The organism is Paenibacillus sp. SJS-P3, assembly GCF_056711585.1.
Genome location: NZ_CM160043.1, coordinates 1,955,288 through 2,067,915 on the forward strand (window position 1 = coordinate 1,955,288; position 112,628 = coordinate 2,067,915).

The 112,628-nt window shown below is 58.2% G+C and carries 116 protein-coding genes and 2 pseudogenes (2 of these 118 running past the window's edge); 85 read left to right on the forward strand and 33 right to left on the reverse strand.

The annotated features are described in order from the left end of the window. Together paiA and AC06G8_RS08820 are read right to left on the reverse strand one after the other, a co-directional pair. A protein-coding gene (gene paiA, locus AC06G8_RS08815) for a spermidine/spermine N(1)-acetyltransferase (RefSeq protein WP_480285050.1) crosses the window boundary here: on the reverse strand, positions 1–284 show its 5' portion. It extends 235 nt beyond the left edge of the window; only the first 284 of its 519 coding nucleotides appear in the window; the start codon lies at positions 282–284; its stop codon lies beyond the left edge, outside the window. A 28-nt stretch (positions 285–312) separates the two neighbouring features. After that, on the reverse strand, positions 313–765 hold the full coding sequence (locus AC06G8_RS08820; protein ID WP_447661925.1) for a MarR family winged helix-turn-helix transcriptional regulator: 453 nt from the start codon (positions 763–765) through the stop codon (positions 313–315). 572 nt (positions 766–1,337) lie between these two features. Between AC06G8_RS08820 and AC06G8_RS08825 the strand changes: the two genes are divergently transcribed. The 12 genes from AC06G8_RS08825 to AC06G8_RS08880 all read left to right on the forward strand — a co-directional run bounded on the left by AC06G8_RS08825 (position 1,338) and on the right by AC06G8_RS08880 (position 11,884). Further along, on the forward strand, positions 1,338–2,474 hold the full coding sequence (locus AC06G8_RS08825; RefSeq protein ID WP_480285409.1) for a Gfo/Idh/MocA family protein: 1,137 nt from the start codon (positions 1,338–1,340) through the stop codon (positions 2,472–2,474). An 80-nt stretch (positions 2,475–2,554) separates the two neighbouring features. Further along, complete coding sequence (locus AC06G8_RS08830; RefSeq protein ID WP_480285051.1) at positions 2,555–3,607, forward strand: oxidoreductase; 1,053 nt, start codon at positions 2,555–2,557, stop codon at positions 3,605–3,607. A gap of 28 nt (positions 3,608–3,635) precedes the next feature. Further along, entirely contained in the window at positions 3,636–4,472 is an 837-nt protein-coding gene (locus AC06G8_RS08835; protein ID WP_480285052.1) for a sugar phosphate isomerase/epimerase family protein, read from the forward strand. A 12-nt stretch (positions 4,473–4,484) separates the two neighbouring features. Beyond that, positions 4,485–5,255, forward strand: a complete 771-nt coding sequence (locus AC06G8_RS08840; protein ID WP_480285053.1) for an SDR family NAD(P)-dependent oxidoreductase — start codon at positions 4,485–4,487, stop codon at positions 5,253–5,255. Then, on the forward strand, positions 5,252–6,097 hold the full coding sequence (locus AC06G8_RS08845; protein ID WP_480285054.1) for an MBL fold metallo-hydrolase: 846 nt from the start codon (positions 5,252–5,254) through the stop codon (positions 6,095–6,097). The genes AC06G8_RS08840 and AC06G8_RS08845 overlap by 4 nt, the downstream gene beginning before the upstream one ends. Positions 6,098–6,112: 15 nt before the next feature. Further along, positions 6,113–7,162: a Gfo/Idh/MocA family protein gene (locus AC06G8_RS08850; RefSeq protein WP_480285055.1), complete on the forward strand. Its 1,050-nt coding sequence runs from the start codon at positions 6,113–6,115 to the stop codon at positions 7,160–7,162. Continuing rightward, complete coding sequence (locus AC06G8_RS08855; RefSeq protein WP_480285056.1) at positions 7,159–7,920, forward strand: sugar phosphate isomerase/epimerase family protein; 762 nt, start codon at positions 7,159–7,161, stop codon at positions 7,918–7,920. Before AC06G8_RS08850 ends, AC06G8_RS08855 begins: the two co-directional genes overlap by 4 nt. 260 nt (positions 7,921–8,180) lie before the next feature. Beyond that, entirely contained in the window at positions 8,181–8,495 is a 315-nt protein-coding gene (locus AC06G8_RS08860; protein WP_480285057.1) for an ArsR/SmtB family transcription factor, read from the forward strand. 13 nt (positions 8,496–8,508) lie between these two features. After that, a complete protein-coding gene (locus AC06G8_RS08865; protein ID WP_480285058.1) occupies positions 8,509–9,924 on the forward strand; it encodes an arsenic transporter in 1,416 nt (471 codons plus the stop codon). Beyond that, complete coding sequence (gene arsC / locus AC06G8_RS08870; protein ID WP_480285059.1) at positions 9,914–10,369, forward strand: arsenate reductase (thioredoxin); 456 nt, start codon at positions 9,914–9,916, stop codon at positions 10,367–10,369. The genes AC06G8_RS08865 and arsC overlap by 11 nt, the downstream gene beginning before the upstream one ends. A 152-nt stretch (positions 10,370–10,521) precedes the next feature. Then, on the forward strand, positions 10,522–10,746 hold the full coding sequence (locus AC06G8_RS08875) for a hypothetical protein (RefSeq protein ID WP_480285060.1): 225 nt from the start codon (positions 10,522–10,524) through the stop codon (positions 10,744–10,746). A 274-nt stretch (positions 10,747–11,020) separates the two neighbouring features. Next, a complete protein-coding gene (locus AC06G8_RS08880) occupies positions 11,021–11,884 on the forward strand; it encodes a DUF2785 domain-containing protein (RefSeq protein WP_480285061.1) in 864 nt (287 codons plus the stop codon). A gap of 206 nt (positions 11,885–12,090) precedes the next feature. Here the strand turns inward: AC06G8_RS08880 and AC06G8_RS08885 are convergent, their stop codons facing one another. The 5 genes and pseudogenes from AC06G8_RS08885 to AC06G8_RS08905 all read right to left on the reverse strand — a co-directional run. Continuing rightward, complete coding sequence (locus AC06G8_RS08885) at positions 12,091–12,672, reverse strand: LOG family protein (protein WP_447661913.1); 582 nt, start codon at positions 12,670–12,672, stop codon at positions 12,091–12,093. Between the two features lie 209 nt (positions 12,673–12,881). Beyond that, positions 12,882–13,733 (reverse strand): SDR family oxidoreductase, encoded by an 852-nt coding sequence (locus AC06G8_RS08890; RefSeq protein ID WP_480285062.1) that lies wholly within the window; start codon positions 13,731–13,733, stop codon positions 12,882–12,884. Next, on the reverse strand, positions 13,730–14,821 hold the full coding sequence (gene uxuA / locus AC06G8_RS08895; protein WP_480285063.1) for a mannonate dehydratase: 1,092 nt from the start codon (positions 14,819–14,821) through the stop codon (positions 13,730–13,732). The genes AC06G8_RS08890 and uxuA overlap by 4 nt, the downstream gene beginning before the upstream one ends. Continuing rightward, a complete protein-coding gene (locus tag AC06G8_RS08900) occupies positions 14,818–15,516 on the reverse strand; it encodes a GntR family transcriptional regulator (RefSeq protein ID WP_480285064.1) in 699 nt (232 codons plus the stop codon). The genes uxuA and AC06G8_RS08900 overlap by 4 nt, the downstream gene beginning before the upstream one ends. Before the next feature lie 173 nt (positions 15,517–15,689). After that, positions 15,690–15,863, reverse strand: a pseudogene (locus AC06G8_RS08905) (helix-turn-helix domain-containing protein); the annotation flags it as partial. 35 nt (positions 15,864–15,898) lie between these two features. Here AC06G8_RS08905 and AC06G8_RS08910 point away from each other — a divergent pair. Continuing rightward, positions 15,899–16,214 (forward strand): annotated as a pseudogene (locus AC06G8_RS08910) (carbohydrate ABC transporter permease); the annotation flags it as partial. Between the two features lie 160 nt (positions 16,215–16,374). On the opposite strand, the gene kduD reads toward AC06G8_RS08910, so the two are convergent. From kduD to kduI, 3 genes are read right to left on the reverse strand one after another with little or no spacing between them, the layout of a single operon-like run. Next, positions 16,375–17,127, reverse strand: coding sequence for a 2-dehydro-3-deoxy-D-gluconate 5-dehydrogenase KduD (gene kduD, locus AC06G8_RS08915; RefSeq protein ID WP_480285410.1), 753 nt, complete (start codon positions 17,125–17,127; stop codon positions 16,375–16,377). A gap of 35 nt (positions 17,128–17,162) precedes the next feature. Then, positions 17,163–17,927 (reverse strand): DeoR/GlpR family DNA-binding transcription regulator, encoded by a 765-nt coding sequence (locus AC06G8_RS08920; RefSeq protein ID WP_447661909.1) that lies wholly within the window; start codon positions 17,925–17,927, stop codon positions 17,163–17,165. A gap of 26 nt (positions 17,928–17,953) precedes the next feature. Further along, positions 17,954–18,787 (reverse strand): 5-dehydro-4-deoxy-D-glucuronate isomerase, encoded by an 834-nt coding sequence (kduI, locus tag AC06G8_RS08925; protein WP_480285065.1) that lies wholly within the window; start codon positions 18,785–18,787, stop codon positions 17,954–17,956. Positions 18,788–19,121: 334 nt separating this feature from the next. Between kduI and AC06G8_RS08930 the strand changes: the two genes are divergently transcribed. The 5 genes from AC06G8_RS08930 (at position 19,122) to AC06G8_RS08950 (ending at position 25,107) form a co-directional block, all read left to right on the forward strand. Then, positions 19,122–20,294 (forward strand): Gfo/Idh/MocA family protein, encoded by a 1,173-nt coding sequence (locus AC06G8_RS08930; protein WP_447661907.1) that lies wholly within the window; start codon positions 19,122–19,124, stop codon positions 20,292–20,294. An 81-nt stretch (positions 20,295–20,375) separates the two neighbouring features. After that, complete coding sequence (locus AC06G8_RS08935; RefSeq protein ID WP_480285411.1) at positions 20,376–21,485, forward strand: Gfo/Idh/MocA family protein; 1,110 nt, start codon at positions 20,376–20,378, stop codon at positions 21,483–21,485. Positions 21,486–21,522: 37 nt separating this feature from the next. Continuing rightward, positions 21,523–22,395 (forward strand): sugar phosphate isomerase/epimerase family protein, encoded by an 873-nt coding sequence (locus AC06G8_RS08940; protein ID WP_480285412.1) that lies wholly within the window; start codon positions 21,523–21,525, stop codon positions 22,393–22,395. 79 nt (positions 22,396–22,474) lie between these two features. After that, a complete protein-coding gene (locus AC06G8_RS08945; protein ID WP_480285066.1) occupies positions 22,475–23,323 on the forward strand; it encodes a helix-turn-helix transcriptional regulator in 849 nt (282 codons plus the stop codon). Between the two features lie 344 nt (positions 23,324–23,667). Continuing rightward, on the forward strand, positions 23,668–25,107 hold the full coding sequence (locus tag AC06G8_RS08950) for an FAD/NAD(P)-binding protein (protein WP_480285067.1): 1,440 nt from the start codon (positions 23,668–23,670) through the stop codon (positions 25,105–25,107). 137 nt (positions 25,108–25,244) lie between these two features. On the opposite strand, the gene AC06G8_RS08955 is transcribed toward AC06G8_RS08950, so the two are convergent. Next, entirely contained in the window at positions 25,245–25,520 is a 276-nt protein-coding gene (locus AC06G8_RS08955) for a barstar family protein (RefSeq protein ID WP_447661904.1), read from the reverse strand. A 92-nt stretch (positions 25,521–25,612) separates the two neighbouring features. Next, positions 25,613–26,050 (reverse strand): ribonuclease domain-containing protein, encoded by a 438-nt coding sequence (locus AC06G8_RS08960; RefSeq protein WP_447661903.1) that lies wholly within the window; start codon positions 26,048–26,050, stop codon positions 25,613–25,615. A gap of 309 nt (positions 26,051–26,359) precedes the next feature. Here AC06G8_RS08960 and AC06G8_RS08965 point away from each other — a divergent pair, with 309 nt between their 5' ends. Continuing rightward, a complete protein-coding gene (locus AC06G8_RS08965) occupies positions 26,360–27,106 on the forward strand; it encodes a C40 family peptidase (protein WP_480285068.1) in 747 nt (248 codons plus the stop codon). Positions 27,107–27,525: 419 nt separating this feature from the next. Here the strand turns inward: AC06G8_RS08965 and AC06G8_RS08970 are convergent, their stop codons facing one another. After that, complete coding sequence (locus AC06G8_RS08970; protein ID WP_447661901.1) at positions 27,526–27,690, reverse strand: hypothetical protein; 165 nt, start codon at positions 27,688–27,690, stop codon at positions 27,526–27,528. 158 nt (positions 27,691–27,848) lie between these two features. Here AC06G8_RS08970 and AC06G8_RS08975 point away from each other — a divergent pair, with 158 nt between their 5' ends. Next, positions 27,849–28,823, forward strand: coding sequence for an SDR family oxidoreductase (locus AC06G8_RS08975; protein WP_480285069.1), 975 nt, complete (start codon positions 27,849–27,851; stop codon positions 28,821–28,823). A gap of 95 nt (positions 28,824–28,918) precedes the next feature. Here the strand turns inward: AC06G8_RS08975 and AC06G8_RS08980 are convergent, their stop codons facing one another. After that, positions 28,919–29,593 (reverse strand): zinc dependent phospholipase C family protein, encoded by a 675-nt coding sequence (locus tag AC06G8_RS08980; RefSeq protein WP_480285070.1) that lies wholly within the window; start codon positions 29,591–29,593, stop codon positions 28,919–28,921. A 40-nt stretch (positions 29,594–29,633) separates the two neighbouring features. Between AC06G8_RS08980 and AC06G8_RS08985 the strand changes: the two genes are divergently transcribed. The 3 genes from AC06G8_RS08985 (at position 29,634) to AC06G8_RS08995 (ending at position 35,247) form a co-directional block, all read left to right on the forward strand. Beyond that, positions 29,634–30,122, forward strand: coding sequence for a phosphotransferase (locus tag AC06G8_RS08985; protein WP_480285071.1), 489 nt, complete (start codon positions 29,634–29,636; stop codon positions 30,120–30,122). A gap of 186 nt (positions 30,123–30,308) precedes the next feature. Next, complete coding sequence (locus tag AC06G8_RS08990; protein WP_480285072.1) at positions 30,309–32,876, forward strand: beta-mannosidase; 2,568 nt, start codon at positions 30,309–30,311, stop codon at positions 32,874–32,876. Between the two features lie 400 nt (positions 32,877–33,276). Continuing rightward, positions 33,277–35,247 carry a PAS domain S-box protein gene (locus AC06G8_RS08995; RefSeq protein WP_480285073.1) on the forward strand — a complete coding sequence of 657 codons (1,971 nt, stop codon included), beginning with the start codon at positions 33,277–33,279 and terminating at the stop codon, positions 35,245–35,247. A 301-nt stretch (positions 35,248–35,548) separates the two neighbouring features. Here AC06G8_RS08995 and AC06G8_RS09000 read toward each other — a convergent pair whose 3' ends face one another. After that, positions 35,549–36,781 carry an aminopeptidase gene (locus AC06G8_RS09000; protein WP_480285074.1) on the reverse strand — a complete coding sequence of 411 codons (1,233 nt, stop codon included), beginning with the start codon at positions 36,779–36,781 and terminating at the stop codon, positions 35,549–35,551. Positions 36,782–36,907: 126 nt separating this feature from the next. On the opposite strand from AC06G8_RS09000, the gene AC06G8_RS09005 reads away from it, so the two are divergent. Next, positions 36,908–37,516 (forward strand): GNAT family N-acetyltransferase, encoded by a 609-nt coding sequence (locus AC06G8_RS09005; protein WP_480285075.1) that lies wholly within the window; start codon positions 36,908–36,910, stop codon positions 37,514–37,516. A 281-nt stretch (positions 37,517–37,797) separates the two neighbouring features. On the opposite strand, the gene AC06G8_RS09010 is transcribed toward AC06G8_RS09005, so the two are convergent. Genes AC06G8_RS09010 through AC06G8_RS09020 form a run of 3 tightly spaced genes read right to left on the reverse strand, consistent with a single transcriptional unit; the run spans position 37,798 to position 41,341 of the window. Then, positions 37,798–38,877 (reverse strand): Ger(x)C family spore germination protein, encoded by a 1,080-nt coding sequence (locus tag AC06G8_RS09010; RefSeq protein WP_480285076.1) that lies wholly within the window; start codon positions 38,875–38,877, stop codon positions 37,798–37,800. Then, the gene (locus AC06G8_RS09015; RefSeq protein WP_480285077.1) at positions 38,874–39,974 is read right to left on the reverse strand and encodes a GerAB/ArcD/ProY family transporter; all 1,101 of its coding nucleotides are present in this window, start codon (positions 39,972–39,974) and stop codon (positions 38,874–38,876) included. Before AC06G8_RS09015 ends, AC06G8_RS09010 begins: the two co-directional genes overlap by 4 nt. Continuing rightward, entirely contained in the window at positions 39,971–41,341 is a 1,371-nt protein-coding gene (locus tag AC06G8_RS09020) for a spore germination protein (protein ID WP_480285078.1), read from the reverse strand. Before AC06G8_RS09020 ends, AC06G8_RS09015 begins: the two co-directional genes overlap by 4 nt. A 156-nt stretch (positions 41,342–41,497) precedes the next feature. Here AC06G8_RS09020 and AC06G8_RS09025 point away from each other — a divergent pair, with 156 nt between their 5' ends. The 10 genes from AC06G8_RS09025 (at position 41,498) to AC06G8_RS09070 (ending at position 54,780) form a co-directional block, all read left to right on the forward strand. Beyond that, positions 41,498–43,744 (forward strand): alpha/beta hydrolase, encoded by a 2,247-nt coding sequence (locus AC06G8_RS09025; RefSeq protein ID WP_480285079.1) that lies wholly within the window; start codon positions 41,498–41,500, stop codon positions 43,742–43,744. Between the two features lie 124 nt (positions 43,745–43,868). Further along, positions 43,869–44,600: a DsbA family protein gene (locus tag AC06G8_RS09030; RefSeq protein ID WP_480285080.1), complete on the forward strand. Its 732-nt coding sequence runs from the start codon at positions 43,869–43,871 to the stop codon at positions 44,598–44,600. A 27-nt stretch (positions 44,601–44,627) separates the two neighbouring features. After that, entirely contained in the window at positions 44,628–45,083 is a 456-nt protein-coding gene (locus tag AC06G8_RS09035) for a disulfide oxidoreductase (RefSeq protein WP_480285081.1), read from the forward strand. Positions 45,084–45,380: 297 nt separating this feature from the next. Continuing rightward, positions 45,381–47,297 (forward strand): 1,4-alpha-glucan branching protein GlgB, encoded by a 1,917-nt coding sequence (glgB, locus tag AC06G8_RS09040; RefSeq protein ID WP_480285082.1) that lies wholly within the window; start codon positions 45,381–45,383, stop codon positions 47,295–47,297. Positions 47,298–47,313: 16 nt separating this feature from the next. Beyond that, complete coding sequence (locus AC06G8_RS09045) at positions 47,314–48,480, forward strand: glucose-1-phosphate adenylyltransferase (RefSeq protein WP_480285083.1); 1,167 nt, start codon at positions 47,314–47,316, stop codon at positions 48,478–48,480. Next, a complete protein-coding gene (gene glgD, locus AC06G8_RS09050) occupies positions 48,477–49,589 on the forward strand; it encodes a glucose-1-phosphate adenylyltransferase subunit GlgD (RefSeq protein ID WP_480285084.1) in 1,113 nt (370 codons plus the stop codon). The genes AC06G8_RS09045 and glgD overlap by 4 nt, the downstream gene beginning before the upstream one ends. Before the next feature lie 205 nt (positions 49,590–49,794). Continuing rightward, complete coding sequence (gene glgA / locus AC06G8_RS09055; protein WP_480285085.1) at positions 49,795–51,258, forward strand: glycogen synthase GlgA; 1,464 nt, start codon at positions 49,795–49,797, stop codon at positions 51,256–51,258. Next, entirely contained in the window at positions 51,240–53,216 is a 1,977-nt protein-coding gene (locus tag AC06G8_RS09060; protein WP_480285086.1) for a glycoside hydrolase family 15 protein, read from the forward strand. The genes glgA and AC06G8_RS09060 overlap by 19 nt, the downstream gene beginning before the upstream one ends. An 82-nt stretch (positions 53,217–53,298) precedes the next feature. After that, positions 53,299–53,886, forward strand: coding sequence for a GNAT family N-acetyltransferase (locus tag AC06G8_RS09065; RefSeq protein WP_480285087.1), 588 nt, complete (start codon positions 53,299–53,301; stop codon positions 53,884–53,886). Between the two features lie 201 nt (positions 53,887–54,087). Then, complete coding sequence (locus AC06G8_RS09070; RefSeq protein ID WP_480285088.1) at positions 54,088–54,780, forward strand: class I SAM-dependent methyltransferase; 693 nt, start codon at positions 54,088–54,090, stop codon at positions 54,778–54,780. 227 nt (positions 54,781–55,007) lie between these two features. On the opposite strand, the gene AC06G8_RS09075 is transcribed toward AC06G8_RS09070, so the two are convergent. The 6 genes from AC06G8_RS09075 to AC06G8_RS09100 all read right to left on the reverse strand — a co-directional run bounded on the left by AC06G8_RS09075 (position 55,008) and on the right by AC06G8_RS09100 (position 58,989). Then, positions 55,008–55,136, reverse strand: a complete 129-nt coding sequence (locus tag AC06G8_RS09075; protein ID WP_447661885.1) for a YjcZ family sporulation protein — start codon at positions 55,134–55,136, stop codon at positions 55,008–55,010. 112 nt (positions 55,137–55,248) lie between these two features. After that, a complete protein-coding gene (locus tag AC06G8_RS09080) occupies positions 55,249–55,776 on the reverse strand; it encodes a spore germination protein GerPE (protein WP_480285089.1) in 528 nt (175 codons plus the stop codon). Continuing rightward, the gene (locus tag AC06G8_RS09085) at positions 55,773–56,120 is read right to left on the reverse strand and encodes a hypothetical protein (protein ID WP_480285090.1); all 348 of its coding nucleotides are present in this window, start codon (positions 56,118–56,120) and stop codon (positions 55,773–55,775) included. The genes AC06G8_RS09080 and AC06G8_RS09085 overlap by 4 nt, the downstream gene beginning before the upstream one ends. A gap of 11 nt (positions 56,121–56,131) precedes the next feature. Then, complete coding sequence (gerPC, locus tag AC06G8_RS09090) at positions 56,132–58,519, reverse strand: spore germination protein GerPC (protein WP_480285091.1); 2,388 nt, start codon at positions 58,517–58,519, stop codon at positions 56,132–56,134. Positions 58,520–58,540: 21 nt separating this feature from the next. Continuing rightward, positions 58,541–58,753: a spore germination protein GerPB gene (locus AC06G8_RS09095; protein WP_447661881.1), complete on the reverse strand. Its 213-nt coding sequence runs from the start codon at positions 58,751–58,753 to the stop codon at positions 58,541–58,543. Next, entirely contained in the window at positions 58,750–58,989 is a 240-nt protein-coding gene (locus AC06G8_RS09100) for a spore germination protein (RefSeq protein ID WP_480285092.1), read from the reverse strand. Before AC06G8_RS09100 ends, AC06G8_RS09095 begins: the two co-directional genes overlap by 4 nt. Before the next feature lie 180 nt (positions 58,990–59,169). Here AC06G8_RS09100 and AC06G8_RS09105 point away from each other — a divergent pair, with 180 nt between their 5' ends. The 8 genes from AC06G8_RS09105 (at position 59,170) to fosB (ending at position 65,878) form a co-directional block, all read left to right on the forward strand. Beyond that, positions 59,170–59,661: an Hsp20/alpha crystallin family protein gene (locus AC06G8_RS09105; RefSeq protein WP_480285093.1), complete on the forward strand. Its 492-nt coding sequence runs from the start codon at positions 59,170–59,172 to the stop codon at positions 59,659–59,661. Between the two features lie 85 nt (positions 59,662–59,746). Beyond that, positions 59,747–59,947 (forward strand): hypothetical protein, encoded by a 201-nt coding sequence (locus AC06G8_RS09110; RefSeq protein ID WP_447661878.1) that lies wholly within the window; start codon positions 59,747–59,749, stop codon positions 59,945–59,947. A gap of 388 nt (positions 59,948–60,335) precedes the next feature. After that, a complete protein-coding gene (gene abc-f / locus AC06G8_RS09115; protein WP_480285094.1) occupies positions 60,336–62,156 on the forward strand; it encodes a ribosomal protection-like ABC-F family protein in 1,821 nt (606 codons plus the stop codon). 244 nt (positions 62,157–62,400) lie between these two features. After that, positions 62,401–62,628, forward strand: a complete 228-nt coding sequence (locus AC06G8_RS09120) for a hypothetical protein (RefSeq protein ID WP_076356618.1) — start codon at positions 62,401–62,403, stop codon at positions 62,626–62,628. A gap of 143 nt (positions 62,629–62,771) precedes the next feature. Then, positions 62,772–64,721, forward strand: a complete 1,950-nt coding sequence (locus AC06G8_RS09125; RefSeq protein ID WP_480285095.1) for a stalk domain-containing protein — start codon at positions 62,772–62,774, stop codon at positions 64,719–64,721. A 120-nt stretch (positions 64,722–64,841) separates the two neighbouring features. Beyond that, complete coding sequence (locus tag AC06G8_RS09130) at positions 64,842–65,276, forward strand: GNAT family N-acetyltransferase (protein ID WP_480285096.1); 435 nt, start codon at positions 64,842–64,844, stop codon at positions 65,274–65,276. Further along, positions 65,270–65,431, forward strand: a complete 162-nt coding sequence (locus AC06G8_RS09135; protein ID WP_480285097.1) for a hypothetical protein — start codon at positions 65,270–65,272, stop codon at positions 65,429–65,431. The genes AC06G8_RS09130 and AC06G8_RS09135 overlap by 7 nt, the downstream gene beginning before the upstream one ends. Before the next feature lie 6 nt (positions 65,432–65,437). Then, positions 65,438–65,878: a metallothiol transferase FosB gene (gene fosB / locus AC06G8_RS09140; RefSeq protein WP_480285098.1), complete on the forward strand. Its 441-nt coding sequence runs from the start codon at positions 65,438–65,440 to the stop codon at positions 65,876–65,878. Between the two features lie 335 nt (positions 65,879–66,213). Here the strand turns inward: fosB and AC06G8_RS09145 are convergent, their stop codons facing one another. The 3 genes from AC06G8_RS09145 to AC06G8_RS09155 form a co-directional block, all read right to left on the reverse strand. Next, a complete protein-coding gene (locus AC06G8_RS09145; protein ID WP_480285099.1) occupies positions 66,214–67,341 on the reverse strand; it encodes a Gfo/Idh/MocA family protein in 1,128 nt (375 codons plus the stop codon). Between the two features lie 71 nt (positions 67,342–67,412). Next, complete coding sequence (locus AC06G8_RS09150; RefSeq protein ID WP_447671039.1) at positions 67,413–68,360, reverse strand: helix-turn-helix transcriptional regulator; 948 nt, start codon at positions 68,358–68,360, stop codon at positions 67,413–67,415. Next, positions 68,357–69,349 (reverse strand): Gfo/Idh/MocA family protein, encoded by a 993-nt coding sequence (locus tag AC06G8_RS09155; protein ID WP_480285100.1) that lies wholly within the window; start codon positions 69,347–69,349, stop codon positions 68,357–68,359. The genes AC06G8_RS09150 and AC06G8_RS09155 overlap by 4 nt, the downstream gene beginning before the upstream one ends. Positions 69,350–69,594: 245 nt before the next feature. On the opposite strand from AC06G8_RS09155, the gene yidD reads away from it, so the two are divergent. From yidD to AC06G8_RS09170, 3 genes are all read left to right on the forward strand, one after another. Beyond that, positions 69,595–69,804: a membrane protein insertion efficiency factor YidD gene (gene yidD, locus AC06G8_RS09160; RefSeq protein ID WP_048748473.1), complete on the forward strand. Its 210-nt coding sequence runs from the start codon at positions 69,595–69,597 to the stop codon at positions 69,802–69,804. A gap of 384 nt (positions 69,805–70,188) precedes the next feature. Then, a complete protein-coding gene (metG, locus tag AC06G8_RS09165; protein ID WP_447661869.1) occupies positions 70,189–72,186 on the forward strand; it encodes a methionine--tRNA ligase in 1,998 nt (665 codons plus the stop codon). Positions 72,187–72,257: 71 nt separating this feature from the next. Next, positions 72,258–72,968 (forward strand): cytochrome c biogenesis CcdA family protein, encoded by a 711-nt coding sequence (locus AC06G8_RS09170; protein ID WP_480285101.1) that lies wholly within the window; start codon positions 72,258–72,260, stop codon positions 72,966–72,968. A gap of 8 nt (positions 72,969–72,976) precedes the next feature. Here the strand turns inward: AC06G8_RS09170 and splB are convergent, their stop codons facing one another. Next, positions 72,977–74,035 carry a spore photoproduct lyase gene (gene splB / locus AC06G8_RS09175; protein ID WP_480285102.1) on the reverse strand — a complete coding sequence of 353 codons (1,059 nt, stop codon included), beginning with the start codon at positions 74,033–74,035 and terminating at the stop codon, positions 72,977–72,979. 178 nt (positions 74,036–74,213) lie between these two features. Between splB and mntR the strand changes: the two genes are divergently transcribed. Beyond that, complete coding sequence (gene mntR / locus AC06G8_RS09180; protein WP_076356588.1) at positions 74,214–74,636, forward strand: transcriptional regulator MntR; 423 nt, start codon at positions 74,214–74,216, stop codon at positions 74,634–74,636. Between the two features lie 82 nt (positions 74,637–74,718). Here the strand turns inward: mntR and AC06G8_RS09185 are convergent, their stop codons facing one another. Together AC06G8_RS09185 and AC06G8_RS09190 are read right to left on the reverse strand one after the other, a co-directional pair. Then, complete coding sequence (locus AC06G8_RS09185; protein WP_480285103.1) at positions 74,719–75,036, reverse strand: hypothetical protein; 318 nt, start codon at positions 75,034–75,036, stop codon at positions 74,719–74,721. Between the two features lie 54 nt (positions 75,037–75,090). Then, positions 75,091–76,044 (reverse strand): DUF1385 domain-containing protein, encoded by a 954-nt coding sequence (locus tag AC06G8_RS09190; protein ID WP_480285104.1) that lies wholly within the window; start codon positions 76,042–76,044, stop codon positions 75,091–75,093. 217 nt (positions 76,045–76,261) lie between these two features. Here AC06G8_RS09190 and AC06G8_RS09195 point away from each other — a divergent pair, with 217 nt between their 5' ends. From AC06G8_RS09195 to spo0A, 31 genes are all read left to right on the forward strand, one after another. After that, positions 76,262–76,801 carry a YqhR family membrane protein gene (locus AC06G8_RS09195; protein ID WP_480285105.1) on the forward strand — a complete coding sequence of 180 codons (540 nt, stop codon included), beginning with the start codon at positions 76,262–76,264 and terminating at the stop codon, positions 76,799–76,801. Positions 76,802–76,875: 74 nt separating this feature from the next. After that, entirely contained in the window at positions 76,876–77,331 is a 456-nt protein-coding gene (aroQ, locus tag AC06G8_RS09200; RefSeq protein ID WP_447661863.1) for a type II 3-dehydroquinate dehydratase, read from the forward strand. Positions 77,332–77,365: 34 nt separating this feature from the next. Beyond that, entirely contained in the window at positions 77,366–78,439 is a 1,074-nt protein-coding gene (locus AC06G8_RS09205; RefSeq protein WP_480285106.1) for a M24 family metallopeptidase, read from the forward strand. A 109-nt stretch (positions 78,440–78,548) separates the two neighbouring features. Then, positions 78,549–79,106: an elongation factor P gene (efp, locus tag AC06G8_RS09210; protein ID WP_076356576.1), complete on the forward strand. Its 558-nt coding sequence runs from the start codon at positions 78,549–78,551 to the stop codon at positions 79,104–79,106. A gap of 123 nt (positions 79,107–79,229) precedes the next feature. After that, positions 79,230–80,483 (forward strand): aspartate kinase, encoded by a 1,254-nt coding sequence (locus tag AC06G8_RS09215; RefSeq protein WP_480285107.1) that lies wholly within the window; start codon positions 79,230–79,232, stop codon positions 80,481–80,483. Between the two features lie 451 nt (positions 80,484–80,934). Further along, positions 80,935–81,201, forward strand: a complete 267-nt coding sequence (locus AC06G8_RS09220) for a YqhV family protein (protein WP_447661859.1) — start codon at positions 80,935–80,937, stop codon at positions 81,199–81,201. A 99-nt stretch (positions 81,202–81,300) separates the two neighbouring features. Next, positions 81,301–82,308: a stage III sporulation protein AA gene (gene spoIIIAA / locus AC06G8_RS09225; RefSeq protein WP_447661858.1), complete on the forward strand. Its 1,008-nt coding sequence runs from the start codon at positions 81,301–81,303 to the stop codon at positions 82,306–82,308. After that, positions 82,305–82,823 carry a stage III sporulation protein SpoIIIAB gene (gene spoIIIAB, locus AC06G8_RS09230; RefSeq protein ID WP_480285108.1) on the forward strand — a complete coding sequence of 173 codons (519 nt, stop codon included), beginning with the start codon at positions 82,305–82,307 and terminating at the stop codon, positions 82,821–82,823. Before spoIIIAA ends, spoIIIAB begins: the two co-directional genes overlap by 4 nt. Before the next feature lie 13 nt (positions 82,824–82,836). Continuing rightward, positions 82,837–83,040, forward strand: coding sequence for a stage III sporulation protein AC (gene spoIIIAC / locus AC06G8_RS09235; protein WP_048748439.1), 204 nt, complete (start codon positions 82,837–82,839; stop codon positions 83,038–83,040). Between the two features lie 32 nt (positions 83,041–83,072). Then, positions 83,073–83,468, forward strand: a complete 396-nt coding sequence (gene spoIIIAD, locus AC06G8_RS09240; RefSeq protein WP_049867187.1) for a stage III sporulation protein AD — start codon at positions 83,073–83,075, stop codon at positions 83,466–83,468. Between the two features lie 7 nt (positions 83,469–83,475). Continuing rightward, entirely contained in the window at positions 83,476–84,723 is a 1,248-nt protein-coding gene (spoIIIAE, locus tag AC06G8_RS09245) for a stage III sporulation protein AE (protein WP_480285109.1), read from the forward strand. A 33-nt stretch (positions 84,724–84,756) separates the two neighbouring features. After that, positions 84,757–85,539 carry a stage III sporulation protein AF gene (spoIIIAF, locus tag AC06G8_RS09250; RefSeq protein WP_480285110.1) on the forward strand — a complete coding sequence of 261 codons (783 nt, stop codon included), beginning with the start codon at positions 84,757–84,759 and terminating at the stop codon, positions 85,537–85,539. Positions 85,540–85,573: 34 nt separating this feature from the next. Next, the gene (spoIIIAG, locus tag AC06G8_RS09255; RefSeq protein ID WP_480285111.1) at positions 85,574–86,230 is read left to right on the forward strand and encodes a stage III sporulation protein AG; all 657 of its coding nucleotides are present in this window, start codon (positions 85,574–85,576) and stop codon (positions 86,228–86,230) included. Between the two features lie 179 nt (positions 86,231–86,409). Next, complete coding sequence (locus tag AC06G8_RS09260) at positions 86,410–87,180, forward strand: SpoIIIAH-like family protein (protein WP_480285112.1); 771 nt, start codon at positions 86,410–86,412, stop codon at positions 87,178–87,180. Between the two features lie 224 nt (positions 87,181–87,404). Beyond that, entirely contained in the window at positions 87,405–87,893 is a 489-nt protein-coding gene (gene accB / locus AC06G8_RS09265) for an acetyl-CoA carboxylase biotin carboxyl carrier protein (RefSeq protein WP_447661852.1), read from the forward strand. A gap of 31 nt (positions 87,894–87,924) precedes the next feature. Continuing rightward, positions 87,925–89,301, forward strand: coding sequence for an acetyl-CoA carboxylase biotin carboxylase subunit (gene accC, locus AC06G8_RS09270; protein ID WP_447661851.1), 1,377 nt, complete (start codon positions 87,925–87,927; stop codon positions 89,299–89,301). Between the two features lie 113 nt (positions 89,302–89,414). Further along, the gene (locus tag AC06G8_RS09275) at positions 89,415–89,822 is read left to right on the forward strand and encodes an Asp23/Gls24 family envelope stress response protein (protein WP_021880408.1); all 408 of its coding nucleotides are present in this window, start codon (positions 89,415–89,417) and stop codon (positions 89,820–89,822) included. 82 nt (positions 89,823–89,904) lie between these two features. After that, positions 89,905–90,465, forward strand: a complete 561-nt coding sequence (gene amaP, locus AC06G8_RS09280; protein ID WP_447661850.1) for an alkaline shock response membrane anchor protein AmaP — start codon at positions 89,905–89,907, stop codon at positions 90,463–90,465. A gap of 13 nt (positions 90,466–90,478) precedes the next feature. After that, positions 90,479–90,709, forward strand: a complete 231-nt coding sequence (locus AC06G8_RS09285) for a DUF2273 domain-containing protein (RefSeq protein ID WP_480285113.1) — start codon at positions 90,479–90,481, stop codon at positions 90,707–90,709. A gap of 126 nt (positions 90,710–90,835) precedes the next feature. Then, positions 90,836–91,282, forward strand: coding sequence for a transcription antitermination factor NusB (nusB, locus tag AC06G8_RS09290; RefSeq protein ID WP_480285114.1), 447 nt, complete (start codon positions 90,836–90,838; stop codon positions 91,280–91,282). A 74-nt stretch (positions 91,283–91,356) separates the two neighbouring features. Further along, positions 91,357–92,211 (forward strand): bifunctional methylenetetrahydrofolate dehydrogenase/methenyltetrahydrofolate cyclohydrolase FolD, encoded by an 855-nt coding sequence (gene folD / locus AC06G8_RS09295; RefSeq protein WP_447661847.1) that lies wholly within the window; start codon positions 91,357–91,359, stop codon positions 92,209–92,211. A gap of 7 nt (positions 92,212–92,218) precedes the next feature. Then, positions 92,219–93,568: an exodeoxyribonuclease VII large subunit gene (xseA, locus tag AC06G8_RS09300; protein WP_480285115.1), complete on the forward strand. Its 1,350-nt coding sequence runs from the start codon at positions 92,219–92,221 to the stop codon at positions 93,566–93,568. Positions 93,569–93,573: 5 nt separating this feature from the next. Further along, a complete protein-coding gene (gene xseB, locus AC06G8_RS09305; RefSeq protein WP_447661845.1) occupies positions 93,574–93,837 on the forward strand; it encodes an exodeoxyribonuclease VII small subunit in 264 nt (87 codons plus the stop codon). Then, a complete protein-coding gene (locus tag AC06G8_RS09310) occupies positions 93,834–94,745 on the forward strand; it encodes a polyprenyl synthetase family protein (protein ID WP_480285116.1) in 912 nt (303 codons plus the stop codon). Before xseB ends, AC06G8_RS09310 begins: the two co-directional genes overlap by 4 nt. Before the next feature lie 99 nt (positions 94,746–94,844). Next, positions 94,845–96,740, forward strand: coding sequence for a 1-deoxy-D-xylulose-5-phosphate synthase (dxs, locus tag AC06G8_RS09315; protein ID WP_480285117.1), 1,896 nt, complete (start codon positions 94,845–94,847; stop codon positions 96,738–96,740). 96 nt (positions 96,741–96,836) lie between these two features. Further along, positions 96,837–97,679 carry a TlyA family RNA methyltransferase gene (locus AC06G8_RS09320; RefSeq protein ID WP_480285118.1) on the forward strand — a complete coding sequence of 281 codons (843 nt, stop codon included), beginning with the start codon at positions 96,837–96,839 and terminating at the stop codon, positions 97,677–97,679. Between the two features lie 153 nt (positions 97,680–97,832). Further along, positions 97,833–98,306, forward strand: coding sequence for a hypothetical protein (locus AC06G8_RS09325; RefSeq protein WP_480285119.1), 474 nt, complete (start codon positions 97,833–97,835; stop codon positions 98,304–98,306). Positions 98,307–98,309: 3 nt separating this feature from the next. After that, on the forward strand, positions 98,310–98,759 hold the full coding sequence (ahrC, locus tag AC06G8_RS09330; RefSeq protein ID WP_021882313.1) for a transcriptional regulator AhrC/ArgR: 450 nt from the start codon (positions 98,310–98,312) through the stop codon (positions 98,757–98,759). 33 nt (positions 98,760–98,792) lie between these two features. Further along, entirely contained in the window at positions 98,793–100,493 is a 1,701-nt protein-coding gene (recN, locus tag AC06G8_RS09335) for a DNA repair protein RecN (RefSeq protein WP_447661840.1), read from the forward strand. Between the two features lie 120 nt (positions 100,494–100,613). After that, positions 100,614–101,942 carry a SpoIVB peptidase gene (gene spoIVB / locus AC06G8_RS09340; protein WP_447661839.1) on the forward strand — a complete coding sequence of 443 codons (1,329 nt, stop codon included), beginning with the start codon at positions 100,614–100,616 and terminating at the stop codon, positions 101,940–101,942. Between the two features lie 197 nt (positions 101,943–102,139). Then, positions 102,140–102,955 carry a sporulation transcription factor Spo0A gene (gene spo0A / locus AC06G8_RS09345; protein WP_447662242.1) on the forward strand — a complete coding sequence of 272 codons (816 nt, stop codon included), beginning with the start codon at positions 102,140–102,142 and terminating at the stop codon, positions 102,953–102,955. Between the two features lie 871 nt (positions 102,956–103,826). Here the strand turns inward: spo0A and AC06G8_RS09350 are convergent. Beyond that, on the reverse strand, positions 103,827–104,111 hold the full coding sequence (locus tag AC06G8_RS09350; RefSeq protein ID WP_447671040.1) for a DUF2627 domain-containing protein: 285 nt from the start codon (positions 104,109–104,111) through the stop codon (positions 103,827–103,829). A gap of 172 nt (positions 104,112–104,283) precedes the next feature. Between AC06G8_RS09350 and lpdA the strand changes: the two genes are divergently transcribed. The 5 genes from lpdA (at position 104,284) to lipB (ending at position 109,980) form a co-directional block, all read left to right on the forward strand. Further along, entirely contained in the window at positions 104,284–105,711 is a 1,428-nt protein-coding gene (gene lpdA / locus AC06G8_RS09355; protein ID WP_480285120.1) for a dihydrolipoyl dehydrogenase, read from the forward strand. A 116-nt stretch (positions 105,712–105,827) separates the two neighbouring features. Continuing rightward, the gene (locus AC06G8_RS09360) at positions 105,828–106,853 is read left to right on the forward strand and encodes a thiamine pyrophosphate-dependent dehydrogenase E1 component subunit alpha (RefSeq protein WP_447661837.1); all 1,026 of its coding nucleotides are present in this window, start codon (positions 105,828–105,830) and stop codon (positions 106,851–106,853) included. A gap of 3 nt (positions 106,854–106,856) precedes the next feature. Further along, positions 106,857–107,840, forward strand: a complete 984-nt coding sequence (locus AC06G8_RS09365) for an alpha-ketoacid dehydrogenase subunit beta (protein ID WP_447661836.1) — start codon at positions 106,857–106,859, stop codon at positions 107,838–107,840. A gap of 66 nt (positions 107,841–107,906) precedes the next feature. Further along, positions 107,907–109,244 carry a dihydrolipoamide acetyltransferase family protein gene (locus tag AC06G8_RS09370; RefSeq protein ID WP_480285121.1) on the forward strand — a complete coding sequence of 446 codons (1,338 nt, stop codon included), beginning with the start codon at positions 107,907–107,909 and terminating at the stop codon, positions 109,242–109,244. Between the two features lie 31 nt (positions 109,245–109,275). Further along, positions 109,276–109,980, forward strand: a complete 705-nt coding sequence (gene lipB, locus AC06G8_RS09375) for a lipoyl(octanoyl) transferase LipB (protein ID WP_447661834.1) — start codon at positions 109,276–109,278, stop codon at positions 109,978–109,980. Positions 109,981–110,019: 39 nt separating this feature from the next. On the opposite strand, the gene prli42 is transcribed toward lipB, so the two are convergent. Further along, positions 110,020–110,118: a stressosome-associated protein Prli42 gene (prli42, locus tag AC06G8_RS09380; protein ID WP_157053892.1), complete on the reverse strand. Its 99-nt coding sequence runs from the start codon at positions 110,116–110,118 to the stop codon at positions 110,020–110,022. Positions 110,119–110,220: 102 nt separating this feature from the next. Between prli42 and AC06G8_RS09385 the strand changes: the two genes are divergently transcribed. After that, entirely contained in the window at positions 110,221–111,348 is a 1,128-nt protein-coding gene (locus AC06G8_RS09385; RefSeq protein ID WP_447661833.1) for a M20/M25/M40 family metallo-hydrolase, read from the forward strand. 67 nt (positions 111,349–111,415) lie between these two features. Here the strand turns inward: AC06G8_RS09385 and mciZ are convergent, their stop codons facing one another. Beyond that, on the reverse strand, positions 111,416–111,556 hold the full coding sequence (mciZ, locus tag AC06G8_RS09390; protein WP_480285122.1) for a Z-ring formation inhibitor MciZ: 141 nt from the start codon (positions 111,554–111,556) through the stop codon (positions 111,416–111,418). A 111-nt stretch (positions 111,557–111,667) separates the two neighbouring features. Between mciZ and AC06G8_RS09395 the strand changes: the two genes are divergently transcribed. Both AC06G8_RS09395 and spoIIM read left to right on the forward strand, forming a co-directional pair. Next, positions 111,668–112,255: an NUDIX hydrolase gene (locus AC06G8_RS09395; protein ID WP_447661831.1), complete on the forward strand. Its 588-nt coding sequence runs from the start codon at positions 111,668–111,670 to the stop codon at positions 112,253–112,255. Positions 112,256–112,327: 72 nt separating this feature from the next. Then, positions 112,328–112,628, forward strand: partial view of a stage II sporulation protein M gene (spoIIM, locus tag AC06G8_RS09400; RefSeq protein ID WP_480285123.1) — the 5' end (the start) only. Its footprint extends 338 nt past the window's final position; 301 of the gene's 639 nt are visible here — the first part of the coding sequence; it begins with the start codon at positions 112,328–112,330; its stop codon lies beyond the right edge, outside the window.

The window sequence follows — 112,628 nt, forward strand, 5'->3', positions numbered from 1 at the left end:
CGCTCGATCTCAAGTGCTTCGTCACCCATTTCTTCAGACTGGGCATCATTGGTGTTGACCTTTAAATATCCTGCAACTTCATGATTAAAATAAACAAAAAGAAATTGCGAATAAGAAATGGATAATTCCATTTCCAACTGATTTAAGTTAAATGCCCTATCCAGATAGGCGTTCAAATTTTCGGGTGAATTCTGGTCTTTAAATGTCTCTGTAAATGTTTCAACACTAATTTCTTGAAGTTTGCGTAAATCGTCAAGGATACATTTTTGTATACTTATCGTCATTTCAGCATGTAGCTCCTTTTTGTAAAAATCAATAATTCCTCTTATTTCCCTTTTTTACGAACTCCCAATCTTTTTCAATATTTCTTCTTATTCTTTGAAGAAAAGTGAAGATGGTTTCTACTTCGCTTTCTGAAAATCCATCTAGTGCAACGCTATTGGAATAGTCGTGTTCTCTTTTTATGAAAGGATAAACAATTCCACCTTTTTCTGTTGGAAAGAGCTTTTTAATTTTTTTGTTCTGTGTATCGTCTTTCTTTTCAATAAATCCATTCATTTCAAGTTTTTGAATTGCACGAGCTGCTGTGGTTCGATCCACCTTTATCATTTCAGCCAACTTTTCTTGAATGATTCCTGGGGTTTCACATATTCGCACAAGGTACAAGAACTGCCCTTTTGTAAGGTCGTACTCTTTAAATTCGATATTACTTATTGAATCTAAGGCCCTAGCGATCATCCCAATTTCACGAAGGATTTCCTTCATAATAAACTCCTTAAAACATATTTATTTTGTTGCAAACTCAACAAAACCGATATCAGTTATTCTAAATCAAATTTGTTGCATTTGCAACATATATCTATCTCTAATCGGTCCTTTTTTTTGCTGTTTACTTCAACTATCCTGCCAGATAGTTGAATGAAAGATCAACAACAACGGGCAACAGAGCCAAGCGGACGCCATCATCGCGGAACGTGATCGGTACAGAGTAGTACAATACGATACGCCTTATATTTGCCACTTGCCCACGAAGCTGTTCATCGGTGAAAGAACGATCTTCCCATCGTATTTTCGGTGCAAAACAGTTTGTTCGCGAAGCTGTCCGCTCAATACGTATCCAACTTGAACAGCTTAAATTCTGTTGTTCAAAATAGACGCGGGCAAGGCGTACTCCGTCCGAAACGGCGAAGAACTCATCTTGTACGGCCAGCAGTCGACCGCTCCATGGAACGCCCTTGGCGGAAGGGGCGGATACTCATCCCGTCTATACCGTGATAGAATAAGAATGCGTTCGAATTTTCTTAATTATGGAAAAATAATCGGAGAAAGAATAGGTGATGTTGATGCATAGGGTAAAAGCAGGCCTCATTGGCTGCGGAATGATCAGCGGAATTTATTTGAAAAATTTGACGCAAGTGTTCGATCATGTCGTGGACCTCGTCGCTTGTGCGGATCTGATGCCTGAGCTTGCCAAGAAGCGTGCGGAAGAATTCAACATTCCTGCAGCATGCTCGGTCGACGAGCTGCTTGCGAATCCGGAAATTGAAATCGTTCTCAATTTGACAGCTCCAGCAGCGCATGCGGCGATCAATCTAAAGGCGCTCCACGCCGGCAAGCATGTCTACACCGAGAAGCCATTCGCTCTGACAAAGGAAGATGCAAGAGAGGTGCTGTCGATTGCGGAGTCCAAAGGCCTGCTCGTCGGCTGCGCTCCCGATACCTTCTTGGGCGGTGCGCTGCAAACTTGCCGCAAGCTCATCGATGAAGGCTGGATCGGAACCCCGTATGCCGCTAATGCAACGATCATTATGGGGAATGCCGAAGCCGGCATGCATCCGAACTTCCAAAATTTCTTGAAACTCGGCGGCGATCCTCTCCTGGATATGGGACCGTATTATTTGACGGCGTTGGTCCATTTGCTGGGTCCCGTTCGGAGAGTGACCGGTTCCGCTCAGCAGCTCCGCCAAGAAATCATTATTCAAAACCCCAAATCTCCGCGTTGCGGCGACACCGTCCCGGTAGAAGCGCCTACCAACGTTACGGCCGTACTGGACTTCCACAGCGGTGCGGTTGCCAGCTTGCAAGCTGCCAAGGAAAGCTTTGGCTACAAGCCGAGGCTGGAAATCTTCGGTACGGAAGGAAATATGACGGTGCCGGATCCGAACTTTTTCGGTCCTGTATCCGGACTGGGCAGCTTGCTGACCATCCAGTCCCGCAGCGGTGAAGTAAAGGAGCTTCCGCTTTCGCACGGATTTACGGAAGACAGCAGAGGGCTTGGCGTTGCAGATATGGCGTATGCGATTCGCAGCGGCAGGCCTAATCGGGCGAGCGGCCGCTTGGCCGAGCACATTTTGGACATATCGCTCGGTATCTTAGAGGCTTCGGAGACGAATCGGCATGTGCATCTCCAGACAAAGGTAGACCGTCCCGCGCCGCTGCCGCTTGGATTGAAATACAATCAGCTGGACCTCTAGCAAGGAGCTGTCAATCCCTGTAATAAAGAGGCCCCCCAATCGTTCGTCCTATTTGCTCACCATCTAGAGGAGTGGTCAAGATGGGAAATGTACTTCGCGCAGGTTTAATCGGTTATGGGTTTGCCGGCAGAACGTTCCATGCACCGGTTATTGCCGCTGTGCCTGATTTGGTGCTGGCAGCAGTGGTGCAGCGGAGCGGCACATCAGCCAAGGAGAAGTATCCATCGGTAGATTTAGTTCAGCATGCAAGCGATTTATATCGGGATGACCGTATCGATCTGGTTGTCGTGACGACACCGAGTCCGCATCATTATGAGTTTGTGAAGGACGCCCTAGAAGCGGGGAAACATGTCATCGTTGAAAAGCCGTTTACAGTTACGACGGAGGAAGCCGATCGATTGATCGCGCTGTCGAAGGAACGCGGGAAAGTGCTGAGCGTGTTTCATAATCGGCGTTGGGACGGCGATTTTCTCACGATTCGAGAGCTGGTCCGCCAAGGAGTGCTGGGCCGGATCAGCGAAGCTGACTTCTGCTGGGATGCGTACCAGCCGAACGCAGGCAGCAATTGGCGTGACAGCGGAGCGCCGGGCACCGGGGTGTTCTATGATCTGGGGGTGCATCTTCTGGATCAGGCGCTTACTCTGTTCGGCATGCCGAAGTCAATCCAAGCCGAAATCCGGACGATTCGCGATGACGCCATCGCCACCGACTACTTCAATGTCATGCTCGGCTACGACGATGGATTGCGAGTCCGCTTGAAGAGCTCCAAGCTCGTTCGCGAGCGCGGTCCGCGATTTGTGCTCCATGGAACGAAGGGATCTTTCGTCAAATACGGGCTCGATCCGCAGGAGCAGGCGTTGATCCAAGGCGACACGCCGCTTAAGCCGAACTGGGGATCAGAGCCGGAATCGGCGTGGGGCAAACTGAATACGTCCATCGAGGGGCTTCGCTTTGTGGGATGCGTTCAAACGATACCGGGCTCGTACACGTCTTATTTCCAGAACGTGGCCGATGCCATCAACGGCAAAGCAGAGCTGCAGGTCAAGCCGGAGCAGGCGCGCATGGCGATTCGCTTGATCGAGCTGGGGCTGAGGAGCAGTGTAGAAAACCGGACCATCTTGGTAACGCCTTAACCGAAATGATTGGATGTGAAGGAGCCGTATGTTTCCATTTAAACCCGCATTGAATGCTTCGACTTTGTTTCCTTTCAAGCTGAATGTGAAAGAGCAGGTTAGAGTCGCTGCCGAAGCCGGCTATGAGGGGATCGAGCTTTGGGTGAAGGATATCGACGCCTATGTGGCCGGCGGAGGCTCGATCAACGAGCTTCGACGTTACATATCGGACACGGGCATAGCCGTCGTCAACGCGATCGCCTTCTTCGCATGGTCGGATGCGGACCAATCGGCACGGGAGCAAGCGTTCATCCAGGCGGCGCAGGAAATGCGGATGCTGGCCGAGCTCGGCTGCGCCGCTGTAGCTGCACCGCCGTTCGGCCATGTCGCACCCGTGTCGCTGGACAGCATGGCAGCTAATTTCGCCCGGCTTGCGGATACGGCCAGCAGCATCGGGATCAAGCCCTATCTGGAATTTTGGGGCAGAGCGAATAAGCTGTCCAAGCTTAGCGAAGCGCTGTATGTCGCGATAGAGAGCGGAGCAGCGGATGCGCAAATTTTGCTGGACCCCTTCCATATGTATACGGGCGGCAGCAGTATAGACGGCATCGCCTATATGAACGGGGAGCGTATCGGTATCGTGCATGTCAACGATTATCCGGAGCTTCCGGAAAGAGCTGTCATAACCGATCGGGAACGCGTATTCCCGGGAGAAGGAATAGCGCCATCGCGGAAGCTTGCCCAACTGTTGTACGAAAGCGGTTACAGAGGATATTTGTCGCTGGAATTGTTCATTGAAGACTTCGGGGGCAAAAGCGCTCTTGAAGCGGCGCGGTACGGATTGGAATCCATGATCCGTGCCTACCGCATTGAGGTTGTACGCTGAAAGGAGATCAGCATGGGGAGACGGCTTGATGGCAAGGTGATCGTCATAACAGGCGGAACGAAGGGCATCGGCAAGGGAGTCGCTATGATGTGCGCCAAAGAAGGCGCGACGGTAGTAGTGGGGGGGAGGAATGAGCAGGACGGCGCCAGAGTTGTAAAAGAAATGAAGGAAGTCCATGGCGCAGAGGCGTTGTTTGTTCAAGGGGACATCAGCCGGGAAGCGGCGTGCAAGCAGCTGATCGAGGAGACGCTCCACGGGTACGGCAGGGTTGATGGTCTTGTCAACAATGCCGGCATTTTCCCAAGAGGCTCGATGGTGAATACGTCGGAGGAGCAGTTCGATTCGATTATTGCCGTCAACATGAAAGGCGCTTTCTTCTGTTCAATGTACGCCATTCAATCGATGCAGAAAACCGGAGGAGGCTCTATCGTCCATATGGGCTCTACGAACGGCTACAAAGGCGCAAAGGAATTGGCTGCCTACTCCTGCTCCAAGGGAGCCATGCTTACGTTGAACCGCCATATCGCTGCCCACTATGGGAGAGATCGCATTCGCTCGAACTGGGTTACTGTCGGCTGGGTAGCTTCCGAAGGAGAAATCGAACTCCATCAGAACATGGGCATAAGCGAGGAAGATTTGCATACGAAGGCATTGACACATGTACCTTCCGGCCGCATGCAGACTCCTGAAGATATTGCCTATGGAGCCGTCTATTTGTTATCCGATGAATCGAGCCAAGTGACGGGAACCGAGCTGCACATCAATGGGGGGCTGGGCTTATGACGCACAAACCATCGACACGTATCGGAGAAGCGCTGATCCGAGAGATCGACGGCACGCGAGTACCGTTCGGCATGCTGGCGGTATGGTTTCTCGGCCAATGCAGCGTCGTCATCAAGGGAGGGGATGTGGTCATTTACATCGATCCGTATTTGACGCCCTCGCCGCATCGGGCGTTCGAGCCGCCGCTGAAGCCGCAGCAAATGACGAATGCACAGTATGTGTTGATTACCCATGACCATATGGATCATATGGATCCGGACACAGTGTCTGCTTTGGCGGCAGCCCACAGCGACCCGGTCTATATGGCTCCGGGATATTGCCGGGAGGAGATGCTGCGGCTCGGAGTTGTACCGGACAAGCTGATCTCGGCGCGGACGAATGAGTGGTGGAACGGACCGGGGTTCCGGATCAAACCGCTGCCCTCCGCCCATGAAGAGCTGGAATACGATGATGATCTTGACCATCGCTTTGTAGGCTATGTCGTGGAGCTTAACGGAGTAACGATGTACCACGCCGGAGACACCACCGTGTATCCCGGACTGATCGAGCTGCTGCAAGCCGAATCGATAGACCTCGGCATGCTGCCGATCAACGGGCGCGACCCCTTCCGCAATGCGAGGAATATCGTAGGCAACATGAACTATAGGGAAGCGGCAGAGCTCTCGGTCGCTGCTCGCTTCGACACGGTCATTCCGCTGCATTACGATATGTTCGCAGGAAATTCGGAACACCCGGGTTATTTTATCGACTATCTGTATGATCGGCATCCGACGCAGAAGAGCCACGTAATGGCGCGGTTCGAACGATTTGTGTACGTTTCCGCTGCGGCATTGAGCGAATAAATGGAGGGATTGGAAATGAGCCAATCGTATCGTGTGGCTTTTATCGGCTGCGGGAAACGCGCCTATGAGCATGCCATAGGGGTTAAAGCCGACAGCAGATGCCGTGTCGTAGCATTATCCGATCTTCAGGCGTCGGCTGCCGAAGCGTTGAACAGTGAATTCGGCTTCAATGCGGATGTATACGCCGATTATAAGGAAATGCTGGCGAAGGCCTGTCCGGATGTGGTCATCCTTTGCTTATGGACACCGCTTCATTTGTCTGTATTTCGCGACTGCGCGGAGGCGGGCGTAAAGGCAGTGTCGTCAGAGAAGCCGATGGCGCCGACTTGGGGGGAAAGCTTGGAGATGGGGCGCATCGCCGAAGAGACGGGATGCCAGTTGACGTTCTCCCACCAGCGGCGCTTTGCTTCCGGGAACAGGATGGTGCGCCGGCTGCTGGACGAAGGCGTATTCGGGCAGATCGTTCGGATGGATCTGTACTCTCCGCCCAATCTTCTCGACTGCGGGACGCACACATTCGATCAGGCGATGAGCTTCATGAACGAATGCCCAGCCAAGTGGGTGCTCGGTTCAGTGGATGTCAGTGAAACCTATAACTGGTTTCAAGTTCCTTCCGAATCCGTTTTTGCAGGAATCGTCGTGTTTGAGAACGGCGTTCGTGCGAACATCCAAGCCGGCGGACCTGACATGGATATTTGGGGCGGCGTTCGAGTTACGGGCACCAAAGGGTTTATCGAGGTGTTCTGGGATGGAGATATCCGCGAGGCGGCCGTGTACGCAGACCCGTCGTGGAAGCCTCCAGTAGAGACCGGCGAGCCGAACGAACAGATGGCAGGCCTGTTCCGAAATGTCATCGACTGTCTCGTTTCGGGAGAGGAACCCGAGCTGTCCCATCGCAAAGCGCTTCGCGCGGCGGAAATTATCTTTTCCTTCTACGAATCGGTACGCCGCAATGCGCGCGTTCAACTGCCGCTTACGGGCGTAACCGACAATCCATTCATAACGATGCTTGAGAGCGGAGCTTTTCCGTCAAAGGACAAAAACGACAAGGAGCTGGCGATATGAACAGACCGAAGCTAGGTCTTATCGGCTTGATTAAAGAAGAAGCGGATAAGGATTTCTGGGGAACGATGCAGCGCGTGGCTGAGATCGGCTATGAAGGCATCGAAGGAGCCGGCGAGCTTCTGCAAGGAGATGTGAAAGCCAATGTCAGGCGGTTTCATGAGCTGGGTCTGCAAGTAGCCACTCATAGTGCGAGCTCAGATCAATTGCGCAACGATCTCGACAAAGTCATTGCGGAGGCGTTGTCCTTGGAAACTTCCCATGTAACCTTGTGGTGGGCGCCTTGCAACTCGAAAGAGGAGCTGCTGCGTGACGCCGAGCTGTACAATGCCGCAGGCGCCCGGTTGGCTGCCGAAGGGCTGAAGCTGTGCTACCATAACCACGACCACGAATTCAAGACGACCTTCAACGGCCTGTATGCACTGGATATTCTCGCGGAGCATACCGATCCGAAATCGTTGTATTTCCGAATGGATGTGGCTTGGATTACAGTCGGCGGAGCCGATCCGGCTCACATCTTGCGCAAAATGGCAGGCCGCGTCCCCGCGATACATATCAAGGATGTGTATGGGACGGACGTGGTCGGCAAATGGACGGCAGTCGGAACCGGAATCGTCAGCATCCACGACTCGATCCGGACGGCCTGTGAAATCGGCGGGGTCGAATGGATGACTGTCGAGCAGGATCAGCTGCGCAACTTGACCGCATTCCAAACGGTGCTGGTCAGTTATCTTAACTTGAAAGAGGCTGGTCTAGTTTAAACCTTTATCAGCATGACAGGAGGATATGATCCCCTCATGGCAGACAGTGAAAAAGAGTTCATGCCATCTTGAACTCGGCGCTGTTGATCGGAGGGGATTTTTCTATGCCGCCGAAGAAGGTACGAACATTTGAACGCAGTGACGAGGAGAATTTCTTCTGAATTTCCAACAAATAAAAAGACCGGCACACTATATTAGCGATTGTTTATATAAACGATTGCTAATATAATAGGGAGAGAAGTTCATGTTGGAGGTACATAATGGAAGCGCGGATTGAAGAATTGGCCGGACATTTGAAGTTATTGGGCGACAAATCCCGGCTCATGATCCTGGCCTACCTTCGGGAACGAGAGTTATGCGTATGCGATCTTGTCGAGCTGGTCGGATTGTCGCAGCCGGGCGTCAGCCAGCATCTGGGGAAGCTCAAGGCGGCCGGATTGGTGAAGGAGTCCCGGAGAGGGACCTGGATCTACTATTCTTTAAACCTGGAAGACAAATCTCATGTGGAATCGATTTTAAGCTGCATCCCGCCGCAAACCGAACGGCTGAGCCGGCTGAAGGGCTGCGGGGAATAAAGAGGGGTCAAAGATGGCAATCACGGCAGCAATTCTATTTGCAACTACGCTTGTATTCGTTATTTGGCAGCCCAAAGGACTCGGCATCGGCTGGCCGGCCGCCGGGGGAGCGGTTCTTGCCTTGCTCTTTCAAGTCGTTACCCTTGAGGATGTCGCGGCGGTAACGGGAATCGTATGGAACGCGACGCTGGCTTTCGTCGCCATCATCCTGATCTCGCTGGCTTTGGACGAGATCGGCTTTTTTGAATGGTCGGCCCTGCATATGGCGCGGCTGGCCGGAGGAAGCAGCCTGCTCATGTTCATTTATATGATTCTGCTGGGGGCGGCCGTATCGGCTCTGTTCGCCAACGACGGAGCCGCGCTCATCATGACTCCGATCGTGCTGGCGGTGGTGCGCGCGCTCCGGTTCGACGAGCGGATGGTCCTGCCTTTCGTCATGGCGAGCGGCTTCATTGCGGACACGGCATCCTTGCCGCTTGTCGTCAGCAATCTCGTCAATATCGTCTCCGCCGATTTTTTCGGCATCTCCTTTGACGAATACGCCAGCGTGATGATCGTTCCCGCGCTATTCTCCATAGCGGCCAGCCTGCTCGTGTTGTACCTGTTCTACCGGAAAAGCATCTCCGGCAGCTACACGGTCGGCGAGCTGAAAAATCCGCTGGACGCCATCAAGGATCCCCGGCTGTTCAAGATGGCCTGGGTGGTGCTGGCGGCTCTTCCGATCACGTACTTCGCCAGCGGCTGGCTGCATGTTCCGGTTTCCATTCCGGCGGGAGCGATCGCGCTCCTGTTCCTGGCAGCGGTACGCAGAAGCCCGGAGATGGATGTCCGGAAGCTGGTCAAAGGCGCGCCGTGGTCGATCGTCATCTTTTCCATCGGGATGTACGTCGTCGTATACGGCCTTCGGAATGCGGGGCTGATGGACTCGCTGACTTCTCTGTTCGAAGCGATCGGCCGGCAAGGCTTGCTGATCACGAGCATAGCCGCAGGGTTCATCGCAGCGTTCCTGTCCTCCGTCATGAACAATCTTCCGACGGTCATGATCGATGCGCTGGCCATCCAGGCAACGAAGACGAGCGGCGTCATTCGGGAAGCGATGATCTATGCCAACGTCATCGGCTCCAATCTCGGACCGAAAATCACGCCGATCGGCTCGCTCGCGACTCTTCTGTGGCTGCATGTGCTGTCCCGCAAAGGCTTGCGCATCGGCTGGGGGTATTATTTCAAAGCGGGAATCGCGCTTACGGTTCCGACGCTGCTGATTACTCTGGTCGGACTCTATTTGTGGCTGTCTTTCCTGTCCTTGAATATCATTCATGTCTGGCTTGCGAATGCGGGCGCTGTTCTGATCTTTGTTGCCTTCGGCTGGCTGCTGATTGCAAGATCAAAATCGAAAAGGAAAGGGGATATCCCGTCTTATGAACGCTAGACCGATGGTATATTTCTTATGTACCGGCAACTCCTGCCGCAGCCAGATCGCCGACGGCTTTCTCAAGGCGGAAGGGCGTGGACGGTTCGACGTCAGAAGCGCCGGCTTGGAGGCTCACGGCTTGAATCCACGCGCCGTGCAGGTGATGAAGGAAGCCGGGATCGATATAAGCGGGCACAGCTCGGATGTGATCGATCTCGATTTGCTGAACGCTGCCGATTATGTCATCACCCTATGCGGGCATGCAGACGAGCATTGCCCGGCCATATCCAATACGGACGTCATCAAATGGCACTGGGGATTCGAGGATCCCGCCAAGGCGACGGGAACGGAAGAGGAGATCATGGCGAAGTTCCGCGAGGTGCGCGATGCCATTCATGCCCGAATCGCCGATTTTGTACGGGAAAGGAACGCGGCCGGCGAGGAGCCGTCCTCCCGCCAGTAAAACATTTTCAACGGGTTCTTTGGTTGCAACAAAGGTATTCCGACGCGGCTGGCGTCCGAATGCCTTTTTGCTTTTTCTGCATAGAGGCTTCTACACTACACTATGCTCAAGGATGTAATCATGTCGGGCTTATTTAAAGGAGATGCTGCCCCATGAAAGATAATGAATCCAATGAAAATAAAAATGACATTTCTTCTTTTAACGACGTTACAAATCATTATCACAACATCATGGGTACGCCTACTAAAAAAATCGATATGAAGACGATGCCAAAAATACTGCAATGGTTTGGTTATTCGGTATTTGTTGTTTTGGGGATAGCTGTAATCCTATTCTTCCCTTCCATCTTCTTTTCCTTTTCAAGCGACGTAGAGTAGATGGGGAAATTCGCTTGATTGTCATCATCCGAATGATCATTTGCAGGGGAAATCGGTTTAACCTATTTCTTACCTCAGGTTCATGAATCCTCCATGTTATGCTGATTAGAACATGGAAAGATAGAGTCTCTATTGAACGAATAGATTCGCTACGTCCGCAGATGTTGACCTCCTGCGGGCTTTTTTGCAAGCTGCCGGGCAGATATTACATTCATGTGTATGAGCCGGAGCTTGTGGTGGAAGAGATCGAATGCATGATGAAGGGGATAAAGAGATGAACGATGCGAGGACGCAGCTCAGACATAACTTGCAAAGAGTAGAGAAGGAGAACTACCAGCTTCGCGTAGGAGAGAGCAGGGAGGATTATATCGCTCAAATGCTGCGGTTCATCGGCGATCCCGATCCGGAATTGCGGGATGGACTCATCTATCCGACATTCTATGTCTGGATGACGGAGGAGAGATTGACCGAAGAAGAATGGCAAAGCCTTCTCAAGGTGCTCGCCGATGAGAATCATTTGTTCTACCATATCGGCAGGGATGGCGATCAGACGGTATTTACGAGGACTTTCTCCGTATTGCCGCTGGCTTTGATCGCCAGGCGGCATAGTCGAAAGCCTTTTCTGGACCAAGACGGCTATGAGCTTCTGAAACATTCGCTGCTCCGCTATTATCGGGAGGAAAAGGATCTTCGCGGGCTTCTGCCTGAAGAAGGCTGGGCGCACAGTGCCGCGCATGGAGCGGATGCGCTGAAGGAGCTGGTCCAGTGCCCGGAAAGCGATGCTGCGGTACAGCGCGAGATGCTTGCCGCGATCCAAGGCATGCTGCAGAATGGAAGCCATATTTTCGGCGAGGAAGAGGATGAACGAATCGCAAGCATCGTGGACGCCATGATCGGCGTTGGGCGGCTTGCTCAGGCGGAGATCGGGGATTGGATAACCGGATTATCGACCTGCTTGAATTGGCCGGGAAGCCGGGCGCAGGCTGTCGCCCGTGTGAACGGCAAGAGCCTTCTTCGCTCTCTTTACTTCAGAAGAGGACAAGAGGGGGGAGGAAATGCTCTTGCCGCCGCTATTCTCGAAACGGAAGCGAGCCTGAACAGATTTGCCGTCGCGGACAGGCAGCGGCAAACCTCCTGATCCGGCTGCTCTGAGCTTGATCCTGAGTCGCCCGAACCCGATCCGATTCTGTCGTCTCAAGGCGGCTTGCTCTCTGTTTTTAGGCCTGCTTACGAAAACATTTCCGTATTCGGGTTCTTTCGTTGCAAAAAAAGGCATTCCGACGCCGCTGGCGTCGCAATGCCTTTTTGCTTGCCCTGCATAGATGGAGCCGTACCGTTCGGCGGTTACGTCTGGCTTTTCTTGATGTACGTCTTGACTTCCGGAGGCGTATACAAAGCGAATTTGTCCAGCAGCGAGGCCGGGTCGGAATCCGACAGCGCCATCGACATGTATTTGTCCTGGAGGAACTGCTCCTTGTTCATATGGCCGAAGAAAGAGATCAGCCCGTCGTAGTAGCCGTCCACGTTCAGCAAGCCGATCGGCTTGCCGTGCAGGCCGAGCTGTCCCCAGGTGAAGATCTCGAACAGCTCTTCCATCGTGCCCGGGCCGCCGGGCATCGCGATGAATCCGTCCGCGAGCTCGGACATTTTCAGCTTTCTTTCGTGCATGGAACCGACCACGATCAGTTCGGTGAGTCCGCGATGGGAAATCTCCCTTTCCTCCAACATCGTTGGAATGACGCCGATGACCTGGCCGCCCGCCTGCAGAACGGAATCGGCGAGCACTCCCATGATGCCGACGCTTGCCCCGCCATAGACGAGGGTGATTCCCCTCCGAGCCAGTTCCGAACCGAGTCTGGATGCTCCTTCGGCATAGGTCGGCTTGGCGCCCATGCTGGATCCGCAAAATACCGCGATTGCTTTCAAACGTGTCTACCTCCCCTAAAAGCAGTCCCTCTCATTATACCAACGAGAAGCCTGGAGAGATGTTGAAAAATAGTAAAAAGCAGCCGAATGCAATCATTCGGCTGCCGGACTCGGATCTAGCAGAGATTAAAATACGGTTGCTTTCTTGCTCGTGGATGCGATGCCGTTCGTACCGTTGAATACGAGGCTGCCCCAGGACGTCAGCTCTATCATACGCCGGAATAAGCCATGAATCCGCCGTCGACCGGAATCACCGTGCCGGTCACGAAGCCGGACGAGTCGGAGTCGAGCAGCCAGAGCAGCGTGCCGAGCAGATCCTCCGGAACGCCGAAGCGGCGCATCGGAGTATGGGCGATGATCTTGCCGGAGCGATCTGTCCAGCTGCCGTCGGGATTTTGCAGCAGCCCGCGGTTCTGCTCTGTGAGGAAGAAGCCCGGAGCGATGGCGTTGACGCGGATTCCGGATTCGGCCATATGGACGGCCAGCCACTGCGTCCAGTTGTTGATCGCGGCTTTGGCGGCGCTGTAGGCCGGCACCTTGGTCATCGGCGAAGGAGCGCTCATGGAGGAGACGTTGAGCACGGTGCCGCCCCGTCCTAGCATCTGCTTGGCGAACGTCTGGGTCGGAAGGAGCGTTCCGACCATGTTGAGGTCGAACACGTTCCGGAAGCCCTGGACGCTGAGATCGAAGAAGGATACCGTCTTCTCGTCTTCCAGATCCCCGGAGCGGAAAATCTCGTTCGTCGTGTTGGCGCTGGGATGGTTGCCGCCGGCGCCGTTGACGAGAATGTCGCATGGACCGAGCCGCTCCTGCACGGACAGGGCAGCGGCTGCGACGCTGTCCGGATCGGTCACATCGCAGGAGAGCGCGATGGCCGTGCCGCCGGCAGCCGTGATTTCATCGGCGACGGCAGCCGCTTTGTCGAGGCTGCGGCCGAGGACGGCGACGCGGCAGCCCTGGCGGCCGAGCTCCAGCGCCATGACTCGGCAGAGCACGCCGGAGCCGCCCGTGACGACGGCGGTTTTGCCTTCGAGAGAAGCATGCAGAGGCAGGAGACTCATGAAGCGTGTCCCTTCTTCACGGCGGATGGAGTCAGGCTGCCTGCGGCGTCCCACAATCCCCACAGATACATAATGCCGAGCGCGCGGTCGTACAGTCCGTAGCCGGGACGGCATTGCTCATCCCAGATATGCCGTCCGTGATCCGGGCGGGCGTAGCCGTCGAAGCCGATGTCGTGGTAAGCCTTCACGATGCCCGCGATATCGACCGTTCCGTCCTGCGTCCGGTGGGACGTCTCGATGAAGTCTCCGTTGTCGAACACCTTGACGTTGCGGATATGGGCGAACGGAATGCGGTCCGCGAATTCGTGGATCATGCCGACGATATCGTTGGCGGGGTTCGCTCCGAGCGAGCCGCTGCACAGCGTGATGCCGTTGGCGGGACTGTCATGGAGAGACAGGAAGCGACGCAGGTTGTCCTGACCGGTGATGATGCGCGGGAGGCCGAAGATCGGCCATGGCGGATCGTCCGGGTGGATGGCCATCCGGATGCCGAGCGTTTCCGCCGCCGGGATGACTTTGTCGAGGAAATACTTCAGGTGATCCCAGAGATGCTCCTCGGTCACTCCGCGATACGCCTCGAACAAGGAAGTGAGATGGGAGAGGCGCTCCGGCTCCCAGCCCGGCATCGTGAGCGTGGAATTCGCGTTTATTTGCCGGACGAGCTCGAACGGATCGACGTTTTCGATCCGGCTTTTCTCATAGAACAGAGCGGTCGAGCCGTCTCCGCTCGGATGATGGAGATCGGTGCGCAGCCAGTCGAAGACGGGCATGAAGTTGTAGCAGATGACCTTCACGCCTACTTGAGCCAGCTTTTCCATCGTTTTTATGTAGTTCTCGATGTAGACATCGCGGCTCGGGAGTCCGAGCTTGATGTCCTCGTGGATATTGACGCTCTCGACGACGTTGATGCCGAGGCCATGCGCCGCAGCCTGATCTCGGATGTCCACGATCCGGTCGAGGGGCCATTCCTCCCCGGCCGGAATGTCGTGCAGCGACCAGACGATCTCGGTGACGCCTGGAATTTGCCTGATTTGGCTCAAGGTGACGGTATCGTTGCCTTCACCGAACCAGCGGAAGCTCATGTTCACTTGGCATTCTCCCTTTCCGGCTTGAAATAATGCGGATACTCCTTCTTGAGCAGCTCCTGGTCGGCGATGCCGAGCCGCAAATGCTGCTTCATGAGGTCGTCGGCTGCTTCCTCGCGTCCATCGGCGATCGCTTCCGCCATGGCGGCATGCTGCTCGTACAGATGAGTCCAATGGGGATCGCTCGCCAGACGCAGCAAGCGGGCCCGGTTCAGATGAAGATTCATCTGCTGGATGACCGACCAGGTGTTCAGCTTGCCGCAGCCCTGGAACAAGGCGCGGTGGAACGCCTCGTCGAGCTCGAACAGCCTCCGGTCGTCGAGCCGCGTCATCGCATCCTGCTGGGCGGCGAGATTGTCCCGCAACGCGGAGAGCGAGAGCGGAGGGAAGCCGGCGCAGGCGAGCCGGATGACGGCTCTCTCCAGCTGCTCCCTCATGAAGCGCGCTTCCTCCACGAGCTCCGGGTCGATCAGCGAGACCAAGGTGCCGCGCTGCGGGAGCACTTGGACCAGCTGTTCCTGAGCGAGCCGCAGGAAAGCTTCCCGTACGGGAGTGCGGCTGACGCCGAAGGCGGCGGCCGAGTCCTTTTCGGACAGAGCCGTTCCCGGAGGCAGCTCCAGGCTGAGAATCTGTTCTCTCAAGCTGTCGTACACGATGTCGCGGGTGGATGAACCGCGGGTTGCGAGGGGTTGATTCATGGCGGTATCGCCTCCTCCTTTTTGATACTACCATACTACCATACCAGTTTGACAGCGTTTTCTTGAAAACGGGAACGGAGGTGCGCGGATGCAGCATCGGCAGCGGCCCGATCAGGCGTCCAAGCCGCCGTCCAAGGCGCCGTTGCTTTCGGAATCGCAGTCTGCAGCGGGGCTCAGACATGCAGCTGCTTCCTGTATTCGGAAGGAGAGAAGCCCGTCCAGCGCTTGAACTGGCGGCTGAAGTGGGCGATATCGCGGTAGCCGAGCATGCCGGCGATCATCTGGATCGAATACTTTGAGTCGGACAGCGGATGCCTGGATTCATGCAGGAAGAGCGAGGACCAGTATGCTCAACTACGGCATCTCGATGGGCAATTTCTCGCTCGCGACGGTCGCGCTCTTCACGGGCGTCTACCAGTGGAACTCGTGGTTCGATGTGTTCCTCTACAACCGAGAAAGTGAATCTCAGCACGCTCCAGTACGATCTGATGAAGATGCTGGCGAACTCCAACTCGAATTCCTCGATGACGTCGGCGTCGGCATTCGCGAACAGCGCGAACTCAAGCTCGAACTTCGTCACGCCGAGCTCCATCCGCGCGACGATGACGATCGTGGCCAGCCTGCCGATGATCATCATGTATCCTTTCCTGCAGAAATACTTTGTCAAAGGCATGACCGTCGGCGGCGTGAAAGGCTGATGCCGGCTTTCAATCGGTACGATTCAAAAAGCAGCGGCAATCGGATGAATTCATGTCCGGAGCCGCTGCTTTTTATGTGGATGTATGCGGTGCGTCTATGCGGTGCGTCTTGATTTGCGTAGCAAGCGACGAAGCTAGGAGCATAGGCTCCTGATTCCGGTCAGCGAACCATCCAGCCGCCGTCCACGCAGAGGACGTGGCCGTTCATGTAATCGGAAGCCTGGGAAGCGAGGAACACGACCGGTCCCTTCAGGTCCTCGGGCGTTCCCCAGCGGGCTGCCGGAATCCGTTCCGTAATGGAACGATAGCGGCCTTCGTCGGCTTGGATAGGGGCGGTATTGTTCGTCATCATGTATCCCGGAGCGATAGCGTTGACCTGGACGCCCTTCGCGGCCCATTCATTGGCGAGCGCCTTGGTCAATCCGGCGACCGCATGCTTGCTCGCCGCGTAGCCGGGCACGTTGACGCCGCCTTGGAAGGAGAGCATCGAGGCGATGTTGATGATTTTGCCGCTGCCCCGCTGGATCATCCCCCTTCCTGCCAGCTGGCTGAGATAGAAGACGGCATTCAAGTTCAGGTTGATGACATCCTCCCAGTCGCGGCGTCCGTGCTCCGCTGCAGGCGTCCTGCGGATGATGCCGGCGTTGTTGACGAGGATGTCGATGCCTCCCGTGAAGGAGAGAGCAGCGGCATAGACGTCCTCGAGGGCGTCCAGATCGCCGAGATCGGCGGGGAGATCCTTCGCTTGGCCGCCGAGGCCGCGGATCGTCTCGACCGTTGCCCGGCTTCCCGAGGAGGAGACGGCGACGACGGCAGCGCCGCTTTCGGCCAGGGCGACGGCCATGGCTTGCCCGAGGCCGCCGGAGGTTCCGGTGACAAGGGCCGTTTTGCCGGTCAAATCGAACAAGGGCATCATTCCTTCATTCCTTTCATGGCTTATTGGAGGAGCTAAGAAGGAGCTGCGGCTTGCAGCCTGACACCCGCTTCGGCATACTCCTTGGCGCAGCCGGAAGGCAGCAGGGAATCCGTCAGGATGGCGTTCATTTCGCTGAGCTTGGCGAAGGTGAACAGAGCGCTTCGGCCGAACTTGCTGCTGTCTGCCACGGCATAGGCTTGGTCTGCGGTTTCAATCATGGCGCGCTTGATTTCCAGCAGCTCGCCGGTATAGATCGTGAAGCCGTTCTCCGGATGAACTCCCGTCGCGGACATAAAAGCCTTATGGATGTTCAGCCTCCGCACGTAGGCGGCTGCTTCCTGGCCGGCAAGCATATTGCGGACCCGATAGCCTCCGGGAACGACGAGGCGTATCGCATCCTTAGGAGCGAGCTCGGCGATGATCCTCACATCGTTCGTGACGACCGTCAGCGGCGCGTTGTCCAGCCGCTTGGCGATCTCCAGCGTCGTGCTGCCCCCGTCCAAGGCGATGACCTCGCCCGGCTTGATCAGCTCGACAGCCAGTCCCGCGATCTCGGCCTTCTCCGGATTATGCCGGACGAGCGGCTCTCGGGAGCTCAGAATCCCGAGCTGATCGCTTTGCGCCAGCATGGCGCCGCCGTGGATCCGGGTCAGAAGCCCCCGCTCTTCAAGCTTCTGAAGATCCTCGCGGATCGTCTTTCCCGTTACCTGCAGCCGCTCGCTCAGCTCGGCCACCGTCACTTCGCGCTGGGCGAGCAGAATTTCCATAATCGTCTCATAACGCCGCAATGGGTTCATTTTCGTTCATCCATTCGTTTTTTTCTCTATTTTAGTTCACTCATGGCAACGGGGTCCATATCCTCGAACACTTGGTTCTCGCCGGCCATGCCCCAAATGAACGTATACCTGCAGCTGCCGACGCCGCTGTGGATGGACCAGCTCGGGGAGATCACGCCCTGTTCGTTGCGTACGACCAGATGGCGGGTTTCCTGCGGCTCTCCCATGAAGTGGAAGACATTGCCGTCCTCCGGCATGTCGAAGTAGAAGTACACCTCGGAGCGGCGATTGTGCGTATGGCAAGGCATCGTGTTCCACATGCTTCCGTCCTTGAGCAGCGTCATGCCCATGACCAGCTGGCAGCTCTGGATGCCGCCGAGATGGATATAGCGGTAGATCGTCCGCTCGTTGGAGTTGGCCGGGCTTCCAAGATGATTGGGCGAAGCCTCGCTGATGGCGGCTTTCGCTGTCGGATAGGTCTGATGAGCAGGAGTGGAGTTCAAGTAGAATTTGGAAGGATTGGAGGCGTCGGCGCTATGGAAGGCGACTTCGCCGGCGCCGCGGCCGACATAAAGGCAGTCCTTCGGCTCCATGGCGTACTCGATGCCGTCTACGGTTACGGCGCCTTGACCGCCGACATTGATGATGCCGATCTCGCGGCGTTCCAGGAAGGATGCCGCGCCGATCGTCTTCGGATCGGCCTCCAGCTTGACGCTGCCCTTCACCGGCATGACGCCGCCGACGATGAAGCGGTCCACATGCGTGTAGAAGAGAGCGAGGCGGTCGGCTTCAAACAAGCTCTCGATCAGAAACTCCTGGCGCAGGCGGCCCGTATCGAAAGCTTTTGCTTCCTGCGGGTGGGAAGCGTAACGGATTTCCATTTGAATTCCTCCTAATAGGTTTGAATTAGTTCATTTAAGTTCATATTAGTTCGTTTAAGGTTTAATTTCAAGAGCAAAATGCCGGATTCAGGAAAAAACGGGGACATAGAACGGAGGCTTGTAAAGCTTCTGCTCGATTGTGCCAGCCACATTCGCTATCTCAGTGGGGGAGCCGGTGCATCGGAATGGGGTGTTTGGCCTGTATTGTGCAACGAGAGTCAAATGGGAGCGATAATCGGTCCATCTCGGTCAAGAGCTGCAACCGCTGCCATGATACAATCACGGCATGCCCCGTCGACAGGCGGGCGGAACCGAAGCATGGGGAGGCATTCAAATGACGACTGAGCTGAGAATCGGAATTGTCGGGCTCGGCAATATGGGCTCGGGCCATGCCGCGTATCTGGCGGCGGGCGAAGTGCCGGGAGGCGTGCTGGCTGCCGTATCGGATGTCCGGGAGGAGAGGCTCTCCTGGGCGAAGGCAGCCTTCGGCGACTCCGTCAAGACGTACGGAAGCGCCAGGGAGATGTTCGATTCCGGCGAGGTGGACGGCGTCCTGATCTGCACGCCGCATTATTCCCATCCCGAAGAAACGATAGCCGCCCTTCAAGCGGGACTGCATGTGCTTGTGGAGAAGCCGGCCGGCGTGTATACGAAGCAGGTCAAGGAAATGAACGAGGCTGCCGCGGCCAGCGGCCGGGTGTTCGGCATCATGTTCAATCAGCGGACGAACCCTCTTTACCGCAAGATGCGCGAGCTGATCGGATCCGGAGAACTCGGCGAGGTCAGGCGCATCAATTGGATCGTCACGGATTGGTACCGTTCCCAAAGCTATTACGACAGCGGCGGCTGGAGAGCGACCTGGGAGGGCGAGGGCGGAGGCGTCCTGATGAACCAATCGCCCCATAATCTCGATCTGTGGCAGTGGATCACCGGTCTCATGCCGACTCGGATCCGTGCTTTCTGCGGCTTCGGCAAACATCGGGACATTGAAGTAGAGAACGATGTTACCGCTTATGCCGAATATTCGAACGGAGCGACCGGAGTGTTCATCACGTCGACCGTCGATGCGCCCGGCACGAACCGGCTCGAGATTACCGGCGACCGCGGCAAGCTGGTCGCCGAGGACGGCAAGCTGACGTTCTGGCGTCTCAGAACGCCGGAGAGCGAGTTCAACCGGACGTACGCCGGTGGCTTCGGCAGCCCGGAGACATGGCGGATCGATGTCCCGGTGCCGGGCGGCGATCCCAACCAGCACCGGGCCGTGACCCGCAACTGGGTCGATGCCATCGCCGGACGCGCCCCGCTGGAGTCGCCCGGAGAGGAAGGAATCAAAGGCTTGGCACTGGCCAACGCCATGCTCCTGTCCGCCTGGACGGACGGATGGGTGGAGCTGCCGCTGGATGACGAGAGGTATTACCGTGAGCTGCAGGCCCGCATCGCGGCTTCGACTGCCGGCAAGGATCAGGCGGCTGCAGGCCGCACGCTGGATGTGAAGGGCACTCATTAAAAGCTGGGGATGGGCAAATATAGCGTCGCAGCGAATAACGCTGCTTGATGCAAGGGGGAACCGCAAGTGAGCAAGGACGGTATGAATTATGCCCCGCAGGGGAAGCCGAGTCCCGTCGTCGGCAGGGGGGAATTCGTGTTCGCCGCTGTCTGCCTCGACCACGGCCATATTTACGGCATGTGCAACGGGCTGATCGAAGCCGGCGGCACGCTGAAGTCGGTTTATGATGCCGATTCCGATCGGGCAGCCGCATTTGCTTCCCGCTACCCGGGCGCGGCCATTGCCGGATCCCTGGAAGAAGTTCTTCAGGATCCGGAGCTGCATCTCGTCGCGGCAGCCGCCGTGCCGAACGAGCGTGGACCGCTCGGCGTCAAGGTCATGCGGCATGGCAAGGATTATTTTACGGACAAAACGCCGTTCACGGAGCTCTCGCAGCTGGAGGAAGCCCGTCGCTGCGCTGCCGAGACGGGCCGCAAGTATGCCGTCTATTACAGCGAAAGGTTGCATGTGGAGAGCGCCGTATTCGCCGGAGAGCTTATCGCCGACGGAGCGATCGGCCGTGTTGTGCAGGTGATGGGCACCGGCCCGCATCGGCTGAATGCGCCGTCGCGGCCGGACTGGTTTTTCGACCGGCAGCGGTATGGAGGCATCCTGTGCGATATCGGCAGCCATCAGATCGAGCAGTTCCTTCATTTTGCCGGCTGCCGCGATGCCCGGGTGCTCCACAGCAAGGTGGGCAATTACCAGCATCCAGCCTATCCCGAGCTGGAGGATTTCGGCGATGCCAGCCTGCTGGGCGACAACGGAGCCAGCCATTACTTCCGGGTCGACTGGCTGACGCCGGCAGGCCTCTCGACCTGGGGGGACGGACGCACGGTCATCCTCGGCACGGAAGGATATATAGAGCTGCGCAAGTATGTGGATATCGCCCGTTCCCCGCATGGTGATCATCTCTATCTCGTGAACGGCGAGGGAGAGCATCATATGGAGCTGTCCGGCAAGGTCGGGTATCCGTTTTTCGGCAGCCTGATTCTTGATGTCCTGAACCGGACGGAGGAGGCCATGACGCAGGAGCATGCGTTCAAGGCGGCGGAGCTGTGCCTGCTGGCGCAAGCGGAAGCGATAAGGATCGGCGGATTCAATGGAAGATCCGCCTTGAAGGAGGAGCCTGCTTCCTGGAGGCGGGAATAAATCAGATGATAGATCGGAGGCCATCTCGACCATGACGATTCAGCTGTCTGTATTTACCGTGGCAACGCCGGAGCTCTCTCCGGAGGAGCTGGCCGCAGCCGCCCGCAAGGCAGGCCTGCAGGGGATAGAATGGCGCTGCAAGGATACTCCCGCAGAAATCAGGCAAGAGAAGCCCTCCTTTTGGGGGAACAATCTGGCTACGGTGCCGCAGAGCGCGGATGCCGGCGTGCTGGCCCGGTTCCGAGGCGCGGCGGAGAAGGAAGGACTGAAGTCCATAAGCTTGACGCCTTATCTGCAAGCAGGCGATCTGGAAGGGACCGAGCAGGTGCTGGCTGCTGCGAGGGAGCTCGGGGCGGATTATATCCGTCTCGGCGTGCACGGCTACGACCGATCGAGACCTTTCGGCGAGCTGTTCGGCCTGCAGAGGATCTACCTGCGCGAGGCTTCAGGCCTGTGCAGGCAGTATGGAGTCAAAGGCCTGATCGAGACCCATCACGGCACGATCGCCCCGAGCGCTTCGGCAGCCATCCGGCTGTGCGAAGGGCTGGACACGGACGCCGTCGGGGTCCTCTACGATCCCGGCAACATGGTCCATGAAGGCTATGAGAACCACCGCATGGGCTTGGAGATGCTCGGGCCCTATTTGGCTCATGTGCATATGAAGAATGCCGGGTGGACATCGACGGCCGATGCCGATGGAAGCGTCCGGTGGAACAGCAGCTGGACGGGCATGAAAGGCGGAGTCGTCCGCTGGAAGGAAGTCGTCTCCGACCTCATCGCCGTCGGCTACGACGGGTTCATCGGGGTGGAGGATTTCAGCGGGCAATACAGCTCGCCGGAAATGCTGGAGCAATACTCGCGCTATATGCGCGAGCTGCTGGAGACCAGCGGTGCCGCGTCCGGAGCCTGACCGGTCCTCTCTTACCAGAAGCGATGGACGATGGTATGCTGAACCCATGGCACATAGCCATGGAGAGGATGTGGCATGCATGTCCGGAAGCGGCGGTTATCCTGCCGGCCTGCTCGATTATTCCTTTCGCGACGATGGGCAGGTCATGCAGGATTTCCATTCTCACCCCTACTATGAGATTTATTTCTTCCATGAAGGGGATTGCACGTATCTGATCGGAAGCCGCATTTACCGGCTGGAGCCGGGCGACATGCTGCTCATGTACGGCATGACCCTGCACAGGCCCAAAGTCGATCCGAGCCAACCTTACGTGCGGAGCATCATTCATTTCTACCCCGATCCGCTCCGGGCCGCCTCGCCCTCCGGGGCGCAGTTGCCCGTCATGCGGCCGTTCGAGGAGCTCCGCAACTATCGGCTGTCTCTGCGGGGAGAGCATCGGGAAGAAGCGGAGCTGATTCTGGCCAGGATGGACCGCTTCAAGAAGCAGGGCGATGCTTCCGGCCTGTACCGGATGAAGCTGGCGTTCGAGGATCTGCTGGGGTTCATCTACGAGCGATGCCAGGAGCCGATGAATCTGGCGCCGGAACGGTCGAGGGACAAGGAGCAGATCGCGCAGGATATCATGGACTATATCGGCGGGCATCTTTCCGAGGAGCTCACGCTGGAGCGGCTTCAGAGCGAGCTGCATTTGAGCCGTTCTTACCTGTCCAGAACGTTCAGGGAAGTTACAGGCGTGCAGCTGTTCGAGTATATCTACAAGCAGCGGGTCAACCAGGCCAGGGTGCTCTTTTTGCTGGAGCCGGACATTTCCGTTACGGAAGCGGGCTTCCGCGTCGGGTTCAAGCATCCGGCCCATTTCAGCCGTCTGTTCAAGCAGACGGTCGGCATGTCTGCCGACAAGTACCGGCGCAGCCTTCCAGGTTTTTAAAGCCGGCCAGCAAGAAGCATCTCCGAAGCGATCTCCACTCGCTCCGGAGATGCTTTTTTTTTTCGTTTCAATCGGAATGGAATGGCGAGAGGGAGAAAAGGCTGTCAGGGAGAGAAGGCGGAGAATATCGTTACGCTGCACAAAATCCGAAAAGTGGATTACAAGATGCAAAGCTCTATATTTACACGACAGGTTATAAAATATAACATGAAAACAATTTCGAAGGAGCTGAATGAGAGTGGGTGGCCGCATATTGTCGCTGGAGCTCTCATCCTATCGGCTGATTCCTTTGATGAACGGTCATGCAAGGATGCCATCGCGTCCGGAAAGGTATGAATGCTGCCATGAGCCTAGAGGAACTGAACGCGCGCGTCCACAAAGATCTTGCCTATATTGCTTTTGGAGGAAAGGATTGGGTTCGTCCCCGCGTACATCCGGACGGCCACGTCTATGACGTTGTCATCGTCGGCGGCGGCCAAAGCGGTCTCGGCACCGCCTTCGGCCTGCTGCGGGAGAGAGTGTCCAACATACTCGTCATCGACGAAAATGCAGAGGGCTGCGAAGGTCCATGGGAAACTTATGCCCGAATGGTCACGCTGAGGACGCCCAAGCATCTGACTTCCATCGATCTCGGCGTTCCATCCCTGACCTTCCGCTCCTGGTGGGAATCGCAGCACGGAGAGGAAGGCTGGGAGGCGGTGGACAAAATTCCGCGCGGCGAGTGGATGAATTATTTGCGATGGTATCGCCGCATCCTCTCTCTGCCTGTCCGGAACGATGCCAGGCTGAAGCTGATCGAGCCGCTGCCCGGCGGCATCCATCGCCTTCATGTGGAAGGCCCCGAACCGTCATCTCCCCATCTGCTGGCGCGCAAGGTCATTCTGGCTACCGGCATACAGGGAGGCGGAGAGTGGCATGTTCCCGGCATCGTGGCCGACAACGTATCCAGCAGCTTGTACGCCCACACTTCGGAGCCGATCGATTTCTCCAAGCTTGCCGGGAAGAGGATCGCTGTGCTGGGAGGGGGAGCATCGGCGTTCGACAATGCCAACCACGCGCTTGCTCAAGGAGCAGCCGCCGCGCATGTATTCGTCCGGCGCAGCGAGCTGCCTCGGATCAATCCGATCCGCCAGATGGAGTATTCGGGCATGATCGAGCATTTCCACATCCTCTCCGATGAGGAGAAATACGAGGCGATGGCGCATTTCTTCCATCATAACCAGCCTCCGACCAATGACACCTTCCAGCGGGCATGCTCCTGGCCCGGCTTCAGCCTCCATCTGGGAGCGCCATGGCTGGCTGTCAGGGAGGAAGGGGAGCAGGCGGTCGTAACGACGCCTCAAGGAAGCTTCGCTTACGACTTCCTGCTCGTCAGCACCGGCTTGCTGACCGATCCGGCGCTGCGTCCGGAGCTGAAGCTGGTGGAAGGCCATATCGCCCGCTGGAAAGACCGGTATGACGCTCCTGAGCCCATCGCCAGCGCAGTGCTTGACGCCCATCCTTATTTGACGCCAGGCTTTGCCTTCACGAGCCGAAGCGAGGAGGGGAACAGCCTGCTGCACGGACTGTTCACGTTCAATTACTCCGCGATGATCAGCTGCGGCTTGTCGGCTTCGGCCCTTTCGGGCATGCGCTATGCGATTCCCAAGCTTGTATCCGCCGTGTCGAGCCAGCTGTTCCTCGATGACCGCAAGCCGATTCTGGCCAGCTTTTACGCTTATGACGAGCAGGAATTCGCCGGATATTGGCCGGCCGCTTCAGAGGTTGCAGCAGATGGCGGCTGAAATGAAAGCGCGGTGGATATGAGCAGATGCGTGTGGAAAAGATGCGCGTAGAAATAAGCATATGCGCGTGGAGATAAAAGGGAGATAGAGTGTAAGCCTGAAGAGGCCTGCCGAGTTTTTCGGCAGGCCTCCGGTTTTTAAGCCGAGTCGGGGGACGAGAAGGTCAAGCTCGGATTATGGTCTGCGGCATCCTTGAATACGGAGAGCAAGGCGGATGTCGTCCGTTCGCCAAGCAGCTTGAGGCTGTCTTCGATGGAAATCCAATGAATGGCCAGAGGGGAACCGGCATAATCCGTCAGGCAATCGTAAAGAGCGTCCAGATTGCGGCCATAATAATCGGGGAAGTGCAGCTCGCGGCTAAGCGCATCGTGAAAAGCTTCGATCGTCGCCAGCTTGCTGCCGTCAAGTAGCAAGATCTTGTCCAGCCTTCTCATCTCCTTGGAGAGGGTTCTTGTCTATTCCAAGAATAAGGGACTTGCCTGAAAAAGCAAGTCCCCCAAGCTGTTCACCACTTCTGGAAGCTGGCGTAATGGTCGCTTGTCGTGTAGTAGAGGCCGTCATTGGAATAAAGGACCCGGGAAGCGTTGCGGCATCCCGACGTGTAGTAGGCATCCGCCTCGCGCCAGGTGCGTCCCGACTTGGCTGGAAGCAGGCCTTCATAGTTGGAGAAGACATCCCCGCCGATGCTGTAGCCGGGTGCTACTGTAGCCAGATTGCATTTGCTGGACACCCAGCCTTTGCTTGTCGCCTGGCTTTTCGTCAAGAAGTTGGCCGGCAGCTTGCCGTTTGCCTTGATGTAGTTGATGATGCCGGCAAAATCGGTCGGTCCGGATACGGCTGCATCCGCCACCGGGGCAGCTTGTCCAATCAGCGGACTTACATTGCCCAGCAGCAGAGCCAGCATGAGGACGGCCGACGCTAAAAGCCTGACGATTGATTTCATTACATAATGCCTCCTTTTCGATAGGGAAGATAGTTGCAATTGGATTATACAGGAATTTAATAGGCGACGAATTATCGATTTCGTAAAAACGCTTGATTCTGCCTTCGCAAGGCTCTATTTACTGCCTCTTATCCAGTCCCGGCATCAATTCGGGCAGCCGAATTTTGATGAGATAACTCTCATTTATTTCTAAGAAAGGCCTTGAAAGGCATGTCCCCCCTGGATTTCTGCTCTTCGTGGAAAATCTTAGGCCGTTAAAAATCTGCTACAGTTGGGATAGACCAACAACCCCAGGAGGTTTTCACCAACATGAGCAGTAATTGGTTCAACCGCAAGCTGATCGGAGCGAGTCTGTGCGCCACCGTGGCATTTACCGCTATTGGAGCCGTTTACGTCCCGCCGACCCCGGCAGCTGCGGCATCTTCTTCTTTTGAGACTACCATTACATATGGCGTCAATATGCGTACACAGCCAAGCAACTCCGCCGCCAAAATCCGCATGCTGAAAAAAGGCGAAGCGGTCCATGTCGTCGGACAGGCCAACAGTTACTGGCTGCATGTCCTGACAGCAAAAGGCGAGAGCGGATATATCTCCTCCGGCAGCAAGTACACCACATACTCGCGATCAGCAGCGGGAGGCGGCAGCGGAAGCGTGCAGCCTGGAGCAAGCGCGAAAGCCGATCAGGTCGTCTCGCTGGCGCAGAGCTATATCGGCAAAATATCGTACAGCTACGGCGTCCGCAATGAGAGCAAGCTGATCTTCGACTGCTCCTCCTTCACCCAGTTCATCTACGGCAAAGCCGGAGTCAGCTTGAAATGGGGGACAAGCTCCCAGAAATCCCAGGGAAGCGCCGTCAGCCGGGCAAATCTGAAGAAGGGCGATCTCATCTTCTTCGACACCGTCGGTACGAACAATGGCGTCATCAATCATGTCGGCATCTACATGGGCGACGGCAACTTCATTCACAACACTCCATCCGCCAACGGGGTGACGGTGAACAGCCTGACATCCGGCTGGTGGAAAGACCGCTTTGTATCCGCGCGCAGCGTGCTGTAGAAACTCGCCTCGGATAACTGCGCAGCGTGCGGGGGAAACTCGCCTCGCAAGTCCGCGCAGCGTGCTGCGGAAGCTCGCCACGCATGGCCGCGCAGCGTGCTGCGAAAGCTCGCCTTGGATGTCCATGCGCGATGCCATGGACTTTCGCCTTGACTGTCGCTCCTCGATCTGCAAGAATTCGCTGCGAACCCGCTTACGGCTAGCGGCAATTATCGCGATAGAACGCTAGGCCGCTCCTCCAGGAGCGGCTTTTTTTCATTTCCTTGGCTATTTTTACGTCTTTTTAACGCTTCGGACGTCGATCTTTACCCCGTTTTTACAGCTGCCCGCAGTACCATTTGATCCGCTCGATAGAACGGAAGCGAAGAAGCCCGGCGCGCCGGATAGCGCCGGGTTTTCTCATCCGCCGTGAGAGCCTCTCAAGCGACCGGATACTCCGATTCCAAGCGGGCATTGGCGTAGAAGGGCGGACGGATGGCGATGAGCGGCAAAGCGAACTTAAAAGGTTTGTAAGCGACCTCGACCGTTTCCTTGGAATAGGGCATGAGCAGCAGCTTGATGCTCTCGTCATAATAGTATTTCACGATGATCTCCTCCTGTAAGCCTTGTTGCTGCTTGATACTATATTCCATACGGAGCCGTGCGGGCACATCGCAAAAGATTGAGCCGGGTGGGCAGGCACGGCAGGCGCCCAGAGCCCATAGGCTATGGATACAAGAAGGTTCAGGAGGTAGGACGCGGCATGAGTGAAAAAAAAGACGATGGCCTCAGCGAAATCCGGGACTTGCAGGAATGGTTCGAGAACTGCAAGCAGAGCGGTTATCCGCTGTACCCGGCCTACGGCAAGATTACCCGCTACGAGGATGTGCAGATCAGCTTTCCGGAGCAGCGCCAGCTGTTCCAGCCGGGTCTGGAGAAGCTCATGGTGCCTCGCCCGATCATCGAGAATCCCCATTACAAAGGCAGCGGCAAGCTCGAGGGCAAGGTCGCGCTGATCACGGGCGGAGACAGCGGCATGGGAGCTGCGGTCGCCATCGCCTTCGCCAAGGAAGGGGCGAATGTCGCGATCTCCTACCTCGACGAGCATGAGGACGCCGGCCGCACCAAGGCTCGCGTGGAGCATTTTGGAGGCCGCTGCCTGCTGCTGCCCGGCGACCTTCGAGACAAAGCCCACTGCAAGTATATCGTCGCCAAGACGGTCGAGGTTTTCGGCTGCCTGAACATTCTCGTGAACCATGTGGGCATCCAGTTCCAGCAGAACGAGCTGACGGATATTACGGATGAGCAGTTCGACGAGACGTTCAAGGTCAACATCTATTCTCATTTCTATACGACGAGGGCCGCGCTCCCGCATCTGAATGCGGGAGATTCCATCATCAACACGGCGTCGGTCGTGCCCTACGTCGGGGAAAAGCAGCTCATGGACTATACGGCATCCAAGGCCGCTATCGTCGGCTTCACGCGGGCATTGGCCAAAAACCTGGCGAAAAAAGGCATCCGCGTCAACGCCGTCGCCCCCGGGCCGATCTGGACGCCGCTCATTCCTTCGAGCTTCTCCGCCGATCAGGTAGCCGTATTCGGAACGGACACTCCGATGGGGCGGCCGGGCCAGCCGTTCGAGCTGGCTCCGACCTGGGTGTACCTCGCTTCGGACGATTCCCGATATGTGACGGCGCAGGTGCTGCATGTAGACGGTGGCCTGTCGACGAATTCATGAGCCGCTGCTGCTGCAGTCAGAGCGGCTCTCGCGCACAAAAAACAGCCGATCCTATGCCTCAGGGTCGGCTGTATCGTCTGGGGCCGGGGCGGGAGTCAGCCTCGCTCCATGGCGGACTTCATGCCCGGCAGCTTGCCGGCGACGTCGTGGACGAAGGCGTCGGTTTCTTGAGGCGAGAGGAAGCGGAACTCGTAATCGCCGCCCCAATCCTTCTGGAAAGCATGGCCTGTGTAATAGGCGGCGATCCGGTCGATCTGCTTCTGGATCTGTCCCGCCGGGAAGATGTCCAGATAGTCGGGGAAATCGCGGACGCTGCTGAAGCAGCGGGTGAAGATGTTGGCGGGCTCCTTCTCTAGATACAGGAAGTCGGCTCCGTACCAGTCGCTTTTCAGCCGGAAGGAGCGGTCCGGCATTCCCTCAAGAGCTTGCGTGGCAGGCTCCCTTCTTTTGCGCTTCTGGAGCTCGATCCATTCGATGTCGGTCAGCAGATGGCAGTAGCAGCCGAGCAGGAATGCGGTTCGAGGATTCATGGCATCCGCTTTCTCCGCTCCTTCCGGCAGGTACGCTTCCAGGAACCGTTCCGGGCGAATCATTTTGTCGGCGTCGAGGAAATGGGTCGCGGACTTGGGGGGCTGGAACTGCCCCGTGTCCGGATCGGGCAGGCCGCAATCCGGGCCGATGTGGCCGACGACGAACTCCGGCAAGCTGGCCTTGAATCCGTTCTTAAGCATTTGATCCGCGATTCGAAAATGGGTCATCCATGTTGCCATGTCAGCCTCCAATAATCCCGATGCACGGGAGGATGATTTCATGACGAGGCTTGACCGGCAAAAGTTCCGTTCTCTCCCATTTATTCCTGAATTTACTTCGGGTCGGAAGGATTGGGCGTTGGCGGGAGAAATTCTGGATGCGGCATCGGATTCATTCGACCGCTTCGACCAGCCCGTCTACGTCATGGGGGATTTCAAGTTCGACAATCTGCTGGTCAGACGCAGCGTAGAGCAGTGGGAGCTGAGCGGCCTGTTCGATTTCACGAACGGCTACTTCGGAGACGGGGCAGCCGATCTGCCCAAGATCGCGACCCAGTTCATCGACCGCGGCAGATCCGATCTCGCCGAGCGATTTCTTCGGGCTTATCGAGACGGGCTGGACGATAAGGAAGGGTTCGATCAGAGGATCAAGGTCCATATGCTTCATCAAAAGGTTCTGGATTGGGGCTGCTTCCATGCGATCGGCACGGTCAGCTGGAATCCGGAATGGACATTCCGGGATTGGGCGTCCCGCTACATAGGGCTCTAAGCGGCTTGCTGTCCCGGCACGGCTGTGATCCCGCAAAACCCGCTCGGTGGCGAGCGGGTTTTTTCTCCTTGATTCCCGGCTTGACGAAACAACCTAACACCGTTATGATTGGCGCGAAATCACATGTATGTTATCCTAACAAACCTAACAATACGATTTTGAAAGCGTTTAAAGCGCATGGGGAGGATGAGCACTATGACATCGATCGTCATCGGAAGCTGGACGTTCAGAGCGGTTGACCGCGGGGAAGCATGGCTGGAAGCGAGTGTTCCCGGCTGCGTCCATACCGATCTGCTGCGCAATGGAAAAATCGAGGATCCCTTCTATGGAACGAATGAACATCGGCTCCAGTGGATCGACAAGCAGGACTGGGAATACGAAGCCCAGTTCGATGCCGCGGCGGAGCAGCTGGACGAGGACTTCGTCCGGCTCGCGTTCGAGGGGCTGGATACGTACGCGGACGTTGCGTTGAACGGATCCCGCCTGTTCTCGGCGGACAATATGTTCCGGCTATGGACGGCCGATGTGAAGGGCCTCCTCAAGGAGAGCGGCAACAAGCTCCATATCCGCTTCCGCTCGCCCGTCAACGAGGATCTGCCGAAGCTGGAGCGGCTCGGCTATGCGCTTCCGGCGACGAACGACCAGTCGGAGCTCGGAGGCCTTGGAGACAAGCGGATCAGCGTTTTCGCCCGCAAAGCTCCTTATCATTACGGCTGGGATTGGGGACCTCGATTCGTGACGAGCGGCATTTGGCGTCCGGTCCGTCTGGAGAGCTGGTCGGGCGTCCGCATCTCGGATCTGTTCATCCGGCAGGACTCCGTCTCGGCCGAAGCGGCCGAAGTGACGGCGGTTGTCACGGTGGAAGCCGCCGCATCGGGTCCCTCGACGATTGCCGTATATGTGGAAGGACAAGAGCACAGGCTCGAAGCGGACTTGGAGACGGGAGTCCAGACGCTGGAGATCCCCGTTCGGATCGAGCAGCCGCGCTTATGGTGGAGCCGAGGTCTCGGCGAAGCCTCTCTGACGGAGTTCCTGGCCAAGGTTGAAAAGCGGGACGGAGCCGCCGACTCCAGGACGGTCCGGACCGGACTGCGTTCCGTCCGTCTTGTGCGCGACCGCGACGAAGCCGGCACCTCGTTCTTCTTCGAGCTGAACGGCGTCGCCGTGTTCGCCAAGGGAGCGAACCATATTCCGAACGACAGCTTCGTAGCGGAAGTGACGGAGGACCGTTACCGCCATGAGATCTTGTCCGCGGCCGAGGCGAATATGAACATGCTGCGCGTATGGGGCGGCGGCATCTACGAGCAGGATATTTTCTACGACCTGTGCGACGAGCACGGCATCATGGTCTGGCAGGACTTCATGTTCGCCTGCAGCATGTATCCCGGCGACGAGGCCTTCCTGGACAGCGTGCGCGCGGAGGCCGAGGACAATCTGCGCCGGCTGCGCAACCATCCGTCCATCGTGCTCTGGTGCGGCAACAACGAGATCGATTCCGCCTGGGCCCACTACGACGAGAACGGGGGCTGGGGCTGGAAGAAGGAGTTCACTCCAGAGCAGCGGGAGAGCATCTGGGCCGACTATGAAGCGATCTTCCACAAGCTGCTTCCCGAAGCGGTGGATGCGCTGGCGCCGGGCATCGGCTATTGGCCATCTTCGCCGCTGATCAGCCTTGCCGAGGATGCCGGCCAGCATGCCTATCCGGAATCGACGGCTGGAGATGTCCACTACTGGGGCGTGTGGCATGCCGTAGAGCCGTTCGAGAACTACAAGCTCAAGATCGGCCGCTTCATCAGCGAGTACGGCTTCCAGTCCTTCCCGGAATACAGATCGGTGCGCTCCTTCGCCGAGGAAGCCGATATGGAGCTTCTGTCCACCGTCATGCTCGCCCATCAGAAGAACGGAGCCGGCAACAGGCTGATCAAGGAATATATGGACATGTATTTGCCGGAGCCGAAGGACTTCCCTGCCTTCCTCTATGAAAGCCAGATCCTGCAGGGCGAGGCGATGAAGATGGCGATCGAAGCCCATCGGCGCCGCCGCCCTTACTGCATGGGCACGCTGTACTGGCAGATGAACGATTGCTGGCCGGTCGCCTCCTGGGCGGGCATGGATTATTTCGGCCGCTGGAAAGCGATGCATTATTACGCCAAGCGCAGCTTCCGGGACGTTCTTCTTTCCGCAGACCGGACCGATACGGGGATCGATCTCCATCTGGTAAACGATTTGCAGGTCTCCGTGCAAGGCACCCTCAAGGTCAGCCTGCTGGATTTCTCCGGGCTCGCGCTTGCCGAGCGCGAGGTGCCGGCTGCGGCGGCAGGCGGCCAATCGCTGCTGCTGCTCTCGCTCGCACGCGGAGAGCTGCTGCCGGAAAGCGCCGCTTCCGATTCCGTTCTGGTGACGGCGGAGCTGATCGCCGAAGACGGGTCGCTGCTTGCCGCAGCCACCGGCTTCCTCGAAGGCGACCGCCAGCTTGCGCTTGCCCCGGCATCGATCGATGTGGAAGAGATCGAGGGCAGCGGCGGCAGCCGCTTCCGCGTCAGCGCCAGCCGTCTGGCAAGAGCGGTATGGCTGCAGAGCGGCAGCGAAGGCATGTTCAGCGACAATTTCTTCGACCTGGTGCCGGGACGGCCCGTGACGGTGGAGTTCAAGGCGCTGAAGCCGGGCGCAGCCCGGTATGAGGCTGCGGACGCCGGCAGGGTGACGGCCTCGTCCATGGCGGATGCAGTGAATGCCCTCGCCTTGAAAGGCTGAGCAATAGCAGTCGGATTGGGTGTTCTGCTGTCCATAGGACAGCGGAGCAGCCCTTTTCCTTTTCCTGCGCAAAAAGGCGTGCCTCTCGGAAGCGCCAAGGCAAAAAGCTGCCGCCGCGTTTCCATTGCGCCTTGTCGAACATTGACGTTCTCTGACGAGTAGCGGTAAAATCCAGTAAGAACGGCTTGTTCATTTTTTTATGGCATGACAGACTTCTCCCGCGCGCTTACACATGGGATTGATTCAAGGACATCGGGTCAAAGAGGAACGGGATGGCGCTTAAGCTGCGCCACTACCTTGAGGATCCAGCGGCAGCGATCTTCTCCACTCGTCAGGTTTCCCTTTCGAGATGCTGGTAGTACAATGATTGCATACACGAAAAGTTGAAGAGGAGATCCTTATGAGCGAAGAGAGCCGCTTTTCCCTTATAGAACCTGACGGCAGGCGGATAAGACTCCATGCGGAGGAGCCCGGACTGCCGCAGTACAAATCCGTCGTGCTTAATAATCCCCATCCGCTCGTCATGATGGATTCTTCTTGGAGAATCTCCATCGTGAACCCGGCGTTCACCGAGAAGCTCGGCTGGGCCCAGGATGAGCTGGCGGGCATGGATGCGATTGAATTCAGAGCTCTGCTGATGCCCCAGTCGGACATCGACCTGGAGCGGTTCGGCGCGGGCGGAACGGAGCCGGTCTCCTATGAAAACCAATGCAAAAGCCGGAGCGGCAAAATTATCAGCCTGGAGGTCGTCTTTTACCCTTTGAAAGCGGACAACGGGGATATTTGCGGATACCTGTTCTCCCTGATGGACATATCCGCCCGCAAGGAAGCCGAGCTCAAGCTGCAGGAGACGATCGAAAGGTACACCTCGCTCAAGAAGTACAACCATGATGCCGTCATATCCCTGGATCTGAAGGGCTGCTTCATTCATTGCAACGCAGTCGCCGAGAGGCTGCTCGGCATGCATGCCGAAGAGCTTGTCGGCAAGGACTTTTCTCCATACGTCAAAGTGCCGGATATCCGCTCCGTTCTTGAGGACTCGCATGAAGGCGACTCGGTCGAGCGGCGGATCAACGAAATCGTGAATCGCGACGGGAAGGCGGCGGAGATTCTGACCTCCGTAGCCCCGATCATCATCAACGAACGGATCATGGGCTATTATCTGATCGCCAAGGATATCACCGAGCAGAAGAAGCTGCTTATCGAGAAGGAGGCTGCGGAGTCGACGACCCGCGCCAAGAGCGACTTCCTGGCGATGATGAGCCATGAGATCCGCACGCCGATGAACGGTGTCATCGGCATGACGCAGCTGCTGCTGGATTCGCCCGATCTGAGCGACGAGCAGCGCAGCTTTGTCGAGATCATCCGGCAGAGCGGGCAATCTCTCCTGACGATCATCAACGACATTCTGGACTTTACGAGAATCGAGGCCGGCAAGACGGCTATCGCCAAGGTTCCGTTCAGCATCCGGGAGCTCGCAGCCGAGACCGTCTCCGTCCTGATGCCGGAAATTCTCGAGAAGAAGCTGTCCGTCGATTCCAAGGTCGACGGCGATGTGCCGGACATGCTGCTCGGAGACGGGGGCAAGCTGAGGCAAGTGCTGCTGAACATCATCGGCAATGCCGTCAAATTCACGGATTCCGGCGGTGTCAGCCTCCATATCTCGCGGAGGGCGTCGACCGGCTCCAACGTCCTGCTCCTCGTCAAGATCAGGGATACAGGAATCGGGATTCCCGCCGATGCGCTGCCGCTCTTGTTCAACCCGTTCAGCCGCCTGGACAACTTCATGACCCGCAAGGTGGAGGGGAGCGGCCTGGGCCTTGCCATCTCCAAGAAGTTCGTCGAGCTGATGGGCGGAACGATCGGAGTGGAGAAAGTGGACGGGCCGGGAGCTTGTTTCGCCTTCACTGTCAACCTCGAACGCAGCTCTGAACAAGCGGCTCAAGCCGAACAGGCCGAAGCCGGAGCGGAAGACGCCCGTTCCTTCAAGATCCTGATCGGCGAGGATAACGAAGTGAACCAGATGGTTCTGCAGAAGATGCTCGTCAAGCTTGGCCACGAGGTGGCGGTCGTCGGCAATGGAACGGAAGTGGTGGAGGCATTCCGCAAGGATGGCAGCGGATATGACATGATTTTCATGGATGTGCTCATGCCGGTCATGGACGGGATGGAAGCGACCCGATGCCTGCGCAGCCTGTCCGGGAACGAAGAAACGCCTTATATCATCGCGGTTACAGCCAATGCCCTCAAGGGGGACAGGGAGGCCTGCCTTGCTGGCGGCATGAACGATTACATCAGCAAGCCGATCCGCAAGGAATCGCTCATACAGGCGCTGGAACGATACCGGCTTCAGAGGCCGAGAGGGGATTAGCGTGGTCAAGACATCAACCGATACCGGCAAGTTTAAGCTGGAGAGGCCGAGAATTGCAGCGGCTGGTTTCGAGGAGCCCGTTCAGGTATCGATCTCAGCACCTGCGAGTTCCAGCAGCTCGGCGTTGAGATGGAGGATCTGAAGGGATGCATTATCGCGCCGGCCCAGGCGATCCTGTTCACGAGAATTTTCGGACTGGTCGTCAAGGAGTAGCGGCCCGGCTATGAGCATGAAGAAGGACCGAGCGCGAGCAGACATGCTCGCGTCCGGTCCTTTTTTGGCGGGACGATTTCGATATTCTTTAGAACGCCCAGTTGCCGCCGCGGAAGATCGGCTCCAGGGTGCCGTCCTCGAGGATGCCGTCGATATCCATTTCGGCGGAGCCGATCATGAAGTCGACATGGGTAATGCTCGTGTTCAGCCCTTTTTCCTTCAGCTCGTCCTGGGACATGCCCTTGCCGCCTTCGAGGTTGAAGGCATAAGCGCTGCCGAGCGCAAGATGGTTGGAGGCGTTCTCGTCGAACAGCGTATTGAAGTACAGGATGTTGGAGCGGGAGATCGGGGAATCGTAAGGAACGAGAGCGACTTCGCCGATCCGGCGCGCGCCTTCGTCCATCTCGAGCAGTCCTTCCAGAGCTGCAAGCCCTTTCTCCGCCTCGGCCTTCACCACGCTGCCGTTCTCGAACGTCAGCTTGAAGTTGTCGATGATGGTGCCGCCGTAGCTGAGCGGTTTGGTGCTGGATACATATCCGCTTACGCCGTCGGCCTTCGCCGCTGTGAACACTTCCTCCGTAGGAAGGTTGGCTACGAACTGATTGCCTTGGATATTGTGGCTGTCCGCGGCGACCCACAGATGGCCTTCCGGAAGCTCGATCGTCAGATCCGTTCCGGGGGCGGTGTAATGCAGTTTTTTGTATTTGCGCGAGTTGAGATGCTCCGACTTGGCGTTCAGGCTGGCGATATGCTCCTTCCAGGCGGCGACCGGATCGTCGAGATCGGCGCGCACGGCCTTGAGGATGGACGTCCACAGGCTGCTGTACTGCTCTTCTTCCGTCGATCCCGGGAACACCTTCTTCGCCCATGCTTTGGACGGCGCCGCGACGACGCACCAGCTGAATTTGTCGGACTGCATCATCTGGCGGTATGTAGAGAGGGCTTTGCCGTAGGTTTTCTGATGGTTGATGATACGCTCCTGGGCGACTCCCTTGAGCAGATCCGGATCGGAAGAAACGACGCTGATGACAGCCGCGCCTTCCTGGACAAGCTCCAGCATTTCCCCGGCATACCATTTGGGCTCGTCGAGGAACGCTTCGTCCGGTGCGAGCTCATAGCGCAGGCGGGCCAGCGTGTCGTCGTTCCAGTTGACCTTGACGGAACGGGCTCCTGCTCCGTACGCTTTTTTGGCGATCAGTCGAACGAGGTCTGCGGCATCAAGAGACGCGTTGATGACCAGCTTCTGGCCGGGCTGGATTTGGACGCCGACCTGAACGATCAAATCCGCATACCGCTCGATCTGCTCTTTCAGTTTGGTCATGTTGGTTCCTCCATTCATTGTTCGGGTTCCTGATCATTGTACACGATCTGTTCCGAAAAATGAAAATGCCATGCTATGATGGGAATACCAATCCGCCTTGCCGGCGCCTGAAAGGAGAGGGACGGCTTGTTCTCCTGCCAATTGAACCCCGACCTGGAGCTGAGGCTTCTGGAGACGCGGTATGCGCATCCCTTGTTCCGGACGGTCCAGCGGAACCGGGACTACCTGGACCGATGGCTTCCCTGGGTCAAGCATATCGAGAATGTCGACGACATGAAGGATTATATTGATTTCGAGCAGAAAAGAAGAGATCTTCAGCAAGGCTTCTCCGCGATCATCCTTGAGGGCGGAAATCCCGCCGGAGTCGTCAGCTACCAGGAGCTCGACTGGCGCAACAGCAAGGCTTCGCTCGGCTATTGGCTGAGCGCCGACTGCCAGGGAAGAGGAATCATGACGCTGGCCTGCAAGGAAATGGTTCAGTACGCCATCGTGACGCTCGAAATGAACCGGGTCGAGATCAGGACCAGGTCGGACAACGCCCGCAGCCGGGGCGTCGCCGAGAGGCTGGGCTTCTCGCTCGAAGGCCTGCTCAGGCAGGAAGAGCGGAGCGGAGCTTCCTTCTACGACCATGCTGTCTACGGCATGGTCGCCTCGGAGTGGGACCGGCACAAAAGAGCGCGCCGGGAAGCGGCAGGAGAAAGCAACGCGGGACCTGGCGCAGCGGGGGAAGGATGACTCCGGCCGGGGCGAGCAGCCTGTACGATGCGAAGCTGGCGAGCGATGAAGGGGTATCTGTCGGAGCTTATCTGTCGGCGGTCGCTATGAGAAAGCGAAGCAGCTGCTTGCCCGAACCGCGATTCCGGTGTCACACTTATGGGATTATGTCGGCCTTGGCAGCCGGACCTACTTCCACGCCTGGTTCCGCAGACTGTCCGGCATGACGCCGACATTATCCGTTCCTCTAGTGAGTTTCATCCCCTGGATTCATCCACCTGCCGCCTATATGGCGGCTTTTTTCATTCCAGGAATTCGAGTCCGGTATTGCGCAGATCGATGTGGAACTTCATGCTGATCTGCGCTGATTTGTACCGTTCCGGCCATTCGTCGTATTGAGCCGGCTTCAGCCGGCTGCGGAAGCGGTTGCCGAACCCGAAGACATCCGCGCCGGCTTTTTGCGTTTTCGCGAACATGGATTTCGCCTGCACATTCAAGTCCTCCTGAAGCTCCTGTACAACCTCCGTTTCGGTCATTTCATTCATCTGGGAGCTGTCCACGAGCGTGACGATCAGCGAGGAATCAACGGTGATGATCGGCTGTCCGTTTTTGAGCTCGGTTTTTACTCGCGTGCGGTTATGGACGATTTTGACGTCCGATCGGCTCATCAGCTTCACCTCCGAATCGTGGAAGCGATGGGTGATGATCTCATAGATGAGCGATTCATCTTTCGACAGCTCTCCCACCATGCGGTCCTTCATGAAGATGGCATTCCCGTCCAGCTCGAAGGAATTTTGGCTGCCTTCAATCAGGACCGGAATCAGATTGGAATGGAGCGGATTGTACAGCTTGGAATAGACCTCCCACAGCATCGTCTTGTTTTTGCGGGGAATGCCGCCGGCATAGGGCTCGAAGAACAGCTTGGTATAGATGCCGGAGAGCTCCCCGGTCGGATTGGGGCTTGTGAAGATCCGGCTCATCTTTCCCTTGACGATTGCCACGACGGCATCCAGCGGCACCGAACGCTCCCTGGCCGCAAACTCCAGATAGGACTTCAAGCCGAAATGGGCTATGGATTCGTCGAGAAGCAGCGCTCTCGTGGAGGAGGCATCCAGCGATTTGGGCAGCTTGTAGCGGGCTCGGTTCATCGCATCGGCAACGGTAAGGCCGGCTTGGCTCATCGTGAAGAAATCTTTCCCTCCGGTGCTCTCAGCCGTCTTGGGCAGAGGGAACCGCATCCACACGTTGAGCAGCTTGCCGGATCCTTTCTCCAGTCCCATCGCACCGATCATGAGCCGGTTGTCCACATCCTTGGAATCCCAGCAGCCGGACAACAGCCCGAGCAGGCAGCACGCCGCCGCCGCCCGCAGCACCTTGCTCATGAAGCCGCCTTCTTTCTCCGTCCACGAATCGTCAGTGCGGCCATGCCGAGCAGCGGAAAGCCGAAGAGCGCGTACATTCGCAGGCCGACGGTGTAAAAAATGGTTCCTTCTACTGCTCTCCATGACGGGAGGGACGAGGCGGCAGCATAAACAAGCAGCACGATCGCACTGTAGATCCAAACGGCTTTGGCGCGGGGAAACAAGCTTTTTATCGATTCGCCAAGCGCATGAAGCTTCAGAGCCATGATCAGCAGCACGTACAGCATCGTCACCGACACGAACAATGCGGTCAGGTTCTCGAAGACGATCCAATAATGGTAGACCGAGTCCATCTTGGAGATGAACGGCAAGGTGAGGTGGCGGCTGAGCTCACGGCTGAACGTCATGACGGGCAAGTAAATAAACCCGGCTATCATAGGGAACGACAACAGCAAGGCATAGGCATAGCTTTTGCGGTAACGGCTGGAGCTTCGGGAATTGTACCTGCCGATCAAGGCTGAGAAAACAAACCCCATCCAGATGAAGGAGCCGGAGTAAAAATACTTGTTCATCAGAAAATCCCCGCTCGTACGGAGCCAGGGGCCGCCGAGAATCCAATTGACGTCGCTGAAGCCGATCACCATCAAGCCGACGGAAAGGAAGGAGCTGACCAGGAAGAGAACTCTGGCAGCCCTCACAATCGGCATCATTCCGGCCAGGGCAAGCGCTCCGGGCGCAAAAAGCATGCCGTTGAGAAAGGTGATGGGAGTCGTCGGCAGCATCGTCATCGTAATCATTTCCGAATAGGCCCTCAGCATGACGACGAGAGCTCCGAAGATGAAGATCAGCTGCGGCAGGCAGAGGACGAAAGCCGCCGGGAGACCGATGGAGCGGCCGAGGCGTTCAATCACCTTCTCATCGTTCAGACGGCCCAGCAGCTTGCTGTAGAGCAGGCAGCTCAGAAAGGCCAGGGCGGCCCAGACGGCGAGCGGAATCCAGAAGGCGCCGGTCGTGCTTCGGGCGACCAGGCTTGGATAGATGAAGCCGGCTGAGGCTCCGAAATAGAGCATTTGCACGGCGAACATGTCGTAGCCGGTCAGGGAGGAGGACGTGTTCATGACGGAGAAGCCCCCTTTTTGCGCAGAGACGTCAAATATGGAGCGCCGAAGGACTCCAGGCAGCTCAGATAGAAGACGAGACAAGTGAAGCAGAAGACGATGCCGAGCACTCCGGCGACGGCAGCTCCGACAACGATGAAATACTTGAGGATCCGCTGGACTAATCCCATCTGGTAATCAATGACGATGAAGTTGGTGATGGCGGTCGCGGCGACGATGATCACCAGCAGGTTGCTGACGATGTTCGCTTGGATAATCGCTTGGCCGAGCACGACGCCGCCGACCATCGTCACCGTGGAGCTGATCGTCTTCGGCAGGCGGATGCCCGCCTCGGTGATGAAATCAATGATGACCAGCATCAGGAAAGTCTCGACAAAAACGGGATAAGGAACCCCTTCCCGGCTGGCGGACGCAGCGAGGCTGATCTCCAGCCGGTTCACGTCCACATTGACGGATGTCAGCGCTACGTACATGGCCGGCAGGAACAGATTCATGAACATGGCCAGAAACCGGAGCGAGAGCAGAAAGTAAGAGACATAGGGATTGACGTAATTGTCTTCGGGAGAATGCCAGAAGTCGGTATAGACGGCAGGGACGGTCAAGGCGAACGGGGATCCGTCGACTACGATGACCATTTTGCCCTGAAGCAGATCGGCCGTGGAGCGGTCGGGACGCTCGCTCGATATCGCGAGCGGGAACAAGCCCATCTTCTTGCGGGAGATGAGCAGCCTCAGCAGCTGGCCGCTGTCCTGGATGCCGTCGGTTTTGATATTCCGGAGCCTTTCCTTCAGCTTGGCCAGCAGCTCCGGGTCGGCAGCGCCCATACAGTAGAAGATCGCGACCCGGGTCTGGCTCGTCTCGCCTATTTTCGTTTCCCACATCTTCAGCTTGGGAGAACGGATCTGCTGCCGGATCAGAGCCGTGTTGGTATCCAGATTTTCGTTGAACGCATACATCGGTCCTTGGAGAACGCTCTCGGTAATCGGGGAGCCGATGCTGCGCTGCCGGGTTTCCGACAGGTCGATGAGGAGCCCGTTGTCGGATATGGAGGTGCAAATAACGGCAGAGCCGTTGCAGATAGCCCTCTCGCAGGCTTGATGGCCGCCTTCCGCTATCGAGGTGCCGCTGTAGCGGCTTAGTTTCGCGGAGAACTCCTCCAGGCCCGATGATCCCACCAGCAGATCGAGCTTCTGCGTGGAGCAGAGGGAAGCGAGAAAGCAGACGAAAACCGTCCCGGAGCCGGATGTTCCTACAGCTTCGGTTCTGTAATCGGCCGAATCGCCGAAAGCATCCCGCAGCATCACGAACAAGGCCTCGTTGCCGGAACCGGCTCTCAGACGGTGGATGGTTTCAAGGATTTCAGCCATGGCTGCGCCTCCGATCTGGATATGGTAACATTGGCAGCCTTATCCTGTCCGGAAGCGGGGAATCTCATGTATCGAAAAGCGGGAAACAGATGCCGTAGAGCCTGCGCCTCTGGTATACTTGGCACAACATCATGATAGAGTCGGGGGAATCAGCCGATGTCAGTTGAACGGAATATCATCGCCCCGGCCCAGGTCCGGGACCGTTCGCGGCGATGGCTCCGCTTCGCGGAGCGGGACAGCCTTTTCTGGAGAAGGGCATGGGGAGGTCTATGGGCAGCGGGAGCTTTCCTGGCTTCCGCGTCCGCGATGGGCGCTCCTACCGGATTCGGGGCGGCGCAGGATGCCATGCTGATGGTGCTGGCCGCGACAGCGGTTCTGGGCTTGCTCTCCATGCTGCTTGCCATTGTGTTCGCCTTGGTCCGCCTTCCGCTGCCCCGATTGTTTGCGGGCGGGGCGGCTGCCCTGCTTGCAGGCGCCTGCGCGGCGCTGAAACTATCGGGAGCCGGATGGACCGTGTCCATCATGCTCGCAGCGGCTTTCACTGCCTGCGGAATGGCGGCGGGAATGCTGTTGTCCGCCCTGCATGCCGGAGCGGACAGGCGCAGACGCCCGGGCAGCGGCAAGCCTGCATTCAGATTCGCCGTCTTCGCAGCGTCGCTTCTGCTGCTGCTGCCCATGGCTGTCCGAATGTCCGAAGACATCGGAGAGCGAATGGCAGGGGAGTCGGCAGACTACGCTTTTTCTCCGACTTCGAGCGGACAGGCTGGATATCAGGTGTTCACTTATGGCAGCGGTTCGGACCGAAGGGAGGAGTTCGGCGAAGACGCCATGCTTGTATCCAGAACGGCGGATGCGAGCTCGCTGCTGCCCTCATGGACATGGATCAAGAGCCTTTACTGGGGGTTCGATCCTTCCCGTCTGCCGCTCAACGGAACGGCATGGCTGCCCGAAGATAAGGAACCGGCGCCGCTGGCGTTGCTGGTGCACGGCAACCACCTCGCCGAGCAGGATTCCGACAAAGGCTATGCCTATCTCGGGGAGATGCTCGCTTCCCGCGGGTATGCGGCCGTATCCGTGGACGAGAACTTCCTGAACTATTCACTCTGGTCCGATATCCCGGATGACGATATGCTGCTGCGGTCCTGGCTGCTCCTCCGCCATCTGGAGCAGCTGGCCGAATGGGCGGAGCTGCCGGACAATCCGTTCTATGGCCGGATCGACCTGTCCCGGACCGCGCTGATCGGCCATTCCAGGGGCGGACAGGCCGCAGCTATGGCCGCGGACGCCTCCCGCTGGTTCGGCAGCAGCGTCGACGGCGTCTCCATCCTTGCCGTCGCGGCTCTCGCGCCGACCGATACGATCACGGACGGAGAGCGGGCGCAGCTGAGCGGGGTCAGCTATCTCGTCCTGCAAGGCGACCGGGACGCGGACTTGACGGATTTCTACGGAGAACGGCAGTACAACCGGACCGGGATCGAACCTGACTCCGATGATTTCAAAGCGGCCGTCTACATCCCGGATGCGAACCACAGCCGGTTCAACAGCGACTGGGGCACGATGGACAATTCGCTCCCGGGCGGGCTGCTGCTGAGCCAGAAGGGGCTTCTCAGCGGACAGGAGCAGCGTGCAGTCGCTTCTTATTTCATCTCCGCCTTTATGGATGCGGTGTTCCGCAGCGATGCGGAAGCGAGAGATAGGATCCGCGATCCCCGCGACAGCATCCCCGGAGTCCGGTCTCCCGATTATTCCATTCAATATGAAGACGGATCCTACCGGATGCTTCAGGACTTCGAAGACGCAGCCAGCCCGGCAAGCGCGCCGGCAGCGGAAGAGGCTCCCGGCTTGACGGCGACCGTCGAGCCCGTTCCGAGCCGCAGCGGAGGAGGGCAAGGCAGCCTGGCCGGGGTCTTTTCCTGGAACGCCGGCAGCGGCGAGGGGTACTACCGGCTTCGCCTGGAGTCGCCGCAGCTCCTTCAGCCGGCTGGCGGCGTCGCTTTCTCCGCTGCCAGCCGCTCCCTGGACCTGTGCGAGGCGGACGGCTCCCCTTGCCAGCCTCAGGAGATTTCCGCGACCGTCCGCGTGACCGATGCCGATGGACAATTTTCCCAGGCTGCTGTCGAGCCGATCACCCCTGCCGCAGCTCCGCGCTACATGCGCATGTCCTGGCTGGCGGAAGGGTGGAGCAAAGGGAAATACATGGCCGCCGCCGCTTCCGTCCTACATTCGTACCGGATGCCGATGAAGCTGTTCGCCATGCTGAATCCGCGTCTGGACACGGATGAGCTCGTATCCGTCGAGATCCGCTTCCGATCCGCCGGAAGCGGACCCGGCAAGCTGATGCTGGACAATATCGCCTTTTATGGTCCGGATTTCTCCGAATCGTCGATTTCTTCCCCTGATTGAGAGGTTTAGGGAACTTGACGCCCTTGTCCAACGCTGGCTATACTTTAGTAAGTGCTTATTGAACTTATTTCCATAAATCGCAAACGATCCGGTTCAAGGGATCACGGAAAGGTTGGACGCCCTTTTGAGCAAATCCTCCGCCAACAAGAGCAAGAACAGGAACAAGAGCCAAGGCAGCAAGGCCTATGTCAATCCGAGCAAGAAAAAAGGCGGCAACGGGGCGCTTATCTGGCTTTCCCTCGCCGTCGTCGCGGTAGCCGCCGTCATCATCCTCGGCATCAACAATCAATCCAAGACCTCGTCCGAGGCGTATGATTTCGATTATGCCGACTTGCCTCGTCTGGGCAGCGCGGACGCTCCGGCCAAGCTCGTCGAGTTCGGCGATTACAAATGCCCGAGCTGCAAAACGTTCGCCGAATCGTACAAGCCGCAGCTTCAAAAGGACCTCATCGACACGGGCAAAGCGTCGCTTTATTTTGCCAACTACGCTTTCCTCGGCAAGGATTCCATCACGGCCGCCGAAGCTGCTGAAGCGGTCCGGACGCAGAAGCCGGATGCTTTCTGGACTTATTATGAAGCTCTTTATGCCAATCAAGAAGATGAGAACACCGCATGGGCGACGCCTGAGAAGCTCGTGCAGATCGCCAAGGATGCGAAGATCGACATCGATTACGACAAGATGCTGTCGGAGATCGAGAGCGGCGTCTACACGGACCGGGTAAAGGAGCATAATTCCCTGGCCGCCAAGACCGGCGTGCAGGGCACTCCGACGCTGTTCCTCAACGGCAAGCTGGTGAGCTTCAAAGATTACAACGATCTCAAGAGCCAGATCGAGGCCGCAAGCAAACAACCCTGACCGCCCCCAAGGAGTGACGGAGCATTCATGACACGGAGTGAAGAAGAAGAGCAGCCGGTCGAAGGCTTCTGGCCTCGTTACCGCTTTTATTTCGCTTGGATGGTCGCCCTCCTCGCGACGCTCGGCAGCCTGTACTTCAGCGAGGTCAAAGGGTTCATTCCTTGCGACCTCTGCTGGTACCAGCGCATCTGCATGTATCCGCTGGCCGTCATTCTCGGCGTCGCGGTATACAAAGGGGACAGGGGCATCGCCAAATACGCTCTGCCTCTGGCTGCCGCGGGATTCCTGATCGCCCTCTACCACAACCTTGAAATCTGGAATCCTTCCCTGGCGGAATTCGTGCCGTGCAAATCAGGCGTGCCATGCAACCGGGACTATCTCAACTGGCTCGGGTTCATTACGATTCCTCTGATGTCGATGACGGCCTTCGCGGCCGTGCTGTTCTGCCTGTTGGCAGGCAGGAAGGGATCGCACCGATCCTAGGCAATGAAGGAACCAGGACCTGCGTCAACTGCGACCATAGACACATATCGACAAGAATCGGCATGCTTTTCACCGTCTCAAATGCCCCAGCCTGCATCCGATGCAGGCTTTTTTTATTTGCAAACAGGTTTTGATTGTAAGACTAAAGGCGTGGGTATATGATTAAGGCGAGTCCGTTTATAAAGCGGTTACATGACGATTTTTATCTCCTTATCCGGATGTTTTGATATACTTGAAGGACTAGGCATGCCGAACATGACGACCGCCCCGAACAGCCCATTCCTCCGGAGGTGCCCCATGCCAATCGTACAAGATTTGCCGGATAAAGCATTCATGAAAGATCTCTACTTGTTCAACCGCGGAGAGGCTCATCACGCCTACCGCACCTTCGGCGCGCACAGCGTGCTCGAGAACCGCAGACGCGGAATCCGCTTCACGGTCTGGGCGCCCAACGCCAAGGAAGTCCGGGTCGCAGGCGACTTCAACGGCTGGAACGGATCTTCCCATCCGATGGAACCGGCAGGAGGAACAGGTTGCTGGTCCTTGTTCATTCCGGGCCTGAAGGCCGGGACGATGTACAAGTACGAGATCATGACTTCCGACGGCCGCAGGCTGATGAAGGCGGATCCGTTCGCCTTCGCCTCGGAGCTGAGGCCGGGCACGGCTTCCGTCGTAGCCGATCTCGGCAGCTACAAGTGGAAGGACGAAGAATGGCAAGCCCGCAAGCAAAGCGCATCTCCTTACGAGGAGCCGATGCTCACCTATGAGATCCATATGGGAACCTGGAAGATCAAAGGCAAGGAAATCTTTTACTCCTACGACGAGATCGGCGGCGAGCTGCTGGATTACGTCGTCAAGATGGGCTATACCCACATCGAGCTGATGCCGCTTGCCGAGCATCCCTTCGACAAGTCCTGGGGGTACCAGATCACCGGATATTTCGCTCCGACCAGCCGTTACGGAAGTCCGAAGAGCCTGATGAAGTTCATCGACCGCTGCCACCGCAAAGGAATCGGAGTCATCCTCGATTGGGTGCCTGCCCATTTCTGCAAGGATGAGCAGGGGCTCAGGCAGTTCGACGGCACGCCGATCTATGAGGGAGCGGATCCCAAGCTGGCGGAGAAGCCGCTGTGGGGCACCAACGCTTTCGACTACGGCCGGACCGAGGTCCAAAGCTTCCTCATCTCCAACGCGATCTACTGGATGGATGTCTTCCACGTGGACGGCCTTCGCGTCGATGCCGTCGCCAGCATGACGGATCTGACGATGGATAAGCCGCCGGAGATGCACAGCCTCAACCGGTACGGGGGGACGCGCAATCTGGAGGCGGTGGAGTTCCTGCAGAATCTCAACAAAACCGTGTTCCGTTATTTCCCGAACGCTCTCATGATCGCCGAAGACAGCTCGTCCGAGCCCGGCGTGACGGCTCCCGTCCATGAAGGCGGGCTTGGCTTCAACTTCAAATGGAATATGGGCTGGATGAACGACATGCTCCGTTATATGCAGCTTGATCCTTCCGAGCGGCCGAAGCGGCATAATCTTCTTACCTTCGCCATTATGTATGCTTATACCGAGAATTTCGTGCTGCCCTTGTCTCATGACGAGGTCGTGCACGGCAAGCGCTCGCTTCTGAACAAGATGCCCGGCAGCTACGGGGAGAAGTTCGACGGCCTCCGCCTGTTTTACGGATTTTGGATGACCCACCCCGGCAAAAAGCTGCTGTTCATGGGAGGAGAATTCGGGCAGTTCGACGAATGGAAGGATAGCGAATCGCTGGACTGGATGGTGCTGGAGTACGACTCCCACCAGCAGATGCAGCACTATTCCCGCAAGCTGAACCATCTCTACCGCAAGCTGTCTTCTCTATGGCAAAAGGACTACGATCCGGAAGGCTTCGAGTGGATCGACGCGGACAACGCTTCCCAGAGCGTCGTCTCCTTCATCCGAAGGGGCGAAGGCGGCAAGTTCACCGTGGCCGTCGCGAACTTCTCGCGCAACAACTATGGGGAATTCCTAGTCGGAGTGCCGAAGAAGGGGCGCTACTCCCTTCTTCTGCACAGCGGCGATTCCATATATGGAGGCAGCCTCGACGGGCTGCCGACCTACTATCTCAGCAAGCCTGAACCCATGCACGGACGAGATCACAGCCTTACCGTGGAATTGCCCCCGCTAAGCTTCCAGCTACTCGAATTCCGGCCGCGGGGAACACATTGACGAGGAGATGGGTACCATGGGCCACAAAGAGATGATCGCCATGCTGCTTGCCGGCGGAGAAGGCAAGCGGCTGGGAGTCCTGACGAAGGATCTGGCCAAGCCGGCCGTCCATTTCGGCGGCAAATACCGGATTATCGACTTTACCTTGAGCAATTGCATGCATTCAGGCATCGACACGGTCGGTGTCCTGACTCAGTACCAGCCGCTTGAGCTGAACCGGTATTTAGGCATCGGAAGCCCATGGGGGCTCGACCGCAGCGACGGCGGAATGGCCGTGCTCCCCCCGTACGTCAAATCAAAAGGCGGCGATTGGTACAAAGGAACCGCCAATGCCATCTATCAGAATATGGGATTCATCGACCGCTATGAGCCGGAATACGTGCTGGTCATCTCCGGCGACCATATCTACAAGATGGACTACGAGAAGATGCTGGAGCATCACAAGGAGATCGGAGCGGATGTGACGATCGCCGGTTTGGAGGTCGAGCTGAAGGAAGCCAGCCGGTTCGGCACGATGCATATCGGCGAGGACTGCCGCGTGACGGACTTCGAGGAGAAGCCCAAGCATCCCGTAAGCAACGTGGTCTCCATGGGAGTCTATATCTTCTCCTGGAAAGTGCTGCAGAAATACCTCATCCTCGACGAAGGCGACCGCAAGTCGAGCCATGACTTCGGCAAGGACATCATTCCGCGCATGCTGGAGGACGACATCAGGCTTCATATGTACCCGTTCAAGGGCTATTGGAAAGACGTCGGCACGATCGACAGCCTGTGGGAGGCCCATATGGATCTGCTCGGCGACGAGCCTCAGCTCGATCTCGGCGGCGACGAGTGGAGAATCTATTCCGCCCGCCACAACCGTCCGGCCCATTATGTCTCTCCGGAGGCGTCCATCTCCGACTCTCTCGTCACCGAGGGATGCGTCGTCGAAGGCGTCGTCGAGCGGTCGGTCCTGTTCCATGGCGTGGAAGTCGGCGCCGGCAGCTTCATCCGCGAATCGGTCATCATGCCGGGAGCGGTCATCGGCGAGGGAGTGAAGCTGTACCGCGCCATCGTCGGCGAGGGAGCGGTCATCGAGCCGGGCGTCGTCATGGGATCCCCCGACAGTCCGGACATTGCCGTCGTCGGCAGCGACGAGAAGATCAGCCGCAGTCCAAAAATGCAGGAGGTGGAGCAGCCATGATCAACAAAGCGATGGGCGTCGTGAACCTTATCCACGAGACGGATGAGCTGGAAAGCCTCACGTCATACCGCTGTCCGGCTACCGTCCCGTTCGGGGCCAGATACAGGCTGATCGACTTCACGCTCTCCAGCATGGTCAACTCCGGCATCCAAAAGGTAGCCGTGTTCGCCCACACGAAGTACCGCTCGCTCATGGACCATCTGGGATCCGGCCGTCCGTGGGATCTGCATACGCGGCAAAGCGGCCTCTTCATTCTTCCGCCGGCTTCGGACAGCATCCAGGAGCTGAGCCGGGGAGACCTGTTCCAGTTCTACCAGCACCGCGACTATTTCCAGCGCTGCAAGCTGGAGTACGTCGTCGTGACCCGCAGCCAGATGGTATGCAACGTCGATCTCGACGCGGTTCTCGATTACCATGAGCAGATGAATGCCGACGTTACCGTCGTCTGCAAGCAGCAGGCCGACATGCTCGGCGGCAAGACGCGCAAGGTCGAGCTTGCCTCCGACGGCCGCGTCGTCCAGATGCAGGATCATTTCGGCAATATGGACAGCTCTCTTCATTCTATGGAGATCTATGTCATGAAGAAGGATCTGCTCATGGATCTCGTGCAGACATCGCTGGCGCAGGGCCAGGACCATCTTGTCCGCCACGCGATCCTCTCGCGCCTGGACAGCCTGAGAATATACGGCTATCTCCATGAGGGCTTCCTCGGCGTCGTGAATACGGTGGAATCCTACTACCGCACGAGCATGGAGCTGCTTCGCCCCGAGGTGTGGAGGGAGTTGTTCTTCCAGCCGGGCTCGGTCTTTACCAAGACCAAGGATGAGCCTCCTACCCGTTACCTCGAAGGAGCGATGACAGGCAATTCCCTGATCGCCAACGGCTGCAAGATCGAAGGGACCGTCATCAACAGCGTGCTGTTCCGCGGCGTCCACGTCGGCAAAGGCGCCGTCATCCGCAACAGCATCGTCATGCAGAACGGAACGATCGGAGCGGGCACCCGGCTTGACCGGGTCATATTGGATAAGGAAAGCAGCGTTGAAGCCGACCGCGACATCCGCGGCGCGGAAAGCATGCCTTTCGTATCCGGCAAGAGAAAGACCATTTAATGGTCTTTTCTCTTATCGGGACCTTCTTTCTTTAGGGGGAGGCAGGCGAATTCTATCTAAGGTCCATCTTGTCTAGCGAATGCAGCTTTTTTCTCTGAAAGCGAATAGAATGACTCTTCCAAACCGATACTAGATGATAGAAAGACAGGCGGGCGGCCGGTATGGACATCTACCGCCGCTTGCGCTGTCCAGGAGGGAACCTGCCGTGAATGTATTGTTCGTGACTTCGGAGGCTGTGCCGCTGGCCAAAACGGGCGGTCTTGCCGACGTGGCCGGCGCATTGCCCAAAGCTTTGCTGGAAAACGGGGTAGGAGCCAGCGTCATCCTGCCCAAATACGAAAGCATCCCTTGGAAGCATCTGCAGCATTTCGAGACGATCGACACCTTCTCGGTCCAGATGGGATGGCGGATGCAATATTGCGGACTTCTCCGGGGAGAGGTCGGCGGGGTCGTCTATTATCTGATCGACAACGAGCATTACTTCCGCCGGGGCGGACTGTACGGCTACGGCGACGATCCGGAGCGCTTCGTGTTCTTCAGCATCGCCGTGCTTGAAGCGGTCCGCAGGATGGACACGCGCTTCGATGTGCTGCACTGCCACGATTGGCAGGCTGGACTCGTGCCTTTCCTGCTCAAGCGCCGCTACTTCCAGGATGCGGTGCTGGGCGGCATCCGCACCGTGTTCACGATCCATAACCTGCGGTATCAGGGCATATTCGGCCAGCAGGACATGATGGATATGATCGGAATGGGGCCGGAGATATTCAGCGAGGGCGGCCTGGAATACAATGGAGCGGCTAGCTGCATGAAGGGCGGCCTTCTCTACGCGGACAAGCTTACGACCGTAAGCCCGAGTTATGCCGAAGAAATCAAGACCGCTTATTACGGGGAAGGGCTCGATGGCCTTCTGCGCTGGAGAGCGGCCGATCTGGCGGGCATCGTCAACGGCATCGACACGGCCGACTTCGATCCGGCTGCGGATAAGGCGCTCCATGCCAAGCTGGACGGCACCGCTCCGTACAAGCTGGCCAACAAGCTCGCTTTGCAGCGGGAGATGGGCTTGCCCGAGAGGGCGGACGTTCCGGTCATCGGCATCGTGTCCCGGCTGGTAGAGCAGAAGGGTTTCGACCTGATCGACGCCGTATTCGGCGAGCTGCTCGAAGAAGACGTGCAGTTCGCGATTCTTGGATCCGGAGAATGGAAATACGAGGAGATGTTCCGCCAAGCCTCGCATTCCCGATATGACAAATGCAGCATCCGCACGGGTTTCGACGACGGGCTCGCGCGCCGCATCTACGCCGGCTCCGACTTGTATCTCATGCCTTCCCAGTTCGAGCCTTGCGGCCTCAGCCAGCTGCTCGCGCTGCGCTACGGAACCGTGCCGATCGTGAGAGAGACGGGAGGACTGAAGGACACCGTCCAGCCGTTCAACGAATACACTGGGGAAGGCAACGGTTTCAGCTTCGCGCATTACAACGCTCATGACATGCTGCATACCGTACGGAGAGCGCTGCATTATTACCGCAACGAAGAAGCTTGGAAGGTGATCGTCAGCAACGGCAAGAAGGACGATTACAGCTGGAGCCGTTCCGCCAAGTCCTACATCGGCCTCTACGAACAACTAGCACCTGAGCGGAAGGAGAAGGAATCATGGCCCGTCACCTTGTAATCGGCAACGGAAAAATGCTTCTCAACCTTGATCATAACAGCTATATCCGGGATATCTATTATCCGTACGTCGGACAGCTCAATCATGTAGGCGGCCAATATTGCCGCCTCGGCATCTGGACCGAGGGACAATTCAGCTGGCTCGAGGACTCGGCCTGGGAGTCCAAGCTGGACTATGTCGAGGATTCCCTGGTCACGAACGTCAGCGCCCGCCATGGCGGGCTCCAGACGGAGCTGCAGATGAACGACGGCATCCATCAGCGCGAATGCATCTACCTCAAGCGCGTCGTCATCCGCAACCTGTCGGACAGGGAAAGGGAATACCGGCTGTTCTTCCACCAGGATCTCATGATCGACGGCTCCGAGGTCGGCGATACGGCCGCCTACTATCCCGACAACCATACGCTGTTCCACTACAAGCGCTCGTCGTATTTCATGTTCAACGGATTTTCCGACGAAGGCGGCATGACCCAGTATTCGACCGGGATCAAGCGGTTCCATTCGGCGGAAGGAACATGGAGGGATGCCGAGGACGGCACCCTCATGGGCAATGCGATCGCCCAAGGCTCTGTCGACAGCACGATCAGCTTCCGCACCGTCGTTCCGGCGGGCGGGGAGAAGACGGTGTACTACTGGATGTCGATCGGCAAGAGCCTGGAAGAGGTCAAGGAGCTGAACCAGTACGTCCAGGAGAACCATCCCGAGAAGCTGCTCAGCCGGATCGTCATCTACTGGAACCACTGGCTGGGACGCGCGGAGAGGGATCTGGGCGACCTGCCTCCGGAAGTGGCGCGGATGTTCCGCCTCAGCCTGCTCATGGTGCGGACGCAGACCGACGAGCGGGGAGCGATCATCGCGGCCAACGATACCGATATCCTGCAGTACAACCGGGACCATTACAGCTACATGTGGCCGCGGGATGGGGCGCTGGTCGCCGATGCGATGTCTCTGGCAGGCTATCAGAGCGTGATCGCGCCGTTCTTCCACTTCTGCTCGCAGGCGCTTACGCCTGAAGGATACCTGTACCATAAGTTCAATCCGGACGGCACGGTAGGCTCCAGCTGGCATCCATACATGGTTCAGGGAACCAAGCGGCTCCCGATCCAGGAAGACGAGACGGCGCTTGTCCTGTTCGCGCTCTGGAGAGACTACAAGCGCCATCAGGTCATCGAGCTGCCCCAATCGCTGTACAGCAGCCTCATCCGCAAGTCGGCCGCCTTCCTGAGCAGTTATATGGAGCATTCGATGTCGCTGCCGAAGCCGAGCTACGACCTGTGGGAGGAACGTTACGGCATCTGGACCTATACGACCGCTTCCGTCTACGGCGGGCTCATGGCGGCCAGCTTCTTCACGGAGCTGTTCGGCGACTACGAGCGCAGCGACCATTACCGCCGTACGGCCGAGGAGATCAAGCAGGGCATGCTCACACATCTGTGGGATGAGGACAGCGGCCGCTTCGCCCGCGGACTCGTGCAGAAGGACGGGCGCTGGGTGAAGGATATGACGCTGGAGAGCAGCTTGTTCGCCGTGCTGGAGTTCGGCGTGCTGCCGGCAAGCGATCATCGTGTCATCGGCACGATGCAAGCGATTCGGGAAGGGCTGGCGGTGCGTACCGACGTCGGCGGCATCGCCCGCTATACGAACGACTATTACTTCCAGCAATCCGGGGAGATCGACCGGGTTCCGGGCAACCCGTGGATCATATGCACGCTGTGGGTAGCCAACTTCGAGATCGAGTCGGCGACGAGCCTGGCCGATCTGGAAGCTCCCAAGCGCACGCTGGAGTGGGTCGTCCGCCAGTCGCTGGAGAGCGGCGTCCTGCCTGAGCAGCTCAATCCCTATGACGGCTCGCCGCTGTCCGTCGCTCCGCTCACTTGGTCGCATGCGACCTTCGTGCAGAGCGTGAGCAAGTACGCGGCCAAGTACAAGGAGCTTGCGGGAAGCGCGGGTCCTGTATAAACTGGTTAGGATGGTTTCAGTCCCGGCTCCGCTATTGGAGCCGGGATTTGTTTTCGCCCTGAAAACAGGAAGGATGATGAAGATGAAAAGCATGGAGACGGATCGATTGATTCTGCGGACGGCGGAGCCGGCGGATGTCGCTGCCGTGGCTTCGTATGCGCGCCGCAACCGCGAGTTTCTGGAGCCGTGGGAGCCGCTGCGCGCCGAATCCTTCTATACCTTGACCGCGCAGCGGAAAATGCTGGAGGCCGACCGGGCCGAAATCGAAGCGGGCAGAATGTGCAAGCTGTGGATTTTCTTGAAGGAAGCTCCCGACACCGTCATCGGCTCGGTCGCTCTCAGCAATATCATCCGCGGCGTGTTTCAGAACAGCACATTGGGGTACCGCCTGGACAGAGGACTGCTTGGCAGAGGGTATATGCCGGAAGCCGTCAAGGCGATTGTCGACTACGGCTTCGGCACTCTGCGGCTGCACCGGATCGAGGCCAATATCATTCCCCGCAACGAAGCCTCTCTCTCGGTCGTGCGCAAGCTGGGATTTCAGGAAGAGGGGCTGGCCCGAAAATATTTGAAAATCAACGGAAAATGGGAGGACCATTATCATATGGTGCTGCTCAACGAAGCTCTCGAAGCGGAAGAAGAGCAGGCAGCCGGCGGCGCAAGCCGGTAGGAAGCAGCTGCGGGGATGAGCGGCAGCGGAACGGATCCGCGGTTCTGCAGGCCTCTTAACGACAAGCGCCTGGTAACAGGCCGGCTTCCGATTCGGGCAGCCTCGTCTGACAAGCGGATGAAGCGTTGAAGTCCGTGCATGGAGATGCGCTCTTGACCTTGACGCTGCGTCAAGGCGCATGATGGCAGTGGAGGCGATATTATGACTAGAGACGCAGAGTACTACAGCAGGGGAGAAGCGTCCAATTACGACGCGCTGATCGGCGCTCAGCCGAGCTTGCTTCCGGTTTTGCGGGAGCTGGCTGATCCGACAGGCAAGCGGATTGCGGATTTAGGCGCAGGAACCGGACGGCTGACGCTTCAAGTTCTGCCTGTGGCGGCTTCCGTCACGGCGGTGGACTCATCGGAGCAAATGCTGGACAGGCTTCGGGAGAATGCGGGCCTGCAGCCTGAGGGCAAGCTGAAGCTGGCTGTGGCCGATCATGCCGGCACGGGGCTGGACAGTCGTGCTTACGATCTCATTCTGGGCGGCTGGTCGATCTGTTACGGCGCAGCACCGTCACAGCCGGGGTGGGAAGAGAGGCTGGCGGCGATATGGACAGAGATGCAGCGGATCGGCATTCCCGGAGGCGACATCGTGCTGTACGAGAACTATGGAACGGCTGCCGCAGAGCCTTCGCCGCCAGAGCATTTGCTGCCTTATTTCCGAAGCCTTGAGGAAGAGTATCGGTTCAAGCGGACCGTCGTCCGCGTCGATTACCGATTTGCGGACGTTTGCGAGGCTGCGGCGAGGACGGGCGCCTTTTTCGGGCCGGAGACGGCCGAGAAGGTCAGGCGGAACGGCTGGAGCACCGTGCCGGAATACGCCGGCGTGTGGCATCGCAAGCTGGAGTAAGGAATGGACAGGGCTTCCCCCTTGTCTCAGCAATGCCGTCTGGAATATCGAGGCTTTTTATGCTGCCGCATGAGGAGGCGGACAAGCATTGTCATGCACTGCCCGGTATTTTCCGCATCGCGGCGACAAAGGCAGGTGCGATGGACCTGCATATTTGAACATGCAAAGGGGCGGCTCCCGGTCATTTTCATGACATTCGGAGCTGCCCCTTCATGTTGGCTGCTAGGCTAGATGAAGAATGCGCGGGAAATGATGACCAGCAGGATGAACAGAACGAGAATGAGGCCCATGCTGGCCCCCGGGCCTCCCCAAGACGGTCCGCAGCCTGCGGCTGCTCCTGCAACAGGATAACCCAATCTAGCATACCTCCTGTGACATGGATTCATTGAAGCTGTCGGCAAGGCGCTCTGCCGCCGGGCTTAAGCTTCACAATGCCAATGTATGCGGAGGGCGGGCTGAAGGTCATGGTCATTTGTCCCGGGTCGTCGATATGGGCTCGGGATGGATGGTCGAAGGGGTTTCACCGTCGGCGGAGCTGTTTTCGCTTTTCGCCGTCTGGATGGCTTCCGACAGAGCCGGGTCGGGAACGGTCGATGAGCCGATACTGTAGGCATACTGCCTGATATGCTTGAGCCTGGATTCCATGAGCGCATCCATCGCATTGCCCGCGACGATGACCGAGGCTCCGCTGGAGGCGATGATGTTGATGGTGCCGATGTTGATGGAAGGACTCGGGTTGACGGTGCGGGTGACGATATCCGCTGCATCGGGGCTCTCTTCCTCTACGATGTTGAACGGCTTCTGAAAGAGGGGATATCCGTCATAGTCCACTTCTCCGCCGGCACGGTTGTCGAGCTGCCGCTGGACGGCAAGCCCGGTCGAGCGGGCATTGATCGAAGCCGCATCGCCGAAATGGACGACGGTGGCCAGCCCGACGCTGATCAGCTGAAAGGAGCCGATGTAAGAGGTTCGGACAGATTCGTCGGATACGATCATGTGCTCACCGTGACGCCCCCGGTCGGATTGAGGAAGTTGTTGCCGTTGCCGAACGGAATCGGCCCGCCGGGAGTGACCTCCGGCTTCTCCGGCCCGCCCGTGCCGGGAACCGGCACGACCGTCTCGCCGCCGCCGCTCTGGATCGCGCCGGCTTCTGTCTCTCCGGCTTCAGGGGCAGGCAGGGGAGCGAACGGACCGATGATGACCGATTCCGGAGGCGTATCGAAGATGGAATATAACGTGATCGTATCGGTGTCGCCGATTTGGAGCAGGGAAGCGGAAGCGACGCCCACGAGCTCCAGGCTTCCAACGCACAGCAAATGATTGGTTATGTTCACGTTCATCGCCACTGCAATCATCCTTTCGGGTGTCTGGCCAAATTATCCACATAAGCTTTCAGCGCGAGCTCGGCGTCGCGGATCGTCCGTTCCGAAGCCTTGCGCTGCAGGTGGCGCTCCTCCAGCCTCCTTTCAGGAGGCAGCGATGCCTGCTTGCTTTCTTCATCCGCCATATAGTGCCGAATTCGATCCGGAATCTGCCGGCGGACGTCTTCGATGACCATCTTCTGATGATAGGGATCCAGTTGAACCTTGAGTCCTTTGGCTGCTCGGCTCATGACATCCTGGGCGAGCGTGTTCAGATAGGCGTCGACGGCGGCTTTTACGTCGCTGTAGCCGGCGTGCCGGGTGTTGGCGGGAGGCACATTGACCGGGGAAGGCGAGCCTTCGCCCGGCGGGATGATGGCCGGCAAGGGAGGGATGGCGCCGGCTGCGGACGGTGCGGCAGAAAAGCCGGGCACCAGAGACGAGGCGGGCGTTCCGAAACCGCCGGAAAAGTTCGTAAGCCACGGGGCCGTCCCTGCGCCGGGTCCAGGCTGAAGGCCGCCTGGCTGCGAGATGCCGGTGAATACGGGCGTTTGCGCCGGAGCGGAGAAATTGCCGACGAGGCCGGGTGCCAGCCCCGTTCCGGGGGCTTTGCCGAAGGATGGCGCGGCTGCTCCTGCCGGAGGCCCGGAAAAGTCCGGCTGAGCGAGGGCGCCGCCCGGAGGCGGCTCTCCCGGCAGCTCGATGCTGCTCCCGGCCAAGGAAGTGGACGGGAATACCGGGCCATGGCCCGGTATGGGGGGCTGCCCGGGGATGACGGTCGTGCCCTGCGACGTCGAGGAAACGTTGCTGTTGGACGTGGGCATGATGCTCCCTTGCATTCCCGGAGGGACGGAAAAGCCCGGCGGAGCCTGCGGCAACCCTGGAGCGGATGGCGGCGCTGGCGCGTTCGGGCCTTTGTTGGCGAATGCCGGAATAGGCAGCGGATAGATGGGAGCGCCGCCTTTAACTACTTTCTGGGGTACCGACACTTGCCCGAATTCCTGCATCTGCGCTTCGGACGGAGCGGTCATGCCGATGTTCAGCGTGCCGTCCAGTTGCTCGACTTTCAACTGGTCGAAGTTGTACTCCAGCCTCTCGATGGTATAGGTGGGCTGGTTCTCGGCCTGCTGCAGCCGATTTTCCACATCCTGGAGATACAGCAGCAGCTGCGCGATCTGCCTTTCCTGGAGCTGCCAGCGCAGCATCATGCCGGCCAGGCATGCCTGCAGGCAGGCAGGATTCTGCAGATCGCCGGAGCAGGCCGAGGCAAGGGCTGCCGCTGCCTCCGCAGGCCACTCGCCGGCATTGCCGTCTTGCGCCGACTGCGAGTCGGGCACAACGGGAAAAGGAGGGCTCGCAAACGGCCATCCCTGGTATTGCTGCCACTGGCTGACCCATTTGGGGTCGACGGACTGAATGAGATTCGTAATGTAGGACTCATTGAATCCGGCCGGAATTCCTTGCCAGGCCGCGATCGATTCCGGCGTTATGCCCGAATTGCCAATAGCAGCCCCGGGCGCGAACGGCAATCCGGCGCCTCCCGGGACTGCTGGATTGCCGCCAGCCGCCGGAAACGGCAGCCCCCCCGGAAGCGGCGCGCCTTGCAAAGGCGGCACGGCCGGTTGGCCTGCTCCCGTGTCCGGAAACGGCATCCCTGAGAGGCTGGGCGGAATCGGCTGGCCTGGAGCCGCTGAGGGGGCCGCTCCGGCTTGCAAGGAGGCTGGCGGATACGGACCGGGGGGATATCCGCCCGGAGTAGAGCCGCCTTGAGGAAACGTTCCTTGAAGATAAGCTCCTGGAGGATAGCCTTGAGGTAATCCTCCTTTAGGATACGCGCCCGGAGGATAGCCTTGAGGTAATCCACCTTGAGGATACCCGCCAGGAGGAGAGCTGCCTTGAGTTAATCCTCCTTGAGGATAAGCTCCAGGTGGATAGCTGCCTTGCGGATACGCTCCTTGAGGCCAGCCTCCCGGCGGAGCCTCCGCGGAGGGATGGACTCCCGGTATGGCGGAGCCGGCGGCGACCGCGCCCCATGGATACGATCCGCCCTTCATCGCTTTGAGCGCAGGCACAGAGCCGAGGGATGGAATTTGGCCGCCAAGGCCCGGAAGCAAGCCGCCCAGGCCGGGGATTATTCCGCTCATGCCGGGCATTGTCCCCCCCATGCCCTGCCCGCTGAGCCCGCCAAGACCTGGAAGCACGCCGGGCAGCTTCAGGCCGGGCCAGCTTCCGCCCGCGCCTGGCCAGCCGAAGCCTTTGCCGAGCACGGAAGGCGGCATCCCCATGCCTCCGTAGGAGGAGCCGAATGGAAACGGGCGATTCTCCGGAAGCTGCGGCTGGCTGTCGGACGCAGAGGAGGAACGGTCCTGGCTTTCCATGGCATGAGGTCTCCTTTCGGTCTAGCTCGGATTAGGCAGCGGCACGAAGTTCAAGGCATTCGCCCCTTCGATCGCCGACAGCGGCTCGGCCGGATGGTCGAATCCGCCGGAGTTGTAGAGCTGCGATACCGGCCGGATGGAGCCGGCGCTGCCGATCTGCAGCACGGAGCTGTTGGAGACGCTGTCCACGCGCAGCTGATGGATGGTGATGGACTGGTGGACGGTCAGGTTCATATAATATTCGCTCCGGATGCAACTTGGTTATTCAAGTTATCCTGAAGATCGGGGTCCAGGGTATTGGTAGCGCTGAGTCCGTTATTGGCGTTCGTCAAGCCCCCGGTCAGGAACGATCCTGAACCTGCGTAGGTTTTGGAGGAGCTGGAGGGCGATATCTGGACGGTGTCCCCGAACTGGACAACTCCGCTTGAACCGACGCTGACGATATTGACAAAGCCGATAGCAGCAGGCATGCTGAATCACCTCATTCTCGGTTGGATCGCGGCAGGCCGGGCGAACTGGGCTGCCGTCCATACCCTACTATATGCGGCATTCGCCCAAATGTTCCGGGATGCGCGGGCCTCGGCTCGAAATCTGTCACTTGATCGAGCCGGCTTGCATAGGCTGAAGCATAGCGGAGGGAGGTTCTGCCCATGGGCAGCAAATGGGATCAGATGCAGGAATGGCTCGCTCGCCAGCAGCTGCCCAAAGGCTTCGAAGCGATGAAGGAGCCGGAGTGGGTGGCGCGAATCGTCAAGCAGATGATGGAAGGCGCGCTCAGCGGCAGTCCGACAGCCGGCTTGTCGGGCATGCAGGATACCGCGGACAAAGCCAGGAAGGGCGAGAATTTCAAAGCGGGAATTTCTTCGCTCGGGGCGCAGTGGACGGAGAACAAGGAGTACTTGCTGCTCAAGCTTCCTCTGCAGGGGGATGCCGACGCCGAGACGCTCCGAGTCAGAGTGAAGGAGGAGCGGCTGCGCATCGAAGGCTTGCCGGGACGCCGTCCGCAAAGCCTGCAGCTGCCGGCTCCCGTCCAGCCTCGTTCCACGCGTGCAATCATCAAGGGAGGCGTTCTCCGGGTTCGTCTGAAGAAGAAATCCCCGTCGAAATACATCGATGTATTCATCGAGGAAGGTCCGGACTAAGGATCCGGACCTCGGGCTTGTTGCGTTTGGCAAACGCTTCCCTTATGATTCTAGTGGACGGATTTTACATAAGGGAGTGTCGCCGGTGACCGCCGTTGATGTCAGCAATGTTTCTCCGGGCTTGTTCGTGCTCGGAGCCGTATTCATCCTGCTTATTTTTTCGCTTCTCAGCCTTGGCGTATTGAGGATGTTCCAGCAGCGCTTCCGCGCCGGATGGGGCTATTTCGCAGGAGGCGCTGTCAGCGCAGTCGTGATGTACATCCTGTTGGATCTATGGTATATCTAGCTGGAAGCAGTCCGGGCCTTGTAGGCCCTTTTTTGTTTCCGGCCAGGCAGATGGCAGCCCAAGGACTGTCATAGCCGGCGGCAGCGCCCGACAGCCGCTTGGTTGACAGGGAATAGAAGGTGCAGGTATATTGGAATGAATTAGGAAGAAACCGGAGGTACCTTATACCGATGAAGTAAGCTCGCGTGATCCCATGAAGCCAACAGAGCGAATGCTGCCAGTTGACGGGATACGTGTGCCGGTTTAAGGGTCTTTCTTTCAGGATATGCCGTCGTCCGTTCATCGGGATACGAGGCATGTTCCTGTATCCTTATCCCTAAATGCACGAATATCCAGACCGCTGCGCAGCTGCGGTTTTTTTATTTTTTCTGCGAATGGGGATGAGAGCATGACCTTATGGATCAAAGCAAAGGGAATAAGCAAGGAATGGAACGGCAAGACGCTCTTCCAAGGCGTCGATCTGGAGCTGCACGCGGGGGAACGCGCCGCCTTGTTCGGCAGGAACGGCTCCGGCAAGACAACTTTGCTGACGGGCCTGCGCGGCGGAATCGAATTCGATTCCGGATCGGTATACCGGGCCTGTCCTGTTGCCGACTGGGGCTTGATGGAGCAGCATGACGAAGAGGATGCAAGCGAGCTTTCCTTGATCGACTTCGTCCGGATGGGCGACCCTTCCCGGTATGAGATGTGGCGGAGCATGGCGGAGGGAGAGGCCGTCATGGCGGCTGCGGGCGGAGCGGCAGGCTTGGATGATTACGCTGAGGCTGCCGAGGCGTATGCGGCCATGGACGGCTATGGCTGGGAGCTCGAGGTGGATCAGGCGTTGACCCGGCTCGGGCTCGGCGGTCTGGAAGGCGGGCAAAAATACGGCAGCCTGAGCGGCGGGCAGAAAACCCGGGCCAAGCTGGCGAGGCTGATGGCGGGCCGCCCGCAGCTGCTCATGCTTGATGAGCCGACGAATCATCTGGATGAGGAATCGCTCGTCTTTCTGGAGCAGTGGCTCGCTGCGTATCCTGGCGCGGTATTGTTCGTCTCTCACGACCGGGCTTTCATCGATCATGTGGCGACGAAAGTGCTGGAGCTGCGCGAGGATGGCCTTGGCGCATACCCCGGCGGTTATACCGCCTATCGGGAAGCCAAGGAAACGGAGCGCAGGACGGTCGAGGCCAAAGTCCGCAAGGAGAAGCAGGAGCGGCAAAAGCTGATTGAATCCATCCGCAGGTACCAGTTGTGGTTCGATGCCGCCCATAAGGCTGCGGGGCAAAATGATTTTTTGAGATCCAAATCCAAGAAAAACGTATCCCGGCTCCATGCCAAGGAATCTGCGCTCATGCGGCTGGAGCAAGGGGCTGCGCATGCTCCCGTCGACAAGCCGCGCCTCAAGATGATGCTCGAGGATGACGGATTCGAGGCGGCCCGGTTCATGAGACTGGAGGAGGTTTCGTTCGCTTATGGTTCCGCCGAGCCAATATTGAACCGATTCAATCTGACGATCAGCCGCGGCGACCGCATCGCGATACTGGGACCGAGCGGCAGCGGGAAGTCGACGCTGCTGAAGCTGCTGTCGGGAGAGCTGGAGCCATGCGAAGGCCGAAGATCATCCAACCCTAAGATGAAAATCGGTTATTTCTCGCAGGAGCTCGACCGTCTTCCGAACGAAGCAACTCTGCTGGACATGATGCTCGGCTTGCCGGACATGACGCAGTCGGAAGCAAGGACGCTGCTTGGAGCGTTTCTATTTTCCCGTGGGGACGTGCACAAGAGGATCGGAGACTTGAGCATGGGAGAGCGATGCCGCGCCGCCTTTCTCCGGCTGATGCTGGGCGGCTCGAATCTGCTGCTGCTGGATGAGCCGACGAATTACCTCGACATCGAGTCCAGGGAAGTCGTGGAGGCTTCTCTGCGCAGCTACGACGGGGCGATGGTGCTGGTGACGCATGACCGGGCGCTGCTGAAGTCTTCCGTGAACCGGCTCTTAGTTTTCGAAAAAGGAGGAAAGGGCAATCCCCTTCAGTATCCGGGAAGCTACGAGGACTATCTGGAGCACCAGGCGGAGCGGCAGCGGGATAACGGCAGCAGGAGCGACGAGCAAAGGATTGCCGGACTTGAGCTGGCAGTCCTGATGAGCGCGCCGGAGCCGGAGGACGAGGAGGAGCGCCAGGCTTTTCGCAGGCGGCTTATGGAGCTGCGCCAGCGAGCCGGGCTCTGACCGGGTTCCAGCCGGTCACTGCCTGCCGGCAAGAAGCGTATGAAGTTCGGGTCCGCTGCTGATCGAGATCCACCGCCATACGCTGACGTCAGGCGCAAGCTTGGATAGAAGGGCTCTTCAAAAGGAGAAGCCTTCTCGACAGGGAACCGGAAGCAGCCTGGCAAGTCTTGCTAACGGCGGCCGGTTGAGGTAAAGTCGAAGCTAGTTTGTTCCAAGTGGATGGAGCCGAAAAGGGGTAATGGTCGTGTGGCAGAAAATATGGTTTGTCTCCAACATGGGGTTCGTGGCGATGCTGGTCTGGTACATGTTTCTTCAGAGGGCTTACGCGGATGCCTTGCATCGCGGGGCTGATACGGCGCAGGCGGCCAAATACCGGCGCCGCAGGCTGATGGCGGGAATAGCGGCGCTTGTCCTGTTCGTCGTCATGGCCGGAGCCTTCATTACGAACATGAGAGTCAACGGAACACGCTGAGGCATGTGTCCAATTCATGGCAATTCCGGCCTGGAGCGCAACTTTCTCCTGAAATGTCCGTCAAATGTCTACTGTACAGGGGCTTGCCCCGTGAGCGGAAGCAGTTGGACAGACAGCAGTTGGACAGTTAAAGGAGACTAGCAATGAAATCGCTCAAATGGCTTTTGGTTTTGACCCTCTTCACCATGCCTCTGCTGGGAGGAATGGGGCGCGCGACGGCTCAAGGAGCATCGCAGACGCTCGTGATGACAAAAAACAGCAAAACGATGCTTTTGAACGGAATCGCTTTTACTGCGGCTCAGCCGTTCGTCATGAAAAACGGAGTATCCTACGCGCCGTTCAGCTCGCTGGCGGCGCGTTACGGCTTCCAGGTATCCTATGATGCTGCGGCCAAGCAATCGATCGCCCGCAGCGGCGCGGGAGAAATCCGCTTCAAGATGAATACCAAGGAAGTAACCGTCTACGGGACCAAAATGACAGGCCAGGCGAATACGTATTCCGAGAACGGATCGCTCATGATTCCGATCCGCACCTGGGGTCTTGCTACGGGGAGCCGCGTGAGCGCTTCGGGCGCTCAGGTCACCCTGCAATGGGATACGAAGCCGAGCGCGGCGTTCGCCGTATCTCCGGCCAAGATCTACGCGGGCGACTATGTCACCTATTTGGACCGCTACAGCTCTCCTTCCGGCCAGCCGATCATCAACGAGGAATGGACGGGACGCGAGGAAGTGTTCGCCGATCCGGGCAGGTACACCATTTCCCGCATCGTTCAGGATGCCGCCGGGCAATGGAGCGATCCCTACACGGTGACGATCCAGGTGCTTGCCCCCAACCAGCCTCCCGTGGCGGACTTCGTCACGGACAAGACGGTATACCGGATCGGCGAGAACGTCCGTTATAGCGATCTCAGCACGGACGACAACAACGCGATCGCCAAGCGCAACTGGATCGGCCAAGCGGATGTCTTCTTCGAGGCGGGAGACAAGACGATCACCTTGGAAGTCATCGATGACCAGGGCTTGTCCTCCACGATCAGCAAGATGATCACGGTGTCTACGGAAGTCCTGTATACGAAGGACCAGTACGACAAGCTGTTCAAGCCGGTAGGCGGCGTATTCGGTGTCGACGCCAAGTCGGTGCTCGATATTCCAACCGTATCGTATGATTTCCACTCGGAGCCTTCCCGCTTGATCCGCAGCAACAGCCCGGAGCGATGGACGAGCGAAGGGATCGCTTACGACGATCAGTTCTCCGGCGACATCCGCCTGCTGTTCCACAACGTGAACAATATCGGATATCCCGTCAAGATGTATCTGATCGCGACGAATGAAGGAAACTACACCGCGAAGTTCGGCGTGAAGAATTTCGGCGCCGGCGGGCCGGACCAATACGAGGTCAACACCGGCAAAATGTCTACGGTCCGGTATTTGAACTCCGTCATCTCACCGAGCCCGATTACGTACACGAGCATCAAGCCTGGACATTCGGTGCAGGTGCTGAAGGAAATCTCGGCTTCCGCCATCAAGTCAAATCTGATCTACTCGGCCTACGCCGACGTGACCTCCGATCAGACGCTGCGGTTCCGTGTCGTTGTCGTGGCGGAGAAGACGGACCCGCTCAAGGTGCTCGAGAGCCTGCCGCTCATGGATGCAGACGGCAAGCATACCCGGGGCTCCTTCAACAACGCGACGCGCGCGATCGACGTTCCCGGCGTGCTCGGCTACACTCCGCAGCGCATCGTGCTGGGAGACAACAAGCTGGATCCGTATCTGGACGGATACGACAATACGACCGGATCCCTCCAGCTCAACATCGGCAACTTCGGCGTCCTGTACAAAATGAACATCAAGCTGTCGCCGCGGACGCTGGTCGCCTTGAACCCTCGCGGCGGCTTGTATACGGGAGCGTTCGTCGTCAACGGGCAGCTGATTCCCGTGCCGGCATCCGGGGTGCTCAAGGATCAAGGCGAAGCGATGGTGCTGTACCGTTCCGGAGACAGCACGGAGACGATCAGCCTCGTCTATCTGATCGCATCCGGCAGCAATCTGCCGATTACGATGATCTTCCAGCCGCTTCCGGCCTTGAAGAATTAAGCAAGACAGGGCATGGAGCCCCCGCCGCATCTCGCAACATGAGATGCGGTTTTTTTTGCGGAATTTTCCAGCTCGCAGATGTACAATGGTTCCATGGAACAGGAGGAGGGACGGACAGGGATGGAAACGACGGAAAAGGGGTATGTGTTCAGCGACCGCAAGGAGCTCCTTGACCTGCTGAGCATCGAGCGGTTTCTGGGGGAGAGCTATTGGGCAAGCGGGAGAGACCGGGCCACGATCGTGAAGTCGATCGATAATTCCCTGTGCTACGGCATTTACCGGGAAGGCGCACAAGTCGGCTTCGCCCGCGTAGTGACCGATGATGCCACGATGTATTGGCTGTGCGACGTTTATATCGATGCCGCGCATCGCGGCCAAGGGCTCGGCCGAAGGCTGGTCGAGCTGATCTCGACCTCCGATCGGCTCCGGAAGCTGAACGGAAGCCTGGCGACGAAAGATGCGCATGCGCTCTACGAGGAATACGGATTCGAGCGTTCCGGGCCGATGTTCATGAGAAGGCCCGGGTCGAAAGAGGAAGAAGGCAGACGATGCTGAAGCCGATGGAACTGCTGTTCGTCCGCCATGGCCAGGGAATCCACAATACGATATTCCGGATCCCTTCATATCGGGAAGCTCTCGGCGAAGAGCGGCTGACCCGGGACGATTTTCTCGGCGAAGCCGGAATTCACATCATGAAGTGGATGGAGTGAATCATCATGAAGCTTGACGGCATCAACCACATTTGCTTTTCCGTGTCCGACCTGGACAGATCGATCGCGTTTTACGCCGAGGCATTCGGGGCGAAGCTTCTGGCGAAGGGGCGGAGCCTCGCTTATTTCGATCTTGGCGGGTTGTGGATCGCCCTCAATGAAGAGAAGGGGATCCCCCGGGGAGAAATCCGGCTGTCCTATACGCATCTTGCCTTTTCGATGCAGGCCGTCGAGCTGGACCATGCGATCCGGCGCCTGGAGGCGATCGGAGCCGAGGTGCTGCCCGGCAGGGAGAGGGATGAACGGGATCGCGGCTCGGTCTACTTCCGCGACCCGGACGGCCATCTGTTCGAGTTCCACAGCGGGACGCTGCAGGACAGGCTGGATTATTACCGGGAGACAAAGCCTCATATGGTCTTCGGCGACCCTGAAGATCCGGCGGAGTGAACAGACGATTGCTATCTTGAGCAATCTGTTCCGCTCCGCGATGCAATGACTTTTACGGTCTTGCCGGCCGCATCCGATGCTCCCGAAAGCTGAAAAGCCTCGCGGCCGCTTGCACGCGGCTGCGAGGCTTTTCATATTCAATCGGAATCCGGAGTAAGCTCATCCCTGCGGCGCCGCCGACGGCGATCCCATAGAGAGAACAGGATGATGGACGACCCCGACAGGATCACATTGGTCCACATACCTTTTCTTTGAAAATGGAGGCGCTATCGTCCGCTGAATGGGCCGCGCGGCCGTCTTGATCGCATCTCAGCTCCGCTCTTGGAAGGCTGGGCTCAGACCGGCTCCGCCTGCTGGTCCTCGGGAGCTCCTCCGGCATAGTCCGGAACTTCGACGCTCACTTCCGACCGCAGCTCGGCGGAGCGGATGACGCCGTCGATGATCGCCTGCTGGATCAGGATCTGCTCGCCCGGAATCGGAGCGCCGCGGCCTTCGCGGATCGCATCGACAAAGTCCCGTACCTTCTCCCGGAACAGGTCGAGCTGATGGTCGACGAGCGGAATTCTCGTGCTCGTCTGGCCGCCCATGAAGTCATGGAACATCTCGATGTTGCCGACGCGTCCGTCCCAGACGCCGGACCAGTTGCCCGAGCCGAACGGGGTGATCTTGAGTCCGGCGTCTGTGCCGAGGAAGTTGGTCGTGCCGAGAGAGTCCAGATGCATCGCCCAGCTGATCTTGAAGTGGAGCGTCAGATCGCCTTCAAAGCGAATCATCGCCGCTCCGAAATCCTCGACGTCGAACTTGTCGGCCTCGGCGTGATAGAGAGGATTGCGGCCGAAATGGTTGAACGTGCTGGCGGAGACGGTGAGCGGCTTCGGATAGTCCAGCGCGTTGAGGGCCATATCCAGGGAGTAGCAGCCGATGTCGGCCATGGCGCCCGCGCCGGCCAGCTCCTTGCGGATGAACGTGCCTCCAGGCATGCCGCGCCTGCGGCCGCCGCCGGTCTCGACGTAGTAGACCTTGCCGAGCTTGCCGGAGCGCACGATCTCCTGGATCAGCTTCATATTGGGGTCGTAGCGCGGCTGGAAGCCGATCGTGAGCATGCGGCCGCTGCTACGCGAAGCCTTCACCATGTCCAATCCTTCTTCCAGCGTGACGGACATCGGCTTCTCCAGCAGGACATGCTTGCCCGCGTTCAGAGAGTCGACGGTCGGCTGGCGGTGGGCCGTGTTGGGCGTGCAGACGCTGATGCCGTCGAGATCCATCGCGAGCATTTCCCGATAGTCGTCGAAGGGAGCGGTGCCGATGAGGTCATGCTTGCGGATGAACTCCAATGCTTTGCCGGGGATGGCGTCGGCGACGGCGGCGATTTCCACTCCCGGGATGGTTTTGTAGGCGGCGGCATGGGAGCCGGCGATGCCGCCGCTGCCGATGATGCCGATTCGAATGGTCGATGTGGACAAAGGGTTCTCTCCTTCCGAGTGGGGCGCCGCTAAGCAGGGCAGCGCTGCGAATCTGCGATGGGCGGCCAGCTCTATACGGACTGGCTGCGCATCTGTTCCCGGTAGCGGCTCGGGGTTAGGCCGAATTTCTTGCGGAATACGTAATGGAGGTAGCTGCCGCTCTGGAAGCCGGTTTCGGCCGCGATCTGCTCGATGGAGCCTTGATTGCGGGCGAGCGCTTCGCATACCTGTTCAAGGCGGCAGCGTTCCAGATAATCGCTGAACGAGACGCCGCCTTGCTCCTTCATGATCCGCTGCAGCTGGCGGCTGCTGACATGGATGCGGTCTGCCGCATCCTGCAGAGACAGGGGACTGGAATAGTTGTCCCGGATGAAGCGGGTGATGAGCTGATAGCGGTAGAGCGACATATCCCGCTCGGGATGGGCGACCTGCGGCAGCGGCTGCAAAGGGGCGCGGGCGGCTCGGAGCAGAATTTGGATGACCGCCTGCTTCACCGTTGTTCCCCAGCCGGGTTCGGCCTCCTGGACGGCTTTGTAAGCCGTCAGGAACCAGGGCATCGCCTGGCAGCGGTCCGGGATGGGCTGTGGTCCGAGCGCATCGAGGGCAGCGATGCAGTTCTCCGCTTCCTGGCGCTCCCATTCGTCCTCCCCGGAAGGGGCGGGCTCATCCTCGATCGGAACGATGTCGATATGCAGGCTGAGCTCCTCCGTACCGTCCGGACGGCCCGCCAGCTGCTGGTGGAGCACGCCGGGGCCGGTCAGATAGAACATGCCTTCGCGGAATTCATGGTCGCTGTCCTCGAGGGACAGCGTGCCGGAGCCGCGGGCGATGAAGTGGAATTCATATTCCGAATGCTTGTGGTAGCGGATGAGACGATCCTCCGGGAAGGAGGCGAGATGAAAATGCAGCACCCGAAGCCGGTATGCTCCCCAGCGGAACCGGAGCTCCAGCCGGTCCATGCCATCCCGCTTCTCCATCATCGGGGCGTAAGGAAACGGCTTGGAACCCGGCATTCTCATTTCGCTGCGCCGGCCAGGTCGATCCGTCTGCCTTCGGCCGCGGAACGGTTCGCCGCTTCCATCAGCCGCGTCAGATCGGAAGCGAGAACGATGTTCTCCTCGTCTGCGGTGCCGTTCTCGATATGTCCGACCCACTGGCTGAACGCATTCGGCAGCTTGGCTCCGAGCGGAATCTCCTTCCACTGCTCTTCGAGCTTCGTGCTGCGCACGCTGATGACATCGTCCGGATTGCCGTACAGCAGCGTTCCTTCCGTGCCGAAAATCTCGATCTGGAAGGGGGAATGCTTGCTGGCGAAGCCGGCCTCGACGACGCCGATCGCTCCATCCGCGTAAGAGAGGACGGCAACGGCGTTGTCTTCGACTTCGCGTCCGGTCACATACCCGTACGATGCGGTCAGGCTCTCAGGCATGCCGCCAAGGAACAGGCGGGTCAAATACATCGGATGGCAGCCGAGATCGATGAGAGCTCCGCCTGCCGTCTGCTGCGCCGAGTAGAAATGCTCCGGCAGCCAATTCGCCAAGGCGCCGTCATGCGCAAGGCGGACGCGGACAAGCGTGAGCTTGCCGAGCAGTCCTTGCTCCAGCACTTCGCGGATGGCGGTCGTGTAGCCGTCGTTGAGACGGGGGAGAGAGACGGTCAACTTGACTCCCGCTTCTTGAACCGCTTTCAAAATCTCGTCCAGCTCGGCGGCCGTCGGAGCAATGACCTTCTCCGTGAAGATATGCTTGCCGGCTTTGGCAGCCTTGACCATCACTTCGGCATGCATCGTCGTCGGCGCATCCACGATGACGGCATCGACATCGTCGCGCGCGAGCACTTCGTCCAGGCTGCTAACGAACGGAACGCCGAGCTTGTCGGCGGCTTCCTGGCCGCGTGAAGGCACTTCATCCCATACAACCGTAATTTGCGTGCCGGGATGCTCGTTTGCATAGCCCGTGTATTCCCAAGCATGGACATGCCAGAAGCTGAGTTTTGCGATTCGTATCATAGCGGAAAGGTCCCCTTTCATAGTGGAAGCAGACTGTAAGAATGCGACATGGCTTTAAGGTAACATAGGATAATGACTACGAACAGTATACAAATATGACATCCGATATGTAGAATGACGACATTGGTGCCAGTTTGATTCCGGAGTTGTTTTGCCTCAAAATAGAAGGGAGGCGAAACTTCCCGGGCTTGGCAATGAAGGCTGGGACATGCTGACATCTCGGGAAGGAGGGCGGAAGCATGAGGATGCGAAGAGCCGTGCAGGCTCCCATTCATCTCTACCGCAAGTTCATATCGCCGCTGAAGCCGCCGACCTGCCGCTTCTATCCGACCTGCTCCGCCTATGCGCTGGAGGCGGTGGAGAAGCATGGCGCGGCCAAGGGCTCCTATCTGGCGGCGAGACGCATCCTGCGCTGCCATCCGTTCCATCCGGGAGGCTACGATCCCGTGCCATGAGCTTCCTTGACATGCGCAGGGTCGTTTCGGTATGATTACGACAAATACAGCTTACCCGATGAAGGGAAGAGTAGTTTCCGCAGCTGCCGCATCAGAGAGCCGGGCAAAAAGGTGCAAGCCGGCCGGGAGCGGGAAACGAAGATGGTCCCGGAGGATTCCGCTCCGAACGGCAGCAGCCTGGCGCTGAAGCCGCAAGGTACGGACGCGCGCAGCCGGCGTTAGCGGCTTGCCGTTCCTCCAGGAACGGCTTCACTAGAGCTTCCCGTCCGCCTCAATGCCCGAGGCAGGGAAGGAATTTGGGTGGTACCACGAAGCGCTCCCGCTCTCGTCCCATAGCGGACGGGAGTTTTTTTGCATGTCCATATCGATCCGGAGGGATTCCCAATGCCAGAGAACAACAACAGCTATTACATTACGACACCGATCTATTATCCGAGCGGCAAGCTCCATATCGGCCATGCCTACTGCACGCTCGCCGCCGACGCGATGGCCCGCTACAAGCGGGCGCAGGGCTACGACGTCAAGTTCCTGACGGGAACCGACGAGCACGGCCAGAAGATCGAGCGCACGGCCAAGGAGCTCGGCATGACGCCGATCGAGTTCCTGGACGGAACGGTCGGCGAGATCCAGAAGCTGTGGAAGAAGCTCGAGATCAGCCACGACGACTTCATCCGCACGACCGAGGAGCGCCACAAGAAGCCGGTCGAGAAGATTTTCAAGCAGCTGCTCGACCAAGGCGACATTTATAAAGGGACGTACGAGGGCTGGTATTGCACGCCATGCGAGTCTTTCTTCACGGAACGCCAGCTTGTGGACGGCAAATGCCCGGATTGCGGGCGTCCCGTGGAGCTGGTCAAGGAGGAGAGCTACTTCTTGCGGATGAGCAAGTATGCCGACCGGCTGCTGCAGTACTATGAAGAGAATCCGGATTTCATCCAGCCGGAATCCCGCAAGAACGAAATGATCAACAACTTCATCAAGCCCGGCCTCGAGGACCTGGCCGTGTCGCGGACGACGTTCGAATGGGGCATCAAGGTGCCTGGAGATCCCGAGCATGTCATCTATGTATGGATCGACGCGCTCTCCAACTATATCACCGCGCTTGGCTACGGCTCGGAAGACGATTCCCAGTACCGCCGGTTCTGGCCGGCCGACGTGCATCTGGTCGGCAAGGAGATCGTCCGCTTCCATACGATCTACTGGCCGATCATGCTGATGGCTCTCGACCTGCCGCTGCCCAAGAAGGTGTTCGGCCACGGCTGGTGGCTCGTCAAGGAAGGCAAGATGTCCAAGTCCAAGGGCAACGTCATCGATCCTGTCGTCCTTCTGGAGCGTTATGGACTCGACGCTTTCCGCTACTTCCTGCTCCGCGAGGTGCCGTTCGGCTCGGACGGAACGTTCACTCCCGAGGCTTTCGTGGAAAGGCTGAACTTCGATCTGGCCAACGACCTCGGCAATCTGCTGAGCCGCACGGTGGCGATGATCGACAAATACTTCGGAGGCGAGGTTCCGGCCTATGCCGGCGCCGTGACCGAATTCGACGGCCCGCTGCAGGCGCTCGCCGCCGAGGTCGTCTCGTCGGTCGAGGCTTCCATGGAGCGCATGGAGTTCTCGGTCGCGCTGTCATCCCTCTGGCAGCTGATCAGCCGCACGAACAAGTACATCGACGAAACCCAGCCATGGGTGCTCGCCAAGGATGAAGCCCGCCGCGGCGAGCTCGCATCCGTCATGTACCATCTGGCGGAATCGCTGCGCATCGTCTCCATCCTGCTGACGCCGTTCATGACCCGCGCTCCGCAGGAGATCCGCCGCCAGCTCGGCGCGGAGGACGAAGCTCTTGCCGCATGGGAATCGGTCCGCTCGTTCGGCAGCCTGCCTGCCGGAACCCGTGTATCGAAGGGCAGCGCCTTGTTCCCTCGTCTGGATGCGCCGGAGGAGATCTCTTATATCGCCGACGCCATTCTTGGGGGAGGCGTCAAGAAAGAGGAGCCGGCAGGCGAAGCCAAGCCGGAATCCGCTTCCGCTCCGGCCGCTGCAGTCCCGGCCCCGGAGCCGAAGGAAGAAATCGGCATCGACGAGTTCGCCAAGGTCGAGCTGCGCGTCGGGCAGGTGATCGCGGCCGAGCCGGTGCCGAAGGCCGACAAGCTGCTCAAGCTGCAGCTGGATCTCGGCTACGAGCAGCGGCAGGTCGTCTCCGGCATCGCCAAGTTCTACAAGCCGGAGGAGCTGGTCGGCCGCAAAGTCATCTGCGTCACGAACCTGAAGCCGGTCAAGCTGCGCGGCGAGCTGTCCCAGGGAATGATCCTCGCCGCATCCGCCGGCGACGAGCTGACGCTGGCGACGGTGCCCGACTCCATGCCGAACGGCGCCATCGTCAAATGATTCGAACCAAAAAGCAGGATGCGGGCGACAGCCCTGCATCCTGCATCCATTAAGGGAGGCTGGTCCAAACCATGTCCAGCGTGAACATCGGCTTGGCATTCGCCGCAGGCATCGCGTCCTTCGTCTCGCCATGCTGCCTGCCGCTCTACCCTTCGTATTTATCCTACATAACGGGCATATCGGTCACCGAGCTCAAGAGCGACAACCCCGGCCGCGAAGTGCGGCGCCGAACCATGAGCCATACGCTGTTCTTCATTCTCGGATTTTCGCTGGTCTACTACACGCTCGGTTACGGGACGAACCGCTTCGCCGAGCTGTTCGCCGATTACCAGGGCCTGATCCGGCAGCTGTCCGCCATCCTCATCATGCTGATGGGACTGTTCCTGATCGGGCTGTTCCAGCCGAGGGCATTGATGCGGGACTTCAAAATGCCGGTGAAGCTGAAGTCGGGCTATCTCGGATCGTTCATCTTCGGCATCGGCTTCTCCGCCGGGTGGTCGCCATGCGTCGGGCCGATTCTGGCGGCGATTCTGGCTCTTGCGGCTTCCGATCCGGGGACATGGTTCGGCCTTACGACCGCTTATGCGCTCGGCTTCGCAATTCCGTTTTTCGTGCTTGCTTTTTTCATCGGCTCGACGAGGTGGATCGTCCGCTATTCGTCCGTTCTGATGAAGATCGGCGGCGCCTTGATGCTGGTCATGGGCGTGCTGCTGTTCACGAACAAGATGTCGGTCATCACGATCTATTTAAATGGAATCACGCCGGAATGGCTGCGGTTCTGATCCTGTGATCAAGTGAAATAATCGATCGTCGCCTCAGGGAAATGCTCGAAAATGCGCTCGGATATAAACATCCGCAGCGCATTTGCCTGTTCATCGGGGTAGACGTATTTGCCTTGGCCCCAGCGGCCCCATTTGTACTTGCGCTTTTCGATATCCATCTCGAGCTTCGTTTTCGGGTAGCGTTTCTCGATCGTCGTCTTGGCGGTCTTGGTGAAGCGATGCTGGATGAGCTCGAAGGTCAGATCGGGAATGCCGGCGGGCAGCGTCTTGGCCAGGTTCTCCAGCAGCTCGGCGTAGCCTTCCTGCCAGCCCTCGTGCCAGATGATCGGCGCGATGATGAACCCGACGGGATAACCGGCGGCGGCGACTTTGCCGGCCGCTTCGATCCGCTGTTCGAATCTCGATGTCGCGGGCTCGAAGTTTTTGATGACATACCTGGCGTTGACGCTGAAGCGGATGCGGGTATGGCCGTTGTGGCGGGCATCGAGCAGGGAATCGACATGATGGAATTTGGTGACGAACCGCAGCCTTCCGTATTCCTGGTCCGCCATGAACTCGATCAGCTCGCGCAGGGAGCCGGTGATCGGCTCCAGGCCGACGGGATCGCTCGTGCAGGCGGCTTCGAAGCGGGTAATCTGCGGCACCCTCTCCTCGATGTAGCCTTTGGCCGCGTCCAAGATCTCGTCGGTATTCACGTATACGCGGATGTATGGCTTGGCGCCGAGCGTCGTCTGCAGGTAGCAGTAGTGGCAGTGGGCCATGCAGCCTGTCGCGATCGGGATGGCGTATTCGGCGGAAGGCTTGGACTGGTCGAACTTGAGCGTCTTGCGGATGCCGACGACGAGCGTCCGCTTGGCGATCTTGTACTGCTCCAGCTCGGAATCGCCGGGCAGGTTGGTGATGCGGTTGTGGGATGTCGTCATGCGGATCGGCAGTCCTTGCTTGACCGCCCATTCATGGATCCGCTTCCCCTTGGGATAGTTCAGCGAGTCCGGCTCGAAATAGACCAGCTCGGGCACGAAGACGTCGGGTCGGCCGGTGCGTGGACGTTCCATGACAGTGCTCATAACGGCATGCCTCCTCGGGAAGGATGGATGATGGCTCGGGGTTAGTTTGGCATGGAAGCAAGCTTTTCAATAAGGGAAATCCCGGCGGTGCAAGTTGCAGGAGGCCGGAGCGCGTTGTATGATACTAAGGAGCGTGGCGCCGATGCGTGGAGGCGCCCAGCAGGTTAGGAGGGTTTTCATGCCTACACCGAGCATGGAAGATTATTTGGAACGGATCTACAAGCTGATTGAGGAAAAGGGATATGCCCGCGTGTCGGATATCGCGGAAGGGCTGGAGGTCCATCCATCCTCGGTGACCAAAATGATTCAGAAGCTGGACAAGGACCAGTATCTGATCTATGAGAAATATCGCGGCCTCATCTTGACGGCCAAGGGCAAGAAGATGGGCAAGAGGCTGATGGAGCGCCATCATCTGCTGGAGCAGTTCCTGGAGGTCATCGGAGTCCAGGAAGCGAATATCTATCAGGATGTAGAGGGAATCGAGCATCATCTCAGCTGGGATTCCATCACCTGCATCGAGACGCTTGTGGAGTATTTCCGCCGTGACGAGTCGAGGCTGGAGACGCTCCGAAGCATCCGCAGCGAGCTGGAGTCCGAATAGAGCCGCCCAAATAAAAATAACGGCAGGCGGGAATGGAAACATTCCGCGCCTGCCGTTATTTTTATTTGTTCTTCCTGCTTGTTCAATGATATTTGGGCATGCCGTCCTCATCCTTGCCGCCATCGATGACCCGGAACGGGGACGGCTTGCGGCCGCGGGCCTTGGCGGAGGCCGATTTGAAGCGGGAAGGCTCGTTGCGTCCTTTTCCGGCTTGGCGGGGATTATGCTTGACAATTCGTTTCTTGCGGGCGGGACTGAACCAATAGAAGGCGAAGATGCCGCCAAGAATGACGGCTGGAAGGAGGAGGCTGAACGGATTGCGGGAGAGGCTGCTCCCCAGTCCGATCACAACCAGCACGGCAATGACCGCCGTCCATATGTTGACCTTGTTGCGACGCATGCAAATCCGCCCTTTCTATTGACGATGCTCCCCTTCGGGATGCTCTCGAGACGGTCAGACAGCCGTTTTCACGTTGACTTCCCGCTCGAGCTCGCGCATCCGGTTGAAGGAGGCGATGGATACTTCGACCTGGTCGTCCGACGGCTCCTTCGTCGTCAGCAGCTGCAGCCACAGCCCGGGATAGCCGAGATAGCGCAGCACCGGAACGTCGCGCAGGGCGTTCGTCCAGCGCAGCACCTCATAGGATGCGCCGAGAACGACGGGAAGGAGAAGGATGCGAATGTAGATCCTCTCCCATAAGTTGTCCCAACTGAAGAAGGAATAGACGATCACGCCGACGATGACGGAGAAAATGATGAAGCTGCTGCCGCAGCGGTAATGCAGGCGGGTATACTTCTGAACGTTGCGCACGGTCAGCTCCGCTCCGTCCTCGTAGGCGCTGATGACCTTGTGCTCGGCGCCATGGTACTGGAACAGGCGCTTGACGAGCGGAGTCAGGGAAATCAGGTACAGGTAGGCCAGGAGCAGAATGATCTTGATTCCGCCTTCGATCAGGTTGTGCAGGAACACGCCGGTAAACATGTGGCTGAACAGCCAGCTCTCCAGAATAGCAGGAACGAGGGTGAAAATGAGCTTGCCGGCTGCGAAGCTGATAATGCCCGCGACGGCGACGCCGACGATCATGGAGAGGCTCCAGCCTTCCTTTTTCGGCGCTTCGTCCTTCGCCGCTCCGGCTTCCTCCGGCTGGTCCTCGGCATAGGCTTCCAAGGCGTAGTTCAAATGCTGCGAGCCTTTGGCGCTGGACTCGAGAATGCCGATGACTCCGCGTACAAACGGAATTTTCTTGAGCGGCTGGTACCAGGGCTTCTTGCCTGCGCTCGGAACTTCGTAAAAAGTGATTTCTTCGTTCTTGCGGCGTACCGCCGTGACATTGACGTTGCGGCCGCCGAACATGACGCCTTCAATGACAGCTTGTCCGCCGTAAATGGATGTGCTCGCTTCTGGCAACGGACATTCACCTTCCCTTTGTTCATACTTCCGCTCGCTTCAGGCTCGGTTGCAGCCTGCGGGGGAACTGGAATCCTGTTTCCATTGTACTTGATGGCAATGGGGAATGCCAGACTGCCTCTCGCGGCATCCGCGAACCTTCGCGGACCTGGAAGACGGTTAGCCGGCATGGAATTTGGCGCATACTAAAGGCGGACATTTCAAGGAGGCGATCGAAATGAGCGCGACAGCGGCAGCATCGGACCGCGGAAAAGGCATGGACAAAAGCAAGTATGGCAAACATACGACCAATACATGGACGTACTGCCTGCAGCTCGGGTTTTGGGCCGGGCTGATATGGGGCTTCGCCCATTGGCTTCTCTATACGTTCCGGTTCACCAAGGTTCTGCCCGGCATGCTGGCGGAGCCGTTCTTCAAGCACTCCTTCCTCGTTACGGGCTGGGGGCATGCCGTCGGCATCGGGCATTTCATCGTTTTTTCCATTGTTGCCGCCTATTTGTACAAGCTTCTGCTCGGACGCTTTTCGGGTCCATGGGCGGGCTTTGTGTACGGCCTGCTGTGGTGGACGCTGCTGTTCCTGGCACTCGGTCCGTTCCTCGGGATGGTGAAGCCGGTCACGGTTCTCGGCTGGAACAGCATTTTCACGGAGCTCAGCCTGTATGTGGTATGGGGCCTGTTCATCGGGTACACGATCGCGTTCGAATTCACGGACGAAGCCTCGCGCGAGCCGAAGCGCAAGCCCAAGGGAGGAAGCTGACGGACCCGCACTTCCAAGGGCATGTCATTTATGGTAGAATGGCAAGTAGCCTTTTGGCTTTTGGAGGTGCGGTAATGCGCAAGATTCTCGTACTTAACGGTCCTAACCTCAACATGCTGGGAATCCGGGAACCGGGCGTATACGGAACGACGACGCTGGATGGAATCAAGGCCTTGATGATTGAAGAGGCTTCCCGCCTCGGCGCGGAGCTGGATTTCTTCCAGTCCAATCACGAGGGCGGATTGATTGACCGGATCCATGAGGCTTACGGCAGCGTGGACGGCATTCTGATCAACCCGGGAGCCTTCACCCATTACAGCTATGCGATCCGCGACGCGCTGAGCTCGGTGCCGGTGCCGTCGATCGAGCTGCATTTGTCCAATATCCACAAGAGGGAAGCCTTCCGGCACCAGTCGGTGACGGCGGCATCCGCCGTCGGGCAGATCGCCGGCTTCGGCGCCTACAGCTATGTGCTTGGGCTGCATGCCTTGCTGAATCATTTGGACAAACCGTCCGGCCAAGGCAGCTAAAGGCAGTTTGATTGGATTAGAGGAGGTAGCCGCGATGACGAAGCAACGAGTGGAGAAGCTGCGGGGCAAGCTTGAAGAACAGGGATTGGAAGCGCTGCTTATCGGCAGCCCGTACAATCGGCGATACATAAGCGGGTTTACCGGATCTTCGGGCTGGGTGCTGCTCACGTCGGCGAAGAGCTGGTTTCTGACCGACTTCCGCTACACGGAGCAGGCTGCGGAGCAGGTGCAAGGGTTCGAGATCGTCGAGCATGCAGCCGACTATATGGAATCCGTCCGCGAGCTGCTGGCTGCGGAAGGCATAACGCGTCTGGGCTTCGAGCAGGAGCATACGGTCTACTCCAACTATGTCCGCTGGGGACAGGTTCTCGGCGCAATCGAGCTCGTGCCTGCAGCCGGCATCATCGAGAGCCTGAGGGCCGTCAAGGATGCCTCGGAGCTGGCGATCATGCAGGAAGCGGCCGACCTGGCCGATGCGACCTTCGATTATATCAAAGGTCTGATCAAGCCCGGCATGAAGGAATCCGATGTCGCGCTTGAAATGGAAGTCTTCATGAGAAGCCGCGGCGCGACATCGTCCAGCTTCGACACGATCGTCGCCTCCGGCGAACGTTCGGCGCTCCCGCATGGAGTCGCGAGCGGTCGCGTCATCGGCAGCAACGAATTCGTGAAGCTCGACTTCGGAGCCTTGTACAACGGCTACTGTTCGGACCTGACCCGTACGGTAGCCGTAGGCGAGCCGTCGGCCAAGCACCGCGAGATCTACGAGATCGTGCTGGAAGCCCAGCTGCATGCCCTGGCGAACATCCGCCCGGGAATGACCGGCATCGAGGCCGACGCACTGGCGCGCGACGTCATCGCCAAGCATGGCTATGGCGACCAGTTCGGCCACAGCCTTGGACATGGCCTCGGCATGGAAGTGCATGAGAAGCCGAACCTGTCCAAGCGCAGCGACAACGTTTTGACCCCCGGCATGGTGGTAACGGTGGAACCCGGCATTTACATTCCAGGGTTCGGAGGCGTCCGCATCGAGGACGACATCGTCATCATCGAGAACGGGATTCAAATATTGACAGCTTCGCCGAAGGAACTTATTATCCTGAGCTAGCCCGACAGCCGAAGCGGCATGCTTCGGCTTTTGGACACTAAGTCTCCCGATCGCAGCGTCCAAGCGGAAACGTCGTTTCCGCATCACCCATTTACAGGAGGAATCACCCGTGATTTCAGTGAACGATTTCAAGACAGGCCTTACCATCGAAGTTGATACCGACATTTTCAGCGTCATCGAATTCCAGCACGTCAAGCCGGGCAAAGGCGCTGCGTTCGTCCGCTCCAAGCTGAAGAACCTCCGCAACGGCAACATCGTGGAGAAAACCTTCCGTGCAGGCGAGTCGCTTGGCCGCGCCCACGTCGAGAACCGCGAAGTCCAATACCTGTACAATTCCGGAACGGAGTACACGTTCATGGACAACGAGTCGTTCGACCAATTCAATCTCGACAAAAAGCAGCTGGAGTGGGAAATCAACTTCCTGAAAGAAAACATGAACGTCAACATTTCCAGCTACAAAGGCGAAATCATCGGCATCTCGATCCCGAACAGCGTGGATCTGAAGGTAACCGAAACCGAGCCTGGCGTCAAAGGCAACACGGCTCAAGGCGCTACGAAGAACGCAACGCTCGAAACCGGCTACACGGTTCAGGTGCCGCTCTTCATCAACGAAGGCGACCAGCTGCTGATCGATACCCGCGAGGGCCGCTACATTTCCCGCGCGTAGTTCCATTCCTCTGTCAAGGCCGCCGGCGGGCGGCCTTTTTTTGTTCATCTTCTATCTCTTTAAAGCGTGAATGTGATATAATCGGTACTTGTATAATCAGCTAATGGTTGGGAGTGAACAGCGGTGTCGTTGATCGTGATGAAGTTCGGCGGCAGTTCGGTCGGCACGACGGAACGGATGCAGAGAGTCGCGCGGCGGATTGTGGAGAACAGGGATGCGGGGCATAAGGTCGTCGTCGTGGTATCCGCGATGGGGGATACCACGGATGATTTGATCGACAAATCCAGGGAGCTGAATCCGAACCCGCCAGCTCGCGAGATGGATATGCTGCTCACGACGGGGGAACAGATATCGGTCGCCCTGCTGTCGATGACCATACATGGCCTTGGCCGGCAGGCTGTCTCGATGACGGGGTGGCAGGCGGGAATCCGCACGGAAAGCGTCCACGCCAAGGCGCGGATCACGGATATCCGGCCGGATAAGATCCACCAGGCGCTGAATGACGGCCTGATCGTCATCGTCGCCGGCTTCCAGGGCATGACGGAGGACGGGGAGATCACGACGCTGGGCCGCGGCGGCTCCGATACGACTGCGGTCGCCCTGGCGGCCGCGGTGCAGGCCGATGTATGCGAGATTTTCACGGACGTGGACGGCATCTACTCGACCGACCCTCGCGTCGTCAACAACGCGCGCAAGCTGGACGAGATTTCCTACGATGAGATGCTCGAGCTAGCGAACCTGGGAGCTGCGGTGCTGCACCCGAGGGCGGTCGAGTATGCGAAGCAGTACAACGTGAAGCTGGTCGTGAGATCCAGCTTCAACCACAACGAAGGAACGACGGTCAAGGAGGAAGCGGTCATGGAACAAGGAATCGTAGTGAGCGGCATCGCATTCGACAAGGATGTCGTCCGCATCAGCATTCTCGGCGTAGAGGATGTGCCCGGCGTGCTGGCAGGCGTATTCGGAGCGCTTGCCGACGGCGGCATCAATGTCGATATCATCGTGCAGAGCGGAGTCATGGGCGGCAAAGCCGACTTCAGCTTCACGATCGGCAGAGGCGACCGCGACAAGGCTCTTGCCATCATCGAAGGCAACCGTTCCGCCGTTCCTTACCGCGAGACGACTTCCGAGGACGAGCTCGTGAAGGTTTCCATCGTAGGCGCAGGCATGGTCAGCAACCCGGGCGTTGCGGCCAAGATGTTCCGCGTGATGGCCGAGCTCGGCGTCAGCATCAAGATGGTCAGCACCTCCGAGATCAAAACTTCCTGCGTCATCGGGTCGGGTCCGCTTCAGGCTGTGGTCCGCGCTCTTCATACGGCTTACGGCCTCGATACGGCCGAACAGGTTTTTGTCGGCGGGCCTTCCGAGCGCCGATAGCCATCGCCAGCCACAACTCCCTCAAACGGATGCTTGAGGGAGTTTTTTTGCATTTTTTGCATTCAGCCTTCGATCATCGGGCTGCCGAGGCGCAAGCCGCGATCAGATCTGCCGGATTGGATTCGGAGCTGCCCGCCAGCTCTGCGATTCTATCGGATGGCCGTTCCTCGAACAGCACTACAGAAGCCCGATCGATAGAATAGAGAGTCTGGCGAAGACGATTACAACACGCTTGGATTCTTCCTTGGCCAAACGTTTCGATTTCTTCCTTCCCTAATGCTTGTTTCTTCCTCGCAGTCCGCATCCTTTCTTTCCTTTCACTTAAGCCTTGTTAGAATCCGTTCTCTGCTCCACGCCGACAATCGCTTCCTATGCAAAGCATAGGGCTTGCCATATTTGAAGACAAGCCGGCATAGGCTGGGTTATACGAAGATGGAAAGAAGGGATCGGAATGATGAATAAAGTTGTAGCTACGATGGCTTCGCTGCGCCTGCTGTCGGGCTCCATCGAGATCATGGCGGCGCTTCTTATGCTGCGCCTCAATCAAATCGATAAAGCGCTCGTCATCAATTCCTCGCTTGCGTTCGTCGGGCCGGTCGTTCTGCTCGCGACGACGGCGGTCGGGTTGATCGGACTGTCGGACAGGCTTTCGCCTGCCAAGCTGGCCTGGGTCGCGGTCGGTATCGGCTGCCTGCTGATCGGGATCTTCAAGAAATAGTCTGCAAGTCTATGAACCTTCTTGATAGCAAGCGGCATAATGCGTCCAGACAAGCATACAAATAGGCTATAGGACGAACGGGGGAAGGAGTGAACGCCAATGTTGAAGCTGATTGCGCATCTATTGCCGCCGGAACTTTATGAACGGCTTCGCCAGCTGCCTGATTCCGTGCATGCGGGTTTGGAAGAGATTCGAATACGTGAGGAAAGGCCGCTGGAAATCGTCAGCCACGACAAATCGGGATTTTTGACGGAGGACGGCGGATGGAGCAGCAGCCCGCAGCAGGCGTTCAGGCCTTCCGGTGAACTATGCCGCAAGCTGCTCGGCAGGCTGACCGGGCATTCGCTGTACGCGATGGAGGAAGAGCTCAGGAAGGGCTACATCACCGTAACCGGAGGCCACCGGGTAGGACTGGCCGGCCGGACCGTTCTGGAGCGGGGCGACGTCAAGGCGATCCGGGATATCGGCGGCTTCAACATTCGGATCGCCCGGGAAGCGGTCGGCGCGGCAGACAAGCTGGCGCAGCAGCTGGCGGATGCGGCGAGGCGGAGCATCCATTCCACGCTGCTGATCGGTCCGCCGAGAATGGGCAAGACGACAATGCTGAGAGACCTCGCCCGCATCGTCAGCTCGGGCAAGTGGCCCGACCCCTCAATGGCCGGATGGCCGGGGAGAAGGGTGGCCATCGTGGACGAGCGGTCGGAAATCGCCGCTTCCGTCAAAGGGGTGCCTTCCTTCGATGTCGGTCCGAGGACGGACGTGATGGATGCTTGTCCGAAAGCGGAAGGGATGATGATGATGCTCCGCTCCATGTCTCCCGAAGTCATCATGGCCGACGAGATCGGCAGGACGGAGGATGCGGCAGCCGTCCGGGAGGCGGCACATTCCGGAGTCGCGGTCGTGGCGACTGCCCACGCCTCCAGCCTCGAAGAAGCGAGGGGCAGACCCATTCTGCGGGAGCTGCTGCATGACGGGGCGTTCAGCCGCTGCGTCATTCTCGGGAGGGGCAGGAATGGTTTCGAAGCTCGGGTCGTCGCGCTCCAGCACGCTGCGCCGACGGCGAGAGAGCCGACTGCAGCGCGAGCTCCAGAGGGGGCGGGAACATGATCAAGGCAGCCGGTGCCGTGCTCATCCTGCTTGCCGGCACGCTGATCGGATTTCTGCAGGCTGCTCGTTTCGCCAAGCGTCCGAGGCAGCTGCGAGAGCTCATCCACGGCCTGCAGCGCCTCGAGACCGAGATCGGCTACGGCTACACGCTGCTTCCGGAAGCGATGCGCCGTACAGGCGCCCATATGGCGGAGCCCGCCGCTTCGATCTTCCGGCTGACTGCGGACAGGCTGGAAAGTCCGGATGCCCCTGCTTTCGAAGCATGCTGGGAAGAAACGCTGACCGGCTGCTGGCCGGGCACCGCGATGCGGAAGACGGAGCTGGCGACGCTGAGACGGCTCGGCTCCACGCTGGGAATGAGCGACCGCGAAGATCAGCTGAAGCATCTACGGCTCGCGCAGCAGCAGATGCAGGCGGAAGAAGACGGTGCCCGGGATGACCAGGCGCGTTACGAGAAGCTGTCCCGCTCGCTAGGCATTCTCATTGCCGCACTGGTCGTCATTTTGATGGTTTAGGGGTGCCGAGTACATGACCATGGATATCAGCGCCATCTTCCAGATCGCCGGCATCGGCATCATCGTGGCCATGATCCACACGGTGCTTAAGCAGATGGGGAAGGAAGACATGGCGCACTGGGTGACATTGATCGGATTCGTCGTCGTACTGTTTATGGTCGTCCGGATGCTCAACGAGCTGTTCCAGGAAATCAAGACGATCTTCCTGTTCCAGTAGCGGCGGCATTCCGCGGGTCAGGAGAATGGATTATGGAGATTGTGCAAATCGCGGGAATCGGGCTGCTCGCCGCGATTCTCATGCTGGTGCTCAAGGAGCAGAGGCCGCTGTTCGCTTTTTTGCTCGCCATGTTCACAGGGGTATTCATCTTCCTCATGATGCTGGGCAAGATCGATGCCGTCATCGGCACGATGCAGCAGCTGGCCGAACGCTCCGGCATCCCTTCGGTGTACTTGAAGACGATCCTCAAAATGATCGGAATCGCGTATATCGCCGAGTTCGCCTCTCAGATCATCCGCGACGCCGGAGCCGAGAGCGTAGCCTCGAAGGTGGAGTTCGCCGGGAAGGTGCTGATTCTCGTCATGGCCGTCCCGATCATCAACGTCATTGTGGAGACCGTGGTCGGCCTGCTGCCGGCGGGGGGGTGAAGCGGCGATGCGGCTGCGGATGCGTTGGCTTCAGGCAATCGTAATAAGTCTCGTCATCTGGCTGGCCATGTCGGGAACGACGGCTTGGGCGGCAAGCGGTCCGGCGGAGCCGTCCTTGCAGGAATCCCGCCAAGACGAAGGCTCCAAGGCAGCCGCGGACCTCAACGACAAGCTGGCCAAGGAGCAGGCGCAAGCCTACGGAACGGACACGGTGGAAGCGTACTGGAACAAGCTGGTCACGGAGTACGGCGGTTATTTTCCTGACGGTTCCATGCCGAGCTTCGTCGAGATGATCACGCCCGGCGGCGAAGGCCTCAAGCTCGGGACGGTGCTGAGCGGCCTGATGAAGATGCTGCTGCATGAGGTGCTCTACAACGGCAAGCTGCTCGTCTCCATCGTGCTCCTGTCGATATTCAGCAGCATTCTGCAGACGCTTCAATCGGCATTCGAGCGGAACATGGTCAGCCAGGTCGCTTACTCTGTCGCTTACATGGTGCTGATCGTGCTTGCCGTGAACAGCTTCCACGTCGCGATCGGATATGCCAGGGACGCGATCGAGTCCATGATCCAGTTCATGATGGCGATGATTCCGCTGCTGCTGACGCTGATCGCCAGTACGGGAAGCGTAGCGACCGTCACTCTGCTTCATCCGGTCATCATATTCATGGTCAATACGGTCGGAACGCTGATCTATACGATCGTTTTCCCGCTCTTCTTCTTCTCGGCCGTCCTGCATATCGCCAGCTCTCTGAGCGACCGCTTCAAAGTGACGCAGCTGGCCAATCTGCTGCGGACGACGGGGGCGGGAATACTCGGGGTCATGCTGACCATCTTCCTGGGAGTCATCTCGGTCCAGGGGGCGGCAGGAAGCGTGACGGACGGAATGACGCTGAGAACGGCCAAATTCATCAGCGGCAGCTTCGTGCCGGTCGTAGGAAGGACGTTCTCGGATGCTGCCGATACGGTCATATCGGCATCCATGATGGCCAAAAATGCCGTGGGCCTCGCGGGAGTCATCATCCTCCTCTTCCTGTGCGCTTTCCCTGCGATCAAGATTCTGGCGCTGGCCGCCATCTACAATGTCAGCGGCGCCGTCCTGCAGCCGCTCGGCTCCAGCCCGATCACGACCTGCCTGCTGACCATCGGCAAGACGATGCTGTTCGTGTTCGGAGCTCTCGCGGCGGTAAGCCTGATGTTCTTCCTGGCCGTCACCATCATTCTGACGGCAGGCAATGCGATGATCATGATGCGTTGAGGCAAGCAGCGTGGACGAAAGGAGTCGAAGCCGATGCTGGGCTGGTTCAGCTCCTGGCTCAAGGATGTCATTTCCGTCATTCTGCTCGCATCCATCGTGGACTTGCTGCTTCCGAACAAGTCCATGCAGCGTTACGCGAGGCTTGTAACCGGCCTGATCGTCCTGCTCGTCATTCTGACTCCTTTATTGAAGCTGGCGCAGGGAGACATTCAGGGGAAGCTCAGCGAGAGCATTAAGGATTGGGACCGCGAAGTTCAGGACTCGAATGTCAAGATGCCTTCGCTGGACGATATCCTGCGGAAGGCCGAGCAGACTTCGGGGCGCTCCAGACAGCAGGCAGCCGAGCTGGCGCGGAGCCAGCTCGAATCCGAGGTGAAGGCGGCTGTCGAGCAGCAGACCGGATTCAGCGTCGCTTCGGTGGCTGCTGCGGTGTCGTGGGACGGGAGCGGCAACGGGACGGTATCCGGCGTCGTCGTCACGCTGGCAGCGGCGGACGGGCATTCTTCATCGCCTTCATCGGATTCCGGCAAGGCGGCGGGAGCGGGCGATGTCGCTCCTGTGGACATCAGGGTGGATCCCCTTCGCGTCCAGGCCGGGGATGGCTCCTCCAGCGGGGACACGGAAGCAGCGATGGCTCCTATGGAAGAGCCGGGCGCTGAAGATGGCGGCACGATGCTTTCCGGGGAAGGAACAGAGGCTGGTAATGACAGCGCGCCAGAAGCTCCGGCGCAGGCCGCTGCTGCGGTCAGGAGATTGGTGACGACCGGCTGGGGGCTGCAAGACCGGCAGATCCAAGTATTGCTGGAGACGGAATGAAGAGAAGGATAGAGCATGGCGGAGAGGAGGGGCAATGGTGGGCAAATGGCTGGAAAAGCTGGAGCAGCTCGCCGGCGGAGGTCCTGCAGGGCCAGGCCGCGTCAAGGCGCTGAGATGGCTGCTGCTTCTGGGATGCATCGGAGCGGCGCTGATGATTGCCGGCAGTCTGCTGGATTTCCGCCAAGTCGGCACGGCCGGCACCCATCAGGGAGCCGATCCGCCCGCTCCCGGCTCAGGCGGCGACCAGAGCTCCTTCATCGGCAAGACGTCGCCTGACGGAACGGACTTCTCCAGCATCGAGCAGCCTCTGGAGAACAGGCTGAAGGAGATATTGGAGCAGATTGTCGGCGTCGGAACCGTGAAGGTGCTCGTCACCATCGATTCGACGGAAGAGATGGTGTGGGGCGTGGATCCGAACAACTCCCAGTCGGTGACGGATGAGAGCGACAAGAACGGCGGCAAGCGCCACATGACCCAAGTGACGAGCAGCGGCAAGATCGTCATGTATGAAGTGTCCGGGGAGCAGAGGCCGGTCGTGACCAAAATCATCAAACCGAAAATCCGCGGAGTGCTGGTCGTCGCCAACGGGGCGGAAAATGCGGCCGTGAGGCGCATCATGACCGAGGCGGTGGAGAAGGGGATGGATGTTCCCCTCTCGGCGATATCGATCGTTCCGCGCAAGACGGGCTGATCCCGCCTGGACGGCCGGAGCCGGCGCGAACCTGTGAATCAGAGCAAGGAATAAGGCAAGAGTCGAACCGGAAACCGAATTAAGGCCAGATCCAAATTCAGATCCAAGACCAAATCCGAAACCAAATCCGAAACCAAACCCAGCCCTAATGGTCAACCATTTTAAGGAGGTCAAAGACAATGAATTCGAAACGTCAAACGGTATGGCTCGTATCGATGCTCAGCCTGATGGTCATTCTCTCCGCCTACTATCTGTTCACGGACAATCCGGGACAGAGCGCTCTCAAGGACACGGCGCAAACGCAGGGCGCGGCTTCCGGCGCGACGGAAGTATCCGGTGCCGCAGGCGTTGAAGTGCAGGACATGGTCGTTGCACCTGGGGATGAAGCTCCGGCTGCCGATTCTACAGGCAAAACGGATGCAGGCGCGGCTGCGGACGGCGCCAACGATTCCGGCAGCATGGAAGGCACGGATGCGGCAGGGCAAAAAACGGACGGACAAACGAAAACCTCCGATGCGAAAGACGGCGCGAAGGAAACCTCTGCGGATACGGGCATCAGCCCCGAGGACCAAGCGGTGCTCCAGCAATTCGAAGCGGGATCGGCTGCCGGCGAGTTCACCCGGCTGAGCGAAAAAAGCCAGGATAAAGTGAGCAGGCTGTATGACGACATCATGAAAAAAGTGAACGATCCGAACCAAACGGCGGACGGCTCCGCCAAGGCGCTGGCCGAGCTCGACCAGTTCGAGAGCCGCCAGGACAAGATCGAAAGCCTGCGCAAGGATCTGGGAGCGAGCTTCAAAAACGTCGTCATCGACGAGAACGGCGGAGCCTTGACGGTCGTTGTCCAAAGCGAGAAGCTGCAAAGAAGCGAGGCGGCTTCCATTATTTCGAAAGTAAGCACTTCGCTGAATGTCAGCGCGGGCAGCGTGCTCGTGAAGTATCTCCCATGACGGAGCGTAAAAAGGCTTTCCGGATCTTTTCCGGGAAGCCTTCTTTTTCTTTGCGGCGGGGAAGCTTCGCTGCCCGGCGATTGACCTCTCGTGTTAGAATAGGGCTTGTGCTATAATACAGTACGTCATGGCCGCATGGAGGGCTCAGCCCGCCGTTCCGTCCGGCAAGCAATTAGAGCCAGGGGTTATTCCGATCCCCGTACCCGCCCTAAGGAGTGAATTACATGTTCAAGCTTAGCGAAATCAAAGAACTGATCAAACTGATCGATCAAACTTCCGTGCAGGAACTTGAAATCGAGAACGAAGGAACCCGCCTGCTGATCCGCAAGCCCGGCAAAGCAGAAACGGTCGTTTATCAAAGCGCGCCCCAAATTCCTACATATACCCAGCCGCAAATGACGCCGCAGCCTGGTGCCGCAGCCGTTCAGGCTGCGCCGGACGCATCCGCGGCCTCTGCGAATGAAGGAGAGAAGCTCCACAACATCGTGTCTCCGATGGTAGGCACATTCTACACCGCCTCTTCTCCGGACAACCCTCCTTTTGTGACCGTCGGCAGCAAGGTCAGCGACAAGAGCATCGTCTGCATTCTGGAGGCGATGAAGCTGATGAACGAGCTGGAAGCCGAAGTGCGCGGCGAAATCGTCGAGGTGCTCGTCGAGAACGGCCAGCTGGTGGAATACGGCCAGCCGCTGTTCCGCGTTCGTCCGGAGTAATGACAGGTTTCGAGGAAGGAGACAGATCGTTTTGAAATTCCAGAAGATCCTCATTGCCAACCGCGGCGAGATCGCCGTGCGGATCATCAGGGCGTGCCGGGAACTCGGCATCGCCACCGTGGCTGTGTATTCCGAGGCGGACCGCGAATCGCTGCATGTCCGCCTGGCTGACGAAGCGTACTGCATCGGGCCGACGCTGTCCAAGGACAGCTACTTGAATCTGACCAACATCATGAGCGTGGCCACCCTTACCGAGTGCGACGCCATCCATCCGGGATACGGCTTCCTTGCCGAGAACGCGGACTTCGCGGAGATCTGCGAATCCTGCAACATCACGTTCATCGGCCCATCCCCTTCCGCCATTACGAGAATGGGCGACAAGGCGATGGCGAAGCAGACGATGAAGGATGCCCGCGTACCGATCATTCCAGGATCGGACGGCCTGATCGAGGATCTGGACGACGCGATCAGCATCGCCAGAGAAATCGGATACCCGGTCATCATCAAGGCGACGGCCGGGGGCGGAGGCAAGGGCATCCGGATCGCCGAGGACGAGGACATGCTGATCCAGCAGATCACGACCGCCCAGCAGGAAGCCCAGAAGGCTTTCGGCAACGCAGGCGTCTACCTGGAGAAGTACCTCACCGGCATGAAGCATGTGGAGATCCAGATCATGGCCGACCGTCACGGCAATGCCGTCCATCTGTTCGAGCGGGACTGCTCCGTGCAGCGCCGCCGCCAGAAGCTCGTCGAGGAAGCGCCTTGTCCGGTCCTGAACCCGGAGCTCCGGGAACGGATGGGACAGGCAGCCGTGCGCGCGGCGCTCGCCGTGGAGTATTGCGGCGCCGGCACGCTGGAGTTCCTGCTCGGTCCTGACGGCCAGTTCTACTTCATGGAGATGAATACGAGGATACAGGTCGAGCATCCCGTAACCGAGATGATCACGGGCGTCGATCTGATCAAGGAAATGATCTCCGTGTCGGAAGGCAATCCGCTGTCGTTCCGGCAAGAGGATATCAGCATCGACGGCTGGGCGATCGAATGCCGGATCAACGCCGAGGATTCCGAGCGCGGCTTCATGCCTTCGCCCGGCAAGATCGGCTTCTACCTGCCGCCCGGCGGCATCGGCGTCCGCGTCGACAGCTCCGCCTATCCCGGCTACACGATCTCGCCGCATTACGATTCCATGATCGCCAAGCTGATCGTCTGGGCCCCGACACGCCAGGAAGCGGTCAACCGGATGAAGCGCGCGCTATCCGAATTCGCGATCGAAGGCATCAAGACGACGATTCCGTTCCACCTGAAGCTTCTCGAGCATCCGATTTTCCTTGGCGGCAGCTTCGACATCAAGTTCCTTGAGGATTACGACGTGAACAAGCCCTACGGCGACGAAGCTGCGGATGCCTGAATCCGTTTGTCATAAAACCCGTGGAATGCTATAGTATAGGAATATGAATCGGATGAGCCTCCGGTTGCGGACCGGAGGACACCTAACATCAAGCGGGAGGTGCGTCAAGGCACATGAGCATCATGGCAGCGGATTACGAGAAAACGGACATCGGCACGATCCAGATCGCGCCGGAAGTCATTGAGGTCATCGCAGGCCTTGCGACGATCGAGGTTGAAGGCGTGGCCGGCATGAGCGGCGGACTTGCGGGCGGCATCGCCGAACTGCTCGGACGCAAGAACTTGTCCAAGGGCGTCAAGGTCGAGGTCGGGCACAAGGAAGCGGCTGTAGACGTGTCCATCATCGTGGAGTACGGCAACCCGATTCCTGAGATTGCAGCCGAGATCCAGCGCAACGTCAAGAAATCGATCGAGATGATGACGGGGCTTATCGTCGTTGAAGTAAACGTACATATTCATGACGTCTACTTCAAGTCCGGCGAAAGCCCTGTTGAAGAAGACTCTGCCCTCAGAGTCAAATAAATATGGAACCGTCACCCCCTTGTGATTGGGCTGCCGCTCGGCGCAAGGGGGTTTATTCCGCTTTATGAGGAGGAACATCTGGTTGAGCCGAATTGTTGATCGTCTTCTTCTGTTTTTATTTTCCCTGGCCGTCATGATTTTGAGCGTGCTCGCGATCGCAATCGGCACTGGAGGAGTGGGCAAGGACTCCGCCTCGAGCTTTCTGGCCGATTGGATGAAGATCGGGACCCCCGTCAACATCGCCGTCATCATCACATCCGTCGTTCTGCTGCTCATCGGCCTTCGACTGTTCTTCGTCTCCATCCGCGTCAAGGGAGGCGGCTCTTCGTCCATCGATCAGCGCAACGACTTCGGCGACATCCGGATCTCGATCGAGACCGTAGAGAATCTCGTGCTCAAGGCAGCCGGCAGGCAGCGCGGCGTCAAGGATCTCAAAGCCCGAATCACGACGGCGGAATCCGGCCTGGACATCGCGGTGCGCGCGGTCGTGGACGGAGAGACGTCGATTCCTCATATGACGGAGGAGATTCAGCGGGCGGTCAAGGATCATGTGGAGGAAATCACGGGCATTCCGGTTGCGGCCGTCTCCGTTTTCGTCGCCAACGTCATCTCGTCTCCTTCTTTCAAGAGCCGCGTAGAATAGGAGGCAGGCAACCATGTGGAGAGAATGGTGGGAACGATACGGAGGACGGGCTGTCGGCGTCGCCGCATCCTTGTTCCTCGGCATGATCTTTTTGATATCCGGTTTTTGGGACATGCTGTTCGTCGCCCTGCTGCTGTGGGCCGGATATACAGCCGGCTACCGCAAGGATACCGGCGGAGAGCCGCTGTTTCCGTGGAGACGCCTGGCCGAATGGCTGGGAGAACGTTTCCAGCGATATCGCTGATTTCTGTGGTCTCCTCCGTACTCCGGACAGCAAGCCCCTTCCAAGCGGGGCTTTTCGGAGCAGGGAGGAGATCATAGGTATTTTTGGGGGATTCCATACAAAGTCATTTCTTGCTCAGGAGGCATTATGAAACGAAGGTTAGCGCGTCAAATAGCGGTACAAGGCTTGTACCAGATGGAAATGAACGAAGTGACGGCGGAGGAAGCTGTCGTCATGCTTCTTGAAGAGGCGCGCCAGGAAAACGAAATCGGCGCGGACAAGATGGAGGAAGGCGAGACCGGCGGTTTCGCGAAAGAACTCATCCAAGGCGTCATCGAGCGCAAGGCGGCCATCGACAGCATGCTTCAGCAGTATTTGACAGGCTGGCAGGTGGAGAGGCTTTCCCGCGTCGATCTTCAGGTGCTCAGGCTCGCCTGCTACGAGCTCGTTTTCCGGACGGACGTACCGCCCAAGGCGGCGGTCAATGAAGCGATCGAGCTGTCCAAGCATTTCGGAACGGACGAGTCCGGCAAGTTCGTCAACGGCGTGCTGGGCCGGCTGATTGCCGAGCTGGACAAGCTGAAGACCGAATAAGGAAGCTTGCGAACGTTCGGGCCGCCTAGGCATGACAGCTTGTTGAGCCAACAACCGAGGGGAGAGATCGGCGCGTGAGTGCACAAGTCATTGACGGAAAGCGCATAGCGGGAGAAGTTCGTTCGGAAGTGAAGCTGGAGGCGGAGAGGCTGAGGGCTTCCGGCATCGTGCCGGGACTGGCGGTCGTTCTCGTCGGAGAAGATCCTGCTTCGGCCGTGTATGTGGGCAGCAAGGAGAAGGCTTGCGCGGAAATGGGCTTCTACTCCGAGGTCCATCGCTTGCCTGGACAGACGACCCAGGAAGAGCTTCTGGAGCTGGTCGGGCAGCTCAACCGGAACGAGTTGATCCATGGCATTCTGGTCCAGCTGCCGCTTCCTCCGCATATAGCGGAGAAAGCGGTCATCGACGCAATCAGCGTCGAGAAGGATGTGGACGGCTTCAGCCCGCAAAGCACGGGCAATCTCGTCATCGGCGACGAAAGCCTGCTGCCCTGCACGCCTGCAGGCATCATCGAGCTGATCAAGCGCAGCGGCCATGAGATCGCGGGCAAGCATGCGGTCGTGATCGGACGCAGCAATATCGTCGGCAAGCCGGTCGCCATGCTGCTGCTCCGCGAGAATGCGACCGTGACCGTCTGCCACTCCCGTACGGACAATCTGGAGGCGATATCGTCCGCCGCGGATATTCTCGTCGTGGCCATTGGCAAGCCCAAGGCGATCGGTCCCAGCTGCATCAAGCCTGGAGCCGTCGTCATCGATGTCGGCGTCAACCGGCTCGACAACGGCAAGCTTGCGGGCGATGTCGATTACGAGGCTTGCCTTCCGGCGGCCGGGGCGATAACTCCCGTGCCGGGCGGAGTGGGACCGATGACGATCGCCATGCTGATGCACAACACGCTGAAGGCTGCTCGGCGAGCAGCGGGAGCGTGACCAGCTTATGGCCGATACACCACGGATTTATTCCATCAAAGAACTGAACCGGTATATCCGGATGAAGCTGGAAGGCGACAGGCTGCTTGGCGATGTTTGGCTGCGCGGCGAGATTTCCAACTTCACCCACCACTCCAGCGGCCATATGTATTTTACGCTCAAGGACAAGGACAGCCGGCTCAAATGCATCATGTTCGCCAGCCATAACCAGCGGCTTCCCTTCATTCCCAAGGAGGGCGCCAAAGTCATCGCCCGAGGCAACATCTCCGTATATGAAAGAGACGGCAATTATCAATTCTATGCGACGTCCATGCAGCCGGACGGACTTGGAAGCCTGTACTTGGCCTTCGAGCAGCTGAAGGCAAGGCTGGAGGAGGAAGGGCTGTTCCGCGAAGAACGGAAGCGGGAGCTTCCACGGTATCCGGCTGTCGTCGGAGTCGTTACCTCTCCTACAGGAGCTGCGATCCGGGATGTCATCATTACGCTGCGGCGCAGATATCCTGCCGCGGCGATTCTTGTCTATCCGGCGCTTGTGCAGGGGAAAGCGGCTGCCCCGTCCATCGTGAAGGGCATCGAAGCTCTCAATCGCCATGGACAGGCCGATGTCCTCATCGTCGGCCGCGGCGGCGGCTCGCTCGAGGAATTATGGGCGTTCAACGAGGAATCCGTGGCGCGTGCGATTTTTGCCTCCGGCATTCCGGTCATTTCAGCGGTCGGACATGAGACCGATTTCACCATCGCGGATTTCGTAGCCGACAAGCGTGCGGCTACGCCGACGGCCGCCGCAGAGCTTGCTGCGCCGAATATGGCGGAGATAGGCGAGTATCTGGGCAGGCTGAACCAGCGCCTCGCCGCAGCGGCCCGCAGCACGGTCGACCGCCGCAAGGAGAGGCTGCTTCGGGCAAGGAGATCGCCCTATTTCGTCCATCCGCGCCGATATCTGCTCGACCAGGCGCAGCGGCTTGACCGGCTGAAGGAGCGTCTGGAGGAGAAGATCCGCCGCCAGCCCGACAAAGCCGGGGACAAGCTGCTCCGGCTGCGCAAAGTTCTGCAGGCGCATGATCCGAGCGGAAGGGCGGCCGCTGCCGCCAAGCAGCTGGGCCAGACGAAGGGGAGGCTGGAGAAGGCGATGCGCATGGCCGTCAAGGACAAGCGCGGCCAGGCCGCAGCTGCCGTCAGACAGCTCGACTCGCTCAGCCCGCTCAAGGTCATGGCCCGGGGTTACGGCCTTGTCTTCGACGACAGCGAGAACCGCATCATCCGTTCCGTCAAGGACCTGTCGCCGGGCGATATGGTCCGGGTGAAGCTTCAGGACGGAAAAGCACAGTGCCATGTATGGGCGATAGAGGAGGAGTGAGCCGCATGAAGGCTGATAATCAGGAACCGGCCATGAGCTTCGAGGAAGCGATGGAGAAGCTGGAATCGATCGTCGATCGTCTAGAAGGCGGGGACGTTCCGCTGGAAACGGCGATCGACCTGTTCCAGGAAGGGATGAAGCTGTCCCAATTGTGCGGAGGCAAGCTGGAGCAAGTGGAGAAACGGATTGAGACGCTGCTGGAGTCGGGATCCGAATTCCAGACCCAGCCTTTCTCGGCTGCACAGAACGATCGGGAGGATGTCCTGTGATCGATACGACGACGTTCAAGGAGTATTTGTCCGCATCGGCCTTGCTCGTGGAAGAAGCGCTTGCGGCGAGCCTGCCTCCTTCATGGGATGTGCCGGGCACGCTTCGCGAATCCATGGCTTACTCCCTGTCTGCCGGAGGCAAGCGCATTCGTCCGGTGCTCGTTCTGGCTGCCGCGGAGGCGGCCCGCGGAGATGTGCGTGACCAGGAGGCTGCGCTGTCCGTAGCTTGCGCGGTTGAGCTTATCCATACGTATTCGCTGATCCATGACGATCTTCCGGCCATGGACAACGACGACTTTCGGCGCGGCAAGCCGACCAACCACCGGATTTACGGAGAGGCAATGGCGATTCTGGCCGGCGACGCGTTGCTCACGCATGCCTTCTATTTGACGGCAGCGGCAAGGAGCAAGGGAGCGGATCCAGGCGTTCTGCTGGACATAACCGCCGATCTGGCGCGGCTCTCCGGCGCAGCAGGAATGGTTGGCGGGCAGGCTGCCGATATGAAGGGCGAGCAAGGGGTAACGACGCTTAAGGAGCTTGAATATATCCATGAGCACAAAACCAGCGATTTGATCGTATTTTCAATTCTTGCCGGGGGACGCCTTGGAGGCGCCGGCGAGGAGGCATTGAAGCATCTAGGCCTGTTCGGGCGAAACATCGGGCTCGCATTCCAGATCCAGGACGATATTCTCGACCTGATCGGCGACGAGCAAAAAATGGGTAAGAAAACAAACAGCGACACGGCCGCAGGCAAAGTCACGTATCCTTTCCTGATCGGCATGGATGAAAGCCGCCGCTTGATGGAGCAGCTGACAAGCGACGCCAAGGAAGCTCTTGGCCGCGCCGGGCTGGCGAAGCCGGCAAGGCTGCTCGAAATGGCGGACTACCTGCTGAAGCGGGACCGCTGACCCTGCTGGGTTCGTGTCGTTTTGTATGATATAATGGTGAATAATGTGTATTGACGGAGCGGCGATCGATACCCGCTCAGGAAAGCGAGGAACCTTATCGTGCTGCTCGACAACCTCAACGGACCTCAAGATCTCAAGAAGCTGGCCTTGCCGGAACTGGATCAGCTCGCGGCCGAAATCCGCGAATTCCTTATCCGCAAGCTGTCGGCGACCGGCGGGCATCTAGCTCCCAACCTTGGCGTCGTCGAATTGACTCTTGCGCTCCACTATCTGTTCAACAGTCCGGAAGACAAGTTCCTGTTCGACGTCGGTCACCAGTCTTACGTCCACAAGATCTTGACCGGCCGCATGGACCGCTTCGACAGCTTGCGCCAGCAGGGCGGGCTGTGCGGCTTCATCAAGCGCAGCGAAAGCGAGCATGACGTATGGGAGGCAGGCCACAGCAGCACCTCCCTCTCGGCCGCAATGGGCATGGCGCTGGCGCGGGATCTGCAAGGCGGCAGCAACAAGGTCGTCGCGGTCATCGGCGACGGCGCCCTTACCGGCGGCATGGCGCTTGAAGCCATGAACCATATCGGCCACGAAAAGAAGAACCTGATCGTCATTTTGAATGACAACGAGATGTCGATCGCCCCGAATGTCGGAGCCATGCATCAGTATCTCGGCCGGATCCGTACGGACCGGCATTACCAGAAGGCGAAGGAAGAGCTTCAATCCCTTCTCCAGAAGGTCCCCGCCATCGGCGGCAAGCTGGCGAAGACGGCGGAGCGGTTCAAGGACAGCTTCAAATATTTGCTGATGAGCGGCATCCTGTTCGAGCAGTTCGGGTTCCATTATCTCGGTCCGGTCGACGGCCACGACATGGGCCAGCTGCTGGATGTGCTGCAACAGGCGGGCAACGTGCAGGGACCGGTTCTTGTGCATGTCGTCACAGTCAAAGGCAAAGGATATACACCGGCCGAGAACGACTCGTTCAAATGGCACGGGGCTTCTCCGTACAAGATCGAATCCGGACAAATGCTCAAGGCGGTCGGACCGCCGATGTATACCGAGGTGTTCGGCGATGCGCTCATCGAGCTGGCCGAGCGCGACGAGCGCATCGTGGCGGTCACTCCGGCGATGCCTGCTGGATCCGGGCTGATGAAGTTCGCGGCCCGTTTCCCCGGCAGGATGATCGACGTCGGCATCGCGGAGCAGCATGCGGCGACGATGTCGGCGGCGATGGCTATGGAAGGGATGAAGCCGGTGTATGCCGTGTACTCCACCTTCCTGCAGCGCGCCTATGATCAAGTCGTCCATGATATTTGCAGGCAGAACGCGAACGTCATTTTCGCCATCGACCGGGCCGGCTTTGTCGGTCCGGACGGCGAGACGCATCACGGCGTGTATGATATCGCCTACTTGCGCCATATTCCGAACATGGTGCTGATGATGCCCAAGGATGAGAACGAGCTCCGCAACATGATGAAAACAGCCGTCGATTACAACGAAGGCCCGATTGCGATTCGTTATCCGCGCGTGAACGGAACGGGGGTCGAGATGGATCCCGTCATGACGCCGATTCCGATCGGTATCTGGGAGACGGTCCGCGCAGGCGAATCGGCCGCGGTCATCGCAGTCGGACCGATGGTCCAGGCAGCGGAAAAAGCAGCCGAGCTTTTGAAGCGGGAAGGTCTTTCCCTTCGTGTAATCAATGCCCGCTTCATCAAGCCGCTTGATCACGTCATGCTTGATTCCTTGGCGGAAGAGGGCATTCCGCTTCTCGTCATGGAGGAAGGCTCTCTCCAAGGTGGGCTCGGAAGCGCGGTGCTGGAGCATTATGCCTTGGGCGGGCGCACGGGCGTCCAGGTCCGGCTGATCGGCATACCGGATGAATTCATTGAGCATGCTTCCATTGAGGAGCAGCGCGCGGAAGTAGGGTTGACGCCGGAGCGTCTGGCGGCCGAGGTCATGGGACTGCAGCCGAGGCGCAAGCGGGCGACGAACCAGCTTTGACGGCAGATGGCCTGCGGCGTTCTCACGCTGCAGGCCTTTTTTTTGGTCAGGGAATCGAATGCGGACCCATAATCATAACAAGCAGAGGAGAAAGCAATGGCGTCTTCCAAAGAAAGAATCGATGTGCTGCTCGTGGAGCTGGGATATTTTCCGAGCAGGGAAAAGGCGAAGGCGGCGCTGATGGCCGGCCTTGTGCTGGTGGACAACGAACCGGTGGACAAAAGCGGGATGAAGGTGGACCGCGGCTCCGATATTAAAGTCAAGGGAAGCGTCCATCCATACGTCAGCCGCGGAGGTTTGAAGCTTGAGAAGGCGATCCGTGAATTCGGGCTTGATCTTACCGGCCGCACGATGCTCGATATCGGGGCTTCGACCGGGGGATTCACAGACTGCGCGCTTCAGCATGGAGCCGGGCATGTCTACGCGATCGATGTCGGGTACAATCAGCTCGATTGGTCGCTTCGGCAGGATCCGAGAGTGACCGTGATGGAAAGGATCAATTTCCGTTTCATGACTCCCGAAGACATCAAGGGAGCCCGGCCGGATTTCGCTTCCATCGATGTATCCTTCATTTCGCTGAAGCTCATCCTGCCGCCGCTGTCGCAGCTGCTGGATGCCGGAGCGGATGTCGTGGCGCTGATCAAGCCTCAATTCGAAGCCGGCCGCGAGAAGGTCGGCAAAGCCGGCATCGTCCGGGAGCCTGCCGTTCACAGGGAAGTGCTGCATTCGGTGCTTGAAGCTGCGGACGCGTCCGGTTTCGCTCTCGTCGACCTGACGTATTCGCCGATAACCGGCGGCGAGGGCAATATTGAGTTTCTGGCGCGCTGGAAGCGGAGCGGCGGCGAGGAAAAGGACTCTGCAGAAGCGACTGGATGGTCGAGCGAGCAGATCGGCCAAGTCGTCCGGGAAGCAGGGGAGAGATTCGGCTCGGGCAAATAAATTCTTCCATCCCCACTTTACAGACAAACGCATGTTCTGGTATTCTGGAAACAACAAACAAATGTTCGGGGATAATTCTCACTCTCCATGAAGGAAATGCGGCAGAAAAATCGAATTCATCCCTCACCGCTGCTTGCGGGAGGAGGGAAGATCGTGGATCTGTTCGTCATGGTTGCGGCAGTTCTGCTAATCGTTTATTGGGGGTACCGCGCCTTCTACAATTGGCTCCATCAGCCGCGAGGGATGAAGCGGCTTGTGCTGGGAAGAGGAGAACTGCTTGAACCTGACGATGCCCATGTGCTCTTTCTGGAATCACGAGGATATGAAGTATTGTCCGGCAAGCACAAGGTTCCGATCGCCGTGGAATTGGACGGTCAGGAATTGTACAGCCGCCTCTACATCGACTATGTGGCGGAATGTGATGGACTTATGTATGCGGTGAAGATCAGCCGCGAACGCCAGCCCATGGATTGGACGGGCAGCGGGCTTCGCGATCGGCTGCTGGTTTTCGTCCTGCTTATGCCGGAACTGGAAGGCATTCTGGTGGTGGATCCGGCGGAGCGGTCGATAAGAACGGTCAAGTTCGATTTAGAGGATACAAAGAGGCCAAGAACAAGGGAGGCATAAGGAATGAAAGGTCTTCGTCATGTCAAGATCAGGGAGATCATCGGCAGGAGCGTCATCGAAACTCAGGACGAGCTGGTGGAAGCCCTGCGTGCAACCGGGCTGCAGGTGACCCAAGCAACCGTGTCGAGGGATATCAAGGAGCTGCAGCTCATCAAGGTGCCTGCTGAAGACGGCAGGTACAAATATTCATTGCCGCAGGAACAGCGTTTCGTTCCCGTCAACAAGCTCAAGCGTTCCATGCTGGACAACTTCCTCGGCGTGGATCAGGCAGACAACCTGGTCGTCATGAAGTGCTTGCCCGGGACAGCCAATGGAATCGCTTCCCTGCTGGACGGCATGGAATGGCCTGAGATCATGGGAACGATTTCCGGCGACGATACGATTTTGATTATATGCCGCAAGAAAGAAGGCGGCAGCAAGATCGTCGACCTGCTGCTCGGCATGATGAACTAAAACCTACTTTTACGGAACGAGGAGTGTGTCTTTATGCTTCGCGAATTGTCCATCCGCAATTTAGCCGTTATTGAAGAAGTCACGGTCGGTTTCCATGATGGTTTCCATGTATTGACCGGCGAGACGGGGGCCGGCAAGTCCATTTTGATCGATGCGCTCATTCTTTTGATCGGCGGCAGAGGATCCTCGGATATGGTCCGCTACGGATGCGACAAGGCGGAGATGGAGGCGACATTCGATCTTCCGGCCGGCCATCCGGTATGGAGGGCGATCGAGCGGCTTGGGCTTCAGGGCAGCTCGGAGGACCTGCTCATCATCCGCAGAGAGCTCTCCGCTCAAGGAAAGAGCTCTTGCCGGATCAACGGCAGCATAGCCAATCTGACGATGCTGCGCGAGGTCGGAGAGTGCCTGGTCAACATTCATGGCCAGCATGAGCATCAATCGCTTTTGAAGAGCGAGCATCATCTCGAATGGCTCGACCTGTTCGCAGGCGAGAAGGTGGCTGGCTTGAAGCGCGAGTATCAGGCCGCCTTCTCCCGCTACGGCGAAGTCCGGCAGGCGCTCAAGAACGCCCAGGATACAAGCCGCCACAACATGCAGATGCTCGACCTCTACAAGTTCCAGCTCCAAGAAATCCGTTCAGCCGGGCTCAGGAAGGATGAATGGGATCAGCTGCAGGAAGAGAAGGAGAAGCTTTCGCACTCGGAAAAGCTGATGTCCCATGCATCGGCTGCATACGGGCTGCTGTTCGATGGCGGGTCGCTTGAGGCGATCAGTTCGGCGATCGCCAAGCTTGAAGACATCAAGGCTTACGATTCGGCTGTACTGGAGCCGCTGCTGGAACAGCTGAAGGGAGCGTTCTACCAAGCCGAAGATGCTGCGCATCAGCTTCGAGGATATCGCGATTCCGTCCAGAGCGATCCGGAGCGGCTTGACGTCATCGAGGACAGGCTTACGGTCATTGGCGGCCTGCGTCGCAAGTACGGAGACACCGTTGCTGATATTCTGGCTTATTACAAGAAAATCAAACATGAAGCGGATCTGATCGAGAACAGGGACGAGCATATCCGGCAGCTGGAGGCGTCGCTGTTAAGCGCACATGCGGAAGCGTCGGCGCTTGGAGAAAGCCTCTCGCACGAGCGCTCGATCGCCGCAGAACTACTGTCGGCATCGGTCGAGCTTCAATTGAAGGATCTCGGCATGAGCCGCACCGTTTTCCGCGCTTCCCTGCAAAGACAGCCGCAGGGCGATGGCTACCGTCTTGGCCTCAACGGCATCGACGAAGCTGATTTCCTTTTGGCCCCCAACCCGGGAGAGCCGCTCAAGCCGCTCAGCAAAATCGCTTCCGGGGGCGAGATGTCCAGGATCATGCTGGCGCTCAAAAGCATATTCGCGGAGATCGATCAGGTACCCGTACTTATCTTCGACGAGGTGGATACCGGCGTAAGCGGCAGGGCAGCGCAAGCAATAGCGGAAAAGATGTCGCAATTATCCGGCAAATGCCAGGTATTCTCGATCACCCATCTGCCGCAAGTCGCCTGCATGGCGGATTATCATTATGAGATCAGCAAGGATGTCGTACGCGACAGGACTGTCACATCCGTCAAGGAACTGAGCGACCGCGAGCGGATCGAAGAGCTTGCCCGCATGCTCGGAGGCGTTGAAGTGACGGACAAAACCCGCCATCATGCACAAGAAATGCTGGTGCTGGCAGATCGACAAAAAGGGGCCTGATCAAGGTATTCAGGGAATGTTTTATCGGACATAAATCAGGGGGGGCGGGGTACCTTATAGGTACGCAATTGGCGATTACCTTTCTCGTCAAGCGATGGAACTACAGGGAGCGTGAGATCATTGAGCGCCAACCAGCGGAAGCGGTGGTTCGGGTTAGTTCTTGTATTCTTCGTTTGCATGATCGGCATCTCCAGTCCGTTCCTGAATTATGCCTCATTCCCGAAAGAGCTGCGTTTATTCTCCGGGCAGATGAAACGACTGGATTACAACATGCCCGTTCGTGCGGACGTGACCGTGGACTCCAACCTCATTCATGTGAACGGAAAATCCGAAGGAAGGCAATCCCTTGATTTGAACCGGCCCATATCCATTGCCGCTTCCAAAGAAACCGGCAAAGCCACGATGTCCTTGAAACTGTTCGGAGCTATCCCCTTCAAGACGGTTCATGTCGATGTCATTCCCGATCTGAAGGTCATTCCAGGAGGACAGACGATCGGAGTCAAAGTGAAATCCTCAGGCATTCTTGTTGTCGGCCATCATCTCGTTAAGGAAAGTCCGCAATCCAAAGTTTCTCCTGGAGAGCTTGCAGGCATTCGTTTGGGCGATTTGATCATGGAGATCAACGGCCAGCGCGTACGTGAAGTCAAGCAGGTCGCGGAATTTACCGAGACAGCCGGAACCAGCAAGGAACCGCTGAGACTAAAAGTCAAAAGGGCTGGAAAAATGATGGACATCGAGCTAAAGCCGGCTTACGACGTGGATGACCGCTCCTGGCGAATCGGCCTTTATATCCGCGATTCGGCTGCAGGCGTAGGCACGCTGACGTTCTACGCGCCGGATCAAGGCGTGTATGGCGCTCTGGGACATGTCATTACCGATCTGGATACCGGCACGGCCATTGAAGTCGGGGACGGCCAAATTCTCCAGTCCAATGTGACTTCCATCAACAAAAGCTTGAGCGGCGAACCGGGCGAGAAAAGAGCGCATTTCGTGAATGAAAGCCAGATCCTCGGCAACATCGAACGCAATACGCCTTTCGGCATCTTCGGCAAGATGAAAGAAATGCCAAGCCATAGCTATCAATCCGAAGCGGTTCCAGTCGCTTTCTCGGAAGAAGTCGCAGAAGGGCCGGCCGAAATTCTGACCGTGCTGAGCGGACAGAAGGTCGAGCGGTTCAAGGTCGAGATTTCCCATGTGAGCCGTCAGAAAAGCCCAGCGACAAAAGGCATGGTCATCAAGGTTACGGACAAAAGGCTTCTGGATTTAACGGGCGGCATCGTTCAAGGCATGTCGGGAAGTCCGATCATGCAGAACGGCAAGCTGATTGGAGCGGTGACGCATGTATTCGTAAATGATCCTTCTTCCGGATATGGATGTTTTATCGAGTGGATGCTTCAAGACGCAGGCGTTCTTCTTCAAACCTCGAACAGGGACCTTAAGGCAGCTTGATGCCTTGAGGTCCCTGTTTGTCGAATGATAAGGAACGGGGTCGCTAAATGTAGCAAAATAATTATTATACATATATCGTTAGGGAAAATAAAGAAAAATAATATTCGACAGAAGGATTTCAATTGAAACTGTCGAAATGTTATAGGAGCAAAATGAAACAGCCGACCATCTCAGTTCAATTTGGAGGAGGACCAATTTTGGCTAAAATCGAAGTTTTGTTAGCAGATGACAATAGGGAATTTACGAACCTGCTTTCGGAGTACATATCGGAGCAGGAGGATATGGAAGTTTCCGGCATCGCTTACAACGGCGAAGAAGTATTGCGTTTGCTAAGCGAAATGGAACGTATTCCGGATGTGCTTATTCTCGACATCATCATGCCTCATCTTGATGGTCTCGGCGTTTTGGAACGTCTGCGCGATGCCGGAATTCAACCGATGCCTAAAATAATCATGCTGACAGCTTTCGGCCAAGAGAACATCACGCAAAAGGCCGTACAGCTGGGAGCATCCTATTATATCCTCAAGCCGTTTGACATGGAGATGCTGGCCAACCGCGTTCGTCAGCTTGTAGGCAATTCGGCGGTAATGGCATCATCCGGCTCCTCGTTCTCCGCATCTTCGGTCATCAAGTCCAACGTGGTGCCGATCGCAAAAGGGAAAAATCTGGACGCCAATATCACCAGCATCATTCATGAAATCGGCGTTCCTGCACATATTAAAGGATATCAGTATCTGCGCGAGGCCATCACGATGGTGTACAACAACATCGAGATTCTCGGCGCCATCACCAAAACGCTGTATCCTGCCATCGCGGAGAAGTTCAAGACGACTCCTTCCCGCGTCGAACGCGCTATCCGCCATGCCATTGAAGTCGCTTGGACGCGCGGCAACATCGACAGCATCAGCCACCTGTTCGGCTATACGATCAACATCAGCAAGTCCAAGCCGACAAACAGCGAGTTCATCGCCATGGTGGCGGACAAGCTGCGGATCGAGCACAAAGTCAGCTAGTCAATTCAATCCATTTGTTCGCATGGATGAGCTCGACTGCATACACGCTCCTTACTGCCCGGCAGCTTGCGCATTTACAGCCGCGGAGGATAAGAATCTGGTTCTGCATGGCGAGGGTATGAAAGGATTGGATGGCTTTTCAAGAAACTTATGCCCTCTGCATCAAGCTCATCTAGTCTTGGCAACATGAAAGCTTAGTATAAGCTTCGTAACCTTAAAGGTCATTAGTCTCAGTAACATCAAAGCTCAGCATAAGCTTCGTACGATCAAAGCTCATCTTAGCCTTGGTACCATCAATGCTCATCTTAGCCTTGGTACCATCAATGCTCATCTTAGCCTTGGTACCATCAAGCTCATCTTAACCTTGGTACCATCCAAGCTCGTCATAACCTTGATAAGACCAAGAAGACCGTTGGGCATTAAGCCGCAACGGTCTTCTTTTATCGCACTGCATGAAGCCGCGTGATTGTAGCGCGCAGTCATATCCAGCGGGAGCTATTTCTTTTTGGAACGGTTTTTGGAGGATTTCTTGGCCCGGGAGATGCTGGATCGATTGCAGTCGCCATTCACGTGAAGTTCATGATTCTCGTTATTAACAGAGCCTACATGTTCATCGCGGCAATTGTAACGGTAAACGTCGCAACGGACGGGAACGCAGTGATGACGAGTGACGATATCGATGTTGTGGACGACTCTGACGAGCTGCGGATGATAGATATCGCGGTAGACCGTTTGAGTAGGATCGACAACTGTCTCTTCAGGACAATATGGACGGTTCGGATGACAGGACATGCTTGCAACTCCTTTCCTAACTGGTTACTTGTATAGTACGAGTCAGGAAAGGGGATTGCTTGTGCCATCGCCTTGCGGGTCAAAGGTTGGGTCTAGGCCGCTTCTTCTTGAATCTCGGAGCGACATAATTATGCTTGCGGTCGCGGAAGAAGATCCATCCGCCAATGAAACCGATTCCGACAGCAAACATGATAAACCCGCCAATGAATGGCAGCCATTTGAAATGCGGAATGATGGAATCATTGCCGAGATCGGCAAAATATTCGAACGTGGAGCTCTTCATCTTCAGAAAGCCGTAACAGGCTATGATTCCGGGAATGACAAGAATAAGAATAGCAATAAACCTGGATATGACCATTCTCATGGTGTTCTCTCCTTAATCAGGCCCAAACTCGGCATTATTCCTGACAAAGTTGCCTAAAATAAGCCTTTTTTAATGATAACGTTAAACGGCATGCTTGTCCATGCAGTGTTATTCGCGTTTTAAAAAAGGTACAATGGAGTCATTGCACTTTGATTGAAGGGGAAGCGATACGATGACGATTCAAGTAGATATTGCCGTGCTTGGCGGGGGACCCGGCGGATACACGGCTGCAATTCGAGCGGCGCAGGAAGGGAAATCCGTAGCGATTGTGGAGAGGGATCGAGTCGGCGGGACATGCTTGCATCGAGGCTGCATTCCAAGCAAAGCCCTGCTTCGAAGCGCGGAAGTATACCAGTCGCTCCTGCATGCGGATGCATATGGAGTCAGGGTGGACAAGAACGGCATAAGTGTGGATTTCGGAGCCGTTCAGAGCCGCAAGGAAGGCGCCGTCAATCAGTTGTACCGCGGGCTCCAGCAGCTGATGAAGAAACACGGCATCCAGATCGTGCATGGCAGCGGGCGCATTGTCGGTCCGTCCATCTTCTCGCCCAAGAGCGGCACGTTGGCCGTCGAATTGGCGGACGGGGAGACGGAATCCGTCGTGTCCAAACAGCTGATCATCGCGACAGGCTCGCGTCCGCGGATATTGCCGGGTCTTGAACCGGACGGCGGGAATGTCTTGAGCAGCGACGAGGCGCTCCGTCTGGAGTCGCTGCCTGCCTCGATGATTATTGTCGGAGGAGGCGTAATCGGAGTGGAATGGGCTTCCATGCTGACTGATTTCGGCGTCAAGGTGACGCTTGTCGAGACAGCTTCGCGCATTTTGCCTGGAGAAGATGCCGACGTCTCGGGAGCTTTAGCCAAAGCATTGAAATCCCGGGGAGCCATCATCCATACCGACGCCGTCGTCATTCCTGAGACGCTGGAGCGCCAACCGGCGGGCATTGCCGTCGATGCGCAAATCGGCTCCGCGACCGTCAAGCTCGAAGCCGAGAAGCTTCTGGTATCGGTAGGCAGGGTAGCCAACGTCGAGGGCATCGGCCTTGAAAATACCGATATCCAGGTCAGCGGCGGCTGGATCAAGGTGAACGGCAGCCTGCAAACATCGGAGCCTCACATTTACGCCATTGGCGACGTTACCGGAGGGGTGCAGCTGGCGCATGCCGCCGCTCACGAAGGAATCGCGGCTGTGGAGCATATTCTCGGAGAGAAGACGGCTCCGCCGGCTGCGCACCGGATTCCGCGCTGCGTATACAGCCATCCGGAAACAGCATCGATCGGATATACGGAGGAGCAGGCCCGAGCCCAAGGGCATGAACCGAAGACTGCGCGCCTTCCATTCGCAGCGGTCGCCAAAGCGATCGTGCAGGGAGATACGCAGGGCTTTGTCAAAGTCATCGCGGATTCGACGACAGGGGATTTGCTCGGCGTCCATATCATCGGCGCTCATGCGACGGAGCTGATCGCCGAAGCAGCGCTCGCTCAGCTCGTCGACGCCGTGCCATGGGAAGTCGGAGCGAGCATCCATCCTCATCCTTCCCTATCGGAAGCGATAGGTGAAGCCATGCTGGCCGTGGACGGCAAATCCTTCGCATTCTGACCTTCCAGCCGCTTTTGGGCGGCTGGAGTTTCCTTTTGCCCGAGACCGAGTTATAATGAGTATGATCAAGTATTAGTACCTGGTATTAAAACTAGGAGCAGAAGGAGGTTCATCCCATGAACCAACCACCTGTAGGCAGCTTGACCCGTCACCGCGAGCTCGGATTGTCGGATGAAGATGCTGTTCAAATGTATGCGAAAATGCGCACGGCCCGGATGTTCGACGAGAGAGTACTCTTGCTGCAGCGTGCCGGCAAAATCAATTTCCACGTATCCGGAATCGGCCAGGAAGCCGCTCAAGTGGCCGCAGCCTGGGCTCTTGACCGGGACCAGGATTATTTCCTCCCTTATTATCGCGATTACGGCTTCGTCCTCTCGGTCGGCATGACGCTGCGCGAGCTGATGCTGTCCGTCTTCGCCAAAGCAGAGGATCCGACGAGCGGAGGCCGGCAGATGCCGGGCCACTTCGGCCACAAGCGTCTGCGGATCGTCACCGGCTCTTCTCCCGTGACGACCCAGGTTCCCCATGCGGTCGGCATCGCTCTGGCCGCCAAGATGAAAGGCGAGCAGAGAGTCAGCTTCGTGACGTTCGGGGAAGGCTCGAGCAACCAGGGCGATTTCCATGAAGGCTGCAACTTTGCAGGCGTCCATAAGCTGCCGGTCATCCTCATGTGCGAGAACAACCAGTATGCCATCTCGGTACCGGTCCACAAGCAGCTGGGCGGCCGGGTGGCGGACCGTGCCCTCGGCTACGGGTTCACCGGCCTGCGAGTGGACGGCAACGATCCGCTTGCGGTCTACGGCGTCGTCAAGGAAGCGCATCGTCGAGCGCTTGCCGGCGAAGGGCCTACCCTCGTCGAGGCGATGATGTACCGTGTGTCCCCTCACTCCACTTCGGACAACGATCTTGCATACCGGACCAAGGAAGAAGTCGATGAGAACCGCGCCAAGGACGGCGTGATCAGCTTCCGCCAGTATCTGATCGATGCCGGCGCCTGGAGCGTGGAGAAGGACGAGGAGCTGACGGCAGCCATCCGCCGGGAGCTCGACGAGGCGACGAAATATGCCGATGAAGCGCCTTTCCCCGCGGCTGAGAGCACGCTGCTCCATGTCTACGCGGACGGAAGCGAAGGAGGAAAGTAACCGATGCCAGTACTCGACTATATAGAGGCGATCCGGCTTGCCATGAAAGAAGAAATGGAGCGCGATCCGGATGTATTCGTGCTCGGTGAGGATGTAGGCGTCAAGGGCGGCGTGTTCACGACGACGAAGGGTCTTCAGCAGCAGTTCGGCGAGACCCGCGTCATGGATACTCCGCTGTCGGAATCGGCGATCGCCGGGGTTGCGATCGGAGCGGCCATGTATGGAATGAAGCCGATCGCAGAGATGCAGTATTCGGACTTCATGTTCCCTGCGACCAACCAGATCATCAGCGAGGCGGCCAAAATCCGTTACCGCTCGAACAACGACTGGTCATGCCCGCTCGTCATCCGCGCGCCGATCGGCGGCGGCATCTTCGGAGGCCTCTATCATTCCCAGTGCCCGGAATCGGTCTTCTTCGGAACGCCAGGGCTCAAGATCGTCGCCCCTTATACGCCTGCGGACGCCAAAGGACTGCTGACTGCCGCTATCCGCGACCCTGATCCGGTGTTGTTCTTCGAGAACAAGAAATGTTATACGCTCGTCAACGGCTCCGTGCCGGAAGGCGATTATACGGTGCCGATCGGCAAGTCCAATGTACTGCGGGAAGGCGATGACATTACGGTCATCAGCTACAGCCTGCCTCTTCATTTCGCCCTGCAGGCGGCCGAGGAGCTCGCAGCGGAAGGAATCAGCGCGCATATTCTGGATCTGCGCACTCTTCAGCCGCTCGACAAGGAAGGCATTCTCGAAGCGGCCCGCCGCACTGGGAAAGTGCTGATCATTCATGAGGACAACAAAACCGGCGGCATCGGCGCGGAGGTGTCCGCGATCATCGCCGAGGAGATGCTCTACGAGCTTGACGCCCCGATCCGCAGATTGTGCGGTCCGGATGTGCCGGCGATGCCGATCAATCCTCCCGGGGAAAAATTCTTCATGCTGAACAAGGACAAAGTGCTCGAGGCCATGAGAGAGCTTGCTCTTTACTGATCCCGATGCTTTGCGATTACGAGCCATGAGGTCCCTGTTCCAAGCAGGGGTCTGGCAAGGAGCGATATGATGAAAGTGACCGTACAAGAAATCGTTATGCCCAAGCTGGCCGAATCGGTCGTAAGCGCCACGATCGAGCGCTGGCTGAAGCAGCCGGGCGAGCAGATCGGCATGTACGAGCCGGTATGCGAAATCATTACGGACAAAGTCGGGGCGGAGATTCCGTCCACGATCGCAGGCAAGCTGGTCAAAATCCTGGTCGGAACCGGAGAGACCGTCGAAGTCGGAACTCCGATCTGCCTGATCGAGACCGAGGCCGAAGCAGGATCGCCGGCCCGCGACGTTGCTCCAGCCGAAGAGGCGAGGTCCGCCGCGGCTGCATCCCCGGGGCAGCATGCGCGTCCTGCAGGAGCGATGCGCGGCCGGTACTCGCCGGCTGTCCTTCAGCTGTCCGCCGAGCACGGGATCGACCCTGCCGACGTTCCAGGAACGGGGACAGGCGGCAGGGTGACCCGCAAGGACATTCTGGCCCATGTCGAAGCATCGTCCAAGAGACAGGCTTCCGGCTCAGCAGCATCGGCATCCGTGCTTGAGCCCGGCGACCGGATCGTGGAATCCCGCGGTCCCGTTCGTTCTTCCGGGCTGCATCTCAGCGAGAGCCCGCGCATCCCTTCGGTGGAAGCCGAAGGCCAGGCGATTCCCGGACGAGGCGAGTATTTCATCGACGTGACCCCGATCCGCAATACGATCGCGACCCGGATGCGCCAAAGCGTCACGGAGATTCCGCATGGCTGGATGATGATCGAGGTGGATGTGACGAACCTGGTCGTGCTGCGGAGCAAGATCAAGGACGACTTCCGCAAGCGCGAAGGAACGAATCTGACCTACCTGGCGTTCTTCATCAAGGCGGTCGTCAATGCGATCAAGGACTTCCCGATCATCAACTCGGTATGGGCGGTCGATAAGATCATCGTCAAGCGCGACATCAACATCTCGATGTCGGTCGGAACGGAGGATTCCGTCATCACGCCGGTCATCAAGAACGCCGACCAGAAAAACATCGCCGGCCTCGCCCACGAGATCGACACCCTCGCGCGCAAAACCCGCGAAGGAAAGCTGCGTGTCGACGACGTCCAGGGAGGCACCTTCACGATCAACAACACCGGCTCGTTCGGGGCGATCCTGACCCAGCCGATCATCAACTATCCGCAAGCCGCCATCATCACGTTCGAATCCATCGTCAAGCGGCCCGTCGTCATCAACGACATGCTCGCTGTCCGTTCCATGGCGAACATCTGCCTGTCGCTGGACCATCGGATTCTGGACGGCGTCATCTGCGGACGCTTCCTGCAGCGGGTCAAGGAGAACCTGGAAAGCTTCAGCTCCGAGACGCATCTGTACTAAAACGAACGAATTTCACGACAGGGAGGATCCCATGAACATCAGGCAGCCATCCGGCAGGCCGCTCCTGGCTAGGTATATCGACTTCATAGAATATGGAGAAGCATGGGAGCTGCAAAAGGAATACGTAGCGGAAATCGACCGGGGGGAGAGAGCGGAGACGCTCCTCCTTCTTCAGCATCCGCCGACCTATACGCTTGGAACGGACCGCCATCCGGAGCATCTGCTGCTGAGCCCGGAAGAGCTCCGCAAGCAAGGCATCGGCGTGTTCGAAATCGACCGCGGCGGCGATATTACGTACCATGGACCGGGTCAGCTTGTCGGTTATCCGCTTATGTATCTCGATGCAAAAGGGCTCGATTTGCATGGCTTTTTAAGGGAATTGGAGCAGGTCATCATCGACTGGCTTGCCGATTACGGCATTGAAGGCGGGCGCAAGCCCGAGTATACGGGAGTGTGGGTCGGCGATGAGAAAATCGCCGCCATCGGCATCAAATTCAACAAAGCAAGGAAACGCAGAGGGTTCGTGACCAGCCATGGATTCGCCCTGAACATCAAGGCCGGCATTGCGGAGCAGGGGTTCAGCGGAATCATTCCATGCGGCATTCAGGAGTACGGGGTAACCTCGTTCGAGGATCTGACCGGCATCGAGATGAGTCTCGAGAGGGCGGCCAGGGAAATCCTGCCCCATTTCATGGGCAGGTTCGGCTTCGATCCGGCGACTGCAGCCGGGGAATGAGGAGATGAAGGGAGCCGGCCGGCCAGGCCGGCCGCTTCGTCAAAGCAGCCAGCCGATGCTGGACAGGACGGTCGTGACGAGCAGAGTAATCAACACGACGTAGACGATGACTTTCATGATGCGGTTGGGATTGTTCATCAGCTCTTCTCCTTCCGGGGCCGCTGCCCTCCGCATTCGGAGGACAACCCATACCGCTATTGTAACGGATTCGGAAGCAGATCGAAAGGAAGCGATCGGAAAATGGTACATAAAGACAGGGTTGTAAAAGAGTTCATGGAGCTTGTCCAAATCGACAGCGAATCCCGCAATGAAGGCGCGATCAGCCAAGAGCTGAAAAACAGATTTTCCGCCCTCGGACTTGAAATCGAAGAAGACGATGCGGCCGCCGCCACCGGTTATGGCGCGAACAATCTGTTCGCTACGCTGAAGGCTTCGCCAGGCGTCGAGGCGCCTGTCATCTTCTTCACCTCCCATATGGATACGGTGAAGCCGGGCATCGGCATCAAGCCCCGTCTCGACGACGACGGCTATCTGCGCAGCGACGGCACGACGATTCTCGGAAGCGACGACAAGGCGGGCCTGGCCGCGATGCTGGAGGCGATCCGGCTGCTCCAGGAGAACGGAATTCCACATGGAGAAGTCCAGTTCGTCATTACGGTCGGAGAGGAAACGGGCCTCGCCGGAGCCAGGGCGCTGGACCGCAGCAAGCTGCGCGCCGAATACGGCTATGCGCTCGATTCCAACGGACCGGTCGGGGGCATCGCGGTGGCGGCCCCGGCCCAGACGAAAATCTTCATCCATGTCAACGGCCGCTCGGCGCATGCCGGCGTCAATCCGGAAGACGGCATCAGCGCCATCCAAGTCGCCTCCAAGGCGATCTCGCGCATGCCTTTGGGACGAATCGACCATGAGACGACGGCTAATATCGGCCGGTTCGAGGGCGGCAACGCCACGAATATCGTCTGCGACTACGTCCGTCTGGAGGCCGAAGCCCGCAGCATCGACGGCGCCAAGCTGCAGGCGCAGATCGCCGCCATGAGGCAAGCGGTCGAAGCGACAGCTGCCGATTACGGGACGACAGCGTCGCTTGAGGACAGCCTGATCTATCCGTCCTACCTTCATGCCGATGACTCCGCCGTCGTTCTAGCGGCTGCCGCAGCGATCCGCTCTATCGGACTTTCTCCGTCGACCTTCCGCTCAGGCGGAGGCAGCGACGCCAACATCTTCAACGGACTGGGCGTGCCGACGGCCAATCTCGCTGTCGGCTACGAGCATATCCATACGACCAAGGAGCAGATCAAAGCCGACGATATCGCGAAGCTGGCGGAGCTAGTTGCGGCCATCATCCGCTTGAGCGGCCAAGCGTAGCAGAGCGCCTTTCCCAGGGATCGGCGGGCCGCCAGGCGGAACGGAAAGCCTTGAAATGGACTCGCCGTCAGGAACGCTTGGAGAGGAATCTTTCCAGGCTCTTCTCTTCCGTGCGCCCGGCTTCGCGGCTCAGCTTGCGGAGGGTATGGCGGATTTCCCATGCTTTTCCGACCAGCTTGAGCTCCTTGGCTCCAACGTACATTTTCATGGATACGCACATCCTTATCACGAAGGTTATGCCTGAGCATATGAAGAGATGGGACAAGTTATTCCGGAGCGTCGCAGTCCGGCTCCGAACGAACAGGAGGCTGATGGACAAATGAACCAATCGGACGGGCCTAAAAAGCTTCCCGGCGCGGAGACGACCGTTTCATCCGAAACGATCTTCGAGGGCCGCATCATCACGCTGCAAGTCGATCAGGTCAAGCTTCCCGGCGGCAAGATCACATCCCGGGAAATCGTGCGCCATCCTGGCGCCGCGGCCGTGATCGCGCTGCTGGACGGCAAGCTGCTGACGGTCGGCCAATACCGCAAGCCGATGGACAAATACCAGGTCGAGATCCCTGCAGGCAAGCTGGATCCCGGCGAGGACCCGGCGACATGCGCCGCGCGCGAGCTGCGCGAGGAGACGGGGGTAAGCGCCTCGGAGATGAAGCTGGTGGATGCGTTCTATACTTCGCCGGGGTTCGCCGACGAGAAGGTGTATCTCTACGCCGCCGAAGGACTCAGCCAAGGCGAGAGCCAGCCTGACGACGATGAAGAGCTGCATGTCGAAGCCCTGACGATGGAGCAAGCCGAGGCCTACATCCGTGAAGGCGTCATCGGAGACGCCAAGACGCTCATGGCGGTGTATTTGTGGAAGCTTTATCTGCACACCGGCGTGATGGGCTTCCGCAGCGAGAACTAGCAAGCTGGCATGAACCGGACCTGCCGGGCATAGATTGTCCATACGCGGACAAGCCTGGAAGGAGGAAGGCGAATGCTTGGCATCTTCAAGGCACCGGACAGGGAGAGCAGGATGCTGCTCTTGTTCGTCGCGGTGCTTTTTGCTGTAGGAGTCTTATTCGGCATAGTACTGGCAAGCTCGCTTCCCGCCGGGCAGCAGCAGAGCCTCGGAGAGGAGCTGAGCGTCTTCATGGGCTCGCTCTCCGCCGGCTCCGGCCCTGATCCTGCAGCGGCCTTCTGGAGCGCGCAGTGGCTGCATGGCCGCTGGCTGCTCGCGATCTGGCTGCTGGGCTTGACCGTAGTCGGAATGCCGTTCATCCTGGCGCTCGATTTCT

Bases quoted from the DNA above. Each gene is read 5' to 3' on its own strand.
- AC06G8_RS08820 (WP_447661925.1), bottom strand. From the start codon at position 765: ATGAAGGAAATCCTTCGTGAAATTGGGATGATCGCTAGGGCCTTAGAT.
- AC06G8_RS08825 (WP_480285409.1), top strand. From the start codon at position 1,338: ATGTTGATGCATAGGGTAAAAGCAGGCCTCATTGGCTGCGGAATGATC.
- AC06G8_RS08830 (WP_480285051.1), top strand. From the start codon at position 2,555: ATGGGAAATGTACTTCGCGCAGGTTTAATCGGTTATGGGTTTGCCGGC.
- AC06G8_RS08835 (WP_480285052.1), top strand. From the start codon at position 3,636: ATGTTTCCATTTAAACCCGCATTGAATGCTTCGACTTTGTTTCCTTTC.
- AC06G8_RS08840 (WP_480285053.1), top strand. From the start codon at position 4,485: ATGGGGAGACGGCTTGATGGCAAGGTGATCGTCATAACAGGCGGAACG.
- AC06G8_RS08845 (WP_480285054.1), top strand. From the start codon at position 5,252: ATGACGCACAAACCATCGACACGTATCGGAGAAGCGCTGATCCGAGAG.
- AC06G8_RS08850 (WP_480285055.1), top strand. From the start codon at position 6,113: ATGAGCCAATCGTATCGTGTGGCTTTTATCGGCTGCGGGAAACGCGCC.
- AC06G8_RS08855 (WP_480285056.1), top strand. From the start codon at position 7,159: ATGAACAGACCGAAGCTAGGTCTTATCGGCTTGATTAAAGAAGAAGCG.
- AC06G8_RS08860 (WP_480285057.1), top strand. From the start codon at position 8,181: ATGGAAGCGCGGATTGAAGAATTGGCCGGACATTTGAAGTTATTGGGC.
- AC06G8_RS08865 (WP_480285058.1), top strand. From the start codon at position 8,509: ATGGCAATCACGGCAGCAATTCTATTTGCAACTACGCTTGTATTCGTT.
- arsC (WP_480285059.1), top strand. From the start codon at position 9,914: ATGAACGCTAGACCGATGGTATATTTCTTATGTACCGGCAACTCCTGC.
- AC06G8_RS08875 (WP_480285060.1), top strand. From the start codon at position 10,522: ATGAAAGATAATGAATCCAATGAAAATAAAAATGACATTTCTTCTTTT.
- AC06G8_RS08880 (WP_480285061.1), top strand. From the start codon at position 11,021: ATGAACGATGCGAGGACGCAGCTCAGACATAACTTGCAAAGAGTAGAG.
- AC06G8_RS08890 (WP_480285062.1), bottom strand. From the start codon at position 13,733: ATGAGTCTCCTGCCTCTGCATGCTTCTCTCGAAGGCAAAACCGCCGTC.
- AC06G8_RS08900 (WP_480285064.1), bottom strand. From the start codon at position 15,516: ATGAATCAACCCCTCGCAACCCGCGGTTCATCCACCCGCGACATCGTG.
- kduD (WP_480285410.1), bottom strand. From the start codon at position 17,127: ATGCCCTTGTTCGATTTGACCGGCAAAACGGCCCTTGTCACCGGAACC.
- AC06G8_RS08920 (WP_447661909.1), bottom strand. From the start codon at position 17,927: ATGAACCCATTGCGGCGTTATGAGACGATTATGGAAATTCTGCTCGCC.
- kduI (WP_480285065.1), bottom strand. From the start codon at position 18,787: ATGGAAATCCGTTACGCTTCCCACCCGCAGGAAGCAAAAGCTTTCGAT.
- AC06G8_RS08930 (WP_447661907.1), top strand. From the start codon at position 19,122: ATGACGACTGAGCTGAGAATCGGAATTGTCGGGCTCGGCAATATGGGC.
- AC06G8_RS08935 (WP_480285411.1), top strand. From the start codon at position 20,376: ATGAATTATGCCCCGCAGGGGAAGCCGAGTCCCGTCGTCGGCAGGGGG.
- AC06G8_RS08945 (WP_480285066.1), top strand. From the start codon at position 22,475: ATGTCCGGAAGCGGCGGTTATCCTGCCGGCCTGCTCGATTATTCCTTT.
- AC06G8_RS08950 (WP_480285067.1), top strand. From the start codon at position 23,668: ATGAGCCTAGAGGAACTGAACGCGCGCGTCCACAAAGATCTTGCCTAT.
- AC06G8_RS08960 (WP_447661903.1), bottom strand. From the start codon at position 26,050: ATGAAATCAATCGTCAGGCTTTTAGCGTCGGCCGTCCTCATGCTGGCT.
- AC06G8_RS08965 (WP_480285068.1), top strand. From the start codon at position 26,360: ATGAGCAGTAATTGGTTCAACCGCAAGCTGATCGGAGCGAGTCTGTGC.
- AC06G8_RS08975 (WP_480285069.1), top strand. From the start codon at position 27,849: ATGAGTGAAAAAAAAGACGATGGCCTCAGCGAAATCCGGGACTTGCAG.
- AC06G8_RS08980 (WP_480285070.1), bottom strand. From the start codon at position 29,593: ATGGCAACATGGATGACCCATTTTCGAATCGCGGATCAAATGCTTAAG.
- AC06G8_RS08985 (WP_480285071.1), top strand. From the start codon at position 29,634: ATGACGAGGCTTGACCGGCAAAAGTTCCGTTCTCTCCCATTTATTCCT.
- AC06G8_RS08990 (WP_480285072.1), top strand. From the start codon at position 30,309: ATGAGCACTATGACATCGATCGTCATCGGAAGCTGGACGTTCAGAGCG.
- AC06G8_RS08995 (WP_480285073.1), top strand. From the start codon at position 33,277: ATGAGCGAAGAGAGCCGCTTTTCCCTTATAGAACCTGACGGCAGGCGG.
- AC06G8_RS09000 (WP_480285074.1), bottom strand. From the start codon at position 36,781: ATGACCAAACTGAAAGAGCAGATCGAGCGGTATGCGGATTTGATCGTT.
- AC06G8_RS09010 (WP_480285076.1), bottom strand. From the start codon at position 38,877: ATGAGCAAGGTGCTGCGGGCGGCGGCGGCGTGCTGCCTGCTCGGGCTG.
- AC06G8_RS09015 (WP_480285077.1), bottom strand. From the start codon at position 39,974: ATGAACACGTCCTCCTCCCTGACCGGCTACGACATGTTCGCCGTGCAA.
- AC06G8_RS09020 (WP_480285078.1), bottom strand. From the start codon at position 41,341: ATGGCTGAAATCCTTGAAACCATCCACCGTCTGAGAGCCGGTTCCGGC.
- AC06G8_RS09025 (WP_480285079.1), top strand. From the start codon at position 41,498: ATGTCAGTTGAACGGAATATCATCGCCCCGGCCCAGGTCCGGGACCGT.
- AC06G8_RS09035 (WP_480285081.1), top strand. From the start codon at position 44,628: ATGACACGGAGTGAAGAAGAAGAGCAGCCGGTCGAAGGCTTCTGGCCT.
- glgB (WP_480285082.1), top strand. From the start codon at position 45,381: ATGCCAATCGTACAAGATTTGCCGGATAAAGCATTCATGAAAGATCTC.
- AC06G8_RS09045 (WP_480285083.1), top strand. From the start codon at position 47,314: ATGGGCCACAAAGAGATGATCGCCATGCTGCTTGCCGGCGGAGAAGGC.
- glgD (WP_480285084.1), top strand. From the start codon at position 48,477: ATGATCAACAAAGCGATGGGCGTCGTGAACCTTATCCACGAGACGGAT.
- AC06G8_RS09060 (WP_480285086.1), top strand. From the start codon at position 51,240: ATGGCCCGTCACCTTGTAATCGGCAACGGAAAAATGCTTCTCAACCTT.
- AC06G8_RS09065 (WP_480285087.1), top strand. From the start codon at position 53,299: ATGAAAAGCATGGAGACGGATCGATTGATTCTGCGGACGGCGGAGCCG.
- AC06G8_RS09070 (WP_480285088.1), top strand. From the start codon at position 54,088: ATGACTAGAGACGCAGAGTACTACAGCAGGGGAGAAGCGTCCAATTAC.
- AC06G8_RS09080 (WP_480285089.1), bottom strand. From the start codon at position 55,776: ATGATCGTATCCGACGAATCTGTCCGAACCTCTTACATCGGCTCCTTT.
- AC06G8_RS09085 (WP_480285090.1), bottom strand. From the start codon at position 56,120: ATGAACGTGAACATAACCAATCATTTGCTGTGCGTTGGAAGCCTGGAG.
- gerPC (WP_480285091.1), bottom strand. From the start codon at position 58,519: ATGGAAAGCCAGGACCGTTCCTCCTCTGCGTCCGACAGCCAGCCGCAG.
- AC06G8_RS09095 (WP_447661881.1), bottom strand. From the start codon at position 58,753: ATGAACCTGACCGTCCACCAGTCCATCACCATCCATCAGCTGCGCGTG.
- AC06G8_RS09100 (WP_480285092.1), bottom strand. From the start codon at position 58,989: ATGCCTGCTGCTATCGGCTTTGTCAATATCGTCAGCGTCGGTTCAAGC.
- AC06G8_RS09105 (WP_480285093.1), top strand. From the start codon at position 59,170: ATGGGCAGCAAATGGGATCAGATGCAGGAATGGCTCGCTCGCCAGCAG.
- abc-f (WP_480285094.1), top strand. From the start codon at position 60,336: ATGACCTTATGGATCAAAGCAAAGGGAATAAGCAAGGAATGGAACGGC.
- AC06G8_RS09125 (WP_480285095.1), top strand. From the start codon at position 62,772: ATGAAATCGCTCAAATGGCTTTTGGTTTTGACCCTCTTCACCATGCCT.
- AC06G8_RS09130 (WP_480285096.1), top strand. From the start codon at position 64,842: ATGGAAACGACGGAAAAGGGGTATGTGTTCAGCGACCGCAAGGAGCTC.
- AC06G8_RS09135 (WP_480285097.1), top strand. From the start codon at position 65,270: ATGCTGAAGCCGATGGAACTGCTGTTCGTCCGCCATGGCCAGGGAATC.
- fosB (WP_480285098.1), top strand. From the start codon at position 65,438: ATGAAGCTTGACGGCATCAACCACATTTGCTTTTCCGTGTCCGACCTG.
- AC06G8_RS09150 (WP_447671039.1), bottom strand. From the start codon at position 68,360: ATGAGAATGCCGGGTTCCAAGCCGTTTCCTTACGCCCCGATGATGGAG.
- AC06G8_RS09155 (WP_480285100.1), bottom strand. From the start codon at position 69,349: ATGATACGAATCGCAAAACTCAGCTTCTGGCATGTCCATGCTTGGGAA.
- yidD (WP_048748473.1), top strand. From the start codon at position 69,595: ATGCGAAGAGCCGTGCAGGCTCCCATTCATCTCTACCGCAAGTTCATA.
- metG (WP_447661869.1), top strand. From the start codon at position 70,189: ATGCCAGAGAACAACAACAGCTATTACATTACGACACCGATCTATTAT.
- AC06G8_RS09170 (WP_480285101.1), top strand. From the start codon at position 72,258: ATGTCCAGCGTGAACATCGGCTTGGCATTCGCCGCAGGCATCGCGTCC.
- splB (WP_480285102.1), bottom strand. From the start codon at position 74,035: ATGAGCACTGTCATGGAACGTCCACGCACCGGCCGACCCGACGTCTTC.
- mntR (WP_076356588.1), top strand. From the start codon at position 74,214: ATGCCTACACCGAGCATGGAAGATTATTTGGAACGGATCTACAAGCTG.
- AC06G8_RS09185 (WP_480285103.1), bottom strand. From the start codon at position 75,036: ATGCGTCGCAACAAGGTCAACATATGGACGGCGGTCATTGCCGTGCTG.
- AC06G8_RS09195 (WP_480285105.1), top strand. From the start codon at position 76,262: ATGAGCGCGACAGCGGCAGCATCGGACCGCGGAAAAGGCATGGACAAA.
- aroQ (WP_447661863.1), top strand. From the start codon at position 76,876: ATGCGCAAGATTCTCGTACTTAACGGTCCTAACCTCAACATGCTGGGA.
- AC06G8_RS09205 (WP_480285106.1), top strand. From the start codon at position 77,366: ATGACGAAGCAACGAGTGGAGAAGCTGCGGGGCAAGCTTGAAGAACAG.
- AC06G8_RS09220 (WP_447661859.1), top strand. From the start codon at position 80,935: ATGATGAATAAAGTTGTAGCTACGATGGCTTCGCTGCGCCTGCTGTCG.
- spoIIIAA (WP_447661858.1), top strand. From the start codon at position 81,301: ATGTTGAAGCTGATTGCGCATCTATTGCCGCCGGAACTTTATGAACGG.
- spoIIIAB (WP_480285108.1), top strand. From the start codon at position 82,305: ATGATCAAGGCAGCCGGTGCCGTGCTCATCCTGCTTGCCGGCACGCTG.
- spoIIIAC (WP_048748439.1), top strand. From the start codon at position 82,837: ATGACCATGGATATCAGCGCCATCTTCCAGATCGCCGGCATCGGCATC.
- spoIIIAD (WP_049867187.1), top strand. From the start codon at position 83,073: ATGGAGATTGTGCAAATCGCGGGAATCGGGCTGCTCGCCGCGATTCTC.
- spoIIIAE (WP_480285109.1), top strand. From the start codon at position 83,476: ATGCGGCTGCGGATGCGTTGGCTTCAGGCAATCGTAATAAGTCTCGTC.
- spoIIIAF (WP_480285110.1), top strand. From the start codon at position 84,757: ATGCTGGGCTGGTTCAGCTCCTGGCTCAAGGATGTCATTTCCGTCATT.
- spoIIIAG (WP_480285111.1), top strand. From the start codon at position 85,574: ATGGTGGGCAAATGGCTGGAAAAGCTGGAGCAGCTCGCCGGCGGAGGT.
- AC06G8_RS09260 (WP_480285112.1), top strand. From the start codon at position 86,410: ATGAATTCGAAACGTCAAACGGTATGGCTCGTATCGATGCTCAGCCTG.
- accB (WP_447661852.1), top strand. From the start codon at position 87,405: ATGTTCAAGCTTAGCGAAATCAAAGAACTGATCAAACTGATCGATCAA.
- AC06G8_RS09275 (WP_021880408.1), top strand. From the start codon at position 89,415: ATGAGCATCATGGCAGCGGATTACGAGAAAACGGACATCGGCACGATC.
- AC06G8_RS09285 (WP_480285113.1), top strand. From the start codon at position 90,479: ATGTGGAGAGAATGGTGGGAACGATACGGAGGACGGGCTGTCGGCGTC.
- nusB (WP_480285114.1), top strand. From the start codon at position 90,836: ATGAAACGAAGGTTAGCGCGTCAAATAGCGGTACAAGGCTTGTACCAG.
- xseA (WP_480285115.1), top strand. From the start codon at position 92,219: ATGGCCGATACACCACGGATTTATTCCATCAAAGAACTGAACCGGTAT.
- xseB (WP_447661845.1), top strand. From the start codon at position 93,574: ATGAAGGCTGATAATCAGGAACCGGCCATGAGCTTCGAGGAAGCGATG.
- AC06G8_RS09320 (WP_480285118.1), top strand. From the start codon at position 96,837: ATGGCGTCTTCCAAAGAAAGAATCGATGTGCTGCTCGTGGAGCTGGGA.
- ahrC (WP_021882313.1), top strand. From the start codon at position 98,310: ATGAAAGGTCTTCGTCATGTCAAGATCAGGGAGATCATCGGCAGGAGC.
- recN (WP_447661840.1), top strand. From the start codon at position 98,793: ATGCTTCGCGAATTGTCCATCCGCAATTTAGCCGTTATTGAAGAAGTC.
- AC06G8_RS09350 (WP_447671040.1), bottom strand. From the start codon at position 104,111: ATGAGAATGGTCATATCCAGGTTTATTGCTATTCTTATTCTTGTCATT.
- lpdA (WP_480285120.1), top strand. From the start codon at position 104,284: ATGACGATTCAAGTAGATATTGCCGTGCTTGGCGGGGGACCCGGCGGA.
- AC06G8_RS09360 (WP_447661837.1), top strand. From the start codon at position 105,828: ATGAACCAACCACCTGTAGGCAGCTTGACCCGTCACCGCGAGCTCGGA.
- AC06G8_RS09365 (WP_447661836.1), top strand. From the start codon at position 106,857: ATGCCAGTACTCGACTATATAGAGGCGATCCGGCTTGCCATGAAAGAA.
- AC06G8_RS09370 (WP_480285121.1), top strand. From the start codon at position 107,907: ATGATGAAAGTGACCGTACAAGAAATCGTTATGCCCAAGCTGGCCGAA.
- lipB (WP_447661834.1), top strand. From the start codon at position 109,276: ATGAACATCAGGCAGCCATCCGGCAGGCCGCTCCTGGCTAGGTATATC.
- prli42 (WP_157053892.1), bottom strand. From the start codon at position 110,118: ATGAACAATCCCAACCGCATCATGAAAGTCATCGTCTACGTCGTGTTG.
- AC06G8_RS09385 (WP_447661833.1), top strand. From the start codon at position 110,221: ATGGTACATAAAGACAGGGTTGTAAAAGAGTTCATGGAGCTTGTCCAA.
- mciZ (WP_480285122.1), bottom strand. From the start codon at position 111,556: ATGAAAATGTACGTTGGAGCCAAGGAGCTCAAGCTGGTCGGAAAAGCA.
- AC06G8_RS09395 (WP_447661831.1), top strand. From the start codon at position 111,668: ATGAACCAATCGGACGGGCCTAAAAAGCTTCCCGGCGCGGAGACGACC.